Genomic DNA, 115,343 nt, shown 5'->3' on the forward strand with positions numbered 1-115,343 from the left:
GGGCCTTAGACAAGCCCGATCCTCCCAGCTCAAGGGCACTTTTCTTATGTGAACTATCAGGTCGGCTCAAATTCGCTGTGAAAGCCGCAGGCTAGGTAAGGAAAATGGATCCCCTGAATCTTGAGAATGCGGAGTGGCGCAAAGCCGCGGCAAGCGCCGACGTTGGACAGTGTTTGGAAGTGGCGACCAACCTTCCCGGTGTCGTCGCCGTACGCGACAGCAAGAACCCCCACGGCCCCGCGCTGATCTTCACGCCCGGCGAGTGGAAGGCGTTCGTCGGCGGCGTCCGGGACGGCGAGTTCGACCTGCCCTAACCGCCGCCGACTCCCGGCAGCTCGACCCAAGCCACATCACCGCACTACGCAGGCAGCCCACGGCCAGATGCCCGGCCGGGGCTGCCTCCGCGCGGCGTCACAGGCCGATGTTGGCCTTGTCGCCCATGTACGACCCTGCCCCCGGCCATCCCTCCCGGGCCAACTCCACGAACCGCGAGCCGAACCCCAGCCCCGGCAACTCGGCCAGCGGCACGAGATGCACGCCCCGGATCCGGTTGGTGTCGACGCCCTCGGTGACGACCCCCAGGGTGCCGCCCACGCGGGTGACCTCGAACGTCATGTGGATGACGTGGAGGCCGCCGCCCGGAAAGTTGTCGCACACGTACAGCAGCCGGCCGGCCTCCACGTCCAGCCCGGTCTCCTCGCGCATCTCCCGTACCAGCGCGTCGGCGAGCGGTTCGCCCGCCTCGACCCGCCCGCCGGGGAGTGTCCAGGAACGGGTGTCGGTGTCCTGATCCAGCAGGAGGATCCGGTCGTCCTCGATGAGGATGCCGGTGACCCGTACGATGATCATCCGAGCACCCTGGTCGACGCCCGCCTGCCGACCAGCAGCAGCAATCCGACGGCGGCCAGGATGCCGACGGCGATGGCCGGGACGAGCGCCCCGAAGCCCAGCCCGGCCGCCACCAGGCCGAACAGCGGCGGGCCGAGCAGTGATCCGAGGCTGCCCGCCTGGGCGACCACGCCGTTGCCGACGTCCGCGTGGTCGAGGCGCTCCAGCACCAGCGGCAGGGCGGCGAAGCCGAGGGCGCCCAGGAACCCGTTCTCGATGGAGACGATAGCCGCGCCCGCCAGCGCGGCTGCCGCCGAGCCGTGGTCGCCGAACAGGAGCCAGGCGGCCGGGAGGGTGAGCAACCCGGTCATGGCCAGGACGCCGACCGGGATGCCCCGGCGGAGCAGCACGCCCACGGCCAGCCCGCCGATCGCGCTGAGCACGGAGATCACCGAGGTCAGGGCGCCCGCGGCGGCGGCCGAGTAGCCCTGCTGCTCGATGAGGAGCGTGGGCAGGAGGACGATCACCGGGAGAGTCACCAGGATGGCCAGGCAGAAGGCCGTGGCGAGCACCAGCGGCCACCACAGCGCCCCGGCCCGGGGGCGCGGGCCGGCCGCCTGCCGTCCGGGACCCCGCGGCAGGCGCGCCCAGAGGACCAGCGCCATCGCCAGCGTCAGACCGGCGACCAGCGCGATCCAGCCGCGCCAGCCCAGAGCGGAAGCCAGCGCGCCACCCGCGAGCGTGCTCGCCCCGAGTCCCATCGGGACGAACGTGGCCCAGATCGACAGGGCCGTGCCCCGGTCGCGTCCGGTGGCCAGGCGGACGACCAGGGCAGGGCAGGTGATGATGATCAGGAGATAGCCGATGCCCTCGGCGACCCGGGCGGTCAGCAACCAGCCGAAATCGGGCGCGGCCACGCTCGCCACGCTCGCCGCCGCGGTCAGGGCGAGGCCCGCGACCAGTGACCGCTCCGCGCCGATGCGGCGTACGAGGTAGCCGGCGGGCAGACCGGCGGCGGCGCCGACGCCGACGACGGCCGAGATCACCCAGCCCAGCTGCGACAGTGACAGCCCGAGCTCGGCCGCCACCTCCGGCCCGACCGGGGAGAACTTGCCGAAGCTCATCGCCGCGACGACCCCGCCGAGGTAGATGACGGCGATCGTCAGCCACGGGGTGCGTCGTGCGGACTCCCCGGCCGGCTCGGACGTGTCCGGCATCGAGGGAGAGTCCATCGGGCTCCTTTTGCGTCGTCGCGGGCACGTCTCCAGGCTCGATCATGGCTCTGCCGGTTGCCCGGTTCAACCCGTTTGTTCCGTTCGGGCTCCGCTTGGATCTCCATCGCACGGAGGTGTGGGCGTCACCGGGTTTGTCCGTACGGTTTCGTCGCTTTTGCGGCAGGGCGCAGAGGCCCTTTCCATCGCCATTCTCCAGGGGCACGATGGAGGGCGTCTTGACCGTTGATCATCACGACGAAACGGAGGACCTGTGAAGATCGCGCGACGTCTCTTAACCGCCGTGTCCGCGCTCGCCCTCGTCATGACCTCGCCCGGCGTCGCGGGCCCCGCTCACGCCGAGCAGGCCGAGCCCGTCCAGGTCAAGCCCCTGTCCGTACGGAGCGTCGCGCCGATGGGCGCCGAGGCCGCGGCGCTGACGGCGAAGGCCCGCGGCGGCCAGGCCAGGTCGGCGCTCGCCGCCCGCCCGGACCGGCCCGCCAGGACGCAGGCCGCGCGGTCCTTCTACGAGCTCCAGCTCAACCTGTGCAACAGCGGCAAGGCCGGATGCTACGCCGGCGGCCAGTCGATCTACGAGGGCGGCGACCTGATCTACTACCTCGCCCCCGACCTGGTGACGCTGAACGAGATCTGCTCCGTCGACCTGCCCAACTACCTCCAGCCGTCGCTCGCCGAGGCCTGGCCGAACGACTGGACCTACTCCGTCTTCTACCCGGCGCTCGACAAGCCGACGGGCAACCCGATCACCTGCACGAACGGCGGCACCTACGGCAACGCCGTCCTCGGCCGGGTCCCCGCCGCCCTGTGGCAGGGGGCCAACGGCTGGGTCGGCGAGTACACGACCCAGGACAGCGGCAACGAGGTGCGCACCTTCGCCTGCGCCTACGCGGTGGGCGACCACCTGTCCTGCGCCACCCACCTGAGCGCCAACAGTGAGCCGATCGCGCTGACCCAGTGCAAGGCCCTGATGTTCGACGCCGTGCCCTACATCAGGTCGCAGGAGGGCATCTCCGGCAAGACGGTCGTCGGCGGTGACTTCAACCTGGAGTACGACACCTCCGACCCGGAGAACGCGCAGAACTGCGTACCCAGCGGCAACACCCGCAAGGGCGACGGGGACGTGCAGCACGTCATCTTCAGCAACGACTTCACCTTCGTCAGCCGGAGCCTGTACGGGCTGACCTACACCGACCACGACGGCATGCTGATCCGCCTGACCAAGCCGTGACTCCGTTCCGGGTCTGACGGCGAATCCCAGGTGTGTCCTCCGAATGCCCGGCTGCTGTCCTGTCTGTGATCGGAGCGAGAGCGTTATTTTTTTCGCGACGGCCGTTGCTCATCGCAGGAAAATTCAGCGCGAAATCGCAAGGCGGGAGAGGGAAGATGAGAAAAGCGATCTGGGCTGCCGCGATCGCCCTGACGGCCGGTCTTCTGGCTGGTGGGGCGCCCTCGGCGGCGACGGCGGCCTCGCCGACGGACAACGGGGTTCACAACACCAGCACGATCGCCGTCGGCGCCGTCCAGACCTGGATAACGAACGCCTGTGTTTATCGGCAGGGTTGTTACGACGCCCTGATTCCGGCCGGGCGGTATTCGGGCTGGCGGTACACGGCCGCCGTCTACTTCGGGGACAACTACTGCCTGAGAGTCCGCGCCTGGCAAGCGGGAGGTGGTCTGGGGCCCGTGACGATCACCGGCGAGGGGCCCGCGTACTTCGTGTTCAACAGCGTCCACCCCGGCTTCGACGTGCGGGCGGTGCCGATCAACCACGCCGACTGCCACAGCGCGGCGGCGACCTCCAGCGGCGACGCGGGAGAGGTCGTCCAGGCCGGGCAGTGACATAACCGGGTGCGGGACCAGACGTCCGCGTCTGCTGCGAGATCATCACCGGCCGTGGCCGGGTGGCGAGCATGGACCGCCGCCTGGCCATGTGCTGGTGATTCCGCGCGCCCACGTGGCCGGGACGCGTGCACTGCACGACGGTGGCCCCGCCGTGGCTCGAGTTCGTCTGGCAGTACCGCCCGGGAGTCCTCGACGGAGAGGGCCGCAGGCGTCGCCGAAACTTTCTGCCTCGTTCTTGACAATTTTCGGCGGGATATCCAGACTGATTGCCCCAAGTGATCTCTCCTATCGGCGCGGTCATCGCCGGTCTACGAGGAAGAGAAGATGCCTGACAGCGACAGAGGGACAGACCCGCCGGCCCCCGCAGACTCAGATGCTCCGATCTCGAGGATTAATCGCCATATTCCTCATCCGGCTCGGATCTATGACTACCTGCTCGGCGGCAAGGACAACTTCGACGCCGATCGCAAAGCCGCCGAGGCGCTCATTGAGTTGTCGCCGGGCACCCGCGAGGGCGTGCGCGCGCATCGTGCCTTCCTGGGCCGGGCGGTGCGGTATCTGGCGGACGAGGCCGGCATCACCCAGTTCCTGGACATCGGCACCGGGATCCCCACCCAGGACAACACCCACACGATCGCCCAGCGGGCCGTGCCCGAGGCCCGCGTGGCCTATGTGGATAATGACCCGATCGTTCTGGTGCACGGTCGGGCTCTGCTGACCGGTGACCCCGCGGGCATGACCGACATGATCGAGGCGGACCTGCGGCAGCCGGAGAAGATCTTGGACGATCCCACGGTCCGGCGCGTGATCGACTTCACCCGTCCCGTGGCCGTCATCCTGGCCGGGGTCATGCACTTCATCACCGACCAGGAAGATCCGTACGGGCTGGTCGAGCAGTTCAAGGCCGCAGTGCCCGGCGGCAGTCACCTGCTGCTGTCGCACATCACGCTCGACTTCGCCGACCAGGTGCGCCGCGACGACTTCACCAAACCCTACGACAACAGCTCCGCCCCCATGGTGCCGCGCAGCCACGACGAGACGCTGCGGTTCTTCGCGGGCTGGGACCTGGTGGATCCGGGCCTCGTCGAGGTGGTGACGTGGCGGCCGGATCCCGTCGACGACCGGGAACCGATTCCCGGCGGCCATGCCTGGGCCTACGGCGGTGTCGCGATCAAGCCTGTGATCAGCCTTGCGCACGCTGAAGCGCACGGGCCCTGACATCAACGGGTGTTTCGGCATGGACGCGTTCGTTGGCTGGATCGGCTCGGGCGGCCTGAGAAGCTGTGACCCATTTCGCTTCTGACGGCCGAGCCGCATCACCTCGTAAACGCCTCTCGACGTTGCCCCGATCCGGGCGTACCGTGAGGAAAATTCTCAATAGGAGGGGCCGTGGTATACGAATTCTCGCTTCCGCCGGAGAAATACGGATACGACGGGTATACGCGGGAGGCGTACCAGAAACGCACGGACGAAAAAATCGAGGCCCACTACAACATCGCCACGTTCTCTTTCGTGCCGAGGCCGGGAGTCACCCCGACCACCGCGGACCCCGGTCGCACGATCAGCAGCACGGGGATCGGCGTATACAGAACGGTGGGAACTTACGTTCAGCACGACGTCAGGGTCAACGAAAGCCACTCCGAATATCAGTTCATCAGACACAGCCTGCCGTCGGTCGACGACGGGGTGTTCCCCGCCCAGTGGGTCCTGTCCTGGGTCTACACCGAGCGTCCGGCCTGCCCGGACGCGTTCTGGGGGAACAGGTACGTGGCACCGGGATGCAAGACGATGATCCAGCAGATGGAGGATCTGCAGCGCCAGCGGAGATGGGACGGAGAGACCAAAGAAGGCTACGCGCTGCGCGATGACCTGCGGGTCGAGATATTCTCCACGTTCACCGAGGGCTTTTCCGAGATCAACAGGGCGGTGGCTTTCAACCCGATCTGGCAGGACGTCCGTGACGATCTGGCCGAGAGGCTCGAGAAGCTCTATGAGGCCGACTATGACGCCGCCCACGACACCGAGGAGTTCGACCAGGAGTGGTATGACGCCATTCCCCGGCTGGCCCGTGAGCACGCGGAGAGAAGCCTGCCGTTGTTGGGTGACTATTTCCTCACGAAGAAGGACGGTGCGACCTTCCGAAAGGCCCTGAACGAAGCGGCGGCCCGGATCGTGTCCGAGTTCCACGAGAGCGACTCCGACGACACGATGGAAACCTGACGTGCCGCGGCACCCGCGCATGCGGCGGGCGTGACCTCAGCATCGTCAGTCCATGACCGGTACACGGCGATGCGCCGGGTACGTGCGTGGCATGAAAGCCATCAACGTGTGTTTCGGCATAGACGTGGACGCGGTCGCCGGCTGGATCGGCTCGTACGGGGGGCAGGAGTCACCGAACGACATCCAGCGGGGTGTCTTCGCGGCCGAGGTGGGGACGCCGCGGCTGCTGCGGTTGTTCGCCCGGGAAGGCATCAGGACGAGCTGGTTCGTACCGGGGCATTCGGCGGAGTCGTTCCCGAGGCAGACGCACATGATCGTCGAAGCCGGGCATGACGTCGGCGCGCACGGCTACATGCACGAGAACCCGGTCGCGATGTCCGCCCAGCAGGAGGAGGACGTGCTGGCGCGCAGCGTCGAGCTGCTCGACAAGGAGTTCGGCGTCCGGCCGAGCGGGTACGTCGCGCCGTGGTGGGAGATGTCGGCGCGCACCATCGACCTGCTGCTCAAGTACGGGTTCAGCTACGACCATTCGCAGTCGTACCGGGACTTCCAGCCCTTCTACGCCCGCCGGGGCGAGGAGTGGACGCGGATCGACTACGACAAGGACGCCTCGACCTGGATGAAGCCGCTGGTCCACGGCGAGGAGGTGGATCTGGTCGAGTTCGCCGCGAACTGGTATCTGGACGACCTGCCGCCCATGATGTTCATCAAGAACTCGCCGAACAGCCACGGCTTCGTGAACCCGCGCGATCTCGAACGGCAGTGGCGCGACCAGTTCGACTGGGTCTACCGGGAGCTCGACTACGCGGTCTTCCCCATCACACTCCACCCGGACGTGAGCGGCCGGCCGCAGGTGCTGCTGATGCTGGAACGGCTGATCCACCACATGCGCGGTCACAAGGGCGTGAAGTTCATGTCGTTCGCCGAGGCGGAGAAGGACTTCCGGGCCCGCTACCCGTTCAAGGAGCGGGCGCGGCCGGCCGACGTCCACTGAGCCGGGGCCATACTGGCAGGCATGAGCTGGACCCCTGAGCCGCCGGTGAACGCCCTCCGCGACGGCATCACCCACGGCTGAGCCGGGATGAGCCCATCGCCCGCGCGTCTGCGCGCCCGCATCGACGACGCCCCGATGTCCCGATCGCAGTGGTCGGCGATCGCCGTGTGCGTCCTGCTGAACGTCGTCGACGGGTTCGACGTGCTCGTCATGTCGTTCACCGCCGCGGCCGTCTCCGCCGAGTGGCGGCTGTCGGGGACCGAGCTGGGCCTGCTGCTGAGCGCCGGGCTGGTCGGGATGGCGCTGGGATCGCTGTTCCTCGCGCCGGTCGCCGACCGGACGGGGCGGCGGCCGCTGATCCTCGCCTGCCTGGCGGTGTCGTCGTCCGGGATGCTGCTGTCGGCCCTGGCCGGGAGCGCCGTCCAGCTCGGGCTGCTGCGGCTGGTCACCGGGGTCGGCATCGGCGGCGTCATCGCCGGCAGCAACGTCATCGCCGCCGAGTACGCCAACCGGCGCTGGCGCGGCCTGGCCGTCAGCCTGAACACCGCCGGTTACGCCGTCGGCGGCACGGTGGGCGGCGTCATCGCCGTGGTCCTGCAGAACGCGTCGGGGTGGCGGTCGGTGTTCGCCTTCGGCGGGGTCGCCACCGCGCTGCTCGTCGCCGCCGTGGTCCGGAGGCTTCCCGAGTCGCTCGACTTCCTGCTCACGCGGCGCTCGCCCGGCGCCCTCGACAGGCTCAACGCGCTGCTGGCCGCGATGCGGCAGCCGCCGCTGCGGTCGATGCCCGAGCCGGACGCGCCCGCCGGGCGAGCGCCCGGGCTGCGGCAGCTCCTGTCGCCCGCGCGGCGTCGTAACACGCTGCTCACCTGGGCCGGCTTCTTCACGAGCATGTCCGGCTTCTACTTCGTGGCGAGCTGGACGCCCAAGCTGCTGGTGGAGGCAGGGATGTCGGCCACCGAGGGCATCACCGGCGGGTCGCTGCTCAACCTCGGCGGCATCTTCGGGACGACGCTGCTCGGCCTGCTCGCGGCCCGGTTCGCGCTCCGGCGCGTGCTGCTCGGCTACGTGCTGGCCTCGGTCGCGCTGCTGGCCCTGTTCGTGCCCGCCATGTCGGTGTACGGACCGGCGCTCGCGCTCGGCGCGCTCATCGGGCTGTTCGTCACCGGGGCGGTGGCGGGCCTGTACGCGCTCACGCCCTCGATCTACCCGCCGGAGATGCGGGCCACCGGCGTCGGCTGGGGCATCGGCGTCGGCCGCGTCGGCGCGATCCTGTCGCCTCTGGTCGCCGGTCGGCTGCTGGACGCCGGGTGGGGGCCGGGCGGGCTCTACCTGCTGGCCGCGGCGGTGCTCGCCGCCGGCGGGCTGGCCGTGGGCGCCTTCCGCCTGGACGCGGGCTCGCCCGTACCCGTGAAGACGGAGGCGTGACCGCGGGTCAGGGCAGGCGGTCGGTGCGGTGGGCGGAGAGGCGGGCGGGGTCGGGCCAGCGCACGCCGTGCGCCCAGCCCGCCCGCTCGAACCAGCGGATCAGCCGCGCGCTGGGGTCGAGCTGGCCTTTGAGCACGCCGTGGCGGGCGCAGGCGGGCTCCGCGTGGTGCCAGTTGTGCCAGCCTTCGCCGAACGTCAGCAGCGCCACCCACCACACGTTGGACGAGCGGTCGCGGGTGCGGAACGGCCGGTCGCCGAAGGTGTGGGCGACCGAGTTGACCGACCAGGTGACGTGGTGGACGACCGCGTAACGGACGAGCCCGCCCCAGAAGAAGGCGGTCCAGGCGCCCGCCCACGACATCGACCACAGCCCTCCGGCGGCGGCGGGCAGCGCGAACGAGAGGGCCACGACGGCCGGGTAGGCGGCGTCGAAGCGCCGCACGTCCGGGTCGGACAGCAGGTCGGGCACCCAGTGGCGGGTGCTGGAGCGGCGCCGGGCGGTGTAGAACCAGCCGACGTGCGCGTGCAGCATGCCGCGCAGCAGGCCCAGGCCGCTCTCGCCGTAGCGCCACGGGGAGTGCGGGTCGCCCTCGCGGTCGGCGTACTTGTGGTGCCTGCGGTGCTCGGCCGCCCACAGCGTGACCGGCCCTTCGACGGCCATGCCGCCCGCCAGCATGAGCGCGACCCTGAGCGCCCGGTTGCCGCGGAAGGCGCGGTGGGTGAACAGCCGGTGGTAGCCGACGGCGATGCCGAAGATGCTCACCGCGTACATCACGGCGGCGATGACCAGGTCGCGCGGGCCGATGCCCCAGCCCCAGGCGGCCGGCACCGCGAGCGCGAGGAGCAGCACGGGCAGCACGACCAGGACGACCAGATAGGCGGTGCGGCGGCCCGTGGTGACCGCCACCGTCTCCGCCGCGCTCCGGCGTGGAATGGCTGACGTCAAGCTTCCTCCCTGTGGTGACCCCGGCTCCCCATTCAACGGCGGGGGTCCTGGAGTGCGGCTATGACCTGACAGTGACGACTCGATTACTTTCAGGAGGCAGAACAATGCGCTCCGTAGCCATGAAGAAACGCAGAGGGTCTCCCTAGATTGTGGTTGCACAACGTGATCATTGATGATCGCTCCGGAACCATGCGGAAAGGTCCACGGAATGGGTGCTGTCGGCCAGACGACCACGGGCGGCTATCTGGAGAGGTACGACGAGGCGCTCGCCAGCGCTCCGATGTCCGCGTTCGGGCTGGTCAGAGAGTGGATCCGGAGCGACTGGCGCGGCCTGTTCGCCGAGCTGCGCGAGCGGCGTCCCATCCTCGTCACGCCCGCCTTCACGGTCGTGACCCGCCACGCCGACGTCACCGAGGTGCTCTCCCGTGAGGAGATCTTCTCGGTCCGGGCCTTCGGCCCGCGGCTCGACGCCGCCCTGGGCGGGCCGTTCATGCTCGGCAGGGACGCCACCGCGATGAACTGGCGCGAGAAGGGCCTGATGCAGGTCATGCTCGACCCCGGCGACGTGGCCGGGGTGCGCGAGCTCGCCGGGAACCTCGCCGACGAGCTGCTCGACGCCGCCTCGCCCGGCGGGCGCGTCGAGACGGTCGGCGGGCTGTTCAGGCCCGTCGCCCTGGGGGTGTGCGCCCACTACTTCGGCTTCCCCGGCCCCGACCCGCAGACCCTGTCGCGGTGGACGCGCGCCGTCGTCACCGACGGCTTCGCCAACTTCCACGGCGATCCGGAGATCCAGGCCGCGTCCGTACGAGCCGGTACGGAGATGATCGCCTACCTGCGCGAGCGGCTCGCCGAGTACCGGGCGGCGCCCGATCCGCCCGACGACGTCTTCGCCCGGCTCGTCCGCTCCTCGCACGTGCCCGACGACCGCATCCTGATCAACATGGCCGGGCTGCCGCTGGGCTTCGTGGAGAGCGCGCCAGGAGCCATGACGGAGGCGGTCGAGCAGCTGCTGATGCGTCCGGAGGTGCTGGCGGAGGCCGTCGAGGCGGCGGGGGACCCCGAGCGGTTCGACCGTTACGTCTGGGAGGCGCTGCGGTTCAACCCGTTCTTCAAGCTGCTGCCGAGGCTGTGCGAGCGCGATCATGTGCTGGCGGCGGGCACGCCGCGCGCCACGCCGATCCCGGCGGGCACGTTCGTGCTCGCGGCGCCCGCCTCGGCCATGTTCGACGCCGACGTGGTGCCGGAGCCGGGCGAGTTCCGCCTCGACCGCCCGGCGCACCACCACCTGTTCTTCGGCCACGGCCACCACGCCTGCCTGGGCGTCCATCCGGCCAGGGTCGTCGTGAGCGAGACCGTACGGCGTCTGCTGCTGCGTCCCGGCGTCCGCTTGCTGCCCCCGCCGGAAGGCGCTGTCGAGCGCGCCCTCGGCATCTTCCCCGACCGCTTCGTCGTCGGGCTCGGCACCGAGCGGCGGGAGGGCTGACGATGGCGGGCAGCACGACAGCGCGCGGCGTCGCCTCGGACGGGCTCGTCAACCGGCTCAGGTTCCTGGCCCTGACCAGCGGCCGGCCGTTCTGGGACCTTCTGCAGCGGGTCGATCCGGTGCGGCGCAGGGTCAACGCGACCCTGATCGACCAGGCGATCCGGGAGATGCCGCCGCGGCCGGAGCCGCTGAGCACCATGGCCGGCTACACCTCCTGGGCCTCGCTGACCGACCGCACCTACAGCGGGCGTCACCTGCCCCCGATCACCGTGGCCGACGACAGGCGGCCGACCCCCGAGCGGGCCGCCGAGCTGTTCACCCGCGGCGAGTCCGTGATCCACTGCCCGCGCTCCACGGTGCTGTTCGCGTACTTCGCCCAATGGTTCACCGACGGCTTCCTGCGCGGCGACGTGAACATCCCGCGCGACCCGCGCAAGAACAGCTCCAACCACCACATCGACCTCAACCAGGTCTACGGCCTCGACGAGCGGGCGACCGCCGCGCTGCGCACCTTCGACGGCGGGCTGCTGAAGAGCCAGCTGCTCGACGGCGGGGAGTTCCCGCCCTTCCTGTGCGAGAACGGCAAGATCAAGCCCGAGTTCGCCCCGCTGCGCGTCATCCGCTTCGACGAGCTCACCGACGAGCAGCGCGACAGGCTCTTCGCCACCGGCAGCGACCGGGGCAACATTCAGCTCGGCTTCACCATGCTCACGGTGCTGTTCCTGCGCGAGCACAACCGGGTGGCCCGGCTGCTCGCCAAGAACCATCCGCGCTGGGACGACGAGCGGTTGTTCCAGACGGCCCGCAACATCCTCATCGTGCTGCTGATCAAGCTCGTGGTCGAGGAGTACATCAACCACATCACCCCCTACCACTTCCGGTTCACCCTGGACCCGAAGCTGTCGGCGCTGCTGGCGCACGCCCCCTGGCACCGGGAGAACTGGGCCTCGGTGGAGTTCAACCTCGTCTACCGCTGGCACAGCCTCATCCCGTCCCACCTGTCCGTGGGCGGGCACGACCTGCCCCTGGCCGAAACCATGGTCGGCGGCGCGCTGATCCCCGGCCCCGGGCTCGGCCGGCTCTTCGAGGACGCCTCCCGCCAGCGGGCCGGCCGCATCGGGCTGTTCAACACCGACCCGCTGCTGCGCGAGGTCGACGCGGCGAGCATCGCCGACTCGCGCGTGCTCGGCCTGGCCTCGTACAACGACTACCGGCGACACTGCCGCTTCCCCCGGGTGCGCCGGTTCGAGCACGTCTCCGGCGACGCGCGGGTCTCCGGCGCGCTGCGCGACCTCTACCGCGGCGTCGACGACCTCGACCTGTACGTGGGGCTCTTCGCGGAGGAACCCGGGTCCCCGGACGCGATCCTGCCGCCGCTGCTCACCAAGATCATCGCCATCGACGCCTTCTCCCAGGCGCTCACCAACCCGCTGCTGGCGCCGCGCGTGTTCAACGCCGCCACCTTCTCCCCGACCGGCGTGCGGATCATCACGGCCACCCGCACCCTCGCCGACGTGGTACGCCGCAACACCCCCGAGGACCCGACCCCCCGCTTCGTCAGCATGACCCGGCAGGCCTTCACATGACCTGCCCTCCCGACCCGTCCCCGTCTGTCCCGTCCAGTCCCTCCGAGGAGTCCCCGGTCGGTTCGTCTGATTCGGCCGCCGCGTTGCTGCGTGCCGCTGCCCGGGAGGTGGTCGATGTCGCGGTCACTCTTCGGGAGGTGGCGGGTCACGCGACGGCCGCGCTTACCGACGGCGAGCTGCTGCGTGGCCTGCCGCGCGCTCCCGCCGAGGGCCGGTCCGCCTGCCGTGCGCTGCTGCGGGCCACCACCGGCCGCCGCGGTCTCGGGTACGCGCTCACCGGCGGTCCGCTGGTCACCCTGGCCGCCAAAGTGGGCGCCATGGCCGGGGCCGAGAACCTGGTCGTACGCGTGCTGGCCACGTCACTGCGTCTGCGCATCGCCGCCGTCGCGGTCGACCACCCCGAGCTGGTCGAAGACCCGATGATCGCCCGGCTCGTCGACGCGGCCGCGGCCGACCGCGACCTGGAAGCCGTCCGCGCCCTGCGCGCGCTGCTGAAGGACCGCGGCGCGGTGCGCGGGCTCAGCGGGCTCGCCCCCGTCTTCGGTGAGGTCCTCGCGCTGCGGGCGCTCCTGGACGAGAACCCGCTGAACGACGCCACCGCCTGGCTCATCGCGACCGGCCGGGGCCGCGCCACCGCCGACCCGATCACCGGCATCAGCAACCGGGCCATCGCCGTCCTCGACACCGGGGAGGGCGCCGCCCGCCGGACCGACCTGAGCGACGCCGAGTCCGCCCGGCTCGGCGACCGGGGATCGCTCCTCGGGTTCCTGGGCAACATCAGCGTCATCGGCCCCACCGGGCGGATCCTCGTCCAGAGCGTCCAGGGCCCTGACGGGGTGGTCCGGCACGTCGTCCAGGTGCCGGGCATGGCGGGGCTGCTCGACGGCGACTCGCCCCAGGACCTGCTCGGCGCGTTCAGCAGCGCCGTGCTCGACAGCAGCCCTTACAGCCGCGCGCTGGCCAGGGCCGTCGCCGACTACGGGCTGCCAGAGGGCGCCGAGGTGGCGCTCGTCGGGCACAGCGCCGGCGGTGCGGCGATCATGAACCTGGCGCAGGACTCCGGTTTCTGCGCCAGGTTCACCGTCACCCACGTCATCGCCGTCGGATCGCCCGTCGACTTCAAGCGGCCCGCCGACCCGCGCACCTGGGTGGCCAGCGTCACCAACCAGCACGACATCATCCCCACCCTCGACGGGCAGGGCGCGGGCAACTGCTTCGACCTGAACCCCGGCTGGTACGTGGTCGACTACTACGACTCCACCCACCTGTTCCCGCTCTGCCACCGGCTGGAGCACTACATCGACAACCTCGCCCGCGACCTGCCCGAGGCCCGCGACCACATCGACGACCGGCTCGCGCCCTACCGGGGGCGGGTCGTGCGGTCCCAGGCGTACCAGCTGTTCGACCGCGCGCCCGATCCGGCGGGGTTCCCGTTCCTGACCGTGCCGACCTACTCGCTGGACGGGTCGGTCGAGCTGCCGATCAGGTGCCGTCGCGGCAGCGCGCTCACCGCGCTGTTCGCCGCCGACCGGGAGGCGGTGGCCGGGGTGCTGGAGGGGACCGGGTTCGGGCCCCTGCTCGTCGCGGGCCGCGCCCTGGTCGCCGTGCACGCGGCCTGGAACCGGGACACCAGCTTCGGCGGCTACCGGGAGGCGCACCTCGGCGTCGTCGTGCCCGGCCCGTGGCGGTCGCCCTGGCTCTGGCCCGACCTGCTGCGGAGCGCGGGGCGGCGGCGTTCGGGCAGCCTGCTCGTCGGGTCGGCCGTCGACGCCGAGGCCGTCCGTGCCGTCGCGCCGCGGCTGTGGGGTGGTGAGACGCATCTGGAGCCCGTCGATGTGCGGCTCGCCGCGGGGCGGGCGCGGGTCACCGTCAGCGACGCTTTCACCCTCTCCGGGAGGCTCGGCCCCTTCCTGCCCGTCGGCGACCGCGACCTGGTCGGCTACACGGCCGGGACCGGTGTCGGCACGCTGCGCTCATGCGTACGGGTCCGCGGCCCTGGACGCCTCCACCCCCTGCCCTTGCTGCGGCTGACGGCCGAACCGGGCTCGGCGCATCCCCTGGCCGAGCGGGTGCGCGCCCTCGGGCTCGACGGCGCCAGCCCTCTGTTGTCCCTGTCCTCGCCCGCCCGCCAAACCCTCAGAGACGCCGCCGTCCCCCTGCACCCCCGTGACCGCCCGCCTGTCGCCGGAGAGGTGTCGCCGTCCTGCTGGTGATCCGCCGATGGAGGAGAAATGCCGGTCGAACACGCGGGGCTCGCCGCCCACGCCGAGGTGTTGCGCTCGGACGCCCGCGCGCTCGCCGCCTGCGCCGAGCGCCTGCGCGAGATCGGGGCGCGGCTGGAGGCCGCCGGCGTCGCGCCGCCGTGGCTGCGAGCCTCGGTGAACGCCCATGTCGCCGCCTGCGTCGAAGCCGTCACCGACCTCGACGAGGCCGCGACCCGCCTGCACCGCTACGCCGCCCGGTCCCGCCCTTGACGCGGCACGGCTGCCTCGTACGGGACGGACTCGCGCGGGGGGCGGGTCAGTTCGCTTCGTGGACGGCGCGGGCGGCGCTGAGTCCTGATTCGAGTGCGCCTTCGATCCAGGCGTGCCAGAGCGAGCAGTGTTCGCCGGCGAAGTGGACGCGGCCCTCGGGGGCGATGATCGCGTCGTGCAGGGCCGTCTGCTGGTGGGGCTCGAAGAGGGCGAACGCTCCGGCCGCGTACGGGTCGTTGTACCAGGCGTGGGAGACGCCGAACTCGAAGTGGTCGTAGATCTCCGGGTGGATCTTGGCGACGTCTTCGAGCGCCTGCTCGATGCGTTTCTGGGCGGGCATCGCGCCCCAGCGCAGCGCGTCCTGCCCCCAGGTGTAGGCCGCCAGCAGGACCGCCCGCTCGTCGCCGTCGGCGGGATGCGAGGGGTAGCAGATGCGCCGGATCGGCAGGTCGGTGACCGTGGTGCCGCCGACGATGCCGTCGGTCCGCTCCCAGAACGCCCGCCGCACCTGCAGCAGGATCTTGGTGGAGGCGTTGTAGTTGAGCTCGCGGATGGCGCGCTGCTTGCGGCGGGAGAAGGCGGGCCTGGTCTCGACGTCGCGCAGCACGGAGAACGGGATGGCGCAGATGGCGTGGTCGCCGGTGATCGACGTGCGGCCCGAGCCCGTACGGACGTGCAGGGTCACCGAGTGGTCGTCCTGCTCGATGGCCGTCACCTCGTGGCCGAACCGGATGTGGCGCCTCAGCTCGCGGTAGAACGCGACGGGCAGCCGGTCGGCGCCGCCCACGATCTCCTGCATGTCCTCGAACGCCCGCCCGACGATCTCGCGGAACTGCTCGATGACGGCCGCGTTGAGGTTGGACTCGCGGAAGCTCATCACGCCGTAGAGCTCGATCGCCCCCTCGGAGAACCCACGCTCGCGCAGGAAGCCGCGGATGGAGTAGCGGTCGTACTCGGCGCAGATGCGGTCGAGCGCCTTCTCGCCCTCCAGCGCGTAAAGGTCGTGGATCTCCTGGGTGGCGGTGCGCCACAGATCCTCGTAGGTGCGGCCGCGCTCGTGCTCGGCCAGGCCGAAGTCGACGAGCTGCGGGTTGCGCCCGAGCTCGCCGATGGTCGTCCGGACACCCTGGATGTACGCGAGCGTCCGGGGGTTGTTCATGACGAAGGGGCGCAGGGGCAGCCCGAACCGTTCGCAGTAGGCGAGGGTGAGATCGTGCACGCGGGGTATGCGCATCGCCCCCGCTTCCGCGTACAGACCGGGGGCGAAGTCGCGCAGGGTCAGCACCCGCCCGCCGACCCGCTGCTGGGCCTCCAGGACCACGGGCTCGTGGCCCTGGCGCATCAGCTCGTAGGCGGCGACCAGCCCGGCCATCCCGGCTCCGATGACCAGCACGCGCTTGCGCGGCCGGCCACCGGCGCCCAGCCCGCGCCCGGCCGTCGCGACCAGCTCGGCCGGGACGCGGAGATCGTGACGCGGGCGGGGCACGCCCGGCGGGTTCGCTTTCAGGGTGCCACGCCCTTCCCTGACGGCTACACAAGGTAAGGAAGTGACTACCCGAGGTCAATGCCTCTGTCAAGCCGGGCGCCCGGCTTGACAGTCGGCAGTGGTCAGGAAGACTCCGGCTTGCCGTGACGGTGCTCGTGCGGCCCGTCCATGTGGCGCCGGTCCTTCCCCTTCCCCTCGCCCTCGGACTTGGCGCGGATCGCGACGGCGGTGGCCGTCTCGCCGTCCACCTTCGCCAGGACGGAGACCTTCTGCCCGGTCTTCACCGTGTCGATGGTGGCGTCGCGGTTGATCCGGGTGTCGGCGCCGACCGCGTACTCCCTGGAGTAGCCGTCCTCGCTCTTGACGGTGAGCGAGTCCTGGTCGACGGCCGTGACCTCGCCGCGCTGGGTGGCGACGGTGACGTACTCGCCCTCGCCTTCCCGCACCACGAACTCGCCGTGAAGGTTGATCTTGGGGCCGTCCCAGTGCCGGCGGTCCTCCTTCTTGGAAGGCTTGTCGGACGGGCCGGTCGACGGGGACTCGGTGGCCGTGGGGGTGGGGGTGCCCGACGGGGGTGAGGCGGCCGCAGCGGTGGCGACGCCGGCGCCGGTGGCGACGACGAGCGCGGCGGTCGCGGTGAGGAGCAGAGTGCGAGGGAAGCGGCGCTTGGACGGCTCGTTCTCTGCGGTTTCCGGCTCAGTGGTCATGTGAGGTTTCCTCCCCGATGTGCATCTGTTACCCCAAGAGTGCATGCGGCTGCTTAAGGCTGAGTTAAGCGCCGTACCTGCCTTGACCTGCGCTTTAACCTCGGCGGGCATGGCGGAGGATGGCCGCCCCGGCGAAGTAGGTGACGAGGCCCGGGGTCGACAGGCCGGTGGGGCCGTGGTTGCCGGGGCCCGCCATCGCGGCGACGAGCAGACCGGCCAGCACACACGCCATCCCGGCGACGGCCGGCACGATCGGTGAGGCTTGCGGGTCGGGCCGTGGACCGGCGCGCCGCTCGATCGGCCCGAAAACCGCCACCAGGCCGGCCAGGATCAGGGCCAGCGCGAGGAGCCAGGGCACCCGCAGGACGAACCAGAACGAGGAGCCGGGCGGCAGGTCAGGCAGCACCTGCGTCAGATACAGCGCAGCCACGCCCAGCACGGCGGCCGTCATGTGCCACAGGAACACCGTCATGATCACGGAGTTGACCGCCACGACCGCCGTCCACGGGCGCGGGCGGCGCAGCCACCGGTTGACCGGATCACGCAGCCACAGGGCCAGGCCCGCCTGCGTGGCGGCCAGCGCCAGCAGCGCCAGGGTGGGCGGGGAGGTGTTCTGGATCTCCTCTCCCGGAATCCCCACCATGCTGATCGGATACGGCCCGGCCACCGTCATCACCACCAGGGCGGTGAACCCGGCCAGGGCGAGCGGCGGCCCAACGCGCCGCCCGGACGGCAGGCGCCCGTCCTGCCAGGAGAATCCGAGCTGGTAGACGGCCAGCCAGGCGAACAGGAAGCTGCCGTACGCCGCGAAGCCGAGGACCGAGGTCATCCGCGCCACGTCACCCACACCGACGAGCACGGTCAGCAGGATCGGCACGGCGAGCCCGTACCTGCGGTGCAGGGCGTGCATGAACGGGGTGAGGACCACCACGGCCAGGTAGGCCACGAGGAACCAGAGCGGGATCGCCGCCATCCACACCCCGGTGCCGACCAGCTCCGGATCGACCCCCAGCGCCCGTGCGGCCAGGGCGCAGACCGCTAGCACGCCGAGGAGCGCGGTGGTGGGCCGGACGAGCCGGTCCGTACGGCCCAGGATCCAGCTCACGGCGGTGCCGCCGCGCTTCCGGTGGGAGGTGAGAGAGGCCGCGCCGGCTACCCCGCCGACCAGGAAGAAGACCGGCATCACCTGGAACAGCCAGGTCAGCCGGCGCGTCCACGGAACGACGTCCAGCACGCTGCCGCCCCGCAGGCCGCCGTCGTACGTCACGTACACGGCCAGCCAGTGACCCGTCACCACGGCGATGATCGCGACGGCGCGCAGCAGGTCGACCACTCGATCCCGATGCGCCGGGGTGTTCCCGGCCAGCTGCCGCAGCCGTCCCATAGGCATCTGCTTACCCGGGCGGGCAGAGCCGTCACACCGGCGCCGGGTCTCAGGACTTGGGGCGGAATTCCTGCCGGAGCCGCCAGAATTTCTTGCCGGACGCGGTGGTGCAGGCGGTCGCCCCGGAGTAGCCGTACGTGGAGTCGAACCCCGACCGGTTCATCGTCGTGCCTGCCGCGGCCGTGTCGTAGACGCTGTCGACCATGACCTCGACCTGCTCGCCGAACAGCTGGACGACGTCGTCACAGAAGTACTCCAGGCGCTTCTTGCACGCGTCGCAGGGGCCGATGTTGCTCACCACGAGGACGTGGATGGTGCGGACATTCTGGAGTTGCGTGCCCTGTCCCTCGATCCAGTCGTAGGCGTCCTGCAGCGCGGCGACTTCGCTGTCACGGCTGGACAGGCGTGCCTCGTCCGCGCTGATCCCGGACGGCCGGGGGTGCGCGCCCTTGCTCGCGGAGGTCAGGGAGTAACGCTCCTCCCCTCCGGAGCCGGCCGCCTTGACCGCCGTCCGGTAGCTGTTCGCGTCGTCGAACGAGACGTCGCTGTCGACCATGACCAGGACCTGGGTGAACAGGCCCTGGTGCTGGGCGTGCACGTCCGTCAGCGCCTGGACGACGACCTGGTCGAGCGGGTCGTGCGAATGCGGGGTCGAGGTGGACATCAGGCCTCCTTGCCGATGCGAGAACCCCAATGTTTCACCGGAGGGAAGGAGGTCAACGCCGCGGTGCCGTCCAGGATTGACAGGCCACATCCGGCCGGCACGTGTATCACGGTGAGCCGACGGCCCGGCCAGGGCGGGTGAACGCCTGGGCCGGGCCGGTGGATGTCAGGAGGGCCTGTCGTCAGGTGGGGGTGCGAACTGGCCGAAACGGACGTCGCGGGTCCGGTCCTCGTAGGGCGGCTGGGGCCGGCCCTGCGGGGGCGCGGGCTGTCCGTACGGGCCGGCGCCGTGCGGGCCGCTGTGCTGACCGCCCGGCTGGTGGGCGCCGTAGGGACCGCCGCCGTACTGGCCGTACTGGCCGCCCTGGTGGCCGCCGTACTGGTCCGCGCCGTACGGGACGTTGTTGTGCTGCGGGCCTGAGCCGTACGGGCTCTGCGCCTGGTGATGCGGGGCGGCGGGGAGCTGCTGCATCGGGTACGGCGACGGCTGGGCGTAGCCGCCGCCCGGCGGGTGCGGGGGGAAGGACGGCGGGGGACGCCGGCGGCCGCGCAGGACCTTGACCAGGATCAGCGCGACCACCAGGGCGACCAGCACACCTGCACCGATCAGCACCCACATCAGCATCGGCCGGGGCGACTGGTCCTTGCCCGCGGAGATCGCCTGCTGGGTGTCGCTGATGTACTTGGCCACGTACGGGTGGTTCGGGAACAGCGCCTGGACCTCGCGGAACTTCGGCAGCGCGTCCTCGTAGTAGTGACGGAAGTAGTCGTTCAGCGCCTCGTTGTACCGGGTGGTCGTGGTGGCCTGGGCCGCCTTGATGTTCTTCTCGCCGAGCTTCTCCTTGACGATGCTCACCGGCAGCACGAAGCTCTCGCTCTCCGAGGCCTCGCCGCCCTCGCTCACGGTGCCGGCGATCAGCATGCCGATGACCTTGCCGTCCTTGCTGAAGACGGGGCCGCCGGAGTTGCCGTGGTAGGAGGGCGCCTGGGTCTGGATGTACGGCACGCCGGTCTGCGTGGCGCGCGTGGCGTTGTACGGGCCCTCGGTCAGCGCCGGCTCCAGCCTCGACTCCAGGCTGAAGAACGCCGTGTTGGTGACCAGGCCGGGGAAGCCGCTGATGTAGAGCGTGTCGCCGGTGCGCACGTCGCCGTCGTCGCCGAGCGGCACGGTCGGCATGTTCTGCTGGCCGTTGACCTTGAGCAGCGCGAAGTCCTTGCCGGGGTAGTTCTCGCCCACCGAGACCAGCTCGGCCGGTACGGCCTTGGCGGTCTTGTCCACGCCGCCGCCGGGCAGGCTCTGCAGAACCGTCAGGCTCTGCTGCAGGCCGCGGATCTTCATGTGGGTGCTGTTGAACGTGACGAAGATCTGCTGCGCGAGCTTGAGGATCTCCTCGTCCGTCTCGATGCCCTGCAGGCCGCTGACGATCCCCTGTGCGTCTTCCTTGTTGAACGTGGCCAGCGCCTGCTGCGCGAACATCTGCGCGAGCTCGGTGTCGCCGACCTGGACGCAGTGCGCGCCGGTGACCATGTAACCGTCGGGGGTCACCCACCAGCCGGTGCACAGGCCGCCGACCTCGGCTTCGACGGTGCGCTCCGGCGAGCTCACGGTGAGGTAGGCGTCCACGTTGCCGGCGATCCGCTGGAACATCCACTTGGCGATGCTGCGCTCGTCCGCGGAGATCTTGCCCGACGTCACGGCGTCGGTGGCCTGCACGGTGAGCTGGTTGAACGCGGCCTGGTTGAGCGCGCTCGACGGCACGGCGACCGTGCCGGTGTAGGTGAGGCTGATCAGCTGCACCGCCGGCTGGGTGCGGGCGGCCAGCCAGGTGCCGACGGGCACGTCGGGACGCTCGTCGGCGCCGTCGTCGGCGACCGCCGGTAGGGCGGGCAGCGCGACCGCCATCGCGACCACCGCGGCTGCGGCGATCTTTCGCAACTTACTGCTGTGATTTCCACGCACAACCGCACATGGTGACGAATCGATCTTGTGGATGACTTGTGGATGACTTGGCGACAGTGCCGCCGAGGGTCACGTGGTGACGGTCACGTCGCGCAGCAGGAGCCGGCTGGCCGCGTAGGCGTGCAGATAAAGGTGGAAATCCTCGGCCTTGGCCTTGGCCGACCTGTCGGCGGTGACGACCGTGGCGACCACGTAATTCTGCGACGGGTTCGTACGGATCATCCCGTAGGCGAAATCGGCATGCGTCATGTCCCTGCGGGTGTTCACCGAATTGCCCGCCTGTTTCTGCAGCTTCTTGGCCGTGGCCCTGGCGACGGAGGCCGTCGGGAACTCCATCATGACCTGCACCGCTTTCACATGTCCGCGGTAGGCCGTGTAGGCGATCTGAATGGCGCGCTGACACTTGTTCCCGGCCAGCACACCCCGGGCGTCCACCGGGTCGCACGTGTCGTACGTCCAGCCGCCGACTTTCTTGGCCGAGTAACGCACGCCCTGGAACTCGAACCGCCAGTCCTGGAACTCGGTGTGCGCGAATCGCGTCCCCGACTCGTCCGGCGCGGCTGTCGGTTCGGGCTCGGCGGTCGGCTCCTGCGAGGGCTCCTCGGACGGCTCGCCCGACTGCCAGGGCGCCGTCGTGGGGAACGAGGGCGCGGTGCTCGGCTGGGCGGCGGGCGCGGAGCCGGAGGCGTTGACGTAGTAGGCCACGCCCCCGCCCACCAGGACCACGGCCAGGCCGACGGAAAGCGCGACGATCAGGCCGGTGTTGCGCCTGGGCGGCGTGTCATACGGAGGCAGGTTCATGCCGAACCCGTCCTGCCAGGCCCGAGGGTCGAACTGGTCCTGCGGGCCGTGGTTCCGGTGGCCGGTTCCTCGGGTCTGACCGGTGTTGTCCCACTGTCCGAAGTCGGACCGGGGGAACGCGTGATCGGGGGACGGCTGCCGCCCGTGTCGCATCGGTGGCCGCTGTGGCCGGGAGGCCCAGGGGTCGTCCGGATGAGGCTGTCGAGGGTCGGTCATTGCCCCATTGTGAGATGACTTTTCGCAGTTAATCGGACTACGCCGGTTAATGGCATGGAAGTGAACCGGGCCGCCGCTTTCGTGCGTACTACCTCAATCGAGCCGTCTCGCGAACAACGGGATCCTCACTCACGGGGAAAGGCTGAAACCATTCTCCCTATGCGCCTTTCCCTCCGTCATCGGCAGCGCCGGCCATAAGGAGCAGGGCGGCATGTTCCGCCGGTACATCATCTGGCGGAGCAAGCATGCCGCCGACGAACGGCTCCGCGAGGTCGTGAACAGGGCGGAGGTTGCCGGACGCGGCACGACTAGCGCCAAGGATCGAGGGCGTGTTTGCCGCGGGTCCGGCCGGCTTCGAGTTCCCGCAGCACCGTCGCCCCCTCAGCCAGGGGGTGAACCTGGGGGGTGCCGGGCGTGTACACACCGTGGGCGATGAGAGCGTCGATCTCGACGAGCAACGACTGATAGATCGACGGGACCGCGGTCGCCAGCGCACCGATGTGCAGGCCCTTGACTTGAACCTGGTGGGTGAAGACCAGGTCGTGCGTGGTCAGGGTGGCGTCGCCGGAAGCGGCGCCGAACACGATGACGCGTCCGGTGAAGGGTTTGGTGACCGACAGGCTGGTTTTGAACGTGGCCTGTCCCACCGATTCCAGGACCAGGTCGACCCCGCCGGTCAGGCGGGTGATCGCCTCAGCCAGATCGGGACGCCGGCTGTCGAGGATCTCGTCGGCGCCGAGCGCTTCGACGGTGTTGTGCTTCGCTGGTGAGGCCGTGGCGATCACGCGTGCACCGTAGTGGCGGGCGAGACGAACGGCGGCCTGCCCCACGCCTCCGGCCGCGGCATGAACGAGCACCACCTCACCCGTCTTGATCTCGCCCAACGGCTTCAGTGCCGCCAAGGCGGTAGCCCAGTTCAGCACCAGGCCGAGGGCTTCGGCATCGCTCCAGCCGGAAGGCACGGGCAGCACACCCGCAGTCGGCATCGTCATGTACTGCGAGAATGCGCCGGGGCCGGCTCCGACGACGCGGGTGCCGAGCCGCAGTGGCCTCTCAACGTTCGGGCCAACACCCACGATCTCCCCGGCGGCCTCGAAACCCGCCACATAGGGCGCCTGCGGGCCTCCTCCGTAAGTTCCACGGGTCTGCATGACGTCAGCGAAGTTGACCCCGGCGGCGCCCACGCGGATCAGGTACTCGCCGGGCCCTGGGGTGGGGCGGCGATGATCGGCCGTGAGGGTCAGATCCTCCGGTCCCCGGTGCGACCGCTGGACCAGCGCTCGTACCCACTGCTCAGCGGTGTGCTGCTCGTTGATCTCCATGCGCCGAAGGTAGGAGCCTCACACTTACGTCAGGGTCAAGTAGCTGTCAGAGATCAGTGCGGCAGGCTTCTCGAAGGTAGGCGTCGAGTGCCGCCTGCTGATCGCTGAGAATCGCGATGCGCGCGGCGAGCCGATCGCGATAGCTCTGCACCTCGTGCAGGAACTCCGCGCACACCACGCCGGTGCCGGCATCGGGTCCGTCGGTGAGGCGGGGCAGGGCTTCCCTGATCAACCGTACGGGCAGCCCGGACTCCAGCAGCGAGCGGATGATGAGCACCCGGTCGATCGTGGACTGGCAGTAGTCGCGGAACCCATTGCTGAATCGGCCAGGGACGATCAAGCCCTCATCCTCGTAGTGCCGCAGCGATCTCACACTCACACCGCTGACCCTGGAGGCTTCGCTGATCTTCACACTCGGAGACAACACCCAGGAGCACCGCGGTCTTCCAGCGATCACCACGACGAAGTGCACCGCGCCGGGATCAGCGCACGTCACAACAGGGCGAACGTCGCCTGATGCGGCATTAGGGCTGTCGACGCGCGCGCAGGTGGTGACCGGACCGTCCACACCAAGACCGTCAACACCCCCTGGCAGCACGAGACCGCCTCCCGCACCCGCTCCTGGGGCACCTCCGCCGCGGTCCTGACCGGCGTCGCCACCACCCGCACCTGGACCGCCATGGACGGCGGCGGGCGGCGGCAGACCCGCACCGACACCGCCCACGACACCGTGACCGGCCTGCCGACCGAGGTCGACGACCAGGGCGACACCGCCCGCCAGGACGACGACCTGTGCACCACCACCACGTACGCCGTCAACGACGCCGCCTGGATCCGCGACCTGCCCGCCCGCGTCGAGACGGTCGCCGCCCGCTGCTCCGCCACCCAGGCCGGGCCGGACGGGATTGTCTCCGACGTCCGCACCTTCTACGACGGGGGCGCGTTCGGCGCTGCGCCGAGCAAGGGAGACCCAACCCGGGTGGAGAAGATCGCGGCGCACGACGGCACCGGGGCGACGTAACGTGCCCTCCGTCCGCACCGCGTACGACGCGTACGGCAGAGTTACGGCCGTCACGGACGCGGCCGGCCACACGACCACCTACACCGAGACGGCCGGACTGACCACCCGGACCGTCACCACCGGACCGCCCGTCACGCCTGGGGACCCGTCGAGCGCGCACGTCACGATCGAGACCCTCGATCCCGCCCACGGCCGGGCCACCGCACGGACCGACCCGGCCGGCCGCACCACCAACCTGACCCACGACGCGCTCGGCCGGCTCACCAAGGTCTGGCTGCCGGGCCGCGCCACCACCGACACCCCCGACATCGAGCACGCCTACCAGGTCGCCGAGGGGAAGATCGGCGCCGTCACCACCAGGACCCTGACTCCTCGCTCTTCGGCGTCGCGACGCCCGGTGACGTCGAGGCGCAGCTGACATTCGCCTACGACGGGCTGAACCGGGAGACCCTGCGCCGGTTCGTCGTCGGCGGCAACGACGTCCAGGAGAAGTGGCGCACGGTGACCACGTACGGCGGCGACTGGGTGGCCGTCGACCCGCCCGACGGCGCCACCCCCACCGTCACCGTCACCGACGCCCGGGGCCGCAGAACCGCTCTGCGCCAGTACGAGGGAGCGTCCCCGACCGGCCCCCACCAGACCACGACCTACACCTACACCCCGGCCGGCGAGCTCGCCACGATGCGCGACCACGCCGGCAACACCTGGTCAAACACCTACGACTTGCGCGGCCGTAGAACCAAGACGGTCGACCCCGACACCGGCACCACCACCAAGACCTACGACACCGTGCGGAAGGGCGACCTCGTCACGCAGACGCGCTACACGGACGGCCACCCCTACACCGAGCGGATCGACGCCTACGACCACCAGGGCCGTGCCGTCAGATACACCGTCGTCATCCCGGAGACGGAAGGAGCCCTGGCCGGAAGTTACACCTTCACCACCGCCTACAACCCGGACGGCACGGTCCGCACCCAAGGCTTCCCGGCGGCAGGCGGTCTGCCCGCCGAGAGCGTGACCACCACCTATGACGAGCTGGCCCGAGCCACCCGCCTCACCGGCAGTCTCGGCACCTATGTCGGTGCGACCGTGTACTCCGCGATCGGCGACCCTCTGCAGTACGAGCTGACCACCGGCGGCAAGAAGGTGTGGCAGACCTTCACCTACGAGTACGGTTCGGGCCGGCTGGCCACCGCCCGAGCCGAGCGCGAAGGCATGACCGGCGCGGACCGCAACGCTACCTACACCTACGACCAGGCCGGGTCTTTCACCTTGATCTCGGACGTGTCCCGGTCGGGCACTGATACGCAGTGTTTCGACTACGACCACCTCCAGCGCCTCATTCAGGCGTGGAGCCAGGCCACGCCCGGCTGCTCGGCGGTCCCGGCGGTCTCCGCCGTCGGCGGGCCGGCGCCCTACTGGCACAGCTACTCCTACGACGCGACCGGAACCCGCACCCGGGAAGTCCGGTCGGCATCGGCGGCGAGACCGACACCGTCAGGTCCTACGCCAACGCGCCCGCTGGGCAGGGGCACCAGCTCCGCTCGGTCTCCCAGACCGGTGGCGCGAGCCCCCGCACCGAGACATTCGACTACGACGCTGCCGGCGGCGTGACGCTGGGGGTGGACGGTCAGGTGGGGACCGCGATGCGCGGTGACGGCTCGACGGGCCATGCCGAGACGTCCGCATCGGTCGTCGACACCTCCAGGACGTACGCGGTGGGCGCCTGGGGCAGGCTCGCCCACACCGACGGCTTCGCCACCGTCGTCAACCAGGACGGCGACGTGGTCAGCGGCTTCTACCTGCAGTACGTCAAGGACGAGAACCGCTGGTCGTTCAGCCTGACCGACGCCGACGCCGTCCAGGGCCGTCACCTGGAACGCCACCGGCCCGATGGCCATCGGCCGCGCGAAGCACAACGGCGCCGCAGTGGACTTCTTCCCCGGGGAGATCGACGATGTACAGGTCTACGACCGCCTGGTCAGTGCGGAGGAGGCCGCAGACCTGTTCACCCGTCACCCCGTGCTCTCCGGCCGCTGGACGCTCAACACCGACGGGCAGGACGGCACCGGCCACGGCCGCCACCTCACCATGGGGGGCGACGCTCACGTGGATCAGGCGGCCGGCTGGCTGGGCTCCCCGATGGGCGCCCTGGTGCTGGTCGGCGCCGGCGACCACGCCGCCACGACCGGGCCAGTGGTGTCGACCAGCCGCAGCTTCGCCGTCGCCGGCTGGGTGACCGCCGCGGGCAGGCCCACCGCCCGATCGGCCGTCTTCTCTCAGGCCGGCAGCACCAACAGCGGCTTCACCGTGCGGTATGACCCTTCCGCCGCGGATGGCGCCGGCGGCTGGCAGGTCGAGATGCCGGGCTCCGACGCGTCAGGCGCGGTGGCTCAGCGGGCGGAGCACTCCGCCTATCAGAGCCAGCTCGACTGGGACCATGTGGCCATCGTGTACGACTCCTTCGCGGACGTCCTGCGGCTGTATGTCAACGGCTGGCTTGAGGAGACCGAGGAACGGGTTTCGGCTCGCTGGCACACGATCGGCTTCGACGCCACCGGCCCGCTCCAACTGGGCCGTACGAAGACCGCGGGTGCCTGGGGCGAGCACTGGTCCGGCGTGATCGACGACGTGTGGGCCTTCTCCGGGGTGCTCACCCAGGAGCAGATCCAGACGCTCGCGGGCTACACGGAACTCCCGTCGGACTCTCCTTTCTGACTTTGGGTGAGATGGCGAATCATCGGTAAACAGAATGGATCTGTAATCGGCGTAAGAATGAACCGGGCGTGCCTTTTGGCGCCGGTCCGGTCAAGCCGGGGCGTGCGGTGGTTCGCCGTCATTCGTGGCCGGAGCCGCCACCTTCTCCCGGAAAGCGCGCAGTGCCGCGGCGCCCACCGCCTTGTCCTGCTCGCCGTTGCCGCCGCTCACGCCCACGGCGCCGACCACCTGGCCCTCGTGCACGATGGGGAAGCCGCCGACGAAGACGGCGAACCTGCCGGGGTGCATGTGGCTGATGCCGAAGGCCTCGTTGCCGGGCAGGGCTGGGCCGTTCGGGGGTTCGTTGAAGAGGTGGGTGTCGCGCTGGTGGCCGGCCGCGGTGAAAGCCTTGGCGATCGCGATCTCCACTCCGGTGAGGCGGGCGCCGGTCATCCGGTGGAGGGCGATCGGATGGGCCCCGTCGTCGGCGACGCAGATGGTCTGTTTGACGCCGATGCGGCGGGCCTCCTGTTCGGCGGCCTCCAGCATGACGAGGGCGTCCTCAAGGGTGAGGCGGAAAACCGTGTGCATTGCCTTTTCAGCTCCTGCCCGCATGAATATTCCGGCCGTCTGACAAGAGAAAGCGGCGCGACGCCATTTACCGGCGACCCGCGGTCCCTGACATCGGGCTATTGCCTTCCGTTCCCCCGAAATGGAAAATGAGGGAAATCCGTCCTCCCTCCTCACCCGTGACTCGCGGCGACTCCGTTGACACCGTCAGTCTCCGAGGGCCGGTGGCCCACGGCTACGTACACACTGCCGAACCGGCGAGACAGGATTTGGGCACATGGCACAGACGTCCCCCAGCAGTGTCGACCTGATCGATGCCCAGGACCGTGACCCCAGTGGGCAGATCTCCTTGCGAGCGCTTCTGGCCGAACCTCTGCTGCGCGGCCGGGTCATCGCGGGCACGGCCGGGCTGAGCCGGAGCGCGTCCTGGTGCCTGCCGCTGTCCGAGTTGGGGGAGGCCGGGCCGGTGTCCTCGCCGGACCTCTCCGGCATGGTCGTCCACCTGCCCGCGGACGCGCTGGCCGAGCCGGACGAGGCGTGCGCGCTGGTCGCCGACCTCGCCCGCAGGGACGCCGTCGCGCTGCTGGTCTGGCCGTCCCCCGAGGGCCGCGTCCCTGACCTGACCAGGGCCGCGCGGGCGGCCGAGGAGGCCCGCATCCCGCTGCTCGTGCTGCCGGCGGAGGCCGACTACCGTGCGGTGAGCCGCCTGGTGGGGCAGAAGGCGCTGGCCCAGACCTCTCACGTGCTGGAGTACGGCTCGCGGGTGCACCGCACGCTGGCCGAGGTGCTGGCCAGGGGGTCGGGAATCCCGGCCATGGCGCGGGCGGTCGCCGGGCTCGCCCGCTGCCCGGTCCTGGTCATGGACGCCGACGGCGAGACCCTCGTCTGCGCGGGCTTCGAGCCGGGCGCCGCCGGTCTGGCCGCCGAACCGGCCAGGATCGCCGACCTCATCGCCGAACGCCTGCCCGACCTGCGGGAGAGCGACGACTGCGCCCGGACGCTGACGGAGCTCAACCTGCGCGAAGGCGAGCTGGACGACCCGGTCCGTGTCCTGATCGCGCCTATCGTGGTGGGCGGCGACCTGTACGGCAGGCTGGTGCTCGTGGAGAACGTCTGGCCGCCGGACGCCCACGACCTGGCCCAGCACCGGGTCATCGCCGAGCACGGGGCCACCCTGACCGGCTCGGAGATGTTACGCCAGCGTTCGGTGCGGGCCGCCGAGGAGCAGGCCAGGGGCGACTTCGTCGAGTCGCTCGTGCACGGCCGCTTCGCCGACCCGCACGAGCTGGAGGCCCGCGCCCGCCACCACGGCTTCGACCCGGAGGGCCGCTACGCGGTGCACGTGCTGACGGCGGGCGCCCTGCTGCCGGCCGGCCGGCGCGACCAGCGCCGGGCGGGGGCCGTGACCCGCATGGTCCAGGTGGTCGAGCCCTCCGACACCCAGCGGACGCTGGCCGCCGCGATCGGCCCCTTCATCGTGGTCATCCGGCAGGTCACCGGGGACGCGCTGGCCGGGCAGGCGTCCGTGGCGCAGTTCGCCGGGCAGCTGCACCGGGCTCTCCGCCCTCACCTGGGGGACGACCTGCGGCTCACCCACGGGCGCGCCGGCCGGGGCGCGGCGGGGGTGGCGGCCAGCTACTACGAGGCGCGGGTGGCGATGGGGCTGGCCCGGCACACCGGCGCCGCCCCCGTGTGCGGGTACGACGACCTGCGCGTCCACGCCGCGCTCAAGGACGTGGCGGCCAGCGTCGAGGGGCGGGCGTTCGCCAGGGAGATCCTGGACGCGCTGCGCCGCGTGCACAGCCAGACCGGCGACCTGGAGCAGGTGGTGCTCGCCTACATCAGGTCCGCGGGCAACCTGAACGCCGCCGCCCGGACGCTGAAGCTGCACCGCAACACCATGCTGTACAAGCTGGACCGGGCCTCCAGGGCGCTGCGGATGGACATCCGGTCGGCCGACGCCCAGTTCATGGTCTGGCTCGCGCACCACATCGACACTCTCGCGGCGGTCACCGGCGCGCTCTCCGACGAGTTGTCCCCGCCCGTCGACTCCGTCGAGGCCCCCTGACGGCTCAGCCCTGGGCGGCCTGCCGCCGGCGCCTGGGCCCGTCCTGCTCCTTGGCGTCGTCGGGAAGCAGGACGAAGATCTCGCCGTTCTCCTCGCGCACCGGATACACCCTGATGGGACGCGTCGCGGGCGGCAGGATCGGCTCGCCTGACTCGTAGTCGAAGACGCTGCCGTGGCAGGAGCAGAGCAGCCCTTCCTCGGTGGCCCGGCCGGAGGAGAGCAGGCAGTCCAGGTGGGTGCAGTAGTTGGACATGGCGTGGACCCGGCCGTCCCAGCGCGCCACCGCGACCTCCACCTCGTCCACGAAGAATCTGCGTACGAGCCCGTCGGGCACCTGCCCGGACCGTGCGACGCGCCGGTATTCCATGGTCTCTCCTCAGAGCAGGTCGATCAGGTCGGTGTCCTCGTCGCGGAGCGCGGCGGGGTCGGGTGCGGCCCCGGCCGCCATGAGCTGCCGGGCCGCGGACACCTCGGCGCCCCGGTCCATCCCGAAGGCGGCCTTGAGCACGCCCTTGCGCAGGTAGAAGGCGACGAAGTCGAACTCCTCGGCCGAGCCGCGCACGACCAGCTCGTCCCAGCCCTCGGCGTGTCCCGCGTACTGCAGGTCGCGGCCGAACTGCTCCGACCAGAACCAGTGGGGGGTCGTGTACGGGACGTCGCGGCCGAGGATGTTCCTGGCCGCCGCGGCGCCCTGGCCGCTGGCGTTGTCGAAGTGCTCCACCCGGACCGGCCTGCCGGCCAGGGGATGGAAGGCGCGGGCGACGTCACCGGCGGCGTAGACGCCCGGCACGTTCGTCCGGCAGTACTCGTCGGTCAGGACTCCGTCGTCCAGGTCGATGCCCGAGCCGGCGAGCGGTTCGACGTTGGGCACCATGCCGACGCCCACCACCACCACGTCGCCCTCGACGATCCGGCCGGCGCTGGTCCGCACGGCGGCGACGTCCGGCGTCTCGGCGTACTCCACGACGCTCTCCCCGGTGCGCAGCGTCACCCCGCCGGCGCGGAGCAGCGCGGCGCACACGTCGCCCATCTCCTCGCCGAGCACCTGCCCGAGCGGGTGGTCAAGGCGCTCGATCACGGTCACCGCCGCGCCCCTGGCCCGCGCCGTGGAGGCCACCTCGGAGCCGATGAACCCGGCTCCGACCACCACGACGCGGGCCCCGGGCCGCAGGTCGGCGCGGAGCCGGTCGGCGTCGGCCACGGTGCGCAGGTACCGTACCCGGTCGCCGGCCACCCCCGGCAGCGCGCGCGGCCGCCCCCCGGTGGCGATCAGCAGCGCGTCGGCCGCGGCCGTGGAGCCGTCGGCGAGCTCCACGGCGCGGTCCGCGCCGCGCACGGCGGTCACCGCGGTGCCCAGCAGCAGCTCCACCTCGTTGGCCGCGCACCATCGCGCGGTCAGCAGGTCCAGCCCCGCCCGGTCCTCCTCGCCCGCCAGGTACTCCTTCGACAGCGGCGGGCGCTGGTAGGGCGGTTCCGGCTCGGCGCCGACGAGCGTGACACGGCCATCGAAGCCCAGCCGCCGCAGCGTCCGGGCCGCCACGGCGGCCGTCTGCCCGGCCCCGGCCACCAGCACCGACCGGATCATCGGCTCTCCTCCGCCGTCAGCGCCCGCGGCCGCGGGTCCACGTAGACCACGCCGTCGTCCACCCGTACGGCGTGCACCGGCTGGCACCGGTCCTGCCCGTCGGCCTCACCGGTGCGCGGGTCGAACGACCACTGGTGACCCGGGCAGATCACCCTGCCGTGCAACAGCGTGCCCTTGCTGAGCGAACGCCGCTTGTGCACGCAGGTGTCGGCCAGCGCGTACACCTCGCCGTCCACCAGGAAGAGCGCGATCTGCTCGGCGCCCACCGTGACCAGCTTGCGGTTGCGCCGCTCCAGCTCGCGGAGCGAGGCGACCTCCACCCACTCGGCCGGCGTGCTCACTCCGCGGCCACGAGGTCCGGCCGGACGTAGTGGTCGTACAGGCCCTGCGTGTACGAGTAGCGCATCTCGGCGCCCCACCGGCACATCCGCAGGCACCGCTGCTGCAGCTCCGGCGTGTCGGCGTGGTCGAGCACGATCTGGTAGCCCCGCTCGCCGTGCACCTCGTCGGAGGTGATGTGCAGGTCGAAGAACTCGATCTCGTCCTCGCTGAAGCCGTAGACCTCGCGCAGGGGGACGATCTGCTTGCGGTAGATGTTCGGCACCTGCGACTCCAGGCCGACGACCAGCGCGGCGGTGGCCACCACGAAGTGCTCGCGCATGGCGACCGCGTAGCACCACGACTGAAGGCCGCGGGTGATCGGGTTCGCGTTGTCCGGGTCCTCCACCCGCTCCCGGGTGGTGCCGCACGCCTCCGCGAACTTGATGAGCAGATCGGTGTGCCGGATGTCCGCCAGCTCCTCCTCGTACATGTTCTGCAGGGTGAAGTCCTTGGCACCGGTGTACTGGTCGGGGGTGTTGGCGTAGACGTAGGCGAGGTAGTCGGCGAACGGGCCGACATAGTGGTAGTGGTTCTCGGCCCAGCGGGCGAAATGCTCCCGCTTGAGCTTGCCCTCCGCCCAGGCGACGCTGAAATTCGCTTTCGAGGCCTGCCGGCCCTTGATCGCGTTCTCCAGGGCCGAGCGGAAATCATCCCGCGACAGCAGTTCCGGCATTTCCGGTCTCCCTTTCCCCGAGACGGCTTTTCTCGTCTCACAGTAGGAATTCCGCGGTTCGTTTCGTACGGTCAACCGGCACAGGGAACCGCCGATTTCGTGTGCACGTTGCACGGCTCATTCGAGCGCGGACAGATAAACGCTTTTCTCCTGCGTGTAGAAGAGCATCATCGTGGGCCCGGCCTGCTCCTTGAAGGTCTGCGTCCCGGACTCCTTGAGCCCGCCGAAGGGCACGTTCATCGCCATGCCGGTGGTCGGCTGGTTGACCTTTACCAGCCCGGTACGGCTGCGCCGGGCGAAGTCCAGAGCCCGGCCGAGGTCCCGGGTGACGATGCCCGAGGCCAGGCCGTACTCGGTGGCGTCGGCCAGCGCGAGGGCCTCCTCGAAGTCGGCGGCCCGCTGGAACGCCAGGACCGGCCCGAAGATCTCCTCGCGGGCCAGCCGCATGTCCGGCCGCACGCCCGCGAACACCGCCGGGGACACGAAGAACCCGCGGTCCAGGCCGTCACCGGTGAGCCTGCGGCCCCCGGTGACGAGCTCCGCGCCCTCCTCCTGGCCAATGCGCACGTGGTCGAGCACCTTGGCGAGCTGGAAGTCCGCGGCGAGCGGGCCCATGTCCACGCCCGGCGCCCGGCCGTCGCCGACGGTGCGCTCCCCGGCCAGCTTCGCCACCCGCTCCAGCAGCGGCTCGTACACCTCGCCGAGCGCGATCACCCGGCTGGTGCCGGTGCACGCCTGGCCGCTGAGCCCGAACGCCCCGGTCGCGATGATCTGAGCGGCCCGGTCGAGATCCGCGTCGGGCAGCACGACCACCGGGTTCTTGCCGCCCATCTCCAGCTGGACCCGGCGGGACGGGCCGGCGGCGGCATGCACGGCGCGGCCGGTCGCGGTCGAGCCGGTGAACGTCACCGCTCCCACCCTGGGGTCGCCGGCCAGCGCCGCGCCCGGCTCGGGGCCGCCGTGCACCAGCGCCAGCGCGCGCGCCGGCAGCCCGGCCGCGAGCAGCGCCTCCACCAGCCGCTGCGCCGTCAGCGGGGTGAGCGGCGAGGGCTTGAACACCACGCCGTTCCCTGCGGCGAGCGCGGGACCGAGCTTCCTGGACGGGATGTTGAGCGGGAAGTTCCACGGCGTGATCGCGCCGACCACGCCGACCGGCTCCCGCCAGGTGTAGACGAGGGCGCTGCCGGGGGCGGCGTAGGTCTGACCGCTCATCCGCACCGCCTCGGCGGCGTGGAAGCGCAGGTTCATCGGCGTCCGGCGGGTCTCCACCGACGCCTCGGCCAGGGTCTTGCCTTCCTCCCGTACGATCTCCGCGGCCAGTTCGGCGGCCCGGGCCTCCAGCAGGTCGGCGGCCTTCTCCAGGACCCTCGCCCGGGTCTCGGCCGGCGTGGCGGCCCACTCCGCCGCGCCCCCGGCCACGGCCGCCACGGCGGCGTCCACATCGGCGGCGGAAGAGTCGGGGAACGCGCCCACCACGTCGTCGACGTCCGCCGGGTTGCGTCGGGTGAACGTCTCACCCGAGAGCGCGGGCACCCACCGGCCCCCGATCAGATTGCGACCCTCGTGCGCGCTCACCGGCACGCCTCCTCGGGCACACGCTGGGAGAGCGCGTCGGGTGTGGCGTTTTGTGGGATGAGGGCGGTGGGTGCGGTGTCTTGCGCGGTGGGGGTGTCGGGTGCGGCGTCTCGCGGGATCGGGGCGGCGGGCGCGGTGTCCTCCGTGATGGGGGTGTCGGGTGCGGCGTTCTGCGTGGTCGGGAGGTGTTGGGCTGCTGCGGTGAGTTCGATCTCCACGGGGGCGCCGCCTGGTAGGGCCCGTACGCCTACCGCTGTGCGGGCGGGGGTGCCGAGTGCCGGTGCCGTACGGGCCAGCGCGGCGGACGCGCCGTCCGCCACCGCGGACAGCTCCGTGAACCCGTCCACGCAGGCGATGAAGACGCTCAGCCGGAGCAGCCCGCGCAGCCGGTCGAGCCCGCCCGCCGCGTCCGCCACCGCGGCCAGGGCGTTGCGCGCGGCCAGCCCGGCAGCCTCGGCGGCCGCGGCCATATCGACCTCGCCGCCGACCAGGCCGGTCACGGTGAGCGTGCCGTCGCGCCTGGGCGTCATCCCGGCGCTCACCACCAGCGCCGAGCAGGGCACGTACCCGCGTCCCGGACACAGCGGGTGCGGCTGGCTCACGGCGGCCGCGTAGGCCCCGCGGGGGCACGGCACCTCGGGGAGCTCCTCCGGGATCGCTCCGTCCGTTCTCCTGTCGGTCTCAGACACCGAGAGCCACTCCGTCCTGTCGCGGATCCGCCGCGCCGAGCAGCGCGCCGGACTCCTCGTCGATCGAGATCACCAGGGCGCTGCCGCCCGCCCCCCACGCGCCCTGCGTCCGCACCTCGTGCCCCAGCCCGGCGAGCCGGGCCAGCGTCCGCCGCCCCAGCCGGGTCTCGCACCGCAGCTCGTACGGGCTGCCCCGGGTGTCGGCGTCGCTGCCGGGGTGCACGGTGAACCGGGGGGCGCCCACCGCCCGCGCGGGGTCCGCCCCGTGGTCGAGGAGGTGCGACAGCAGTTGCGTGTTCCACTGCACCTGGCCGTCGCCGCCGGGCGTGTTCCCCGCGTGCCGCAGCCGGCCCGCGTCGTCGGTGACCAGCCAGGCGTTCAGCGTGTGCAGCGGGCGGCGGCGGGGAGCCACCTCGTTGGGGTGCCCGTCCCGGAGGTACGCCCCCCGGCCCAGCCGGTTGTTCAGCACCACGCCGGTGCCGGGCACCGTGACCCGGGCGCCGAACGTGAAGGCGAGCGAGTGGATCAGGCTCACCGCGCGCCCGTCGCCGTCCACGGCCACCACCGAGGTGGTGTCGCCCGCCGCAGGCACCGCCGGGGCAACCGGGTGGGGCAGCCGCCCGGCGGCGAGCAGCGACCGGCGGGCGGCGATCTCCCCAGGTGTCAACAGCTCCCGCCATCCGTCGTCGCCGTCGCCGCAGCGGGCCAGCCGGTCGGCGAACGCGAACCGCGCCGCGCCCGCCGCCCAGTGCACCGCCTCGGCCGACAGCCAGGGCAGCTCCGCCAGCGTGCCGTCGCACATCCCCGCCTGCTGGAGCACCATCCACCCGGGGGAGGGCGGCGGGGTCTGGTGGACGTCCATGCCCCGGTAGCGCCCGGTCAGGGCCGGACCGGGCACGACCTTCCCCGTCTCGGCCCACTCCATCCCGGAGAACGGGGCGCCGGCGGCGGCCAGCGCGGACACGGCCCGCTCCGCCAGCTCTCCCGTGTAGAGGTCACCGGGGTCGCCGGCGAGGCGGCGCAGCGTGGCGGCCAGCTCCGCCTGGACGATCGGGGCGCCCACGGCCGGCACGGCGCCGCCGGGCAGGAACACCGCCGCGGTCCCGGGATCGGCGGCCAGGGCGTCACGGTGCTCCAGGATGTCGGCCCTGGTCTTGGCGGTGCAGCACAGCCCGCCCTGCGCGGCGTCGATCGCGGGGGCCCAGAGCTCGGCCAGGCTCCGGGTGGCGCCGGCGCCGTGCAGCGCGGCCAGCGCCGCCACCGCGCCGGGCGCGGCCACCGCCAGCGGCCCCTCCATCGGCACGGCGGTCAGCCCGCGCGCCCGGTAGAAGTCCGCGGCGCCCCCGTCGGGGCCGTATCCGCTGCCGGAGAAGGAGACCACCGCGCCGTCCGGGCGCCGCAGCAGGGCGAAGGCGTCCCCGCCCACGCCGCACTGGCCCGGCAGCGCCAGCCAGCTCATCGCGGCCATCGCGAGGGCCGCGTCCACGGCGTTGCCGCCGTCCTGGAGCACGCGCACCCCGCTGAGGCTGACGGCGGGATGGCTGGAGGCCACCATCCCTCCTGCCGACACCGCCGGTCCCCGTGGAGGGTCCTGCCAGTCCTGTCGTTCTGAACGCACGAACCACAGTGTCTGCCTGTCCACAATGTCCGGATATGGAGGAAGTGTTGGATTCGGCGTGCGGAACTTGGGCGTCCTGCACATCCGGGGGAGCGACCCCCGGCGCGGCGACGCGGGCGTGAGCCGGTTCCGGGCTGCCGTCGCATCGGCACGCTGCACAAACAGCCGGGCGCTTAATGTGCAGTTTCCTCATTGTTCGCCTCGGGCCGACCCAGGACATTCTGTGCAACAGTTCGCAGCTTTGGTACGCGATGCCGTACCGAAAGGGAGGTGCCATGGAACTGGGTGCCGCTCACTGGATTTACCTGGCGGGAATGGCAGTGATCATCGGCGTGATGGTCGCCCGCAAGAACATCGTCATCCCCGCCGTCGCCGCCACTTTCCTCACCGCCTGGGCATACACCGGAGACCTCGTCTCCGGGTTCCGGTCCGTCTTCGGCGCCAGCCTCACGGCCGCCGCCGAACTGTTCAACATCTTCCTCATCATCGCCCTGGTGACCGCGCTGCTCGGCGCGCTGAAGTCGCTGGGCGCCGACCGGCGCATGGTCGAGCCCTTCCGGGTGGTCATGCGCAACGGGCACACCGCCTTCTGGGTGATGGCGGCGGTGACCTACGTCATCAGCCTGTTCTTCTGGCCCACCCCCGCCGTGCCGCTCATCGGCGCGATCCTGCTGCCCGCGGCCATCAGGGCAGGGCTGCCGCCCCTGCAGTCCGCCCTGGCCATGGCCATCGCGGGACAGGGGATGGCGCTGTCGAGCGACTACGTCATGCAGGTCGCCCCCGGCCTGTCGGCCACCGCCGCCGGAGTGGAGGCGAGCGTGGTGGCCGACCGCGCCATGGTGCTGTCGCTCATCACCGGCGGCGTGGCGCTGGTCCTCGTCTACGTCATGAACCGTAAGCACATCCTGCGGCCGAGCATGACCCATTTACAGGCGTGGGAGGCGCTCTCCACGAGCGCCGCCGAGACCGTCCAGGAGACCGGCGCCCAGAACGGGGTTCCCCAGCCCGCCGGGAGCAGCGTGCCGGTGGCGCACACGGCCGCCGGGCCGGTGGAGATGACCGCCGCCGGCGCCACGGTGGCCGTCGCGCCCGCCCCCCAGGACGGCGGGCCGGGCCACGGCGGCCCTCCCGGGGAGGGCGCCGGGGCTGGGCGTTCCAGGGCCTTCGCCGTCATCGTGCCGCTCGTCCTGCTCGCCGTGGTCGGCTACATGCTGCTCGGCAAGTTCACCGGCCTCGTCCCCGAGACGGTGGGCTCGGACGCCGCCGCCCTCGTCGGGGGCGTGGTCGCGCTCCTGCTGCTGGCCGCCTCGATCACCAAGGACGCCCGGGGCAGCCTGGAGGCGTGCGCCGAGCACGTCGTGGACGGCCTGGTGTTCTCGATGAAGGCGATGGGCATCGTGCTGCCGATCGCCGGCTTCTTCTTCATCGGCAACGGCGACTTCGCCGGTCGGATCATGGGCCTGGAGGAGGGCGCCGAGGCGCCGAGCTTCCTGTTCGAACTGGTGAGCGCCGCGCAGGGCGCGATCCCGTCCAACGCCTTCTTCATGGCCTTCGCCCTGCTCGTCATCGGCATGATCACCGGTCTCGACGGTTCCGGGTTCTCCGGCCTGCCGCTGACCGGCTCGCTGTCGGGGGCGCTGGGCCCCGCCGCGGGCGTCGACCCGGCCACCCTGGCGGCCGTCGGTCAGATGGGCGCCATCTGGGCCGGCGGCGGCGTGCTCATCGCCTGGTCCTCGCTCATCGCGGTCGCGGGCTTCGCCCGCGTCTCGGTGCTGGACCTGGCCCGGAAGGCGTTCCTGCCGGTGATGCTGGGACTGCTGGCCTCCACGCTGGTGGCCGTGCTGATCTTCTGATGGCCGCCTCCCTCTCCGGTTCTTGCAAGGTTAGGCTAACCTTATCTAGCATGTCCGGCAGAGGGAGGCGATGCCTCGGTGGAGACACTGCTGAGCGGACCGGACGGCACCTACGACATCCTGGGAATCGGCTTCGGCCCATCCAACCTCGCGCTGGCGATCGCGCTGGCCGAGCACAACGCGCGGGTCCCGGAGAGCGAGCGGCTCCGCGTCGGATTCCTGGAGAAGCAGCACGACTTCGGCTGGCACAGGGGGATGCTCCTCGACGACGCGACCATGCAGGTGTCCTTCTTGAAAGACCTGGTCACCATGCGCGACCCGGCCAGCGACTTCAGCTTCCTCTGCTTCCTCAAGCAGAGCGGCAGGCTGGTGGACTTCCTCAACCACAAGACGCTCTTCCCGTTACGCATCGAGTTCCACGCCTACTTCGAGTGGGCCGCCGCGCGGATGCGCGACCTGGTCGAGTACTCGGCGGAGGTGGTGTCCGTCGAGCCGGTGACCGGGGAGGGCGGTGAGGTCCACGCGTTCGACGTGATCGTCCGCGATCCGGAGCGTCCGGAGCGCACCTTCATCCGCCGCGCGCGCAACCTCTGCGTCGCCACCGGCCTGGAGCCGCACCTGCCGCCGGGGACCGTCGTCTCCGACCGCGTGTGGCACAACAGCGAGCTGCTGCCCCGCGTGACCGCGCTCCAGGAAGCCGGGACCCGGGTGCGCAGGGCCCTGGTGCTCGGGGCGGGCCAGAGCGCCGCCGAGACGGCCGACTACCTGCACCGCACCTTCGACCAGGCGGAGATCTGCGCCGTCTTCGCCAAGTACGGCTACACCCCCGCCGACGACAGCCCCTTCGCCAACCAGATCTTCGACCCGGCCGCCGTCGACACCTACTTCGGCGCCCCGCCCCAGGTCAAGCAGTCCCTGCTCGACTACCACCGGAGCACGAACTACTCGGTGGTGGACATGGACCTCATCGAGTCCCTCTACCGGACCGTCTACCGGGAGAAGGTCCGGGGCAGCGAGCGGCTGCGCCTGCTGCGCGCCTCGCGCATCCGCGAGGTGCGCGCGCTGGACGACCGGCTCCGCGTCGAGGTGGAGTTCCTGCCCACCGGCGCCCGCGAGGTGATCGAGGCCGACCTGCTCGTCCACGCCACCGGCTACCGGCCCCAGGACATCGGCGCCGTGCTCGGCCGGGCCGCCAAGCTCTGCCTCCGCGACGAGGAGGACGAGGTCAGGATCGGCCGCGACTACCGCGTACTGACGCCCCCGAACGTGTCGGCCGGCATCTACCTCCAGGGGGCGGGCGAGCACACCCACGGCCTCACCTCGACGCTCCTGTCCACCACCGCGATCCGGGCCGGGGAGATCCGCGACTCGCTGCTCGCCCACCGCACGCCGCGGGCCAGGGCGGCGACCTAGTGGTCGTCGCCGAGGGCCGGCCGGGCGTCTCCGCGCAGCGGCCGGCCGGCCTCGCCGCGGGCGGCGCCGGCCGGAGCGGCGTCCTGCTCGTGCTCGTGGCGGCGCTGGCCGCCACGTGCGTCCTCAGCGTCGCCGCCGGCACCAGGACCATCGCCCTCGGCACGGTCTGGGACGCGTTCGCGCACTTCGCCGGCACGGAAGAACACGTGATCGTCCGCGAGCTGCGCGTGCCGAGGACGCTGCTCGGCCTGCTGGCGGGGGCCGCGCTCGGCGTCTCCGGGGCGGTGCTCCAGGCCGTGACCCGCAACCCGCTGGCCGACACGCAGATTCTCGGGATGAACGCCGGCGCGGCGCTCTTCGTGGTGTTCGCGATCGGCGTGCTGGGGCTCACCGGCATCTGGTCGTACGTGTGGTTCGCGTTCGCCGGGGTGGCGTTCGCCACGGTCCTCGTCTACGCGCTCGGCTCGATCGGGCGCGGCGGCGCGACGCCGCTCCGGCTGACGCTGGCGGGCGTCGCGCTCGGCGCGGTCATGTCGGGCGCCTCGGCCGGGATCCGGCTGGTCAAGCCGAGGGCCTTCGACTACCTGCGCTTCTGGGACGTCGGCACGCTCGCCGGACGGCCGGCGCAGATCGCCGTGGCCGTCGCCCCGTTCGTCGTGCTCGGCCTCGGCCTGGCGCTGGCCGCGGCCCGCTCGCTGAACGCCGTCGCGCTGGGCGACGACCTCGCCCGCACGCTCGGCGCAGGGGTCGTCAGGACGCGCGTGCTGTCGGTGCTCTCGGTGACGCTGCTGACCGGGGCGGCGACCGCGGCCGTCGGGCCGATCGGCTTCGTGGGCCTGATGGTGCCGCACGCCGTCCGCCGGATCGTCGGGCCCGACCAGCGCTGGATCCTCGCGTACACGGTGATCTGCGCGCCGATCCTGCTGCTCGGCGCCGACATCGCCGGGCGGATGCTGATCCGTCCGGCCGAGTTGCAGGCGGGCATCGTCACCGCGTTCCTGGGCGCGCCGGTCCTGATCTGGTTGATCAGGCGGAGAGCGGTGAGCGGCCTGTGAACGGGGTGGACTTCGGCCACCGGGTCGTCGTCGCGCGCGGACCCGGCCCGCTGTCGGTCCGGTTCGGCGCGCGTACCGCGCTCGTCTGCGCAGGGCTCGGCCTGGCCGCCCTGGCGGTCGCCGTGCTCGGGCTGGGCACCGGCGAGTTCGAGGTGCCGCCTGGCGAGGTGATCGGGGCGCTGGCCGGGCAGGGCTCCGGCGCGACGCGGCTGGTGGTCGTCGAGTGGCGGCTGCCGCGCGTGCTGCTGGCCCTGCTCGTCGGCGCGGCGCTCGGGCTGAGCGGCGCCGTCTTCCAGTCGCTGCTGCGCAACCCGCTCGGCAGCCCGGACGTGATCGGCTTCAACACCGGCGCCTACACCGGGGTGCTGGTCACGATGCTGCTGGTGGGCCGCGACTACCACCAGACCGCGGCCGGCGCGCTGGCCGGGGGGCTCCTGGCGGCCGCGGTGGTCTACCTGCTGGCGTACCGGCACGGCGTCCACGGGTTCCGGCTCATCGTCGTGGGCATCGCGATCAGCGCGATCCTCGCCTCGGTGAACCAGTGGTTCGTCATCAAGGTCCAGCTGCAGCTCGCCGTCGCCGCCGCCATCTGGGGGCAGGGCAGCCTCAACACGGTCACGTGGGAACAGGTCCCGCCCGTGGCCGTCGCGGTCGCGCTGCTCGCCGCGGGCCTGCTGGCTTTCGGGCCGCGCCTGTCGCTGCTGGCCATGGGCGAGGAGTCCGCCGCCGCGCTCGGCGTGCGCACCGAACGGACCCGGCTGCTCTACCTCGTCATCGGCGTCGCGCTGACCGCCGTGGCCACCGCCGCCGCCGGGCCGATCTCGTTCGTCGCGCTCGCCGCCCCGCAACTGGCCCGGCTGCTCACCCGTACGGCGGGCGTCGCCCTGGCGCCGTCGGCCGTGATGGGCGCGCTGCTGCTGACCACGAGCGACTGGCTCGGCCAGCGGCTGTTCGCGCCCACCCAGCTGCCCGTGGGCGTGGTGACGGTGTCGCTCGGCGGGCTCTACTTCGCCTGGCTCCTGGCCAGGCCGATGCGGAAGGCGGCACCGTGAGACTGAGCGCCAGGGACCTCACGCTCGGCTACGACCAGCGGCCGATCAGCGAGCACCTCGACCTGGAGATACCGGACGGCCGGCTCACCGTGATCGTCGGGCCGAACGCCTGCGGCAAGTCCACCCTGCTGCGGGCGCTGGCCCGGCTGCTCAGGCCGTCCGCCGGGCAGGTCGTGCTCGACGGCGAGGACATCCATTCCTACCCGGCCAAGGAGGTCGCCCGGCGGCTCGGCCTGCTGCCGCAGACGTCGATCGCCCCGGACGGCATCACCGTGGCCGACCTGGTGGCGCGCGGCCGCCACCCGCACCAGAGGCTGCTGCGGCAGTGGTCGGAGCGGGACGAGGCCGCCGTGGTGAACGCGATGGCGGCCACCGGCGTCACCGACCTGTCGGGACGGCTCGTCGACACGCTCTCCGGCGGCCAGCGTCAGCGGGTCTGGGTGGCGATGGTGCTCGCTCAGGAAACCCCCATCATGCTGCTGGACGAGCCGACCACCTTCCTTGACATCGCCCACCAGATCGAGCTGCTCGACCTCTGCCTCCGGCTGAACCGGGAGCAGCGCAACACCATGGTGGCCGTCCTGCACGACCTCAACCAGGCCTGCCGGTACGCCGACCACATCGTCGCGATGAAGGCGGGCGCAGTCGTGGCCCAGGGCGACCCCAAGGCGATCGTCACCGCCGAGCTGATCGAGGATGTGTTCGGGCTGCCCTGCCGGATCATCGACGACCCGGAGACCCACACCCCGCTCGTCATCCCCCGCTCCCACCACGCGAACAGGAGAAACGATGTCCGACAACCCCTTCGACGATGAGGACGGCACCTTCTACGTGCTGATCAACGACGAGGAGCAGCACTCCCTCTGGCCCACGTTCAAGGAGGTGCCACAGGGCTGGCGCGTCGTCTTCGGCGGGGAAGGCCGGAGCAGACGCCAGGAATGCGTCGACTACGTCGAGGAGCACTGGACGGACCTGCGGCCGAGGAGCCTGCGCGAGAGCATGGCCACCGAGCAGTGACCCGACCCATGACCCGCCCCATCACCGGGCGCCGCGTCCTCTGGCGCGCGGTGACCCGCAACCGGCGCCGGCTGGGCGCCGGCACCGGCCTGATCAGCCTGCACCAGGTGTGCGAGTCGCTGGTGCCGATCCTCATCGGGGTCATCGTCGACCAGGCCATCGGGCCGGGCGACGGCGGCGCGCTCCTGCTGTGGGTGGCGGCCATGGCCGCGCTGTTCACCGCGCTGACCATGTGCTACCGCTTCGGCGCCCGCCAGCTGATGATCGCCATCGCCGACGAGGCGCACACCCTGCGCGTCGAGGTCGCCTCGAAGATCCTGCACCCGCGCGGGATCAGGACAGACCGGCGGGCCGGCGACCTGCTCACCGTGGCCGTCAACGACACCGACAACACCTCCTACCTGCTCGACTACGTGCCGCGCGTCGCCGGAGCGGTGACCGCGACCGCGGTGAGCGCCGTCGCGCTGCTCGTGATCGACGTGCAGCTCGGGCTGGCCGTGCTGATCGGCACGCCCGTCGTGCTCGTCGCCCTCCAGGCCGCCACCCCGCTGATCACCAGGCGGGTGGCCGAGCAGCAGGAGCTCGCCGGCGAGGCCACGTCCCTGGCGGCCAACGTGGTCAGCGGGGTGCGCCCGCTGCGCGGCATCGGCGCCGAGGGCGCGGCGGCCCGCCGCTACGACGAGGTCAGCAGGCGCTCCCTGCGGGCGGCGCTGCGCGCGGCCCGCACCCAGGGCGGCTACCTGTCCGCCTCCATGTCCAGCGGCGCGCTGCTGGCGTGCGGCGTCGCGATCCTGGCCGGGTGGTTCGCGCTCAACGGGCGGATCACCGTCGGCGAGCTCATCACCGTCATCGGTCTCGCGCAGTTCCTGATGGAGCCCATCGGCCTGCTCGCGGTCGTCCCCGGCTGGGTGGCCGAGGCCAGGGCCTCCGCCGACCGCGTCGTCGGCGTCCTGGACGCCGAGCCGCTGCTCCCCGAGGGTACGGAGGAGGTCGCGGGCCCGTCCGGCCTGGAGCTGCGGACGCTCAGGTACGGCCCGCTGGACGGGGTCGACCTGCGGGTGCGGCCGGGCGAGTTCGTCGGCGTGGTGCCCCACCGAGCCGCCGACGGGGAGGCGCTCGTCAAGATCCTCTCCGGACAGGTGGCGCCGGAGGAGTACGAAGGCGGCGTGCTCGTCGGCGGCGCGCACCTGTCGCGGCTCGCGCCCGCTGACGCCCGCCGGGTGATGCTGGTGGAACCCCACCTCACCGACCTGTTCACCGGGACCGTCGAGGAGAACGTCACCGCGGGCGGGCCGCTGGACGAGGCCGCGCTGGAGGCCTCAGCGGCCGGCCAGGTCGTCTCCGCCCATCCCGACGGCCTCGCCCACCTGGTCGCCGAGCGCGGCGCCAGTCTCTCCGGCGGGCAGCGGCAGCGGCTCGCGCTCGCCCGCGCGCTGATGGCCCGCCCGCCGATCCTCGTGATGCACGACCCCACCACCGCCGTCGACGCGGTGACCGAGCACGAGATCGCCCGGGGCCTGCGCGCGCTGCGCGGCACCGGGGAGCTCACCACCGTGGTGGTGACGAGCAGTCCGGCGCTGCTCGCCATGACGGACCGGGTCGTGGTCCTCGACGGCGGCCGGGTCGCCGCCGAGGGAACCCACGCCGACCTGGCCGTGACGGACGACGACTACAACCGGGCGGTGCTGAGATGACGGCCTCCGACCAGGCGACGGGCCCCGAGCGGCTGCCCGTCGCGGACGCGCGCAGGACATGGGCGTGGCTGCGGGAGGAACTGCGCGGGCGGTGGCGGGCCGGGGCGCTCGCCGTGCTGGTGGGCGCCGTGGGCGCCGCCGCGTCGGTGGTGCCCGTGTACGCGCTGGGCAGGCTCGTCGACCTCGTCACGGAGCGGGCTCCCGGCTCGGCGATCGTCCCCGTCGCGGCGGTGATCCTCGTGGGGGCGCTCGTCGGCGGCCTCGCCGCCGGGCCCGGCACGTACCTGATCAGCCGATTGTGCGAGCAGATGCTCGCCGACCTGCGGGAAAGCACGGTGGCCCGCGCGCTCTCCCTGCCCGTCACCACCCTGGAACGGGTCGGCAAGGGCGACCTGCTGTCACGGGTCAGCACCGACACGGCCGCGATCGGCAAGGCCGCCTCCAACGTGATGCCCACGATGATCTCGGCGTTCCTGCTGGTCATGGTGAGCGTCGCCGCGATGGCCGGGCTCGACTGGCGGCTCGGGCTCGCGGGCGCGGTCGCGATCCCGCTGTACGTGATGGCGCTGCGCTGGTACCTGCCACGCGCCGCGCCGAAGTACGCCGAGGAGCGGCGCGCGGTGGCGGACAACTCGCAACTGCTGGTGGAGAGCATGCAGGGCGTCCGCACCGTGCACGCCTACCGGCTGGAGCAGCGGCGCCTGCACGGCATCGGGAACGCCTCGCACGAGGTGCGCGACATCTCGGTGTCCGTCTTCACGCTGTTCACCCGGTTCGTCGGACGCGTCAACCGCTCGGAGTTCTTCGGCCTGGCCGCGATCCTCGTCACCGGCTTCCTCCTCGTCCGCCAGGGGCACGTGACCGTCGGCGAGAGCGCGGCGGCGGCGGTCCTGTTCCACCGCCTGTTCAACCCCATCGGCATGCTGCTGTTCACCTTCGACGAGGTGCAGGCGGCGGCGGCGAGCCTGGCCAGGCTCGTCGGCGTCATCGACCTCGCCCCCGCGGAGGAGCCCCGCGACGGGACGGGCGAGCCGGTCGACGCGTCCCTTGAGCTGGCAGACGTGCACTTCCGTTACGACGGCGCCCCCGAGGTGCTGCACGGCGTCTCCATCAGCCTGCCGGCCGGCTCGCGGGTCGCGCTGGTCGGATCGACGGGCGCGGGCAAGTCCACCATTGCTGCGATCGCCGCGGGCATCCTCACGCCCGGCAGCGGCTCCGTACGCGTCGGAGGAGCGGCGCTCCCGCCCGGGAGCCTGCGCGAGCATGTCGCGATCATCACCCAGGAGGTGCATGTCTTCGCCGGCCCGCTCATCGAGGACCTGCGCCTGGCGCGGCCGGACGCCTCGCCGGAGGAGGCCGCCGCCGCGCTCGCCGCCGTCGGCGCCCTGGACTGGGCGACGGACCTGCCCGACGGCCTCGGCACGGTGGTCGGCGAGGGCGGGCACGAGCTCACCACCGCCCAGGTCCAGCAGCTCGCCCTCGCCCGCCTGATCCTCGCCGACCCCCCGATCGCCATCCTCGACGAGGCCACCGCCGAGGCCGGCAGCCTCGGCGCCCGCAAGCTGGAGGAGTCCGCCGCCGCGGCCACCCGCGGACGCACCACCCTGATCGTCGCCCACCGCCTGACCCAGGCCGCCTCCGCCGACCGGGTGGTCGTCCTGGAGCACGGCCGGATCGTCGAAGAGGGCGGGCACCGGGAGCTCGTCGCCGCAGGCGGCCGGTACGCGGAGCTCTGGCGTGCCTGGGAGGCGCGCACCCCCACGTCGTCATCACGTTAGGGCAGCCATGGAAGCGAACCGTCCCGCCAGGATCACCACCATCGCCGACCTTTTCATCGACCAGGTGCGCCGGACCCCCGGGGCGCCGGCCGTGGTCGCCCCCGACGTGCGGCTGACGTACGCGGAGCTGGGCACGTACGTCTTCCAGCTCGCGCGACACCTGCAAGCGCGCGGGTTACGGCCCGAGGACGTCGTCGCCGTCGCGACTCCGCGCTCCGCCGAGATGGTGGTCTGCGTGCTGGCCGTCATGGTCGCCGGCGGCGCGTTCGTGCCCGTCGACCCGTCCTGGCCGCAGGCGCGGCAGCGGCAGGTGCGCGCCGAGGCGGGGGCCGTCCACGTGCTGGACGCGCGCGAGGTCGATCTCTCCTCCTGGCGGTACGGCGACGAGCCCGCCGAGCCGCCGGCCGTGTCCATCCAGGGCGGCCGGCTCGCCTACGTGATGTTCACCTCCGGCTCCACCGGCACGCCCAAGGGCGCCATGATCCGCCACGAGGCGATCAGCCACCGCCTGCTCTGGCAGATGGAGGAGATCCTCGGGTTCGGGCCCGGCGACGCGTCGCTGTTCAAGGCGCCGCTGTCGTTCGACATCTCCGTCAACGAGATCCTGCTGCCGCTCGTCTCCGGCGGGTACGTGGTGGTCGCGGAACCCGGCGGCGAGCGCGACCCCCAGTACCTGCTGGACCTGATCGCCCGCGAGGGCGTCACGTTCGTCTACCTCGTGTCGTCGATGCTGGACGTGCTGCTGGAGATGGCGCGCGGCACCTCGCTGCTGTCCGGGCTGAAGCACGTCTGGTGCGGCGGCGAGGTGCTCACCCCGGAGCTGTTCGAGCGCTTCCGCAGCCAGCTCTCCACGACGCTCTACCACGGGTACGGGCCGGCCGAGGCGACCATCGGCGTCTCCCACGTCATCTACCGCGACACCGCCGAGCGCATCGCGACCTCGATCGGCCGTCCCAACCCGCACACCCGGCTGTACGTGCTCGACGAGCGTCTGGAGCGGGCACCCGAGGGGGCCGTCGGGGAGCTGTACGCCGCCGGGTTCCTGCTCGGCCGCGGCTACGTCAAGGCGCCGTCGCTGACGGGCTCCCGGTTCGTCGCCGACCCGTTCGCCGCCGACGGCTCCCGGATGTACCGGACCGGCGACCTGGCCAGATGGGCGCCCGACGGGTCGCTGGAGTTCGTCGGCCGCGCCGACCACCAGGTGAAGATCCGCGGCATGCGGCTGGAGCTGGAGGAGGTCGAGGCCGCCCTCGCCGCCCACCCCCAGGTGCGGCAGGCCGTGGTCGTCGTGGACGCCACCGGCCGGCGGCTCGTGGGGTACGTCCGGGCCGACGAGCCCGTCCCGGCCGCTGCGCTGCGCGACTGGTGCGCCGGCCGCCTGCCCGCGTACATGGTGCCGGAGTCGTACGTCGTCCTGGACCGCTTCCCCCTCACCGCCAACGGCAAGGTGGACCGGCAGGCGCTGCCGGAGCCCGCCGTGCGCGCCCGCACGCGCTCGCCACGCACCCCGCGCGAGCGCGCGCTCTGCGAGATCTTCGCGCGGGTGCTGGGCGTGGCCGAGGTGGGGGCGGACGACGACTTCTTCGCGCTGGGCGGTGACAGCATCGTCGCGATCGGCGTGGTCAGGCAGGCGCGGCGCGCGGGTCTTGAGGTGCGCGCCCGTAACCTGTTCGCCCATCCCACGCCCGCCGCGCTGGCGGCCGTGGTCACCTCTGTGGACGTCGTCGCGGTGCCTGGAGTGAACGGGGTCGGCGCGGTCCCCGCCACCCCGATCACGTCGTGGCTCCAGGACGTCGGCCCCTCGATGGACGGCTTCGTCCAGTCGATCACCGTCCGCACGCCCCCGGGGCTCACGGGCGGCCAGCTCGAAACCCTGGTCGACGCCCTGCTGGACACCCACGACATGCTTCGCGCCCGAACGGTCGCCGTCGGTGATCAGGTCGTGTCCGGGGGGTTGGGGGCGGTCGGTGGTGACGGTGGTCAGGGCGTGTCGGGGGGGTTGGGGTTGGGGGCGGTCACTGGTGATCAGGCCGGATCTGGGGGTGTGGGGGCGGTCGGTGGTGACGGTGGTCAGGGCGTCTCTGGGGGGTTGGGGGAGCGCGGGGGGCCGTCCGGTGGTGGTCGGGATGGTCGTGGTGAGGTGCGGTGGTCGCTGGTGGTGGGGGAGCCTGGGTGGCCGCGGGCCGCGGAGGTGATCACTCGGGTCGCGACGGAGGCGGAGCTGGAACGGCAGGCCGCCGTGGCGGCGGAACGGCTTGACCCGGGCCGTGGACGGATGATCGACCTGGTGTGGCTGGACGCCGGGGCGCACGCGCAGGGGCGGCTGACCATCGTGATCCATCACGTGGTCGTGGACGGCGTGTCGCTCCGCGTGCTCCTGGAGGACCTGAGCCAGGCGTGGGAGGCGGTGCGGGCGGGGCGTCCCGTCGAGCTGCCCCCGGTGCCCACGTCGTTCCGGCAGTGGGCGACGCTGCTCCGGGCCCGCGACTTCGCCGCCGAAGAGGACCACTGGCGGGGCGTCTGCTCGGCGCCCGACCCGCTGATCGGCGACCGGCCCCTGGACCCGCGCCGCGACGTGGTCGCCACGGAGGAGTCCCTCACGGTCGAGATCCCGGCCGAGATCGCCGGGCGGCTGCTCGGCGCGGTCCCCGCCGCGGTGCACGGCGGGGTCAACGACGTGCTGGTCACGGCGGCGGCGCTCGCGCTCGGCCGATGGCGTGGTGCCGGTCCGGCCGTGCTGCTGGAACTGGAAGGACATGGACGGGAGGAGGAGGCCGTCGGGGACGTGGACCTGTCCCGTACCTTCGGCTGGTTCACCACCCTGTTCCCCGCACTGATCGACCCCGGCTCCGGAACGCCGGGCGAGGCGGTGAAAGCGGTCAAGGAACAGCTCCGCCGCGTGCCGAACCGCGGGCTCGGCTACGGCGCGCTCCGATACCTGGGGGACCGGCCCCGCCCCGACCTGGCGGTCACCCCACAGGTGCTCGTCCACTACCTCGGCCGCTTCGACGCGACCCCCGACAGTGGCCCGGACGCGATCCCCGAGGGTGGCCTGGACACGACTTCCGGCGCTGGCTCGGATGCGATTACCGGCATCGACCTGAACGCGACCTCCGGCGTCGGCTCGGACGCGATCCTCGACGGCGGCTTGGACGAGACTCCCGACGCCGACCCGGACGCGACCCCCGACACCGACCCGGACGCCGGGCGGGTGGCCGGGGTGGTCGGTGACTGGGCGCCTGTGGGGGAGGGCGAGGTCGTGGGGGAGCGGCGCGATCCGCGGATGCCGCTGCCGCGGGTGCTGGAGATCAACTCCGTTGCCGTGGACGGGGCCGGTGGGCCGGTCCTGACGACCAGGTTCAGCTGGCCGGCGGGTGTGCTGGACGCCGGGCGCGTGCGGGAGCTGGCCGCGATGTGGACGCGGGCGCTCACCGCCATCGCCACCAGCGACACGGTCACCGGGCACACGCCGTCCGACTTCCCGCTCGTACCGCTGGACCAGGAGGACGTGGCCGCCATCGAGGCCGAGTCGCCGGACCTGGAGGACGTGCTTCCGCTGTCGCCGCTGCAGACCGGGCTCTACTTCCACGCCACCTTCGACCCGGGGCGCGACCCGTACGTCGTCCAGCAGATCATCGAACTCGACGGCCCGCTCGACGGCGAGCGCCTGCGCCTGGCAGCAGACCGGCTGATCGGACGGTACCCGAACCTGGGCGCGGCCTTCCGCACCACGGGTGACGGGCACGTCGTGGCCGTGATCGCGGGCCGTCAGACGGTGCCGTGGCGTACCGAGGACCTGAGCCACCTCGACCACCCGCGGCCCGCCGTCGAGGCGGCGGCCACGGCGGAGCGGTCGGCGCCGTTCGACCTCGCCCGGCCTCCCGCCATGCGTTTCGCGCTGCTCAAGCTCGGCCCTCGGCGGCACGCGCTCGTCCACACCGTGCACCACATCCTGGCCGACGGCTGGTCGGTGCCCCTGATCCTGCGCGACCTGCTCGCCCTGTACGAGGACAGGGACCTGCCCGGACCGCCGCCCTACCGCGAGTTCCTGAGGATGCTCGCGACGCGCGACCCCGGACCGGCGATCGAGGCGTGGACCGCCGCCCTGGCGGGAGTCCACGAGCCGACCCGGCTCGCCGAAGCCCTCACCAGCCCCGCCGACGGTCCAGCCGGTGGGTTCGGGCGTGTGGTGCGGGAGTCGCCGGATGAGGTGGGGGAGCGGCTGCGGGGGTGGGCGCGGGAGAACGGGCTCACGGTGGGGTCGGTGCTCGCCGCTACGTGGGGGGTCCTGCTCGGACGTCTGACCGGCCGGGACGATGTGACGTTCGGATCGACCGTTTCCGGACGGGCGTCCGGAGAGGTGCCGGGCATCGACGCGATGGCCGGGCTGCTGATCAACACGGTTCCGGCGAGGTTGCGGTGGCATCCGTCGGACACGCTGGGCGACGCGTTGAGCCGATTCGCCCGCGCTCAGCGGGAGGTGATGGAGCATGAGCACGTTCCGCTGGCGGCGCTGCACCGCAGGCTGGGCGTGACCGAGCTGTTCGACACCCTGGTGGTCGTCGAGAACTACCCGGAGTCCCCGGCCGGGGAGGGTGAGCTTCGGATCGCCGGGGTCGACACGATCGAGGCGCCCCACTATCCGGTGACGCTGCTGGCCAAGCCGGGGACCCGGATCGCGCTCACGCTGACCCACGACCGGCGGCTGGTCTCCGGCACAGCGGCTGCCCTGCTCATCGGTCAGTACGAGAAGCTGCTCGCCGCCGTCGCCGACGACGCCACCCGGACATGCGGCCATGTGGAGCTGGTCTCCGAGGAGCAGTACGCGCAACTGACGGCTTTCGGCACCGGAGCCCCGGCGGGTGGTGGCGCCGGCGTGAACGACGCGTTCTACCGCCAGGACGCGGGAACCCCGGCGGGTGGTGGCGCCGCTGTGAATGAAGTGTTCGATCGCCAGGTCGCGGGAGTTCGGGGGAGCGGTGATGGCACAGTGATCGGCCTGTTCGAGCGTCAGGCCGCTGAGCATCCCGCGCGCACCGCCGTCGTCTGTGCCGGTGACATGTTCACCTACGCCGAGCTGCGCGACCGTGCCGATCGGGTGTGCGGGACACTGGTTGCTGCCGGGGTACGGCGCGGTGACATCGTCGCGGTGGCCGCCAGCCGCTCGGCGGACATGGCGGTGGCCCTGCTCGCCGTGATGCGGGCCGGGGCCGCGTACCTGCCCGTCGACCCCGGGTACCCGGCCGCCCGGATCGAGTTCATGCTCGCCGACGCCCGCCCGGTCTGCGTCCTCACGGACGAGGTGAGCGCCAGGACCCTGCCCCCGCACGACCTGCCCTCCTTCACCATCCGAGCAGCAGCCGCCGGACCGCCCGCCGGACCGCTCGCTGGGTCAACCGTCGTCGGGCCGTTGGACGTGGTGTCCGTCGTCTATACCTCCGGCTCGACCGGGCGGCCCAAGGCGGTCGTGGGCACGCACGGCGCGCTCGCCAACCGGCTCGGGTGGGCGGCGGAGGCGTGGGACGCGCGGGTGCGTCTGGCGAAGAGCTCGCTGAGCTTCATCGACGGTACGACCGAGCTGCTCGGCGGCCTGGTCGCCGGCGCCACCACGGTCATCGCGGGCGACCGGGAGGCGACCGACGGGGCGGCGCTGGCCGGGCTCGTCGAACGGTCGGGGGCGACCCAGCTCCTCGCCGTGCCCAGCCTGGCGGCGGCGCTCGCCGACACCGCGCCCGAGCCGCTGGCCGCGCTCACCCGCTGGATCTGCAGCGGCGAGCCCCTCGACCGGGCCTGCGTGCGGTCGCTCAGGAAAGCCTCGCCGAACGCCCGGATCGTCAACTCCTACGGCTCCTCCGAGGTCGCGGGAGACGTGCTCCAGGGCGAGGTCGGCCCCGAGGCGCCGGTGACACTGGGCAGGCCGGTGCCGGGAACGCGTCTCTACCTGCTCGACTCCACCCTCCATCCGGTGCCGCCCGGCGTGCCCGGGGAGATCTACGTCGGCGGCGTCCAGCTCGCCCTCGGCTACCTGAACCGGGCCGGGGTGACGGCGGGCCGGTTCGTCGCCGACCCGTTCGGCAGCGGCGCCCGCCTCTACCGCACTGGTGACCTCGGCCGGTGGACGCCTGACGGGCAGGTCGAGTTCCTGGGCAGGGCCGACGACCAGGTGAAGATCAACGGCTACCGGGTCGAGCCGGGCGAGCTGGAGGCCGCGCTGATGCGCCGCGCGGGCGTGGCCGACGCGGCGGTGGCGGTGCGGGGACGGGCCCTGCACGCGTACGTGGTGGCCGCGCCGGGAGAGCGGCTCGACCCGCGGGCGCTCCGGGGCCTGCTGGGCGCGGAGCTGCCCGCCTACCTGCTCCCTGCGACGGTGACCGTACTGGACCGGCTCCCCACGCTGCCCAACGGCAAGCGGGACCGTCGGGCGCTGCCCGACCCCGAGGTCACCACCGGCGGCGGGAAGCCGCGGACGGCGGGGGAGGCGGCGGTCCTCGCCCGCGTCGCCGGCCTGCTGGGCATCGACGACCTCGGCGTCCACGACGACTTCTTCACCGCCGGCGGCGACAGCATCCTCGCCATCCGCCTCGTCAGCCTGCTCGCCGGGGACGGGATCGAGGTCACCACCGGTGACGTCTTCCGCCTGCGCACGCCCGCCGCCATCGCCGCCTCCGTGACGGGAACCGGACAGGATGCGGCGGAGACCCTTGAGGGCGAGGTCTGGCCGCTGTCCCCGCTCCAGCAGGGCGTCTACTACCAGGCGACGTTCGCCGACAGCGGCAGCACCTACATCGCCCAGAACGTCTTCGACCTCGACCGCCGCGTCGACGTACCGGCCATGACGGCGGCGTTCGCGGCCCTGCTCCGCCGCCACCCCACCTTGCGCGCCGCCTTCGCCGCCGACGGCGCGTCCCAGCGCATCGCCGCCACGGTGCCCGCCGAGGTGCGGGTGATCGATCTGACCGAAACCGCCGCGAGACCGGCTGAGGTCCGGGCGGCCGGTCCCGCTGGTACGGGCGCCGATCCGGCCGCCCATGCCGCCGTCCGCGACGAGGAACTCGCTGGGGTGAAGGCGGACGAGCTGGGTGCCGTGCGCGACGGGGCGAAGGCGGACGGGTTGGGTGCCGTGCGCGGCGAAGGGCTCGCTGGGGGGGAGGTGCCCGGGCTGGGTGCCGTGATCGAGGCGGTGACGCGGGCGGATCGGGAGGAGCCGTTCGATCTGGCGCGTCCGCCTCTGGTCAGGCTGACCGTGGTGCGGCTGCCGGGCGGGCGGGACCGGTTGCTGCTCACGTCCCACTTCCTGCTGTGGGACGGGTGGTCGCGGGAGCTGGTGCTGCGGGAGCTGTTCGCGCTGTACGACTCGCGTGGCGCACGCGGCGCGCTCCCGCCCGCGGAGAGCACGTTCGCCGACTACCTCGCCTGGGTCGGCGGCCGGGACCGTGACGCCGCCGCCGCGGCCTGGGGCGCGGCTCTCGCGGGCGTCCGGGAGCCGACCATCCTGGCGCCGGAGGCCATCGGCCGCGAGCCGGTGGTGTCGGAGCGGATCGTCGCCGCGCTGCCCGCCGAGGTCACCACCCGGCTCGGCGAGCAGGCCGGCCGCGGCGGCGTCACGCTCAACGCGCTCCTGACCGCCGCGCTCGGCATCCTGATCGGATACGAGGCCGGCCGCACCGACGTGGTGTTCGGCACGACCGTCGCCGGGAGGCCCACCGAGCTGCCCGGGATCGAGAACGTGGTCGGCCTGTTCCTCAACACGGTCCCGGCCAGGGTGTCGGCCACGCCGTCCGCCACCGTGATCGAGCTGGCCCGCCGGGCCCAGGACGACCGCGTCGAGCTGGCGCCGCACGAACACCTCGGGCTCGGCGACATCCATCGCGCCTGCGGCCAGGAGCAGCTGTTCGACACCCTGTACGTGCTGCAGAACTTCCTGAACGACAGCACGTTCACCGAGCTGGAGCGCGAGCACGGCATCGTCGGCGTGGAGTACACCGACACCACCCACTACCCGTTCACCTGGGTGCTCACCCCCGGCGCCAACCTGCGGATCAAGCTCGAATACCGGCCGGACGTGGTGCGCGAACGCGACGCCCGGCGGATGGTGCGCCGCTTCACCCGGCTGCTGGAGCACCTCGCGGGCGGCCTGTCGGCGCCGGTCGGCGCGCTCGACCTGATGCTGGACGAGGAGCGCGCCGAACTGGCCGGGCAGTGGGCGGCGGCCGAGCATCCGATCGGCACGGCGACGATCGCCGGACTGCTGGCCGAGCGGGCCCGCGCCTGCCCCGACCAGGTGGCGCTGGTCTTCGGCGCGCGCTCGCTGACGTACGCCGAGCTGGACGGCCGGATCAACCAGTGCGCCAGGCTGCTGCGGTCGCAGGGCGCGGGCCCCGGCGAGATCGTCGCGCTCGGCCTGCCGCGCGGCGTCGAGATGGTCGTCTCGCTCTTCGCCGTCCTGCGCACCGGCGCCGCCTACCTGCCGCTGGAGCTGGACCATCCCGTCGAACGGCTGGCCGTCATGCTCGACGACGCGCGTCCCGTCCTGCTGGTCTGCGCCGACCCCGATGGCGACCTGGCCGGGCACCAGCGGCGGCTGGGCGGGCGGTGCGTCGTCCCGGACCGGCTCGCCGAGTTCCCGGCGGAGCCGCTGGACGTGGAGGTGCCGGGTGACCTGCCCGCGTACGTCATCTACACCTCGGGGTCCACCGGGCGGCCCAAGGGCGTGGTCACCCCGTACCGGGGTCTGACCAACATGCAGCTCAACCACCGGGCCGAGATCTTCGGCCCGGCCGCGCGCCGGACCGGGCGGGACCGGCTGCGCATCGCGCACACCGTGTCGTTCTCGTTCGACATGTCGTGGGAAGAGCTGCTGTGGCTGGTCGAGGGCCACGAGGTCCACATCTGCGACGAGGAGCTGCGCAGGGACGCCACCGCGCTCGTCGCGTACTGCCGGGACCACCGGATCGACGTCGTCAACGTGACCCCGACCTACGCCCACCTGCTGTTCGAGGAGGGCCTGCTGGACGGCGGCCACGCGCCCTGCCTGGTGCTGCTCGGCGGCGAGGCCGTCGGCGACGCCGTCTGGGACCGGCTGAGGCGGCCGGGCGGGCCCGAGGGCTACAACCTGTACGGGCCGACCGAGTACACGATCAACACGCTCGGCGCGGGCACCAACGACAGCGCCACCCCGACCGTGGGCCGCCCCATCTGGAACACCCGCGCGTACGTGCTGGACCGGTGGCTCCGGCCGGTGCCCGCGGGCGTGGTCGGCGAGCTGTACGTCACGGGCGCCGGGCTCGCCCACGGCTACCTGCACGCGCCCGGTCTGACGGCCGGGCGCTTCGTGGCCGACCCCTTCCTGCCCGGCGGGCGCATGTACCGCACCGGAGACCTCGTCCGCCGGCGTGACGACGGCAACCTCGACTTCCTCGGCCGCGTCGACGACCAGGTGAAGATCCGCGGCTACCGGGTCGAGCTCGGCGAGGTCGAATCCGCCCTGTCGGCGCTCCCCCAGGTACGGCAGGCCGCCGTCGTGGCCCGCCCCGACCCCCGCGCGCCCGGCCTCAGGAAACTGGTCGCCTACGTGGTCCCGATCTCCACCGCCGCCACTGGGTCGGTTGGTTCGGCGGGTGATGAACCGGCCGCCGCCCGCTCGGGCGGGGCCGAGTTCGCGGCGCGGTTGCGGGCGGCGCTGGCTGAGCGGTTGCCCGGCTACATGGTCCCCGCGCTGTACGGGATCACGCCCGAGTTGCCGCTCACCGTGAACGGCAAGCTGGACGTCGCCGCGCTTCCCGAGCCCGTGGCGCCGGGAGGCGGGGCACGGCGGGAGCCGCGCGGCGCCGCGGAGCGGACGCTGTGCGGCGTGTACGCCGAGGTGCTCGGCCTGCCGGAGGTGGGGATCGACGACGACTTCTTCGCCGTCGGCGGTGACAGCATCTCCTCCATCGCGGTGGCCGGTCGCGCTCGCGCGGCCGGGCTGGACCTCACCCCGCGCGACATCTTCCGCCGCCGCACCGTGCGCGCGCTCGCCGCCGCCCTGCCGCAGGCGGCCCCCGAGGCCGCGCACGACCCCGGCGCCGGGACGATCCCGCTCACCCCGATGCTCGCCGAGACGATGCTCGCCCGCACCCCGCTGGAGCGCTTCTACCAGTCCATGGTGCTGCCCGCCCCGGCAGGGCTCGACCGGGAACAGGTGGAACGGGCGGTACGCGCCCTCTGCCTCCACCACGACCTGCTCCGGGCCAGGCTCGACCGCCACGACGACACATGGACGCTGTCGGTGCCCCCGCCCGCGGAGTTCGACGCCTCCACCCTCTGCATGAACGCGGACCCGCAGGCTGAAGAGGAGGCGGCCGGGCGGCTCGACCCGGAGCGCGGGATCATGGTGCAGGCGGTCTGGTTCGACGGCGGCCCGCGACCCGGACGGTTGCTGCTGGTCGTCCACCATCTGGTCGTCGACGGCGTCTCCTGGCGGGTGATCGCCGAGGACCTCGCGCGCGCCTGGACGGACGTGCGGGCGGGCCGCGAACCCGCCCTGGACCCCGTCCCCACCTCCTTCCGCGCCTGGGCGGAGAAGATCCAGGACACCCGGGCGAGCTTCCGCGACGAGGCAGGCCACTGGCGCGACGTCCTCGCCACCGACGACCCGCCGCTGGGCACCCGCCCGCTGGACCCCGCCGTCGACACGGCCGCCACCGTCAGGTCGCTGACGGTGGCGCTGCCCCCGGACACGAGCGCGGCCCTGCTGTCCGCCGTGCCCGCCGCGATGCACGGCGGCGTCAACGACGTGCTGCTGACCGGCTTCGCCGTGGCCCTCGCCCGGTGGCGGCGCACGCACGGGCGCGGCGGCGGCTCCGCCGTACTCCTCAGCCTCGAAGGCCACGGCCGCGACGGCGAGCTCGCCGGCGGCGCCGACCTGTCACGGACCGTGGGCTGGTTCACCGCCATCCACCCCGTGCGGCTGGATCCCGGGCCGCTGAGCTGGGACGAGGTCATGGCGGCCGGCCCCGGGCTGGCCGGCGCGGCCAAGGCGGTCAAGGAGCAGCTGCGCGCGGTGCCGCGCAACGGTCTCGGGCACGGGGTCCTGCGCCACCTCGACGGCCTGGACCTGCCGCGGCCGCCGCAGATCCTCTTCAACTACCTGGGCCGGTTCGCCGCCGGCGGGAGCACGCTGCGCGAGGGCGTGCACCCGGACAACCCCGCGATGGGGCTGGAGATCAACGCCCTGGCCCAGGACGGGCCGGACGGGACCACGTTCACGGCCACGCTCTCCTGGCCGACCGGCGTCATGCGCGCCGAGGACGTCGCCGAGCTGGCGGAGCTCTGGACGGCCGCGCTGACGGCGCTGACCCGCTGCGCCGAACTGGCCGGGCACACCCCGTCGGACTTCCCCCTGGTCAAGCTGACGCAGCGGGACGTGGACCGGTTCGCGGGCGCGCGTGACATCCTCCCGCTGCTGCCGCTCCAGCAGGGCATGTACTTCCACGCGTCGTTCGGCGCCGGCCACACGGACACGTACGTGGTGCAGCAGGTCGCCGAGCTATCCGGGCCCGTGGACCGGGCGGCGCTGCGCCGCGCGGTGACCGCGACCGTGCACCGCCACGACGCCCTGCGCGCGAGCTTCCGCGAACTGGCCGACGGGCGGGTGGTCCAGGTGATCGCCGAATCCGTCGACGTGCCGTGGCGCGAGGCCGACCTGAGCGGCCTGCCCGCCGAGGAGGCCCGCGCCCGGCTGGCCGAGCTGACCGCCGCCGAACTGGCCGAGCCGTTCGACCTGGCCACCGCGCCGCTGGTGCGCTACGCGCTGGTCTCGCTCGGCGACGCCGACCACCGGCTCGTGGAGACCATGCACCACATCGTCGCCGACGGCTGGTCGTACCCGCTGGTGTTCGGCGACATCGTCGAGTCGTACGAGCGCGGGCGCGCGCTGCCCGCGCCGGCGGTGACGTTCCGCGACCACGTGGAGGCGGTGGCCGGGCTCGACCGGGCTGCCGCCCGCGACGTGTGGGCCGCCGCGTTGGACGGCGTCTCACCGACCCGCCTGTACGACGGCGCGTACGCGGTGTCCAGGCACGACGGCGTGCACCGGGACCTGCCCGTCGGCGAGGTCCTCGCGGCGGCCCGCGAGCGGGGGGTGACGCTGAGCACGTTCGTGCACGCGGCGTGGGGGCTGGTGCTGGGCGGGCTGCTCGGGCGCGCGGACGTGGTCTTCGGCTCCACGGTGTCAGGGCGCGGCGGGAGCCTGCCCGGCGTCGAGACGATCGTCGGCCTGCTGATCAACACCATTCCCGTGCCGATGTCCTGGGACCCCGGCGCCACGCTGGGCGACGTCCTCGACCGGCTGCACGCGCGGCAGGGCGACCTGCTCGACGCGCAGCACGTCGGGCTCGCCGAGCTGGCCCGTCTCACCGGGGTCCGCGAGCTGTTCGACACCATGGTCGTGGTCGAGAACATCCCCGCCGTGCCCGCCGGCGAGCGCTCCGGGCTCACGTTCCGCGGCTTCACCGGCACCGACTCGCCGCACTACCCGGTCTCCCTGGTGGCCTTCCCCGGCGAGCGGCTCACCCTGGAGATCAAGTACGACGTCGCGCTGGTCGGCGAGGAGCGGGCCGGGCGGCTGCTCGACCTGGTCGTCCGGGTCCTCGGCCAACTGGTCCACGCCCCCGGCACGCCCGTCTCCCAGCTGGACCTGCCGCCGCTCGGCACGTCGCCGGGCCGAGCGGGTGCGGCGGCATCCCGTACGGCGTTCCTCGGGGCGGCGACGCTGGCGGACGCGTACGCCGCCGCTCGGCCGGAGGCCACCGCTACGGCCGTGACCTGGCGCGACACCTCGCTCACCCACGCCGAGCTGGACGAGGCCGCCACCAGGCTGGCCAGGACACTGGTCGCCAGGGGAGTGGGGCCCGAGTCGAGGGTGGCCGTGGCGCTGCCGCGCTCGGCCGATCTCGTCGTCGCGCTGCTCGCCGTCGTCAAGGCCCGCGGCTGTTACGTGCCGCTGGACATCGACGCCCCCGCCGCCCGGCTGAGGTTCATCCTGGACGACGCGGCCCCGGTGTGCCTGCTGACCGATCCCGCGACCCTGGCCCGCCTGCCCGACCCCGCCGTACCGGTCGTCCTGCTGAACGAGCCGCCCCAGGACGGCGATCAGTACGGTGCGGATCTGGACGGACCCGGTGCCGCGGACAGTGCGGCGTACATCATCTACACCTCCGGGTCGACGGGGCGGCCCAAGGGGGTGGCGGTGACGCATCGCAACGTGCTGTCGCTGTTCGGGGCGGCCGGTGAGCTCTTCGACTTCGACGCCTCGGACGTGTGGACGATGTTCCACTCGGTCGCGTTCGACTTCTCGGTGTGGGAGCTGTGGGGGGCGCTGCTGCACGGCGGGCGGCTGGTGGTCGTCGACCAGGAGGTGGCCCGCGACCCGCGGCGTTTCCTGGGCCTGCTGGAGCGCGAGCGGGTGACGGTGCTCAACCAGACCCCGTCCGCGTTCTACCCGCTGATCGAGGCGGCGCGGGGCGAGCTCGCGCTCCGGTACGTGATCTTCGGCGGCGAGGCGCTGGACCCGGGCCGCCTGGCCCCGTGGCGGCGGCGCCATCCCGCCACGGCCCTGGTCAACATGTACGGGATCACCGAGACGTGCGTGCACGTCACGTTCCACGCCCTGACGTCGGACGACACCGCGAGCGTCATCGGCGGGCCGCTGCCCGGCCTCCGCGTGCACGTGCTCGACCGCCACCTGCGGCCGGTCCCGCCGGGGGCCGTGGGCGAGGTGTACGTCGCGGGTGACCAGCTGGCCCGCGGGTACCTCGACCGCCCGGCGCTGACCGCCGCCCGCTTCGTCGCCGACCCGTTCACCCCGGGCGGGCGGCTGTACCGCAGCGGCGACCTCGCCCGCCGCACCCCCGGCGGGGACCTCGTCCATCTCGGCCGCGCCGACCGGCAGGTGAAGATCCGCGGCTACCGGATCGAGCTCGGCGAGGTCGAGTCCGCCCTGCTGACGCTCGACGGCATCGCCGACGCCGCCGCGGTCGTCCGAGAGGACCGGCCGGGCCGCCGGCGCCTGGTCGCGTACGTGGTCGCGCGTCAGGGAGCGCGGGTGGACCTGGCCAGGGAGCACCTGGCCAGGCTGCTGCCTTCCTACGCCGTCCCGGCCGCGTTCGTCCCCCTCGACGCGCTGCCGCTCACCGTCAACGGCAAGCTCGACCGCGACGCCCTGGCCGCCCTCCCCCTCACCGTTCCCGTTCCGGCCGGAGGTTCCGGTGACGCCGCGGTCGCGGCCGCGTCTGCCGAGGCTCTCGTGACAGCCTCCGAAGAGGGGCCGGTGGAGCTGCTGCGAGGGCTCTTCGCGGAGGTTCTCCAGCTCGCCTCGGCCGGGGGCGACGACGACTTCTTCCACCTCGGCGGCGACAGCATCATCGCCATCCAGCTCGTGAACCTCGCCAGGCGCCGAGGGCTGCGGCTGTCACCGCAGGACGTGTTCGTGCACAGGACCCCGGCGGCCCTCGCGGCGGCGGCGGCTCCGCGGCCGGTCGAGCCGGTGGCGGACGCCGCAGAGGGAGACGGCGTCGGCGAGATCATGCTGATGCCGATCGTGCACCGGCTGGCCGAGCTGGGCGGGAGGATCTCGCGGCTGAACCAGGCCGAGCTGCTCCGCACCCCGGCGGGGATGACCCGTGAGCAGGTCGCCGCGCTCGTCCGGGCGCTGGTCGACCGGCATGACGCGCTGCGGTCGCGGCTGAGCAGGCCGTCGCCGTTGCTGTGGTCGCTGGAGACTCGAGCGGCCGGTGACACCCCGGATCCCGGCGTGCTCGCGGTGGACGCGGCGGGGCTCGGCGACGACGGCCTGAGCGCCGTGATCGCGGCCGAGTCCGACGCCGCCGCCGACCGGCTCGACCCCGACGCCGGGCGGATGGTCGAGGCGGTGTGGTTCGACAGGGGGCCGGACCGGCAGGGCAGACTGCTGATCGTCGCCCACCATCTGGTGGTCGACGGGGTGTCCTGGCGGATCCTCGCCGAGGACCTGAGGCAGGCCTGGGAAGCCGTCTCGGCCGGGGAGCGGCCCGTGCTCGACCCGGTCGGCACCTCCCTGCGCGCCCACGCGCGCTCGCTGGCCGAGAACGCCGCCCAGGCCGCCAGGCTGGCCGAGTTCGAGCACTGGACGGCCACGCTGCGGCCGGGCGGCGAGCTCGACCCGTCGGCCACGACCGCCGGCCTGACGGTGGGCGCCACCCGGGACCACGTACTCCGCGTGCCCGGCGACGTGACCGGGCCGCTGCTCACCACCGTCCCGGGCAGGCTGGGCGTGGACGTCACCGAGGCGCTGGTCGCCGCGCTGCGCACGGGCGTCGCGCGCTGGCGGGCGGCGAGGGGCGGGGACGCCGGGGCGCCGCTGGTGATCGACCTGGAAAGGCACGGCCGCGAGGGCGACGCCGACCTCTCCCGTACGGTCGGCTGGTTCACCGCCATCGCGCCCGTACGGCTGCCGGGCGGCTCGGCCGGTCCCGCCGAGGTACGGCGAGCCGTGCGGGCGGCCCCGGACGGCGGGCTCGGGTTCGGGCTGCTGCGCTACTGCAACCCCCGGACCGCGGCCCCGCTCGCCCGGCTCGGCACGCCCCAGCTGCTCTTCAACTACCTCGGCAGGTTCCCCGTCGGAGGGGAGGGGGATTGGGACACGGCGCCGGAGACCGCCGCGCTGCGCGTGGCCCCCGACCCCGACCTGGGCACCCCGTACCTGCTGGAGATCAACGTCGCCTGCCACGACACGCCGGACGGGCCGGAGCTGCGCGCCGTCCTCACGTACGCGGAAGGAGGACTGGGCGCGGACGACGTGCGGGCGCTCGCCGACGACTGGGCCGCCGCGCTCCGCGACCTCATCCTGGAGAAGGCCGAGCCGCGAGCACTGACCGCGGCCACCCGGGAGCCTCGGACAGATGCCGGGACCGCGGTGGCGCCGGGGGACGGGCCGCGGACGTGGGCGCTGTCCCCGTTGCAGGAAGGGCTGTTCTTCCAGGCGCGTTACGCCGGGGACGCCGACGTGTACGTGGCGCAGAACGCGTTCGACTTCGCCGGGCGGCTCGACCTCGGGCGTCTGCGCCGGGCCTACGCGGCGCTCCTCGACCGGCACGCGACGCTGCGTCTCGGGTTCGTCGCGGACGGCGGGCACCGGCCGGTCGCCGTGGTCGGGACCGGGCTGGACGCCGCCGTCGGGGAGATCGACCTGTCGGCGGACGGTTCCCGGCTGCCGGAGGTGATGGAGGAGGACCGGCGGCGGCCCTTCGACCCGGCCGCGCCGCCGCTCTGCCGGTTGACCGTGGTCCACCTGCCCGGCCGTGACCGCCTGCTGCTCACGTACCACCTGCTCCTGTTCGACGGCTGGTCGCGGGAGCTGGTGCTGCGCGAGCTGTTCGCGCTGTACGAGTCCGGCGGCGAGCGCGGCGTCCTCCCCGAGGGCGGGGCGGTCTACACCGGCTACCTCGCCTGGCTGGCCCGCCAGGACGGCGACGCGGCGGCGCGGGCCTGGGCGGAGGCGCTCGCGGGCCTGGAGCCCACCATCCTGTTCCCCGCGGCGGCGGGGACCGCGCCGGTGCCCGCGACCAGCCTGGCGTTCCGGCTCACCGAGGAACAGACGCGGCGCGTCACCCGCCAGGCCCGCCGGTCAGGGGTGACGCTCAACGCGCTGCTCACCACCGCGCTCGGCCTGGTGCTGGCCCACGCGTCCGGCCGCCGCGACGCCATCTTCGGCACGACCGTCGCCGGGCGGCCGACCGAGCTGGAGGGCGTCGAGTCGGCGATCGGCGTGTTCCTCAACACGGTGCCCACGGCGGTCCGGCTCGCCCCGGACGAGAGCGTGCTGGACGTCATGCGGCGGGTCCAGGCCGACCGCGTCGCGCTGATGCCGCACGAGTATCTGGGGCTCGGCGACATCCAGCGCGCGGCGGGCCGCGACCAGCTGTTCGACAGCCTGTACGTGCTGCAGAACTTCCTCGGCGACGACACGTTCACCGATCTGGAGGAGGCGCACGGCATCGTCGGCGTGTCCAGCGTGGACGCCACGCACTTCCCGCTGACGTGGGTGGCCACCCCGGGCGCGCGGCTCTCCGTGCGGCTGGAGTACCGGGCCGACGTGGTGGCGCGGGAGCGGGCGGAGGCGCTGCTGGCCCGGCTGGAGCGGGTGCTGCTCCGCCTCGTGGACGACCCGGCGGCGACCGTGGCCGACGTGCCGCTGCTGCTGCCGGGGGAGAGCGCCGTGCCCGCCGGGGCCGTGCGGCCCATCGGCGAGGACACGATCGCGGACCTCCTGGCGGCCCAGGCGCGGCGCACCCCGGAGCGGGCCGCGCTCACCTCGGGCACGCGGACCCTCACCTACGCCGAGCTGGACGCCCGGGTGAACCAGATCGCGCGCTCGCTGCTGGCCGGGGGAGCGGGACCCGAGAAGATCATCGCGCTCGCCGTGCCCCGGTCGGCCGACATGGTCGCCGCGCTGTTCGCGGTGCTCCGCACCGGGGCGGCTTACCTCCCGCTCGAACTCGACAACCCCGGCGACCGGCTGCTGGCGATGCTGGCCGACGCCCGCCCGGTGCTGCTGGTGACCACGCGGGCGGTGGAGCCCAGGCTCTCCTCCCATCCGGTGGCGCGGCTGTGCCTGGAGGACGTGTCGGGACCCGCCGATCCGGTCACCGTCGCGCGCGGGCCGGGTCACCTGGACCATCCCGCGTACGTCATCTACACCTCCGGCTCCACCGGCCGTCCCAAAGGCGTGGTCACGCCGTACCGGGGGCTGACCAACATGCAGCTCAACCACCGGGAGGCGATCTTCACGCCGGCCGTCGCCGCGACCGGCGGGCGGATCCTCACCATCGCGCACACCGTCTCCTTCTCCTTCGACATGTCGTGGGAGGAACTGCTCTGGCTGGTCGAGGGCCACCACGTGCACATCTGCGACGAGGAGCTGCGCAGGGACGCCACCGCGCTCGTCGCCTACTGCCACCGCCACCGCGTCGACGTGGTGAACGTGACGCCCACCTACGCCCGGCACCTGCTCGACCAGGGCCTGCTCGACGGCCCGCACCGCCCGCCGCTGGTGCTGCTCGGCGGCGAGGCGGTGCCCCAGTCCCTGTGGTCGGAGCTGCGCGACGCCGAGGGCGTGAGCGGCTACAACCTCTACGGGCCGACCGAGTACACGATCAACACGCTCGGCGCGGGCACCGGCGAGAGCGCCACCACCACGGTCGGGCGGCCGATCTGGAACACCCGCTGTCACGTGCTGGACGCCTTCCTGCGCCCGGCCCCCGTCGGCGAGCTCTACATCGCGGGGGCGGGCCTGGCGCGCGGCTACCTCGGCCGCGCCGGGCTGACCGCCGGGCGGTTCGTCGCCGACCCGTCCGTCCCGGGCGGGCGCATGTACCGCACCGGCGACCTCGTCCGCGTCCGGGAGGACGGCAACCTCGACTTCCTCGGCCGCACCGACGACCAGGTGAAGATCCGCGGGTACCGGGTGGAGCCGGGCGAGGTCGAGGCCGCCGTCACCGCCCGGCCCGGGGTGCGCCGGAGCGCCGTCCTCGCCGTCCCCGACGGCTCCGGCGCCAGGCGCCTGGTGGCCTATCTCGTCCCCGACGGCCCCGCGGGCGCCGAGCTGGCCGCCGCCGTGCACGCCGGGCTCAAGGAGGTGCTGCCCGGCTACATGGTGCCGGCGGCGTACGCGGTGGTGGACGCGCTGCCGCTGACCGTGAACGGCAAGCTCGACACCGCCGCGCTGCCCCCGCCCAGCGCGCCGGCGTCGCGTTCGCGACCGCCCGCCGACGAGCGGGAGCGGCTGCTGTGCACGCTGTTCGGCCGGGCGCTCGACACCGGCGACGTCGGGGCCGACGACGACTTCTTCGACCTGGGCGGGCACTCCCTGCTGGCCATCCGGCTGCTCGGGCTCGTGCGCGCCGCCACGGACGCGGACCTCACGCTGCGCGACCTGTTCGACGCGCGCACCCCCGCCCGGCTCGCCGCCCGCCTCACGAGCGGCGCGGCCCCGTCACGGGTGAGGTCCGGGCGGCCCCCGCTCACCCGGCGGCCCCGCCCCGACCGGGTGCCGCTGTCGCCCGCGCAGGAGCGGCTCTGGCTGCTTCAGCAGCTCGACCCCGGCTCGACCGCCTACACCTACCCGCTGCTCGTCCGGCTGCGCGGCGCGGTGGACGCCGCCGCCCTGCGCGCCGCGCTCGGCGACGTGGCGGCCAGGCACGAGGTGCTGCGCACGGTCATCGACGCCGGGCCCGCGCAGCGGGTGCTCGCCGCACCCCGGATCGACCTGGACGTCGTACGATGCCCGGACGCGGGCCCGGTGCTGGCCGAGGCGCTCGCCCGTCCCTTCGATCTGGCCGCCGGGCCGCCGCTGCGGGCCACCCTCGTCGAGGAGCACGACACCGGCCACACCGTGCTGGCGCTGGTGCTGCACCACATCGCGATGGACGAGTGGTCCGACGGCCCGCTGCTGCGCGACCTCGGCGCCGCCTACGCCGCCCGGCTGGCGGGCCGGGCCCCCGACTGGGAGCCGCTGCCGGTGCAGTACGCCGACTACGCGCTCTGGCTGTCGCTCGACGACCGGCACGACGACGACCGCGCCTACTGGGAGCGGCGGCTGCGCGGCCTGCCCGCCGAGATCGCCCTGCCCGCCGAGCGTGCGCAACGGGTACGGACCGGGCGCCCGGCCGGGCAGGTGACCGCCACGATCCCGCCGGAGCTGGCCGCGTCGCTGCGGGACCTGGGGCACGCCGAGTCGGCGAGCATGTTCATGGTGCTCCACGCGGCGCTCGCCACCCTGCTCAGCCGTCTCGGCGCCGGTACGGACATCCCCATCGGCACCCCCGCCTCCGGCCGCGCCGATCCCGCCCTGCACGACCTCGTCGGGTTCTTCGTCAACACCGTCGTGCTCCGTACGGACCTGTCCGGCTCGCCTGCCTTCGCCGAGCTGCTGCGGCGGGTGCGCGAGACGGACCTGGCCGCGTTCGAGCACGCGAGCCTGCCCTTCCAGCAGGTGGTCGAGGCGGTCAACCCGGCGCGGGCGCAGGGCCGCAACCCGCTGTTCCAGGTGATGCTCGGCTACCTGCACCGCCCGGCCGGGCGTGACACCGTGCTCGGCCTGCCGGTGGGGGAGGCGCCCCTGGTCGCCGCCGACCCGAAGGTGGACCTGAACCTCACCTTCGTCGACGGCGAGCCGTTCGAGATGGTCCTGGAGTACGACGCGGACCGCTTCCACCCGGCGACCGCGCGCCGGCTGGCCGACCGCCTCCTGGTGCTGCTCGCCGAGGTCGCCGCACGCCCGGAGCAGCCGATCGAGACCCTGGACGTCCTGTCCGAGCGCGACCGGACCGACCTGGCCGACTGGCAGACCGGCGGCCCGGCCCCGATCGGCGGAGCGCCGTGGCACGCCCGGTTCTCGGCGCTGGCGAGGGCGACTCCGGAGGCGGACGCCTGCGTGTTCGAGGGCCGGACGATGAGTTACGCCGAGCTGGACGCCGCCTCCGACGCCTTCGCCGCCAGGCTCGCGGAGCTCGGGCCGGAGGACCTGGTCGGGATCGCCCTGCCGCGGTCGGCGGAGCTGCTGGTGGCCGTGCTCGGCGTGGCCAAGGCGGGCGCCGCCTACCTGCCGCTCGACCCCGCGTTCCCGGCCGAGCGGCTGCGCTTCATGGTCGAGGACGCGCGACCGGCCGCGATCGTCGTGGACGACCGCACCCGCGACCTCTTCCCCGGCGGCATCACGCTCGACGGCCCCCCGGCCCCCGCCCGGGAGAGCGCGCAGTGGGATCCGCGGACGGCGGCGTACGTCATCTACACCTCCGGTTCCACCGGGCGCCCCAAGGGCGTGGTGGTGACCCGGGGAGACCTGGAGTGCTTCCTCGGCGCGCTGCCCGTGACCGGGCCGGGCGACCGGCTGCTCGCCGTGACCACGCTCTCCTTCGACATCTCGGTCCTCGAACTGATGGGGCCGCTGCGTACCGGAGGCTGCGTGGTCATCGCCTCGGACGCGCAGGTGAGGGACCCGCGGCTGCTCGCGGGGCTGATGCGGGACGAGCGGGTCACGATCATGCAGGCCACCCCGTCGCTGTGGTCGGCGCTGCCCGCCGACGCCGAGCTCGGCGGGGTGCGCGTGCTGGCCGGCGGCGAGGCGCTGCCCCCCGCCCTGGCGGAGCACCTGAGCGAGCGGGCCGCGAGCGTGACCAACCTGTACGGCCCCACCGAGGTGACCGTCTGGGCCACCGCCGCGGCCGTCCGCCCGGGTGAACGTCCCGCGCTCGGCCGCCCGTTGCCCGGCACGGCCGCGTACGTGCTGGACGCGGCGCTGCGCCCGGTGGCTCCCGGCGTCGCGGGGGAGCTGTATCTCGGCGGCGCCCAGGTCACGCGCGGCTACCTGCGCCGCCCGGGGCTCACCGCGGCCAGGTTCGTCGCCGACCCCTTCACCGGCGGGCGCATGTACCGCACCGGTGACCTCGCCAGGTGGAGCGCCGACGGGGAGCTGGAGTTCCTGGGGCGCGCCGACCACCAGGTCAAGGTGCGGGGCTTCCGCGTCGAGCTCGGCGAGATCGAGGCGGTCGCCGCCACCTGCCCCGGCGTGGCGGCGGTCGCGGTCGCCGCCCGCCGGGACCGGATCGTCGCCTACGTCACCGCGCCGGCCCCCGGGCTCCGCGACCACCTCGCGGAGCGGCTGCCGTCCACCATGGTCCCCGCCGCCGTCGTCGTGCTCGACGAGCTGCCGCGCACCCCCAACGGCAAGGTGGACCGGGCCGCGCTGCCCGACGTGGACTTCGCGCCCACGGCCGCCGGCGTCGCGCCGCGCACCCGTGCCGAGGCGGCCGTCTGCGCCGTCATGGCCGAGGTGCTGGGGGTCGGACGGGTCGGCGTGGACGACGACTTCTTCGCCCTGGGCGGCCACTCGCTCCTGCTCGTCAGGCTGGCCGCGGCCCTGCGAGCGGAGCTGGGGGCCGAGATCCCGGTCGCGGACCTGTTCACCGCCCCCACCGCAGCCGCCCTGGCCCGGCGGATCGCCGGCGGCGCCCCCGCCGGCGACGCGATGGCCGAACTGCTCGTCCTGCGGCCGGGCGGATCGCGGCCGCCCCTGTTCTGCTTCCCGCCCGCGAGCGGGCTCGCCTGGCAGTTCGCCGCGCTCAAGCGCCACCTGCCGGAGGACGTCCCGCTGTACGGGCTGCAGTCGCCCCGCCTGAGCCGTGACACCGCCCTGCCCGAGACGATGGACGAGCTCGCCGCCGAGTACGCCGGCCTGATCGGACGCACCGCCCTGGAAGGCCCCGTCAGCCTGCTCGGCTGGTCGTTCGGCGGCGCGGTGGCCCACAAGGCCGCGGTGCTGCTGGCCGCGGAGGGTCGTGAGATCGGCCTGCTCGGCATGCTGGACACGCCGCTGGAGGTGCCCGGAGGGGCGGACGACGTCGCCGCGCTGCTGGCCGAGATGGGCTACCGGGTGCCGGACGGGCGCATGTCGGTCGCCGACGCCGTCACGTTCCTGCGCGGCCTCGGCGACGGCGTCGCGGTCCTGGCGGACGAGCAGATCGGGCGCGTCGTGGAGAGCTACCTGGACAGCGACCGCATGATGGCGCGGGCCCGGTACGACGTGTTCCCCGGCGACGTGCTCTTCGTCGACGCGACCGTGCCGGAGCCGGGCTTCACCGGGAGGGCCTCCGGCCGGTGGCGCCCCCACGTGGCGGGCGAGCTGCGCGCGGTCGCCGTGGAGTGCCGCCACTCCGAACTGCTGGACGCCCGCGCGCTGGAGATCGTCGGCCCGCTGCTGGCCCGCCTCATGTGATGGCGGACAGGTCCTTGACCGGGGTGGAGGGGTCCATGTCGGCGGCGTTCGCGAGCTGCGGCACGAGCACGTCGAGCGCGTACAGCAGCGCGTCCGGCCCGCTGTAGGAGAGCGCGCCGCCGAGCGGGGTGGAGAAGTCCGTGTAGATCGTGCGGTCGCTCTCGACGACCTTCAGCCGGGAGAAGACCGGCGAGGCCAGCATCTTCTCCTTCGTCGAGCCGTTGACGAACAGCACGTCGCGGTCGATCAGGTCCAGCCGCTCCTCGCTGATCTCGTTGGCCTCGCTCTGCGCGGCGAAGCCGAGCGCGTCGAACAGCGCGCGGCGCGGGTCGCGGGCCGGGATCAGCCAGTGCTGCCCGTTCTCCGGCCCGAAGTCGACCACCAGGACCTTGCCGGCGAACTCGGGGTGCGCCCGCTTCGCCTCAGTGATTCTCGCGTTGACCTTGTCGACGAGGGCCTGAGCCTCGGCGGCCTTGCCCAGCGCCTTGCCCGTGGTGATCGTCTGGACGTCCCAGGGGGTCTGCTCGTCGGCGTAGGCGTCCGACTGGATGACAGTGGGCGCGATCTGCGAGAGCTTCTCGTACGTCTCCTTGTTGATCGTCTCGTAGATCGCGATGATCACGTCGGGGCGCTGTTTGATGATCGCCTCGAAGTTGAGCTCCGCCGAGAACGTGGACAGCTCCTGGCCGCCCAGCGCCTTCTTGACCCACGGGAAGGTCGCGTACGCGTCGAACCACGCGCGGGTGCTGACCGGGACCACGCCCAGCGCGAGCGCGAAGTCCTGGTCGTTCCAGCCGACGGTGACGACCCGGGCGGGCCTGGTCTCGATCGTGGTGCTGCCGAACTTGTGCTCGATGGTGACCGGGAACGCGGTGTCCGCCGGCGCGGAGGCACTCGGGGCGGCGGGCTCCGGGGCCGCGCAGGAGACCAGCGAGGCCGCCAGGAAGAGGGATAAGAAGGCTCGCGGAACCGCACGGGAACTGATCATGGGGATTCCTTCTGGCCGGAGGGCTGCAATCAACTTAGGATAGCATTACCTAACTTTGATCATCGGAGGCTGGAGATGCAGCGCACCCTGCTCGGCGGGAAGATCCATCGGGCCACCGTGACCCAGGCCGACCTGCACTACGTCGGCTCCCTCACGATCGACAAGGTCCTCATGGACGCGGCCGGGCTCGTCGAGGGCGAGCAGGTGCACGTCGTCGACATCGACAACGGGGCACGGCTGGTCACCTACGCCATCGAGGGCGCCCCCGGCTCCGGCGTCATCGGCGTCAACGGGGCGGCCGCCCATCTGGTGTCGCCGGGCGACCTCGTCATCGTCATGTCCTACCGGCAGGTGACAGAAGAGGAGCTCGGCTCGTACGTCCCGTCCGTGGTGCACGTAGACGGGCGCAACCGGATCGTCGCGCTCGGCGCGGACCCGGCCGCCCCGGTGCCCGGAGCGGCCGGGCAGGTCACCGGCCGGTGAGGTAGCCGCCCATGGTGCGGAAGACCTCGGTGGCGGGCAGGTCCGCGCCCTCGTCGGTGCGGACCCGCTCGATCACCAGCCCCCGGCTGCGCCCCCGGCGGGCGTCGGCGCCGGCGACGATGACCACGCCGTCGCCCTCGCGGATGAAGACCCGCCCGGGAGTCCCGCCGTAGACGCCCTCCGACACCGACGCCTTCAGCACCCGTACGCGCTCGCCCCGGTAGAAGGTGAAGGCGTTCGGATACGGGTCCGACTGGGCGCGCACCAGCCGCTCGATGTCCTCGGCCGGCCAGGTCCAGTCGATGCGGCTGTCCTCCGGCGAGCGTTTGTGGAAGAAGCTCGCCCTGGACCGGTCCTGGGGGACCGGGACGGCCCGGCCGGTGTCGATCAGCGTGAGGGCGTCCCGCACGATCGGCTCGATCAGCGCGACGGTCCGGTGGAACAGGTCGGTGGCCGTGTCGGACGGTCCGACGCGGACCGCGCGCTGCAGGAGGATGTCGCCGGCGTCCAGCTCCTCGTCCATCAGGTGCGCGGTGACGCCCACCTCCTCCTCGCCGTTGATCAGGGCCCAGATGAGCGGGGAGAAGCCCGCGTAGGCGGGCAGCAGCGAGTCGTGCACGTTCAGCGTGCCGTGGCGGGGCAGCCGGAAGATCTCCGGCGGGATCCAGGTGCGCCAGTTGTTGGCGACGATGATGTCCGGCTCGGCCTCCTTGAGCGCGGTGACGAGCTCGTCGTCGGGCCGGGCGCGCAGCAGCACGGGCACGCCGTGCTCGGCGGCCAGGCCGGCGACGGAGTCGTCCCAGATCTTCTCGTAGGCGTGTTCGCTCTTGGGGTGGGTCACGACGAGCGCCACGTCGTGGCCGGATCCCAGCAGTGCCTGCAACGTGCGGTGTCCCCAGGTCTGGTAGCCGAACATCGCGACCCGCATCTGCGCCTCCTGGTGGGGAGAATCCATGATTAGGTGAGCCTAACCTAAATAAGGTCGCTCAAGGAGGGCAGTTTTCCGAGCCCTGCTCGGAGTTTCCGACGCGTTCCTGGTAGGAGGACTATGCGTTTGGGAGCGCTCCCAACCGTCGTCCTAACAGAAGCGCAGATGGCGGTGAAAAGGTTGACTCGCGTGCTGACGCGAGCCTAGCGTTCCGTTTGGGAGCGATCCCAACGATCTTGCGAGTGGGGCGCGTGGCTGCCCCTTGCTGAACCCCATCACCGGCGATGAGCGCCCGTTTCGTGGCGCACGGTTCCCTTGGTGACGGGTGTCGTTTCCGCGCTACGAGGAGAATGCGTCATGGCTGTGCTCGGCGTGCTCGAAAACGAGGTCATGCGGTTGTGGTCCGAGATCCTCGGGGTCGAGGTCGCGTCCGCGGACCAGGATTTCTTCGAACTGGGCGGCCAGTCGCTGGCGATGGTCCAGTTCCTGGCCATGGTGGAGAGTGAGTTCCGGATCGAGTTGCCGGTCGAGGTGCTCTTCGTCGACGGGTTGACGGTCGCCGAGGCGGCGCGGGCCATCGAGGAGGGGTCGCGGGCCCATGCCGCGGCCGGGGAGTCCCCTTGACCACCGTCATCATGGTCACCCACGGCACGCACGGCGACGTCCTGCCGTTCGTGGGTCTTGGACGGATCCTCCGGGAACGGGGGCACCGGGTGGAGATCCTCACGCACGCCCCCTTCGAGGCGGTGGCCCGGCGCGAGGGCCTGGAGTTCACGCCCATCGACACCGAGCGCGAGTACGAGCGATACCTCTCGGACACGCCGATGCTGCTCGGCGCCGGGATGGACCGGTGGCGGCGCTTCTACGACGCCATCGGGCTGTTCGACCAGATCCGGTTCGAGTGCGAGGTGCTCAAGGCCCGTCACGTGCCGGGGGAGACGGTGTTCGTGGGGCGCCACACCACGGCGATCTCGACGCTCTTCGCCGGCGAGGTGCTGGACGTGCCCACCGCGTGGGTGGCCGTGACGCCGGTGCAGTACATGTCAGAACGCCCCGCCGTGCACATGTACCGGGAGACCATGAGCGACCGGCTCGACGCGGTGCGGGCGACGCTCGGGCTGGCGCCTGTCGGCGACTGGACGTCCTGGTTCACCTCGGCCCGGCTCCACCTGGGGCTGTGGCCGGAGTGGTTCGACCGGGCGGGGGTCGCCGCGCCGTCGCGGGTCCGGCTGACGGGGGCGCCGTACGGCGACGACACCTTCACCGACCCGGTCCCGCCCGAGGCCGAGCGCCTGCTCGACCGCGGCGCGGTGATCGTGACGGGCGGCACCGGCCGCATGATCCACGAGCGGTTCTACGCCGCCGCCGTCGCGGCGTGCGCGGCCGCGGGCGTGCCCGCCCTGGTCGTGGCCAGGCATCGGGACCTGGTGCCCGCCGACCTGCCCCAGGACGTCTCCTGGTTCCCGCACCTGCCCTTCCACCAGGTCATGGGCCGTGCCAGGGCGGTGCTGCACCACGGCGGCATCGGCACCGTGGTCAGGGCGGTGGCCGCGGGGGTCCCGCAGGTCCTGCTGGCGCACGGTTTCGACCGTTCCGACAACGGCATGCGCCTGGCCAGGCTCGGGCTCGGGTCCTGGCTGCCCGAGCGGCGGTGGACGACGGAGGAGATCGTCCCCCTGCTGAACGAGGCGCTGGCCGCCGACGGTCACCGTGAGCGGGTGGCCCCGTACGCGGGGGCGGCGCGGCCGGGGCTGCGGGCGGCCGCCGAGGCCGTCGAAGAACTGCTGCACGTCTGATCCCACCGGAGCTGACCATGTCGAACCGGAGTTGACCATGCCAGTTTTGGGAGCGCTCCCAACCCTTGTCGAATCGTTCGGGCGCCAGGCGGCGAGCACCCCGGACAGGATCGCGCTCGTCGCCGGAGACGAGCGCCTCACCTACGCCGCGCTGGACGAGGCCGTGGACCGGCTGGCCGCCAGGCTCGCCGCCGCCGGAGCCCGCCCCGGCAAGCTCGTGGGGATCTGCGCGGCCAAGTCGGCGGCCTGCGTGACGGCGATGCTCGCCGTCCTGCGGACCGGCGCGGCCTACCTGCCGCTCGACCCCGCGCACCCGGCGGCCCGCGTCGAACTCGTCCTGGCGGACTCGCGCGCGGACCTGCTGCTGACCGAGGGCGAGCCGGTCACGACCGCGGTGCCGGTGCTCCGGCTGGACGGGGAGCACCCCCCGGCCGCGCCGGTCCCCGCCGCGCCCCCGAACCCCTCGTCCCCGGCGTACGTGATCTACACCTCGGGCTCGACCGGCACGCCCAAGGGGGTGGTGGTGCCGCACCGGGCGCTGGCCAACCTGCTCGCCGGCATGCGCGAACTGGTGGGCTCGACGGCCGACGACGTCTGGCTCTCGGCCGCCTCCCTCACCTTCGACATGTCCGTGCCCGAGCTCTACCTGCCGCTCGTCACCGGAGGACGGCTGGTCCTCGTCGACCCCAAGACCGCCCTCCTCGGCAAACGGCTCGCCGCGCTGATCGAGCGCGAGGGCGTGACCCACATGCAGGCCACCCCCTCGGGCTGGCGGGTCCTGCTCTACGCCGGGTTCCGCGGCCCCCGGCTGACCGCGCTCGTCGGCGGTGAGGCGCTGCCCGCGGCCCTGGCCGGCGACCTGCGTTCCCGGGTCGGACGGCTCGTCAACATGTACGGCCCGACCGAGGCCGCCGTCTGGGCCACCTCCTGGGAGGTGCCGATCGAGCCGGGGACGGTCTCGATCGGCGACCCGCTCCCCGGCGCCACCGTCCACCTCGTGGACGACGGGCTCGACGAGGTCGGCCAGGGCGAGCTGGCGATCGGCGGCGTCTGCGTGGCCGACGGCTATCTCGGCAGGCCGGCCCTGACCGCCGACCGATTCGTCCCCGACCCCTACGGCGAGCCGGGCAGCAGGCTGTACCTGACCGGCGACGTGGTGCGGCGCACCGGCGCGGGACTGGAGTACCTGCGCCGGGCCGACACCCAGGTGAAGGTACGCGGCTACCGGGTGGAGCTCGGCGAGGTGGAGGCCGCCATGGACGGCCTGCCCGGCGTGCGGCAGTCCGTGGCGGCCGTGTCCGGCGACGCCCTGGTGGCGTTCGTCGTCGGCGACTGCCCTGACCTGCGCCGCCGGCTGGCCGCGATCCTGCCCGCGTACATGGTGCCGACCAGGGTGATCCCCCTGGACTCCGTGCCGCTCACCCCCAACGGAAAGATCGATCGGCGCGCTCTTGAGGAGAAGATATGAGCGATGTTCTGGTGGTCGTCAACCACGAGGAGCAGTACTCCGTCTGGGCCGCAGGACGGGAGCTGCCTCCCGGCTGGCGGGCCACGGGCTTCGCCGGCACCCGTGAGGAATGCCTGGCGCACATCGAGACCGTGTGGACCGACATGCGTCCCCTCAGCGTGCGCGGCGGGGGGTGAGGCGGCATGGACTCCAACCCTGACGCCGTCATCGTCGGCGCGGGCCTGGCCGGACCCCTGCTGGCGAGCATGATCGCACGGCGCGGGTACCGGGTCGACCTGGTCGAAGGCCGCCCCGACCCGCGCTCGGCCCGCCACGACAGCGGCCGATCCATCAACCTGGGCATGTCGGCGCGGGCCATCGCGGCGCTGCGCGAGGTGGGCCTGTGGCAGGAGGCGCGGCGGCTGTCCGTGCCGATGCGCGGGCGCATGGTCCACACCGCCGGCGGACGGTCGTCCTTCTACCCGTACGGCAAGGACCCGTCGCAGATCCTGCACTCCATCAGGCGGGACGCGCTGGTCTGCCTGCTGGTCGAGCACGCGGAGAAGCAGCCCGGCGTGCGGCTACGCTTCGGCACCAGGTGCGTGGCCGTCGACCGGGACGCCGCCGCCGTCACCATGGAGGACGGTAGCAAGCTGACGGCCGGCTTCGTGGTCGGCGCCGACGGCGCCTCCTCGCTCGTCAGGACCGAGATGCAGCGCGGCCTGCCGGCCGGCTTCAGCCGCGAGTACCTCGAATGGGGCTACAAGGAGATCACGATCCGGGCCAGGCCCGACGGCACGCCCGCCGTACCGCTGGAGGCGCTGCACATCTGGCCGGGCGAGCGCGGTCTGGGGGTCGCCCACCCCAACGTCGACAACAGCCTGACCTGCACGCTCTTCCTGCCGCGCGACGAGCCGCCGGACCGGGCGTCCGACGCCTTCCCGCACCTGGCGGAGCTGGTGCCCGACCTCGACGAGCAGGCGTCCGCCGCGCCGATGGGGCACCTCACGACCGTACGCACCGCGCCCTGGCACCACCGGGACACGATGGTGCTCGTCGGCGACGCGGCGCACGCCGTCTACCCCTTCTACGGCCAGGGCATGAACGCCTCGTTCGAGGACTGCCTGGCGCTCGACCGGATGCTGGCCCGGCACCCGCGCGACCGGCAGTCCGCCTTCGCCGCCTACGAGCGGTCCCGCAAGCCGCACACCGACGTGCTGGCCGAGCTGTCCGCGCAGAACTTCCTGGAGCTCCGCGACGGCATGCGCTCCCCGCTGCGGCTGGCCAGGAAGCGCCTCGACCTGCTGCTGCACAAGGCGTTCCCCGGCACCTGGGTGCCGCTCTACACGCTCGTCTCGCACACCACCGTGCCCTACGGCGAGGCGCTGCGGCGCGCTCGCCGCCAGGACCGGGTGGCCGCCGCGCTGACCGTGACAGGGGCGGGCGCGGCCGTCGCAGGCCTGCTCGCCGTGCTCGCGCGCCGCCACGGGAGGACCTCTCGATGATCACACATCCGCACGACGCATCCCTCGTGCTGTTCGACCCGGCCGACGTGGAGGTGGACCCCGCCGCGCACCCCCTGATCGGCGAGTACCGGGCCGACCTGCGGGCCGTCGTCGAATGGGCGCGCGCCTACCTGTGCCGGCCGCACCCGGAGCTCGGCCGGCTCGGGCCGGTGTGCCCGTACGCGCAGGCGTCGCTGGACCGCGGCGCCTTCCGCCTGGCCGTCCAGCCGGGCGGCGGCCACACCGTCGAGTCGTTGAGCGCGCTGCTGGCGCCCTACCGCGACTGGTTCCTCGACCTCGCCCCCCGCAGGATGCCCGCCGCGCAGTCGACGACCATCCTCGTCCTGCTGCCCGGCATGCGTGACGCGCGGGAGGTGATCGACGCCGCGCAGTGCGCGCTCAAGGACGCCTACGTGGGGCACGGCCTGATGATCGGGGAGTTCCACGACGGGCCGCCGGACAAGGCGGGGCTGTGGAACCCCGGCTTCCGCCCGCTGCGCAGCCCGGTGCCGATGCTGGTGATCAGGCACATGGTGCCGACCGACCTGCCGTTCCTGATCTCCGAGGAGGCGCATCTGGCCGCCTACCGGGATCTGTTCGGCGAGCAGGTGCCCGGGCACCTGCGGGACCTGGTGGCCAAGTCATGACCGGCACGAGCTTCCCCCTGACGCCCGCCCAGGAACGGCTCTGGTTCCTGCACCAGGCCGGACACGACCCGTCCGGCTACCACGTCTGGGGCGGGCACCGGTTACGCGGGCCCCTGGACCTCGGCGGCCTGGGCCGGGCGCTGAACCGCCTGGCCGCCAGGCACGAGGCGCTGCGCACCGGGCTGGCCGACACCGGGGACGGGCGCCCTATCCAGATCGTGAGCGACGCGGCCGAGGTGGACCTGGAGGTCGTGGAGGTCCAGGACGAGGCCGCGGCGCACGCGGCGTGCGACACGTTCGTGGCCCGGCCGTTCGCGCTCGGCCGGGCGCCGCTCATGCGGGCGCTGCTCCTCCGGCTCGCGCCGGACGACCACGTGCTCGTCCTGTGCCTGCACCACACGATCTGCGACGGGCGCTCGCTGCAGGTCCTCTTCACCGAGCTGTACGGGATGCTGGCGGGGACCTTCGAGCCCGCCGAGCCCGCCGTCCCGTTCTCGGAGTACGTCGCCCGGCTCCGCGGGGGCAGCCGGGAGCGGGCCCAGGCGGCGCGCGACTACTGGCGTTCCCGGCTGGCCGGCGCGCCCTCCCTGCTGGGCCTGCCCACCGACCGGCCCCGTCCCGCCGTACCGAGCGGGCGCGGCGCGCAGCATCGCTGGACCCTGCCCGAGCACCTGCGCGCCGGCCTGGTGGACGGCGCGCGCAGGACCAGGACGACGGTGTTCGCCATGGTCCTGGCGGCCCTGGGGGTCACCCTCGGCCGGTGCGCCGACCAGGACGACATCGTGGTCGGCTGCCCGATGGACGGCCGTACCGGGCGGGACGGCGGGACGGTCGGCATGTTCGCCAACACCGTCGCGCTGCGGCTCGACCTCGGCGGCGACCCGGCCGTGACGGACCTGCTGCGGCAGTGCAGGCGGACCGTGGCCGAGGCGCTCGCCCACGGCGGCACGCCGTTCGACGAGGTGGTTGAACTCGCCGGAGGCCGCCGCGACCTCAGCCACAACCCGCTCTTCCAGGTCATGCTCGTCATGGACCACCTGGACGGCCGGCCCCGGACCGCGGGTGACCTCCTCGTCGAACACTGGGAGCTGCCCGCGCCCGAGGCCCGCTTCGACCTCACCCTGTTCGTCACCGTGGGCGACGACATCGAGCTGTACTTGGACTACGCGGCCGACCTCTTCGACGCCGACACGGCGGCGACCCTGGCGCACCACCTCACCACCGCCCTCGAAGCCCTCACCGGCGACCCTTCCCTCCCCCTGAGCCACATCCCCTTCACCACCACCCCAACCGGAACGACCGGGGCCGCCTCCGCCGCTCCGGTCCCGGGGCTGGTTTCCGGGGAGGACGGTCCGACCGGGGCCGCCCCGGTGCCGTCCGGGGTGCAGACCGTCATCCCGCGGCTGTCCCGGGCGGGGCACCCCGTTCTGGGGGGCGGGTCATCCGGGGTGGCGGGCGAAGGTTCCGAAGAGTCCGCGCACCCCGTTCCGGAGGGTGGGGCGTCTGCGGCCGGATCCCCCGTTCCGGCCGATGGGTTGTCTGTGGCGGGGGGTGCCGCATTCTCCGAGGTGCCGGCCGGGGGCTGGGCCGGGGTGGCGGAGCTGGTTGTGCGTCAGGCTGAGCGGGGTCCGGATCGGGTCGCGGTCATGGCCGCGGGGGAGCGGTTGACGTACGGCGGGCTGGTCGCGCGGGCGCGGGAGGTGGCGGCGCGGTTGGGGCCGCTCAGCGGAGACCCTGACGCGCGTCCGGTCGTCGGGGTGTCGCTCCCGGCGGGGCCGGACGGGATCGCCGCCGTCCTCGGTGTGCTGCTCGCCGGTGCCGCGTACCTGCCGCTCGACCCCGGCCACCCGCCCGCCCGTGTCACGCACCTGCTGCGGCGGGCACAGGCTGTCGCGGTGATCGCGCCGTCCGGCAGGCTCGCCGAGCTGAACGAATTCCCGGGAGCGAAACTGCCGGTCACCGACCAGACAGGACCGAGCGGCGAGTTCGTGACAGGCCGGACGCGTCGGGTCGGTCCGGGACGTCTTGAGGGGCGGATCACGGGCGAGGTACGTCCCGGCTCCGCAGACCCGGTGCGTGCTGCCGTGCGGCCGGGGGATCCGGCGTATGTGATCTTCACGTCCGGGTCGACGGGGGCGCCCAAGGGGGTGGTGGTGTCGCACGGCGCCGTCGCGGAGTTCACCCGCTCGTTCGCCGACGTGCACGGCTTCGGCCCTGAGCACCGGGTGCTGATGCTGCCGCCGCTCACCTTCGACGCCTCCGTGGGAGACCTGTTCCCGGTGCTCACCACCGGCGGCACCCTGGTCGTCCATCCGGAGCCCGCCCGGCTGGACGGCGCGGAGCTCGTACGGTTCTGCGCCGAGCACGGCGTGACCGCCGTCGACGCGCCCGTGGCATTGTGGCGGCGCTGGGTCACCGACCTGGCCGAATCGGGCGTACCCGAGAGCTGGCCGGTCGAGATCATGATGGTCGGCGGCGAGCAGGTGCCGGTCGAGGACGCGCGCACCTGGCAGCGGGTGACACGCGGCAGGTGCGCCCTGTTCAACCACTACGGCCCCACCGAGGCCACCGTCTGCGCCACCGTGCACCGGATCGGCGGCACGGACGAGCTCGGCGACCTGGGCCGGGTGCCGATCGGCGCGCCGCTGCCGCACGTGCGCGCCCGCGTCCTGGACCGGTCGGGGCGCGCGGTGCCGACCGGCGGGGTGGGCGAGCTGCACCTGGGCGGAGCCGGCCTGGCCGACGGGTACGCGGGCGAGCCGGCGCTGACCGCGGCGGCCTTCGTGCCCGACCCCGACGGCCCCGCCGGGGCGCGCCTGTACCGTACGGGCGACCTGGCGCGGGTACGGCCGGACGGCGCGCTCGAGTTCCTGGGCCGCCGCGACCGCCAGGTGAAGATCCGCGGCCACCGGATCGAACCGGCCGAGGTCGAGCACGCCATCATGGAACATCCGGACGTCACCGACAGCGCGGTCGTCGTCTCGGGGGACCGCCTCGTCGCCTACGCGGCGACCCGCACGCCGGACCTGACGCCGGGCGCGCTCCGCGAGTTCCTGCGCGAACGGCTGCCCGGATACCTGGTGCCCGGGGCCTTCGTGCCGGTCGCCGCCATCGCGCGCACCACGCACGGGAAGGTGGACCAGGCGGCCCTGCCGCCCCCGCCAGGACCGGCGGGCGAGGCGCCCGCGACCGCCACCGAGTCGGCGCTGGCCGCGGTGTGGCAGCGGGTCATCGGCGTGCCCGACGTGCGCAGGTCGGACAACTTCTTCGAGGTGGGCGGGCACTCGTTGCTCGCCGGCCGGGTGGTGGCCGAGATCAGGCGCGAGCTCGGCGCCGACGTGTCCCTGCGCGCGGTCCTGGAGACGGCCGACCTGGCCGAGCTCGCCGCCGCCGTGGAGCGCGGCGCCGACCGGGAGCATCTCGACCTCGAACCGCTCGCCGTCCTGCCGCCCGACCTCGCCGTGCGGCCCACGCTCCCGTCTCCGGTACGGCGCGGCTCGGCCATCCTGCTGACCGGCGCCACCGGGTTCCTCGGCGCCCATCTCATCGGCGAACTCCTGGCCCGCACCGATGCCGAGATCATCTGCCTGGTCAGGGCTGGCGACGAGCACCGGGCCGGGGAACGGGTGCTGGCCAACCTGCGGGCGTACGGGCTCGACGCCCCGCCCGGCAGGCTGCGCGGGCTGCCGGGCGATCTGGGCTCGTCCCGGTTCGGCCTGGACCGGGAGCGGTTCGGCGAGCTGGCCCGCGAGGTGGAGATGATCTGCCACAACGGCGGTCAGGTGAACTTCTACGAGAGCTTCCACCGCATGCTGCCGGTCAACGTCGGCGGCACGGTCGAGGCCCTGCGGCTGGCCGGGCTCGGCGGCGCCCGCCTGCACGTCGTCTCCACCCTCGGCGTCTTCCTGGGCCTGGCCCACCGGGGCCGGGTGGTGACCGAGGCGACCGCCCCCGACGACCCGGCCGGCCTGGAGACGGGCTACGACCAGAGCAAGTGGGTGGCCGACCGGCTGGCGCGAAGGGCCAGGGACGAAGGGCTGCCGGTCGTGGTGCACCGGCCGGCGCGGGTCAGCGGGCACAGCGCGACCGGCCTGGGCAACCCGGGCGACTACTTCAGCCGCCTGCTGGCCACGTGCGTCCGCCTGCGCATGGTGCCCGACCTGCCGATAGAGGAGGACCTGGCGCCTGTGGACCATGTCGCCGCGGGCATGGCCCGCCTGATCACCGACCCCGCGACGGCCGGCGACTTCCACTACTTCAACGGCGCGACGATCTCCTACCGGGAGATCGCCGAGGCGCTCGGCGCGGACTGCGTACCGTGGGACACCTGGCGGCGCGAAGCCGCCGGCCTGGGCGCGGACAGCCCGTTCGCGCCGTTCGCGCCGGTGCTGTCCGCGGCGGACCCGCAGTTCCGGCGGCCCGTCTTCGACTGCGGGCGCACCGAGCGGGCCCTGGCCCGCGCCGGGCTCGCGTGCCCGCCCGCCGACGGCGCGCTCATCAGGCGCTACGCCGGCCGCCTGGCCGAGGTGGTGCACGCATGAACATCGTCAGGTTCGCGCTCATCTGGACGGCGTCGCTGCTGTCGTCCGTCGGCTCCAGCCTCACCACCTTCGTCCTGGGCGTCTGGGTGTACCAGACCACCGGGTCGCCGACGGAGTTCGCGCTGGTCGTGCTCAGCGGCATGCTTCCGGGCATCCTCATCGGGCCGTTCGCCGGGCTGGTCGTCGACCGGTTCGACCGGCGCAAGGTGATGATCCTCACCGACTGCCTGGCGGCCGTGTCCACGGCCGCCGTCGGCTTCCTGATCTGGGCGGACGGGCTGGCCGTGTGGCACGTCGCCCTGGCCGGAGCCGTCAGCGGCGCGTGCGGCGTCTTCCACCTGACCGCCTACCAGGCCATGACGCCGCTGCTGATCCCCGAACGTCACCTGGGCCGCGCCAACGGGCTCATGCACCTGTCCAGCGGCATCCAGATCGCCGCGCCCGTCCTCGGGGCCACGCTCCTGGCCACCGTGGGCATGGCCGGGGTGGTGGCGATCGACCTGAGCACCTTCGGCGTGGCGATGCTGGCCCTGCTGCTGATCCGGCTGCCCGCCGCGGTGCTGCGGCCCAACGTGGCCGCCGAGCGACCCGCCGTGCTGGAGGACCTCGGGGCCGGGTGGCGCCACCTGCGGTCGAGGACGGGACTGACGGCGCTGGTGGCCGCGCTGACCGGCTTCAACTTCACCTTCGCCGTCGCGGGGGTGCTGGTGCAGCCGCTGATCCTGTCGTTCGCCGGGCCCGGGGTGCTGGGCGTGCTGATGTTCGCCGGAGGCGCGGGCATGCTCGCGGGCGGCCTCGTCATGGGAGCCTGGGGCGGGCCCCGCCGGAAGATCGGCGGGATGACGGCGTTCATGGCGCTCGGGGGCGTCTTCCTCGTGCTGCACACGGTGAGCCCGTCGCCGCTGCTGGTGGGGGCGGCCGCCGCCGGGTTCCTGTTCACGCTGCCCGTGGTGAACGGCTGCGCGCACGCCGTGCTGCAGAGCCGCGTCGATCCGGCCCTGCTGGGACGGGCCATGGGCACCGTGCACACCCTCGGCTCGGCCGCCGTCCCCGTCGGTTACCTGCTGGCCGCGCCCGTGGCCGAACACCTGCTGAACCCGGCGCTGCTGCCCGGCGGGGCCCTCGCCGGCAGCGCGGGTCTGATCGTCGGCGTCGGCGAGGGACGCGGGATCGCCCTCGTGTTGCTCCTCGACGGGCTGCTCCTGCTGACCCTGGCCGGCGTCCTGGCCGCGCTCCCCGCCCTGCGCCGCCTGGACCGCCGGCCCGTCCCGGTCCCCGTCGCCTGAGAAACCCCGGGAGCCGCCCGGACCCCGGGAGTCGCCGGTTTCCCGGGAGCCGCCCGGACCTGGGAGCCGCCGGTTCCCGAGAGCCACCGTTCCCGAGAGCCACCGTTCCCGGGAGCCGCCGAGAATCGCCTGAGAGGAATCGCATGCCGGTCGACCTGCCGCCCGACGAGGTGGACGCCTTCCGCAGGGGTGACGCCCCGGCGCCGATGCTGGACCTGATCGGCCTGATGGCCTGCCACGCCGTCGGGGCCGCGCGCTCGCTGGGCGTGTTCGACGCGCTCGCGGCCGGGCCGTCGACGACGGACGAGCTCGCGGCCGCCGTCGGCGCCGACCCGACAGGGCTCGACCAGTTGCTCGGCGTCCTCCGTACCACCGGATACGTGCGCCGCCACGAGGGCCGGCACGCCAACACGCCCGCCACCGCGGCGTGGCTCTGCTCCGGCTCGCCCACCGACTACGGGCGGATCCTCGGCCTGTGGCAGGCCATCGTCGAGGAGCGGTGGGCCGGGCTCGCCGGCGCGGTGCGCTCGGGGACCCCCGCGGGGGGCTTCTACGACTGGCTCGCAGGCCGCCCCGACCTGTCCGCCGCCTTCCACGACCTGCAACGCGGGCTCGCCGAGTGGCTGGCGGACGAGGTCGTCTCGCTGGTGCCGCTGCCGGAGGGCGCCAAGGGCCTGCTCGACCTGGGCGGCGGCCACGGGGCGTACGCCGCGGCGTTCTGCCGGGCCCACCCCGGGTTGTCGGGCACGATCGTCGACGGCGCCGTCACGGACGGCTCCGACGGGAGGTTGACCTGGCGGGCCGGCGACCTGCTCACCGCCGATCTGCCCGGTGAGCAGGACGTGACCGTGCTCTTCAACGTGCTGCACGGGTTCGCCGCGCGGGACGCCGCCGCGCTCGTCGCCAGGGCGGCGGGCACGCTGCGGGCGGGAGGGCTGCTGGTCGTCCTGGAGAGCATGCCCGAGCCCTCGGGCACCACCGCCGACCTGGCCTTCGCCGCCGGGTTCTCGCTCAACCTGTGGCACACGCAAGGCGGCGCCCTGCACCCGTTGGAGACGATCCGCGGGTGGCTGAAGGCGGCGGGATGCGCCCCCGGTCCGTGGACGGAGCTCACCCGCTCGCCGTCGCACGCCCTCGTGATCGCGACCACGTAAGCGCCCGGGGCTCGCCGTCACGTCGTCCTGGTCGCGGCGACAACCGGTCGACCGCGCCGACCAGCTCAGGGCTGAGATGGTCGGCGCGGTCGAGCGTGGTCGTCCACGGGCCGGGGCCGCGGCTTCTACCGGTAGGTGATGTCGGACGAGGAGTACAGGCAGTTGACGCCGTCGGCGCCTTCGCCGATCTTGGTGGGCTCGCTGCCCTTGGGCACGCCGCGGTACTTCTCGCAGATCGTGGCGCTGCCGTACACGGTGATCCGGCTGAACCTGGCCGTGTCGCCCCAGTTGGTGTTGATGCCGGCCAGCACCTTGGTGGAACGGGCGGTGATGCCGTCCATGACCACGTGCCGCTGGTAGGAGGTGGAGCAGTTGCCGCAGGCCCGGTAGAGCTTGCCGGCGCTGTGCACCTGGAAGTTGCGGATGGTCAGGGTGCCGGCGCCGTTGTGCTGGAAGACCTTGTCGGAGGCGGACTTGGCGCCGCCGCCGTCCACCAGGTAGGCAGCCGAGCTGCTGGAGCTGCGGAAGGTGGCGGCGTCCTCGCCGACGTCGTTCCACCACACGTTCCTGATCGTGCAGGAGCCTTCGCAGTGGATGCCGTCACCGGCCGGCGCGTCGATGATGACGTTCTGGATGGTGCCGCCGTTGGCCACCACGAACATGGGGTCCTGGCTCTCGCTCTGGCCGCCGTCGCCGATGCCGTAGTAGCGCTTCATGCCGCCGTCGAAGAACGTGCCGGCGTTGCGGGTCGTGGTCTGGTGCACGCTGCCGGTGTCGGACGGCCAGGCGCCGCTGCCGTCGCCGCCGCCGCTGGTGGGGGTGATGGTCGGCGTCGGGTCAGGGTCAGGGTTGCCGCCCCCGTTCGCGGGCCGCAGCGTCCACTGCTTGGTGGCGACCGAGTCGCAGCTGTTCTGCTGGAGCGCGGCGCCGGAGGAGGTGGAGTTGTCCTTGACGTTGAGGCACTTGGCGCTGTTGGCGTTGACGATCCGGTAGTTGCTGCCCGAGGTGGTGAACTGCCAGCTCTGGGAGGCGGCGGAGGTGCACGTCTCCTGCTGGACGGCCTTGCCCGCGCTGGTGGAGGCGTCCTTGACGCCGAGGCACCTGCCGCTGTGCGCCGCCTTGAGCTGGCCGCCGCTGAGGGTGAAGACCTGTCCGGCGGCGCCGGTGCAGGTGGCCTGGGTGAGCTGCACGCCGTCGCCGGTGCTCGCGCCCGGCACGGCGGCGCACAGCCCGCTGCCCGCGTTGACCAGCGTGTAGGAGCCGTTGGACGGGGCCGCCGAGGCGGCGCCCGCCATCACGGCCACCAGCCCGCTGCTCGTCACGAGAGCGGCGGCCAGCGATAGCGCCAATCTTCTTTTTTCGCGCACGGAGAACTCCAGTTCGGTAGGGGGAGCACGGCGAGCGGGGTGGTGGGTAAGCGCTTTCCCGTCAGTGCTTCGCAGTGAAGCACAGGCGGCCGAGGCCGGGAAGGCCCAGCCGGGCGAGCCGCCTGGTCCGCCTACCGTCTTGGCTGGTCAGCCGCCCTGGGGGAGGGCGGTGGCAAGCGTGCGGACGATGAAACTTTCATCGATGCTCGTGCAAGCGGTTGCTGCGAGAGCACTCGCCTTTATCCGCCACATTCCAGCTGTCTCTGCAACCGGTTGCCACGTGCCTCGATAATTTTCCGGACGCCTTGAAGGATATTTTCGGACGAGAATGATCCATGAAAATATTTTAAATAGAGAGTGGCGAGACTATGGACGCGCCCCTGACAGGGGATGACAATCCGATCGACACACGAGATCGGGGCTACGTCAGGTAATCGTTTACCGGGCGACAACTGCTGCTCACCGACGGGCGAGGAACCTATGCGTGCAGTGCATGGCCTGATCACGACGGCGTTGATCACCGCGATCCTGGTAGTCCCCCCGCCGGAAGATGCGGGGGCCGGCCGTGTACAGGCCGTCGACCGCGGGTCGGCGGTCGAGCCGGAGCCCGCCGCGCTGGCGCGCGCCCAGCGCACCGGGAAGCGGGTCGAGGTCGAGTCGCTGCGCAGCGAGACCGCCCAGGTCTTCGCCCAGCCCGGCGGGACCTTCCTCCTGGAGCAGCACGTCCGCCCGGTGCGCGTGCGCGAGGGGGACGGCTGGGTGCCCGTCGACACCACGCTCCGCACGCGCCCCGACGGGACGGTCGAACCGGTCGCCACGGCAGTCGACATGACGTTCTCCGGCGGCGGCACGGCCCCTCTCGCCCGCCTGGCCCGGGGCGGCAAGTCGATGGAGCTCGGCTGGCACGGCGCCCTGCCCAAGCCGGTGCTGAACGGCGACACCGCCACCTACTCCGAGGTCATGCCGGGCGTGGACCTCCAGGTCACCGCCGACGTGGACGGTTTCTCCCACATCCTGGTGGTCAAGTCGCGGGCCGCCGCGGCAGGCCTGACCGAGCTGGCCTACCCGTTGTCGGCCGAGAGCCTGTCGCTGAAGACGGACGAGGCCGGCAACCTGGAGGCCGTCGACCGCAACGGCGGCACGATCTTCATCGCACCCACCCCCAAGATGTGGGACTCGGAGGGCGTCACCAGCCCGCGGGCGCTCAGGGAGGGACGCTCCCCGGACGCTCGCGAGGCCACCATGGGCGTCGAGCTCGCCGGCGGGAAACTGCTCCTCAAGCCGGACAAGAAATTGCTGACCGGCCCCGAGACGACGTTCCCCGTCTACCTGGACCCCTACTTCTCGGCCGCGCGTGGCTCGTGGACGGCGGTCTGGAAGAACCATGCCGGCAGCAACTACCTCAACGCCAGCGACATCGCCCGGGTGGGGAAGATCAGCACTTCGCAGACCAACCGCTCGTTCTTCCAGTTCACCGTCGGCCCGACAGTCCACGGCAAGCAGATCATCAACGCGACCCTGCGCACGTACGAGACGTGGTCGTACTCCTGCCAGGCCCGCAAGGTCGAAGCCTGGGGGACCGGCGCGATCAGCAAGAGCACCACCTGGAGCAAACAGCCGTACTGGTCCACCAAGCTGGCCACGGTGAACGTGGCCAAGGGCTGGGGCACGGCCTGCAAGCCCGGCGGGGTCGAGTTCAACGCCACGCCGTGGGTCGTCCGGGCCGCGTCCGAAGGCTGGACCTACGCCACCATCGGCCTGCGGGCCACCAGCGAGTCCGACGTGTACGCCTGGAAGAAGTTCAGGAACAACCCGGTCCTGGTCATCGAGTACAACTCGCTGCCCGCCACGCCCGGGATCGTCGACGTGTGGTCGGACCCCGGCGGCGCCTGCGTCTCCGGTGACGGGCGGCCCGTCAGCAGCACCGCCACGCCGAGACTCTGGGCCAAGCTGAGGGACGCCGACAACTCCGTCCGGGGCCGGTTCGAGTGGTACGCGGCCGACGGGGTCACCAAACTGGGCGAGTACGTCACGCCCATGGGCTCGACGGGCAACGCGTTCTCCGCGCTCGTGCCGCAGGGCGCGTACGCCGACGGTTCGGTGGTCCGCTGGCGCGTGCTCGCGGAGGACGGCATCGTCGGCAGCGCGTGGAGCCCCTGGTGCGAGATCAGGGTGGATTCCTCGGCGCCGGCCAGGGAGCCCGTGGTGACCTCGGCCGAGTACGGGGAGAACGCCTGGAGCGACGGTGTCGGCCTGGCGGGCACGTTCACCTTCGCGCCCAACGGCGTCGCCGACGTCGCCGGCTACCTCTACGGGCTCGACACCACGCCCGGCGCGGAGGTCGCCGCCGGGCAGAACGGCACCGCCACGATCCGGCTCACCCCGCGCCACGACGGCCCCAACATCCTCTCGGTGCGCAGCAAGGACCACGCCGGCGGGCTCGGCCCGATCCGCGCCTACATCTTCAACGTCAACCCCGGCGCCGATCCGGCGGCCCACTGGAAACTGGACGAAGGCCAGGGCACCCTCGCCGCCGACGCCGCGGGCTCCCATCCCGTGACGCTGCACGGGGCCACATGGACCTCCGGCAGGAACGGCGCCGCCCTGCGCCTCGCGAGCTCGTACGCGCAGACCCAGGGCCCGGTCGTGGACACCAGCCGCAACTTCGCCGTCGCCGCCTGGGTCCGTCTGACCGGCACCGGCGCCACGGCCACCGCGCTCACCCAGGAAGGCACGGGCACGGGAGCGTTCGCCCTGCAGTACTCGAAGCCCGACGACCGCTGGGCGCTGGCCGTCGCCGGCTCGGACTCCGCCGGCGCCCCGGCCGTGCGCGCGCTCTCCGCGGCACCGCCGAGGCTCGGCGAGTGGACCCACCTGACCGGCGTGTACGACGCCGCGGCCGGGCGGGTCTCCCTCTACGTCAACGGCAGGCTGGAATCGACCGTCGCGGCGCGGTCGTGGGCCGCCACGGGCAGTCTCACCATCGGCCGCGGCCAGGCAGGCGGCGCCGCGGAGTTCTGGCCCGGCGACGTCGACGAGGTCCGTGTCTACGGCCGGGCCGTCTTCGCCGGAGAGGTCGCCGACCTGATCCACAGCGCCACCACGCTCGTCGGCCACTGGAAGCTGGACGAGACCACGGGCGTGTCCGCGGCCGATTCCTCAGGCCGGTCGACGCCTGCCACGCTGACTGGCGGCGCGTCGTGGACCGGCGGCTGGCTCGGCGGCGGGCTCGCCCTCGACGGAGTCACCGGCCACGCCCAGACGGCCGGCCCCGCCGTGAACACCAGGACGGGGTTCACCGTCGCCGGCTGGACGCAGCTGGACTACCTCCCCGCCGGGGACGCCGCGCTCGTCGCCCAGCCGGGCGACCGGGCCGCCGGTTTCCAGCTCGGCTACGACGGGGAGCGGGGCCGGTGGATGCTCGGCATGGCCGGCGCGGACACCGACACCGCCGCCCTCGTGCGCACCCGCTCCGACGCCGTGCCGGTGCCGATGGTGTGGACGCACGTCGCGGGTGTGTACGACCCGCTCGCCGGCCAGCTCCGCGTCTACGTCGACGGCCGCCTGTCGACCACTCACACCGACCATCTCAGCCAATGGAACGCCTCAAGGCCGCTGCAACTGGGCCGTACCAAGACCGCCGGAGCCTTCACCGGTTACTGGCCGGGGACGATCGACGACATCCGCCTCTACGACGGGGTGCTCAGCGTCGAGCAGATCGCCCAACTGGCCGCGCAGTAGGACACCATCCAGAACCCCCCACTGGAGAGACGCTCATGGATGTTCCAGGCGAGTTAGAGTTACCCGAATCCCGATGGAACGGCCTCCAGCAGGCCCCTCGGCAGCCCGACATCCCCGACAGCTCATGGAACCGCTTCGAGGGAGAGAACAAGCCCGAAGCCCGCTGGCCCCGCAAGCTGGCCCCCGCCCTCACGATCTTGCTCGTGGTGCAGCTGGTGCAGGCCACACCGGCCCAGGCGGCTCCCCGCCAGGACCCGGCCGTGCAGCGGGAAGCGCCGGTCAAGGGCACTGGCGTCCCTGTCAGACCGCCCATGGCCGACCCCGCCGCCGAGCGGGCGTGGCAGAAGCCCCCGGAGGTCCGCTGGCCCCGCACGCGCAGCGCCGTGCTGGGCGGTTCCGCCGCCGTCCAGGTGGAGGACTTCCCCGTCAGGCTGGCGCCCGGAACCGCGAAGACCGCCGCCGCCCAGGCGCCGGTGAGCGTCGAACTGCTGGACACCGACCTGCCCGGCCTGGCCCTGCGGCTCAAGCCCGGAGCGGGGGTCAAGACGGCGGCCACGACCCGCCTGGAGATCGACTACTCAGGCTTCCGGCACGCCTACGGCGGCGACTACGGCTCCCGCCTGCGCGTGGTGAAGCTGGAGGAGTGCGCGCTCGACGCCGCCGCCACCGGCTGCGCCCCGTCGCTGCCGGTGAAGAGCGAGAACGACGCGGCCAAGGGCACGGTCACCGCCGAGGTCGGGACCGACGGCCTGTACGCGCTCACAGCGGCCCCCTCCGGACCGTCCGGCGACCACGCCGCCACGTCCCTGTCACCCACGGCCACGTGGAGCGTGGGCGCCCAGTCCGGCGACTTCACCTGGGGGTACGAGCTGCGCACCCCGCCCGCCCTGGGCGGCGACGAGCCGGACCTGGCGCTGGCCTACTCCTCGCAGAGCGTGGACGGCCGCACCGCCTCCACCAACAACCAGGCGTCCTGGGCCGGTGAGGGTTTCGAGCTGAACCCGGGCGGCTACATCGAACGCCGCTACAAGGCCTGCATGCTCGACGGCAAGAAGACCGGCGACCTGTGCTGGGACCAGGACAACGCCACCATGTCCCTCGACGGCACGGCCATGGAACTCGTCAAGGACGCCGCCAGCGGGCGGTGGCGGCCCAAGCGCGACGACGGGACCAGGATCGAAGCGCTCGTCGGCGCCACGAACGGTGACGACAACGGCGAGTACTGGCGGATGACGAGCCCCGACGGCACCCAGTACACCTTCGGCATGAACCGCCTCCCCCGCTGGGCCGAGACCACCGGCAACCCCGAGACGAAGTCGGTGCAGACCGTGCCGGTGTTCGGCAACAACAGCGGTGAGCCGTGCCATTCGGGCACCCCGGCCAACGCCTGGTGCCACCAGGCCTACCGGTGGAACCTCGACTACGTGGCCGACACCCACGGCAACGCCACCACGTACTGGTACGAGCACGAGACGAACCACTACGGCCGCAGCATGAAGCCGGAGCTCGGCACCCGGTACGTGCGCGCCGCCCCGCTCGCCCGCATCGACTACGGATACCTGAAGGACGAGCTGTTCACCAGGGCTCCGGCCGCCCGCGTGCTGTTCGAGAGCGCCGAGCGCTGCATCCCCTCCGGCGCCGTCACCTGCGCCCCCGGCGAGCTGAAGAAGGACACCGCGAAACACTGGCCGGACGTGCCGTTCGACCAGATCTGCGACGCCGGCGTGAAGTGCACCGACCGGCTGGCGCCGACGTTCTTCTCCCGCAAGCGGCTGGCGAAGGTCACCACCCAGATCCGCAACGCCTCCGGCCAGTACCAGCCGGTGGACTCGTGGGAACTGACGCACTCCTTCCCCGCCTCCGGGGACGGCATGAGCCCCGCGCTGTGGCTGGCCTCGATCCAGCAGTCCGGTCACGTGGGCGGCCTGCTCACGCTGCCTCCGATCACGTTCGCGGGCAAGCAGCTGCCCAACCGGGTGGACGCGCTCGAAGGGCGCCCCCCGCTGATCAAGTGGCGGGTGCAGGCGATCGGCAACGAGTCCGGCGGCGAGCTGCGTATCAACTACTCGCCCGCCGACTGCGCCCCCGGTGACACGCCGGTCGCGGACCGGAACGCCAGACGCTGCTTCCCGCAGCGCTGGGCGCCCCCGGACGAGTCCGAGGTCACCGACTGGTTCCACAAGTACCTGGTCACCCAGACGGTCGAGGTCGACCGGGTCGCGGGCTCGCCCGACGTGGTCACCGGCTACGAGTACCTGGACGGCGCCGGCTGGCGCTACGCCGAGAACATCCTGGTCAAGCCCGCGCACCGGACGTGGTCCGACTGGCGGGGGTACGGCCGCGTACGCGTGAGGGAGGGCGACGGGCAGGACACGGAGCGGACGCTCAAGGAGTACCGGTACTTCCGCGGCCTGCACGGCGACAAGCGGTCGGACGGCTCCCGGCGCAGCGAGCAGGTCGAGGACTCCGAAGGCGGCAAGCTGGACGACCTGGACCAGCTGGCCGGCTTCGAGCGCGAGGAGATCCTCTTCGACGGCGACGGCGGCGCGATCCTGACCGCGACCCTGGAGGAGCCCTGGTCGGTCAAGACCGCGGAGTCCACCCATGACGGCGTCACCAAGGCCGCGCACGTGATCCAGCCCGCCTCCATGGTCACCCGCACCGCGCTCCAGGGTGGCCGGTGGCGGCGCACCGGCGAGGCTCGCTCGTACGACGAGACGGGCCTGCTCCTGCGGGTGCACGAGAAGGGCGACCTGGCCGCCGCCGACGACGACGAGTGCGTCCGGTACAGCTACGCCAGGAACGACACCTCCTGGATGCTCGACTACACGAGCCGGATCGAGACGGTCTCGGCCGGCTGCGACACTCCGGTCGCGACCCTGGCCGCCGGCGAGGTGCTCTCGGACGAGCGGATCCAGTACGACGGGAAGGCGAACGGCCAGCCGCCCACCAAGGGCGACGTGACCTCCGTCCAGGAGCTCGTCTCCGCCGACGGCCGGACGATCACCGGCAGCGCGCACACCTATGACGCCTACGGCCGGGAGACCAGCGAGACCGACCCGGTCGGCACCAGGTCCGTCACCGCCTACAGCCCCGCCTCGGGCGCCCCCGTGACGGAGACCACCGAGACCAACGCGCTCGGCCACACCGAGCGCACCCAGCTGGAACCGGCCTGGGGCGAGCCGGTCGCCGAGGTCGACGCCAACAACCGCCGCGTCGACCTGGAGTACGACCCGCTGGGCCGGCTGACCAAGGTGTGGCAGCCCGACCGCAGCAAGGCGGCGGGGCAGTCGCCGAGCACCGAGTACACCTACCTGACCCGCAAGGACGGCCCCAGCGTCGTGACCACCAAGACGCTGCGCGCCGACGGCGGCTACACCACCAGTCACGAGCTGTACGACGGCCTGCTGCGCGAGCGCCAGACCCAGGAGCCCGCGCCCCGCGACGACCAGGCGAGCGACCCCGCGCTGCGTCACGGCCGGACGATCACCGACACCCTCTACAACTCGCAGGGCGAGGAGCACAAGGCCAACACCGGCTACTTCGCCGTCGGCACGCCGTCCACGAGCCTGATCGCGGTGGCCGACGCCGACGTGCCCAACCAGGTCGTGTCACTCTACGACGGCGCAGGCGAGCTCGACACCCAGGTCCTCAAGGCGAAGGGCGTGGAGAAGTTCCGGGTGAGCGCCCAGGTGGAGGGCGACCGCGTCCACCTGACGCCGCCGCCGGGCGGCACCGCGACCACCCGGATCGGGGACGCCGAGGACCGGCTCATCGAGCTGCGCGAGTACAAGGGCGCGACCCCGACGGGCGCGTACGAGTCCACCAAGTACACCTACGACTCCGCCGGCCGGCTGTCCACGGTGACCGACGCGGCCGGCAACGTGTGGCGTCACCACTACGACCTGCGTGGCAGGGAGATCAGGACGGAGGACCCGGACAAGGGCGTCACGACCACCACGTACAACGACGCCGACGAGGTGGTGACCACCACCGATGCCCGCGGCAGGACCCTGTGGCACGGCTACGACGCGCTGGGCCGCAGGACGCAGCTGCGCGAGGGCTCGGCCACCGGCACGCTGCTGGCCGAGTGGAAGTACGACGCGCTGGCCAAGGGCGAGCTGAACGCCGCCATCCGCTACGTGGGCGGGCAGGCGTACAAGGCCGAGATCAACGCGATCGACGCGGACTACCGCACGTTACGCCAGACCGTCACCATCCCCGCGCGGGAGGGCAAGCTGGCCGGCTCGTACGTGCTCAACACCCGCTACACGCTCGACGACGAGGTCCAGTCCGTCAGCTTCCCCGCAGCCGGCGGGCTGGCGGACGAGTCGGTCGTCTACACCTACGACGAGCTCGCCCAGCCGACCCGGGTCGCCGGTCTGTCGCCGTACGTGAGCGCGGCCCGCTACTCGAAGATGGGCGAGACCCTGCAGTACGAGCTGGGCGAGGGGACCGGGAAGACCTGGCTGACCTACACCCACGACGAGGGCACCCGCAGGACGACCGGCATCCGGCTGGACCGGGCCGGCGCCCCCGCCACCGACCTCGACCTCCGCTACGGCTACGACCCGGCCGGCAACATCACCAAGATCGAGGACCGGGCCGGCGGGCAGGACACCCAGTGCTTCAGGCACGACCACCTGCGCCGCCTGACCTCGGCGTGGACGGCCACGGACGGCTGCGCCACCGCCGGCCCGCAGGCCGCCACGATCGGCGGCGTGGCCCCGTACGCGTTCAGCTACGCCTACGACGTCACCGGCAACCGGATCAAGGAGACCAGGCACGGCTGGGGCGGCGCGCCCGACACCGTGCTCACCTCCGCCTACCCGGCGGCGGGCAGCCCCCGGCCGCACGCGCTGCAGTCCGTCGGGCAGGACCTGTTCGCCTACGACGCGTCCGGCAACACCACCAGGCGCAAGGTCGGGAACTCCGACCAGACCCTGGTCTGGGACGCCGAGGGCAACCTGGAGTCGGTGACCGAGGCGGGCAAGGTCACCTCGTTCGTGTACGACGCGGACGGGGACCGCCTGCTGCGCAAGACCCCGACCGACGCCACCCTCTACATCGACGACATGGAGCTGCGTTTCGACTACGCGAAGGACGCCGTCGAGCAGACCCGCTACTACACCGTCGGCGGCCAGCCCATCGCGGTGCGCACGCCGGACAACCAGGTGTACTTCCTGGCCGGCGACCACCAGGGCACCGCCCAGGCGGCCGTGAAAGCGAGCACCGGCGAACTCGCGGTCAGGAGGATGACGCCGTTCGGCGAGGAGCGCGGCTCACCGCCCTCCTGGTGGCCGGGGCAGCGCGGCTTCGTTGGCGGTACCCGCGACGAGACCATCGGCCTCGTCCACCTCGGCGCGCGCGAGTACGACCCCAGGAACGGCCGCTTCCTCTCCGTGGACCCGATCATCGACCCGGAGGAACCGCAGCAGCTCAACGCCTACGCCTACGCCAACAACAGCCCGGTCACCATGAGCGACCCCGACGGCCAGCTGTTCTGGTTCGCGGCCGCGGCGGTGGCGATACGGATCGCGGCCATGCTCGCCGCCAGAAGGGCGGCCGCGGCGGCGGCCGCGCGGTACGCGGCCTGGCTGGCCAGGAAGCGCGCGCTCGCGGCAGCGGCCAAGAGGCGCGCGGCCGCCGAAGCGGCCAAGCGCAAGGCGGCACTGGCCAAGAAGAAGGCGGAGGCCGCGGCCAGAGCACGGAGAATGAAGGCCGAGGCCAGGAGAAGGGCCGCGCTGGCCAGGAAGAAAGCCGCCGACATGAGGAAGCGGGCGGCGGAGGCGGCGGCGAGGCGCAGGGCCGCGATGGCGAAACGCAGGCAGCAGATCGCGGCCAAGCGCAGGCAGATCGCGGCCAAGCAGCGGAGCAGGCGCGCGAGCAAGTCCCCGAGCAGGACCACCCGGCGGCAACGGCCCGCCAACCGTCCGACCAGCCATCGGGCGGCCCAGCGACAGTCGCCGTCGAAGGCGCAGCGCGCACCGGTGAGGCAACGGCAGTCGCCGCCCGCGACCCGGCCGCATAGACAGGGCTTCGTCCAGCGTGGCGCGATCCAGCACCCCCGGGTGAAATCTGGAGTGGCTACCGGGCTCAAGTATCAAGATTGGTACGCCGATTACCCGGGCAAGGGCGTCGGGTTCATTCCGAAGTACGGGGACATGCTCAACGAACCGGGACGGGCCGGGGCGTTCGTCATAGGTTTCATCAAGGGCTTCATCAAGGTGAAGGACTGAGCGAGGCGGCCCGGCCGGTCTGGCACCGGCCGGGCAGTCTCCGGAAGATCCGGGCGGCTATCGGGGGCTGACAGCCCGGTCTCCGGCGGCGGTGACGATGCTCCACGGCAGCTCGGGCAGCGGATGCCGGTCCGGCCCCGGGTCCAGGAGCAGGGAGCCCGCGGGTAACCGCGGCGAGTTGGTCACCACCACCCTGCCCTCGCCGTTCACCAGCGTGATCTGCGTGGGACTGGCCGTCAGCACGCCGAGCAGCAGCGCCTCGAACCTGGCCGCCCGTACGTCGGCGCCCACCACCCCGAGGAAGCGCCCGTCCACCTCGGCGGGCGTGGTGAAGGTCAGCATGTACGTGTCGGTGCCGCCGAAGTCGACGTACGGGCCCACGATGTGACGGCGGCGGGTGCGCTCGGGCACGGCGAACCACTCGGCGGCGGTGTAGTCGTAGAAGTCGAGGCTCTCCGGGTCGAGGTCCACGTCGAGGAAGATCGGATCCTGCTCGGGCGGCGCCTGCCACCACTCCAGCCAGCGGCGGCGGTCGGCCAGCACGCCCGGCGCGACGATGACGCCCGCCCCCGCCAGCACCTCCCGCCGCCCGCCCAGGCAGGCGAAGATCTCCGGCCGGACCGCGGCCAGGTCGGCGGAGGCGAACGAGCCGGAGGCGCGATAGCACGCCACGACGCCCGCCAGGATGCGATCCAGCGAGCGGAAGATGTCCGCGACGATGGTATGGACCCGGTCCGCCACCTGATCGACGTGCCGAACGCTCATCGTTGCCTCCTCACCCGGATGCGACGAGCCGCCAATGGAACTCCATCAGACGCTCTATCCCCTTGTCGATGTGTTCCTCGGTGATGGACCTGGCCCGGTCCGGATCGCGGGCCTCGATGGCGTCGATCACCTGCGTGTGGCTGCGCACCACGTCACGCGGGCCGACGGCCTCCCCGTACGGGAGCCAGAGCAGCTCGCCCACCTCGGCCTGGATGTCGATCTCGGCGCGCGTCAGCCGTACGGACTGGGCGGCGGCGGCGACCTCGATATGGAAGCGGCCGTCGGCGCGGCGGCGCTCGCCCACGGAGGCGGCGGCGTCAAGGCGGGCGAGCACCTGGCGCAGGCGTGTGACGTTGTCGGCGGAGGCGCGCAGGGCGGCCAGCCGGGCGGCGGTGCCGGCGATCGCGGAGCGGTAGTCGCCGATCTCGCGCAGCTCCGACGTGCTCAGCTCGCGCAGGCGGCGGCGGAGCCGGGCCGTGGAGGGGTCGGCGGGCGCGAGCACGAACGTGCCGCCGCCGCGCCCCCTGCGGGTCTCGACCAGGCCGCGCTCGCGCAGCGCGGCGAGGGCCGCGCGCAGGGTCACGGTGGAGACGTTGAGCGCGCCGGCCAGCTCCAGCTCGGCGGGGAGCTGGTCGCCGTCGGCGATCAGGCCGAGCGCGATCGCCTCGGCCAGCCGGCGCACCACGACCTCCACCCGGCCGGACCCGTCGTCGACCGGGGCGAACACCGCCGCCTTGGGGAGCTGGCTCACACGCTCCAGCATATTGCCTTTTGAAATATGAACTCATAGTTTTAAGCGCAACCCACCGAGGGAGGCCAGATGCCGGATCCCGAGAAGAGGTTCCCCGAGAAGAGGTTCGCAGAGGAGTGGCGCAACAGCGCTTACAACTGTTTCTCCTCAGGCCACAAGTTCTGCCGCGAGGTCTGCCCGGTCATGCAGGTCACGCGGAACGAGTCCTGGAGCCCCACCGCCTTCCACGCCAACGTCGTGGCGATGGAGAAAGGCGAGCTCGAGGTCGCGGACGTCGCGGCCGACTACGTCAACTGCACCGGATGCGGCGCGTGCGAGCTGCGCTGCCCCAACTCCCTGTTCACCGGCGACTTCTACCGTTTCCGCACCCGTACGGTCGACCTGGTCAAGGCCGTGCGCGGGCTGGCCGTCGAGCAGGGCGTGCACCAGCCGGGCTGGCAGCGCTGGAACCTGCTCACCGACGAGCGCCGGCACGAGCCGGTGCTCGACGGCACCCCCGTCGACCAGGAGCGGGTGCGCGACTGGGCCGAAGGGCTCGATCTCAGGATCGGCGGGGAGACCATCCTCTTCGTGGACTGCGAGGCGGCCTTCTACCGCACGTCGGTGCCGCGCTCGGTGGCCCGGATCCTGAATCTGGCCGGCTACGAGTTCGGGCTGATGAACGAGCAGTGGTGCTGCGGCGGCCCGGCCGCCGAGATGGGGTACGAGGAGCAGGCGCGCCGGTTCGCCCAGCACAACCTGGACGACTGGCGGGCGGCGGGGGTGCGCCGGGTGCTGGTGCTCGACCCGCACGACTACATCACGTTCACCGAGGACTATCCGAGATACTTCGGCGACGCGTACGACATCGAGATCGTGCTGGTCGTGGAGCTGCTGGCGGAGCTGATCAGGGAGGGCAGGCTGACGCCGCACGTCCCGGTCGAGCGCACGGTGACCTACCACGACCCGTGCCGGCTCAACAAGCGCAAGGGCGTCTGGCGGGAGCCGCGGGAGATCCTGCGGGCCATTCCCGGGCTCACGTTCGAGGACGTGGACCGGGTGACGCAGTGGTCGTACTGCTCGGGCGGGGGCGGCGGGCTGCCCGTGGAGAAGCCCGAGCTGACCGCGAAGATCAGCGAGCAGCGGGTCGGGAAGGCCGCCGAGCTGGGCGTGGACACGCTGGTCAGCGCCTGCCCGTGGTCGGAGCGGCCGCTGTCGGAGGCCGGCCGGGCGCGGTCGATCGACGTCGTGGACCTGCACGAGCTGCTGGCCGAGTCGCTGGGGGTGGCGCCATGAGCGGCGTGCTGCCCGGCGGTCCGGTGGCGGAGGTGGCGTCATGACGGTCCTGATCGGCGATCCCGTGCTGGACGAGCTCCGGCGGATCCTCGGCCCGGAGCACGTGCTGACCGGCAAGGCCGACCGGCTCAACCGGGCGCGGGTGCCTGCGCCGTTCCCGGTGCACCGGTGGGCGGAGCGGATGCCCGACCTGGTGGTGCTGCCGGGCTCCACCGAGGAGGTCGCGGAGGTGCTCAGGCTGGCGAACAGCCTGCGGATCCCGGTCGTGCCGCGCGACGGCGGCACCGGCCTGACCGACGGCGCGGTGCCGCTGCGCGGCGGCATCGTGGTGGACGTCAAGCGGATCAACCAGATCAAGGAGATCGACCTCGACAACCGCACCTGCACGGTCGGGACCGGCATCAACGCACTCAAGCTGAACGAGGTCCTCGCCCGGCACGGGCTGATCTATCCGGACGATCCGGCGTCCTACCCGTGCTCGCTCGTCGGCGGCCGGATCGGCACCAGCGGCTGGTCGCTGATCGGCTCCCGCTACGGCCACTCCCGCGACCTGGTGCTCAGCTTCGACCACGTGCTGCCGACCGGCAAGGTCATCCACGTCGGCGACGGCATCGGGCGGAAGATCACCAAGAGCTCCAGCGGCTACCAGCTCAAGCACCTGTTCATGGGTCACCAGGGCACGCTCGGCATCGCCACCGAGGCGACGCTGAAGCTGTTCCCGAAACCGGAGGCGGAGTTCTCGCCGTTCTGGGCGTTCGAGGACTACGACAGCGCCTACCGCGCGGTCGGCGCGCTGGCGCGGGCGGGCGTGGCCACGTTCGCCGGCGCGGTGCTGTTCGACGAGTGGAAGGTCGCCTACCTGCGGCGCGACGACGAGGCCTACATCCCGCAGCCGTCGTCGGTGCGGGCGCTGGTGTGCGCCGCGATGTACGGCTACGAGGACGAGGTCAGGGCCGGCGGCAGGAGGCTGCTGCGCATCGCCCGCGATCTCGGCGCCCGCTACCTCGGCGACGAGATCTCCGAGGGCGACTGGGCGGCCAGGCACGACAGGTACGCCACGCCGCTGCACGGCCGCACCCGCTCGGGCCAGGTCGTCCCGATGAGCTGGCACTGCGAGGACGCCTCGATCAACTACACGAACCTGCCCTCCGTCAGGCTGGCCTGGCACGAGATCGCCGACCGGCTCCGGCGGGAGAGCGACGTGTTCGACGACTGGGGCATGTTCGCCTACACCAACGGCTCGACCGGCGCCGACTACCTCACCGAGATCGACATCGGCATCTGGGAGCAGCGGCTCGACGACGCCGCCTGGGCCGCCTGGGTCCGGGCCAAGCGCGACCTCGCCGCGGTGGCGCTGGCGCACGGCGGCTCGATCAGCGCCTGCCACGGCTCCTGCCGCGAGGGCGAGGTGGACCTGGTGCCGGAGGAGCTCGGCGGCGGCTTCGACGTGATGCTCGACATCAAACGGGCCATCGACCCGAACAACATCATGAACCCCGGCAAGTACCTGCTCGACCAGGCGTACGCGGAGCAATCATGAAATATCGCCATCAGGAGGAGATGTCGCATCCGCCGGCCCAGCGGGTGACCGACGTCGCGATCACCCGGTTCGAGCACGTCTTCGAGGTCGAGCCCGGCCTCATGACCGACCACGTGACCCAGCAGACCTTCCCCAACTGGGACACGCTGCGCCTGGTCCGGTCCCGGGCCGACCACCTGGCCTGGATGCACCGGCACTTCGCGGACAAGGTGATCTCTGGCGAGGAGCTCCTCCATGACCTCGACGAATGACGCCCCGCGCGACGACGCCGAACTGGCCGGCCTCGGCTACACCTCCGAGTTCCGCAGGAACATGAGCCTGTGGGCCAACTTCTCCCTCGGCTTCACGTACCTGTCTCCCGTGGTCGGCATCTACACGCTGTTCGCCTCGTCGCTGGCCATCGGCGGCCCGCCGATGATCTGGAGCCTGGTCATCGTGGGCGCCGGGCAGTTCCTGGTGGCGCTCGTCTTCGGCGAGATCGTCTCGCAGTACCCGCTGACCGGCGGCATCTACCCCTGGGCCAGGCGGCTGTGGGGGCGGCGGTGGGCCTGGATGACGGGGTGGGTGTACCTGGTCGCGCTGCTGGTGACGATCGCGAGCGTGGCGTACGGGGCGGGGCCGTACCTGTCCGCCCTCCTGGGGATCGAGGTCAGCACCTGGAACACGATCCTCTGCGCGCTGGTCATCCTGGGCGTGGCGCTGGTCATCAACCTGGGAGGGACCAGGGCTCTGGCGATGGCGGCGATCATCGGGTTCGCCGCCGAGCTGATCGGGGCGCTGGCCGTGGGGCTGTGGCTGCTGCTGACCCAGCGGCACCACGGGCTGGGGGTGCTGTTCGACACCTTCGGCGCGGGTTCGGAGTCCGGATATTTCGTGGCGTTCCTGGCTGCCGGGCTTATCGGGATTTTTCAGTATTACGGGTTCGAGGCGTGCGGTGACGTGGCCGAGGAGGTGCCCGACCCGACCCGGCGCATCCCCAAGGCCATGCGCATGACCATCTACGTGGGCGGCGCCGCCGCGACGTTCGTGTGCCTGGCGCTGCTGCTCGCGGTGCCCGACTTCGCCGCCGTCATCTCCGGCGCCGACGCCGACCCGGTGACGAACGTGCTGACCGCCGCGTTCGGCCCCGTCGGCCTCAAGGTCGTGCTCGGCGTGGTGCTGCTGTCGTTCCTGTCGTGCGCGCTCAGCCTGCAGGCGGCCGCGAGCCGGCTGCTGTACTCCTACGCCAGGGACGACATGATCGCGTTCAGCCGCGTGTTCAGGAAGTTCTCCCCGGTCAGGCACATCCCGCCGAACGCCATGCTGGTCGCCGCCGCCGTGCCCGCGGTGATCGTGCTCGGCTCGATCGTGTCGGAGGACGCCCTCATCAAGATCATCTCGTTCGCGGTGCTCGGCATCTACCTGGGCTTCCAGATGGTGGTGCTGGCGGCGCTGCGGGCCAGGGTGCGCGGCTGGCGCCCGGCCGGCCCGTTCACGCTCGGCCGGGCGGGGCTCGCCGTCAACGTGGCCGCGCTGGTCTACGGGGTGCTCGCCATCCTCAACATGACCTGGCCGAGGACGCCCGACGCGCCCTGGTACGACAACTACCTGGTGGCCCTGTCCGGGCTGGTCGTGGTCGCCGCCGGGCTGGTCTACCTGCTGATCGCCAGACCGTACGACAAGGGCGACGCCCCTTCCGGCGACGCCATCCCCCAGGAGGTCCGACGATGAAGTTCAGTTACGTCATGCTGCCCGATTACCCGCTGCGCGACTCGCTGGCGTCCATCCGCCTGGCCGACGAGCTCGGCTTCCATGCCTGCTACGCGGCCGACGAGACCTGGCACAAGGATCTGTGGCTGCTGTTCGCCGCCGCCGCGCAGCAGACCTCCCGCATCCGGTTCGGGCCCAGCGTCTCCTCGGTGGTGCTGCGCGAGCCGTCCCTGATCGCGCAGGCGGCGGCCACGCTCGACGAGCTCAGCGACGGGCGCGCCGAGGTGGTGCTGTCCAGCGGCAACTTCGGGCTGCTCGCTCAGTACGGCATCGACTGGACGGTCACCAAGCCGCTGTCGCGCGTGAAGGAGGCGGCGCACGTGGTGCGCACGCTGCTGGACGACGGCGCGATCACCTACGACGGCGAGTTCTTCAAGTACGACGGCCTGTTCACCTTCGCCCGCCCGGTGCAGGAACGCGTGCCGGTCAAGCTCGGCGCGATGCGCGGGCCGCGCTCCTTCCGTGCGGCCGGCGAGCACTCCGACGGCGTGCACCACGCGCTCAGCTACACCCGTGAGGCCTACGACTACCTCGTGGAGCACTTCACGGCCGGGGCCGAGAAGGCGGGCAAGGACGCCGCCGCGATGGACATCGGCGCCTGGGTCGTCTTCGCCACCGGCCCGGACTCGGCCGTGGCGAAGGAGGCCGCCCGCAGCATGGTCGGCCTCTACGCCTCCTCCATGCCCGCCGAGCAGCTCGAACGCAACGGCGTCGAACCGGGCGCCATGAAGCCCATCGTCGACGCGCTCGGCGCCGGCGACCTGGCCAGGGCGATCGAGCTGACCACGCCCGAGGTGGGGGAGCGGCTGTCCATCGCCGGCACTCCGGAGGAGTGCGTGGCCAAGATCAAGCGCGAGATCGAGCCGGCCGGCGTCAACCACATGATCCTGGCCATCACCGACGCGACGCTGGTCAAGCAGTTCATGGGGCGGGAGCTGCCCGAGGTGGCGGACGTGGACACCCAGCTCAGGCTGATCCACGACCAGATCATGCCCGCGTTCGCCTGACCGGGGGAGGGGCGCGGCGGACCGCGCCGTGCCCCTCTCAGGCGCGCAGCATGGGCACCAGGAACTGCCGCGCGACGGCGGCCAGCTGCTCGTCGTCGTCGAGGTCGACGATGTGGCTCGGGGTCGACAGGAAGGAGGCGGAGACCCGGACCATGAGCTCGGCCACCAGGTCGGCGTCCAGGTCGTCCGGCACGTGGCCCGCGCGCTGCTCGCGGCGGAGCTGGCCCGCGACGAACTGCCGCACGGTGGCGAGGGTCCGGCCCCCGTCGCTGATCATGGACGGCACGAGCAGCTCAGGCTCGGCCTCGATCAGGCCGCCGATCAGCGGGTTGCCACGGATCGCGCGCATCGAGCTGACGAAGCCCAGGACGACCCGGTCGGCGGCGGTGCGTGCCTGCTCGATGTCGATCAGGAACTGGTCGAAGTAGCGCCGGAACTCCCGGCGCACGACATGCTCGACCAGCGTGTCCTTCGTGGTGAAGCGCCGGTAGACGGTGACGCGGGAGACCTTCGCCCGGCGGGCGACGTCCTCCATCGTGGAGCGCCGGATGCCTGTGCGGCAGAACTGCTCGTACGCCGCGTCGAGGATGCGCGCCCGGGTCGGGTCGGTGTCGTCCACCTGCTCCACCGCGTCGATGTAGGCACGTTCCAGCAACGACTCGGAGTCCGACGGCGGCATTAGCGCGGACAGGGCGGATTCCACGATCACCTCACGAACACGGTTCTGACTCGTTCCCCCACAACGGTGGCCGCGGTCTTGTGATGGGCATCACGTTGTGCTCTCATGATGATGATACACAGACGCGTTCTCTGTTTCATCGTATCAACGGGTGTCATCCCGCTCCCGGCGAGAAGAGGAGGAACGACGGCATGGACAAACCCAGCAGACGCAACGTGCTGAAGGCGGGCGGCGCGCTCGGCGCGCTCGGCGCGCTGAGCGTCACGACCCCGGCGTACGCGTGGACCTGGTCGCCCAAGGGCTCGGTGGCGGGCACGGGCGTCGGCGCCGACCCGCGATGGGTGTGGGACGCGGAAGCGGACCCACTCGTCGCCTCGCTGCTCGACCGGGGCGACGTGCCCCTGGTCAACCGGCTCTTACGCAACTGGACCAAGAACGGCCAGCCGCTGCCCGACGGGCTCCCGGCGGACCTGCGGGCGTTCATGGAGGACGCCCGGCGGCTTCCGGCCTGGACCGACCACGGCAAGCTCGCCACCTCGTTCAGGTTCACCGAGAAGCGGGGACTCTACCTCGGCGTCCTGTACGGCATGGCCAGCGGCATGATGAGCACGGTCATCCCCAGGGAGGCCCGCGCCGTCTACTACTCGCAGGGCGGCGCGGACATGAAGGACCGCATCACCAAGACCGCCAAGCTCGGTTACGACATCATGACGCGCAACGCCTTCGATCCCGACGGCGAGATGATCGTGACCTGCGTCAAGACCCGGCTGGTGCACGCCGCGGTGCGGCACCTGCTGCCGCAGTCCCCGTACTGGCCCCCGGTCGCCGACGAGGAGATCCCGATCAGCCAGGCGGACATGATGGTCACCTGGCACAGCCTGGGCACGACCGTCATGCAGAAGATGCTCGACTGGAGGGTGCCGATCCCCAGCTCCGAGTCCACGGCCTTCCTGCACTCGTGGCAGCTCACCGCGCACATGCTCGGCATCAGGGACGAGTACATCCCCGCGTCGTGGGCGCAGGCGAACTCCCAGGCGGAGCAGGTTCTGACCCCGATCCTGGCGCCGACCCCCGAGGGCATCAAGCTGGCCGACATCCTGCTCAACCTCGGCGCCGAGGTCGACGGCGCCATCCTGTCCAAGCCGATCCTCGGCGCGTTCACCCGCTACGTGCTCGGCGACCAGATAGCCGGCTGGCTGAAGATCCCGAGGGAACCCGTCTGGGACTCGCTGCTCCGGCTGTCCTGGCGGCCGTTCATCGCCATCCGCGAAGGTCTGCTCAATCTCCCGCTGGCGCCGGAGACGTACTGGCTCTTCGACGAGTTCCTGCGCAAGGCGACCCTGCTCTTCCTGTCCGAAGCGCAGCCGATCAGGATCGAGATCCCGGAAACCAACCGGCCGTCCTGATCGACCCCTTTGATTCGGCACACGGAGAGGAGTACGGGCAATGGCGGAGTTGAGCAGGCGCAAGATCCTGATCTCGGGCGGAACGCTGGGAGCGCTCGGCGCCCTGGGGCTCACTCCTCCGGCGGAGGCGAGCCAGACGCCCTGGACCTGGTCGGCGCGCGGCTCGGTCGCGGGCTCCGGCGCCGGCACGGACCCGCGATGGGTGTGGGACGAGGAGGCCGACGCGCTGGTCGCCTCGCTGATCGACCGGGGTGACGTGCCCGAGGTCAACCGCCTGCTGTGGGACTGGAACCGGAACGACCAGCCGTTGCCCGACGGCCTGCCGGCGGATCTGCGGGACTTCATGGAGCGGGCCCGCCGGCTGCCGTCGTGGGCGGACCGCGGCAAGCTGGAGACCGCGGCCGACTTCAACAAGTCCAGAGGGCTGTACCTCAACCTGCTCAACGGCGTGGGCGGCGGCATGCTGAGCACCGCCATCCCCAAGGAGGCCCGCGCGGTCTACTACTCCAAGGGCGGCGCGGACATGGAGGACCGCGTGGCCAAGACGAGCATCCTGGGGTTCGCCGTCGGGTCGCTGAACGCCTACCGGCCGGACGGCTCGTGCGTGGTCGAGGCGGTGAAGACCCGGCTGGTGCACGCCGCGGTGCGGCACCTGCTGCGGCAGGTGCCCCACTGGCCCTACGGCATCCCGATCAGCCAGGAGGACATGCTGGTCACCTGGCACACCCTGCCGACCTTCGCCATGCGCAAGATGCTCGAATGGAAGGTGCCGATCAGCTCCGCCGACTCCGCGGCGTACCTGCACGTGTGGCAGGTGACCGCGCACATGCTCGGCATCAAGGACGAGTACATCCCCTCCAACTGGGACGAGGCCTACGCGCAGTCGGACCAGGTCCTGCCCCGCAACATGGGGCCGACCCCCGAGGGCGTGGCGCTGACCGACATCCTGCTGGACCAGCTCGCCGAGCAGACCAGCCCCGGCAGCATCAGCCGGCCGCTCTGCAACGCGCTCGCCCGTTACCTGGTCGGCGACCAGGTGGCCGACTGGGACGGCATCGAGCGTGAGCCGGTGTGGGACCCGCTGATCAGCTCGGCCTGGCCGAAGCTGGTCAGGTTCCGTGAGGGGCTCATCCCGCTGCCGCTGGTGCCGCAGATCGCCTGGGTCATCGACGAGGCGGTCCGGCAGTACATCATGTTCTTCCTCACCAAGGGCAAGGAGACCAAGATCGAGATCCCCACGACCAACCGGCCCGGCACCTGATGACCGGACCGCAGGACGACGGGCCAGGCTCGGCCATCGGGCGGCGGCGCTTCCTCGGGTACGTGCTGGCGGCCCCGACCCTGGTGGCCGCCGCCGAGCTCGCCCCGGCACTGGCCGCGCCCGAACTGACCGAGCTGGTCGACCTCAACGACCTGATGACGGCGGCGGCGCTGCCCACCTCGAACCTGATCTCGGTCGAGGTGCGGCAGGACGGCACGGTGGCGTTCGCGCTGCCGCGGGCCGAGGTCGGCCAGGGCATCACCACCTCGACGGCCATGCTGATCGCCGAGGAGCTGTCCGTGCCGCTGGACCGGGTGCGCGTCACGCTGGCCGACGCCCGCCCCGAGCTGGTGTTCAACCAGCTCACCGGCGGCTCGAACACGACCATCGCCACCTACACCCCGATCCGGGTCGCCGCCGCCGTCGCCCGGCAACGCCTGCTGACCGCCGCGGCGGCCGAACTCGGCACGGACGTGGGTGGCCTGACGATCGAGGACGGGGTGGTCAAGGACCGCGCCGGCCGGAGCGTCGGCATCGGCGCGCTCGCCTCGAAGGCCGCGAGCGCGCGGACCGAGCGGGTGTCCGTGGAGCTCACGGCGCGGGAGAGCTTCACCGTCATCGGCAGGCCGCACAACCGGGTCGACGCCCTGGACGCGGTCACCGGGCGCAAGAAGTTCGCGATGGACCTCGACGTCCCGGACGCCAAGCCGGCGATGGTGTGCCGCCCGCCGACCATCAACGGCAAGGTCGGCTCGGTGGCGAACCTCGCGCAGGTCCGCGCCATGCCCGGCGTCACCGACGTCGTGACGATCTCCACCGGGGTCGCGGTCCGTGCCGAGACCTTCGGGCAGTGCGTCGACGCCGTACGCGCCCTGCAGGTCTCCTGGAGACCGGGCACCGCGGAGGGGAAGTCCGACGCCAGCGTGCTGCGGCAGCTCGAAGCGGCGGAGCTGCCGATGGGGCTCAGGCCGCCGACCCCCGTCGTCGAAGGCAAGTTCACCTTCTACTTCCGCAGCAACAGCGCGCTCGAACCCAACTGCGCGATCGCCGACGTGCGGGCCGGGCGGGCCGAGATCTGGTCGGCGCTGAAATCGCCGATCGTCGCCCAGCAGGCCATCGCCGCCAAGCTCGGGCTGCCTGCCGGCAAGGTCACCGTGCACGTCACCGAGGGCGGCGGCTCCTTCGGGCGCAAGCTGTTCTTCGACGCCGCGCTCGAAGCCGCCGAGATGTCACAGAAGATCGGCAAACCGGTCAAGCTCATGTGGCACCGCGCCGACGACTCCCGCCAGGGGCGCACCCACCCGATGGCCACCTCGCGGGTCCGCGTCGCCTACCTCGGCGACACCGTGCTCAGCTACAAGCAGCGGCACACCAGCGTCTCCACGGACCTCGGTCACGGGCTCGGTGAGATCATCACCGCCCTGGCCGCGAGGCTTCCGGTGGGCGACATCGGCTTCGCCCAGACGTTCTTCCATCTCAGCCAGGCGACGTCCTACCGGTTCGGGGCCGTCAGCCGGCTGCTCAGCGAGACGGACAAGGGCTTCAACACCGGCAGCATGCGCAACGTCTACTCGCCCGACGTCACCTGCGCCCGCGAGCTCATCGTCGACCAGCTCGCGGCGAGGATGGGCAAGGACCCCTACCGGTTCCGGCGCGACTTCCTCCAGGACGACCGGTCCAGGGCGGTGCTGGCGAAGGTGGCGGAGGCCGGGAACTGGGGCCGGTCCATGGCACCCGGCACCGCCCAGGGCATCGCGTTCCACGCCGAGTACAAGTCGGTCAGCGCCGCGCTGGTGGAGATCGACTGCCGGCCCGCGACGGTCGACCGGCCCATCCGCGACGGCGTGGCCGGGCCGCGCGTCACCAAGGTCGTCTTCGCCGTGGACGTCGGCCTGGCCGTCAACCCCCGCGGCCTGGAGGCCCAGATGATGGGCTGCGTCATGGACGGCATCGCGCTGGCCCTGACCTCCAGCCTCCACCTGCGCGACGGCCACTTCCTGGAGGCGAGCTGGGACAACTACTTCTACACCCGCCAGTGGAACACCCCGCCGGAACTCCAGGTCATCGTCATGCCCAGCACGTCCGACCAGCCCGGCGGCGCGGGGGAGCTGGGCGTCGCCGCGTCGATGGCCGCGGTCGCCTGCGCGTACGGCCGCGCCACCGGCACGATGCCCACCAGCTTCCCGATCAACCACGGGACGCTCTCCTTCACCCCCAAACCCACCGTCCCGCCGATCCCGCCGTCGCCGACCGACGGCCTGGACCACGCCCGCTGAACCAAGGAGATCTGAGTGCCCGAGCACACGTTCCGCGTCAACGGCGAGCAGGTCACCGTCGACGTCGCCGGCGACGTCCGCCTGCTGTGGGTCCTGCGCGACATCCTCGGCATCACCGGGCCGAAGTACGGCTGCGGGATCAACGTCTGCAAAGCCTGCACCAGCCACCTCAACGGCAAGGCCGTCAACCCCTGCGCGATCCCCGTCCAGGATCTCCAGCCGACCGACGAGGTCACGACCATCGAAGGGCTGGCGGCCACGGTCGGCCGGGACCTGCACCCCATGCAGCAGGCCTGGCTCGACCACGACGTCGCCCAGTGCGGCTACTGCCAGCCGGGCCAGATCATGGCCGCCGTGGCGCTGGTCCGCCGCGTCGCCGCCGAAGGCCGCTCGATCACGGACGCCGACCTCGACGGGCTGCGCAACATCTGCCGCTGCGGCACGTACCCCCGCATCCGCGAAGCCATCAGAGCCGGCGCCGAAGACATGTGAGGCCGTGCCCCGTCCGGGGCACGGCCTTTCGCGCGCGTAAATCCCCTAAAAGCTAGTAGGAAATATTGACTTCGCCGGGACCGCGGCCTAACGTCGTTCCCATGAGGCAGGGTCTCCTCCTTACTAGGCGCTCCCACGTGGATTTCTGCCACGTCGCCAGCGCGCAGTGTCGTTGATCACGCATCCGTAGCCGCCACCTCCGTGCTCCCGGCGCGGCCGAAGCCGCCCGCGCCCTCGTCGACGACTTCCCCTTCTCCGCGACCCCGGACCGTCACCGGGGCGCCGCGCGAGCATGCCTTTCTCCTGTGAGGAACTGCCGTGACCGTTTCATCCCTGACCGACGGCCACGCCGTCGAAGCCGCCCGGTTCAGGCGGGCGCTGGCCGTGCACGCCAGCGGCGTCGTGGTCATCACCGCCCAGAGCGACGGCGTCCCCGTCGGTCTCACCGCCACCTCCTTCTCCTCCGTCAGCCTCGAACCGCCCCTCGTCTCCTTCTACGTGGACCGCTCCTCCACCACCTGGCCCAGGCTCGGCGCCGCCGACCACTTCGCGGTCAACATCCTGGCCAGCGACCAGTCCGAGCTGGCGGCCCGGTTCGCCAGGAAGAGCGTCGACCGCTTCGCCGAGCCCACCCGCTGGCGGCCGGGACCGCTGGGCGCGCCGCTGCTGCAGGACGTCTCCGCGCACCTGATCTGCCTGCCCTACGAGACGGCGCAGGTCGGCGACCACGTGCTGGTGGTCGGCCTGGTCGCCGAGGCCGACGTCCACCGGCAGGGCCGCCCGCTCCTCTACCACCAGGGCCGCTTCGGCCGCTTCCTGGCCCACCCCGACTCCTGAACCCGGAGATCCCGTGTCCACACCCACCCGGACGGGCGCCTACGCGAGCCCCGTCGACCTCGTCGCGTACGGCCACTACGGGCCGGGCCGCCTGCACCTGTCGCCCGACTGGAACCGCCCCGTCTACCCGTTCCAGGGCCGGATCACCGCCGACGGCTCCAGCGGCCACCGCGCCGAGCCCGGCCGCTACCACCTCTACGTCTCCTGGGTCTGCCCGTACGCCCACCGCGCCGCGATCGTCCGCAAGCTCAAGGGCCTGGAGGAGGTGATCTCGCTGTCGTACGTGGACGACGAGCGCGACGGCCGCGGCTGGGCGTTCAGGGAGCGCCGCGGCGCCGACCCGGTCAACGGCTTCACCCTGCTGGAGGAGGCGTACGACGCCACCGAGAAGGGCTACGGCGGCCACGTCTCGGTCCCCGTGCTCTGGGACCGGCACACCGGCACGATCGTCAGCAACCACTTCCCCGACATCACGATCGACCTGGCCACCCAGTTCGAGCAGTGGGCCGGCACGCCGATCGACCTCTACCCGGACGCGCTCCGCCCGGAGATCAACAAGCTGAACGCCTGGATCTACCACGACGTCAACACCGGCGTCACCAGGGTGGCCCGCGCGGCCACCGAGGACGACCGCGAGCGGGAGCGGCGGGTGGTCGTCTCGGCGCTGGAGCGGCTGGACGAGCGCCTGGCCGGGCAGCGGTTCCTGGCCGGCGACACGATCACCGAGGCCGACGTGCGGCTCTGGGTGACGCTGGCCAGGTTCGACGCCGAGCACAACCCCGGCCACCTGATCAGCGAGCGGGGGCTGTCCGGCTTCGAGCATCTGTGGCCGTACGCCCGCGACCTCTACCGGCTGCCGGCCTTCCGCGAGACGACCGAGGGCCTGCCCCAGAGCTGGGACGCGCCGCACGGGCGGGACCGATGACCCGCAAGCGGGTGCACCTGGCGGCCCACTTCCCCGGCGTGAACAACACCACGGTCTGGACCGACCCCCGCTCCGGCAGCCAGATCGACTTCGCCTCGTTCGTCCACCTCGCCAGGACGGCCGAGCGCGGCAAGCTCGACTTCCTCTTCCTGGCCGAAGGGCTGCGGCTGCGCGAGCTCAAGGGCCGCGTGCACGACCTCGACGTGGTCGGCCGGCCGGAGTCGCTCACCGTGCTCAGCGCCCTGGCCGCGGTCACCGACCGGCTCGGCCTGGCCGGGACCGTCAACACCACCTTCAACGAGCCGTACGAGCTGGCCCGGCGTCTGTCCACGCTCGACCACCTGAGCGACGGCCGGGCCGCCTGGAACGTGGTGACCACCTCCGACGCGTTCACCGGCGAGAACTTCCGCCGCGGCGGCTACCTCGACCGGGCCGACCGGTACGAGCGGGCGGCGGAGTTCGTGCGGCTGTCACGGGAGCTGTGGGACTCCTGGCGGCCGGACGCGGTCGCCGCCGACCGGGAGACGGGCACGTTCGTCCGCCCGGGAGCCATCGGCGACGTCGGGCACCGGGGCGCGCACTTCTCCGTCGAGGGCCGGTTCACGCTGCCCCGCAGCCCGCAGGGACACCCCGTCGTCATCCAGGCGGGGGACTCGGACGAGGGACGCGAGTTCGCCGCCGCCCACGCCGACGTGATCTTCACCCCGCACGGCAGGCTGGAGGACGGCAGGCGCTTCTACGCCGACGTCAAGCGCCGCCTGGCCCGGTACGGCCGTGAGCCGCACCAGCTCAAGATCATGCCGGGCGTGACGTTCGCGCTCGGCGACACGGACGAGGAGGCCGCCGAGAACGCCGCCGCCATCCGCCGGCAGCAGGTCGGGCCGCGGACCGCGATCGCGTTCCTGGAGCAGGTGTGGGGCCGCGACATGTCGGCGTACGACCCCGAAGGCCCGCTGCCCGACATCGAGCCGGACCCGGCGGAAGGCGTCTCCCAGGGCCGGGTGCCGATCAAGGACCGCGCCGCCGTCGCCGCCAAGTGGCGGGCGCTGGCCGGGGAGAAGGGCCTGTCGATCCGGGAGCTGGTCATCGAGGTGACCGGGCGGCAGACGTTCGTCGGCACCCCCGGGAGCGTGGCCCGGCAGATCGACGAGCACGTGCAGGCCGACGCCGCCGACGGGTTCATCCTCGTCCCGCACCTGACACCCGGCGGCCTGGACGAGTTCGTCGACCGCGTGGTGCCGCTGCTGCGGGAGCGCGGCGTCTTCCGTACCGACTACACCGGGGCCACCCTCCGCGACCACCTGGAGCTGACATGACGCTGCACCTGGCCGTGGCGCTGGACGGCGCGGGCTGGCACCCCGCCGCCTGGCGCGAGACGTCCTCGGACGTCTTCTCCGCCCGCCACTGGGCGGCCCTCGTGACCGAGGCCGAGCGCGGGCTGCTCGACTTCGTCACCATCGAGGACGCCCTGGGCCCGCAGTCGACCCTGCCCGACGGCCCCGACGAACGCACCGACCAGGTCCGGGGGAGGTTCGACGCGGTGCTGCTCGCGGCCCGCCTCGCGCCGCTCACCAGCCGGATCGGGCTGGTGCCGACGGCCACCACCACGCACACCGAACCGTTCCACGTGGCCGTCGGCATCGCCACGCTCGACCACGTCAGCGGCGGGCGGGCCGGCTGGCGCGCGCAGATCTCCGCGCGCGCCTCGGAGGCGCGGCACTTCGGCCGCAGGCGGTTCCCGCCGCTCGACCCGGGGGCCCGCGACCTCGCCGCCGACCCGCACGTGCGCGACCTGTTCGCCGAGGCCGCCGACGCCGTCGAGGTCGCGCGGCGGCTCTGGGACAGCTGGGAGGACGACGCCGAGATCCGCGACGTGGCCACAGGCAGGTTCATCGACCGGGACAAGCTGCACTACGCGGACTTCGCCGGGCGGTTCTTCTCGGTCAAGGGGCCGTCGATCACGCCCCGGCCGCCGCAGGGGCAGCCGGTGGTGACCGCGCTCGCCCACTCGCGGCTGCCGTACGAGTTCGCGGCCGGCAGCGCCGACGTCGTGTACGTCACCCCGCACTCCGACGAGCAGGCCCGCGCCGTCGTCGAGGAGGTCCGGGCGCTGTCGGGCGAAATCAAGATCTTCGCCGACCTGGTCGTCTTCCTCGGCGAGGACGCGGCGCGGCGCAAGGCGCGGCTCGACGAGCTGGACGGGGCCGAGCTCGCCTCCGACGCCGCGATCTTCACCGGGACCGTGCGCGAGCTGGCCGACGTGCTGCTGGAGTGGCGGCGGGCCGGGATCCAGGGGTTCCGGCTGCGGCCCGGCGTGGTGCCGTACGACCTGGAGCGGATCACCCGCGGGCTGACGGCCGAACTGCGCGGGCACGGGGTGTTCCGCCGCGCCTACGAGGCCACCACGCTGCGCGGGCTGCTCGGCCTGCCGCGTCCGGCCAGCCGCTATGCGGAGGTGTCATGAAATTTCTGGCTATCACGTTGATCGTCCATAACGATGACCGATCGCCCACCGAGCGCTTCCGCGAGGTCGTCGAGAACGCGGTGCTGGCCGAGGAGCTCGGCTTCGACGGCTTCGGCGTGGGGGAGCGGCACGAGCGCCCCTTCATCTCCTCCTCGCCGCCGGTGGTGCTCGGCCACATCGCCGCCAGGACGTCCAGGATCCGGCTGTTCAACGCCGTCACCACGCTGAGCCTGCTGGACCCGGTCCGCGCGTACGAGGACTACGCGACGCTCGACCACCTGTCGGAGGGCAGGCTGGAGCTGATCATCGGCAAGGGCAACGGCGCGGCGCAGGCCGAGCTGTTCCACGTCACGGCCGAGGACCAGTGGGAACGCAACCGGGAGTCGTACGAGCTCTTCCGCCGCCTCTGGCGGGAGGACAAGGTCACCTGGGAAGGCCGGTTCCGGCCGCCGCTGACCGAGGCGGAGACCTGGCCGCGGCCGCTGCAGCGGCCGATCCGCGTCTGGCACGGCAGCGCCACCAGCCAGGAGTCGGTGGATCTGGCCGCCCGCCACGGCGACCCGCTGTTCTCCGCCAACGTCACCCACCCCATCGGCCCCTACGCCGAGCTGATCGACCACTACCGGGAACGCTGGGAGCACTACGGGCACGACCCGGCCGGCGCGCTGGTCGGCGCGGGGACGGCGGGCTACTACGCGGCCCGGTCCTCGCAGGAGGCCGTCTCCGCCTACCGGCCCGTCTACGACGCCCGGGTGGCGTTCCAGCGGAAGCTCGGCCTGCCGGTGGTCTTCCCGACCCTGGAGGACGCCATCGAGCGCGGCTCGATCCTGGTCGGCAGCCCGCAGCAGATCGTCGACAAGGTGCTGCGCTACCACAAGCGGTTCGGCCACGAGGTCATGCACCTGCACGCCGACGCCGACGGGCTCACGCCCGGTCAGCACCGGGACGCGCTGGAGCTGTTCCAGGCCGAGATCGCGCCCGTGCTGCGGGCGGAGATCCCCAGCAGGCCGTTCCCCGGAGGTGCCACGTGACGCTGTCCATCCTCGACCTCGCCCCGATCGTGTCGGGTGGCACGGCGGGCGACGCCCTGCGCAACACCCTCGACCTCGCCCGCCGGGCCGAGGAGTACGGCTACCGCCGCTACTGGCTGGCCGAGCACCACTTCGCGCCCGGCGTCGCCAGTTCGGCGCCGGCCGTGCTGATCGCGCTCGTGGCCGCGGCCACCTCCACGATCCGGGTCGGATCGGGCGCCGTGCAGCTCGGTCACCAGACGCCGCTGTCGGTGGTCGAGCAGTTCGGGATCGTCGACGCGCTCCACCCGGGCCGGATCGACCTGGGGATCGGGCGCTCCGGGCAGCGCCGCGCCGAACTCGCCACGGACCCGGTCGCCGAGAAGAAGGCGGCCCGGGTGGTGGACGGGCTGCTGATCCCGCCGCCCTTCGACTGGTCGGCGCTCGCCAGGCAGCCCAGGCTCGCCCGCCAGATCGCCGCCCTCCAGCAGCCGGGCGCGCGGACGCCCGACTTCGCCGACCAGATCGACGACGTGCTCGCCCTGCTCGACGGCACGCACGAGGCCCGCGCCGTGCCCGGCGAGGGCGCGGACCTGCGGGTGTGGATCCTCGGCAGCAGCGGCGGGCAGAGCGCCCAGGTCGCCGGGGAACGCGGGCTGCCCTTCGCGGCGAACTACCACGTCAGCCCGTCCAGCGTGCTGGAGGCCGTCGAGGCCTACCGGGAGGCGTTCAAGCCGTCGGAGGCGCTGGGCGAGCCGTACGTGATCGTCTCGGCGGACGCGGTCGTCGCGGAGAGCCGGGCGCGGGCCCGCGAGCTGGCCAAGGGGTACGACCTGTGGGTCCGCAGCATCCGGACGGGCGACGGCGCGATCCCGTACCCCACGGCGGCGGAGGCCGACGCGCACGTCTGGACCGACGCCGACCGCGACCTCGTCAAGGACCGCCTCGACACCCGGTTCGTCGGCCCGCCCGCCGAGGTGGCCGAAGGGCTGCGCGTGCTCCGGCGGGTGACCGGGGCCGACGAACTGCTCATCACGACCATCACCCACGACCACGAAGACCGCGCGCGCTCGTACGAGCTGCTCGCCGAAGCCTGGAACCGCCCGTGAAGCGCATCCTCCCCGCCCTGCTGCTGACCCTCGCCGCGTGCGGCGCGCAACCCGTCCAGACCGCGCGGACCACCTCGCTGACCTGGGCCGTCGAGACGCAGCCGATCACCCTGAACCCGCAGCTGTGGGCCCAGAACAAGGCCAGGCTGCTGGTGTTCAACCAGTTCGACGCGCTGCTGTCGAAAGCCGCTGACGGCTCCTTCGGGCCCTGGCTCGCCACGGCGTGGACGGTGTCGGACGACGGGCTGACCTACACCCTCGACCTGCGCGACGACGTCACCTTCCACGACGGCACGGCGTTCGACGCCGCCGCCGTCAAGGCCAACCTCGACCAGTTCCTCGTGCCCGGCTACAACCCGTCGGTGGCCGCGATCCAGCTCAGGTCCTTCGACGAGGCCGAGGTCGTGTCGCCGCACCGGCTCAGGATCACCCTCAAGGAGCCGGACGCGCTCTTCCTCGACTTCCTCGCCTCGCCCCTGGCCGGGCAGGTCTCGCCGAAGTCGCTGAAGGGCGCCGAGGACCTCAAGTTCGGCGGGCCGGACCTGGTCGGCACCGGGCCGTTCATCCTCGAACGG

The 115,343-nt window shown here is 72.4% G+C and carries 79 protein-coding genes and 1 pseudogene (1 of these 80 running past the window's edge); 54 read left to right on the top strand and 26 right to left on the bottom strand.

Annotated features, from left to right (window positions below; genetic code table 11):
* Nucleotides 1–104 precede the first annotated feature (104 nt).
* Nucleotides 105–314, top strand: a complete 210-nt coding sequence (locus ACZ6YG_RS29180; protein WP_466019740.1) for a DUF397 domain-containing protein — start codon at nucleotides 105–107, stop codon at nucleotides 312–314.
* A 97-nt stretch (nucleotides 315–411) separates the two neighbouring features.
* Here ACZ6YG_RS29180 and ACZ6YG_RS29185 read toward each other — a convergent pair whose 3' ends face one another.
* Together ACZ6YG_RS29185 and ACZ6YG_RS29190 are read right to left on the bottom strand one after the other, a co-directional pair.
* Nucleotides 412–849, bottom strand: a complete 438-nt coding sequence (locus ACZ6YG_RS29185) for an NUDIX domain-containing protein (protein WP_466019741.1) — start codon at nucleotides 847–849, stop codon at nucleotides 412–414.
* The gene (locus ACZ6YG_RS29190) at nucleotides 846–2,060 is read right to left on the bottom strand and encodes an MFS transporter (protein ID WP_466019742.1); all 1,215 of its coding nucleotides are present in this window, start codon (nucleotides 2,058–2,060) and stop codon (nucleotides 846–848) included. The genes ACZ6YG_RS29185 and ACZ6YG_RS29190 overlap by 4 nt, the downstream gene beginning before the upstream one ends.
* Before the next feature lie 253 nt (nucleotides 2,061–2,313).
* Here ACZ6YG_RS29190 and ACZ6YG_RS29195 point away from each other — a divergent pair, with 253 nt between their 5' ends.
* The 6 genes from ACZ6YG_RS29195 to ACZ6YG_RS29220 all read left to right on the top strand — a co-directional run bounded on the left by ACZ6YG_RS29195 (nucleotide 2,314) and on the right by ACZ6YG_RS29220 (nucleotide 8,541).
* The gene (locus ACZ6YG_RS29195; RefSeq protein WP_466019743.1) at nucleotides 2,314–3,288 is read left to right on the top strand and encodes an endonuclease/exonuclease/phosphatase family protein; all 975 of its coding nucleotides are present in this window, start codon (nucleotides 2,314–2,316) and stop codon (nucleotides 3,286–3,288) included.
* 155 nt (nucleotides 3,289–3,443) lie between these two features.
* Nucleotides 3,444–3,899 (top strand): hypothetical protein, encoded by a 456-nt coding sequence (locus ACZ6YG_RS29200; protein ID WP_148033168.1) that lies wholly within the window; start codon nucleotides 3,444–3,446, stop codon nucleotides 3,897–3,899.
* Nucleotides 3,900–4,226: 327 nt separating this feature from the next.
* Nucleotides 4,227–5,120: an SAM-dependent methyltransferase gene (locus ACZ6YG_RS29205; RefSeq protein ID WP_466019744.1), complete on the top strand. Its 894-nt coding sequence runs from the start codon at nucleotides 4,227–4,229 to the stop codon at nucleotides 5,118–5,120.
* Nucleotides 5,121–5,291: 171 nt separating this feature from the next.
* A complete protein-coding gene (locus ACZ6YG_RS29210; RefSeq protein ID WP_148033166.1) occupies nucleotides 5,292–6,122 on the top strand; it encodes a hypothetical protein in 831 nt (276 codons plus the stop codon).
* Nucleotides 6,123–6,213: 91 nt separating this feature from the next.
* On the top strand, nucleotides 6,214–7,116 hold the full coding sequence (locus tag ACZ6YG_RS29215; protein WP_466019745.1) for a polysaccharide deacetylase family protein: 903 nt from the start codon (nucleotides 6,214–6,216) through the stop codon (nucleotides 7,114–7,116).
* An 87-nt stretch (nucleotides 7,117–7,203) separates the two neighbouring features.
* Nucleotides 7,204–8,541, top strand: coding sequence for an MFS transporter (locus ACZ6YG_RS29220; RefSeq protein ID WP_148033164.1), 1,338 nt, complete (start codon nucleotides 7,204–7,206; stop codon nucleotides 8,539–8,541).
* Nucleotides 8,542–8,548: 7 nt separating this feature from the next.
* On the opposite strand, the gene ACZ6YG_RS29225 is transcribed toward ACZ6YG_RS29220, so the two are convergent.
* Nucleotides 8,549–9,487: an acyl-CoA desaturase gene (locus ACZ6YG_RS29225; protein ID WP_148033163.1), complete on the bottom strand. Its 939-nt coding sequence runs from the start codon at nucleotides 9,485–9,487 to the stop codon at nucleotides 8,549–8,551.
* Nucleotides 9,488–9,695: 208 nt separating this feature from the next.
* Between ACZ6YG_RS29225 and ACZ6YG_RS29230 the strand changes: the two genes are divergently transcribed.
* From ACZ6YG_RS29230 to ACZ6YG_RS29245, 4 genes are all read left to right on the top strand, one after another.
* Nucleotides 9,696–10,970, top strand: coding sequence for a cytochrome P450 (locus tag ACZ6YG_RS29230; protein ID WP_148033162.1), 1,275 nt, complete (start codon nucleotides 9,696–9,698; stop codon nucleotides 10,968–10,970).
* Between the two features lie 2 nt (nucleotides 10,971–10,972).
* A complete protein-coding gene (locus tag ACZ6YG_RS29235) occupies nucleotides 10,973–12,556 on the top strand; it encodes a peroxidase family protein (RefSeq protein WP_466019746.1) in 1,584 nt (527 codons plus the stop codon).
* A gap of 137 nt (nucleotides 12,557–12,693) precedes the next feature.
* Nucleotides 12,694–14,769 (top strand): lipase family protein, encoded by a 2,076-nt coding sequence (locus ACZ6YG_RS29240; protein WP_466019747.1) that lies wholly within the window; start codon nucleotides 12,694–12,696, stop codon nucleotides 14,767–14,769.
* 18 nt (nucleotides 14,770–14,787) lie between these two features.
* Nucleotides 14,788–15,030 (top strand): hypothetical protein, encoded by a 243-nt coding sequence (locus tag ACZ6YG_RS29245; protein ID WP_148033160.1) that lies wholly within the window; start codon nucleotides 14,788–14,790, stop codon nucleotides 15,028–15,030.
* A 46-nt stretch (nucleotides 15,031–15,076) separates the two neighbouring features.
* Here ACZ6YG_RS29245 and ACZ6YG_RS29250 read toward each other — a convergent pair whose 3' ends face one another.
* The 8 genes from ACZ6YG_RS29250 to ACZ6YG_RS29285 form a co-directional block, all read right to left on the bottom strand.
* Nucleotides 15,077–16,516, bottom strand: a complete 1,440-nt coding sequence (locus ACZ6YG_RS29250; protein WP_466019748.1) for a flavin monoamine oxidase family protein — start codon at nucleotides 16,514–16,516, stop codon at nucleotides 15,077–15,079.
* A gap of 122 nt (nucleotides 16,517–16,638) precedes the next feature.
* The gene (locus tag ACZ6YG_RS29255; protein ID WP_466019749.1) at nucleotides 16,639–17,223 is read right to left on the bottom strand and encodes a hypothetical protein; all 585 of its coding nucleotides are present in this window, start codon (nucleotides 17,221–17,223) and stop codon (nucleotides 16,639–16,641) included.
* A gap of 94 nt (nucleotides 17,224–17,317) precedes the next feature.
* The gene (locus ACZ6YG_RS29260) at nucleotides 17,318–18,607 is read right to left on the bottom strand and encodes an acyltransferase family protein (RefSeq protein ID WP_466019750.1); all 1,290 of its coding nucleotides are present in this window, start codon (nucleotides 18,605–18,607) and stop codon (nucleotides 17,318–17,320) included.
* Nucleotides 18,608–18,656: 49 nt separating this feature from the next.
* Complete coding sequence (locus ACZ6YG_RS29265; RefSeq protein WP_466019751.1) at nucleotides 18,657–19,271, bottom strand: hypothetical protein; 615 nt, start codon at nucleotides 19,269–19,271, stop codon at nucleotides 18,657–18,659.
* Nucleotides 19,272–19,436: 165 nt separating this feature from the next.
* Nucleotides 19,437–21,206: a S1 family peptidase gene (locus tag ACZ6YG_RS29270; RefSeq protein WP_466019752.1), complete on the bottom strand. Its 1,770-nt coding sequence runs from the start codon at nucleotides 21,204–21,206 to the stop codon at nucleotides 19,437–19,439.
* 93 nt (nucleotides 21,207–21,299) lie between these two features.
* Nucleotides 21,300–22,247 carry a hypothetical protein gene (locus ACZ6YG_RS29275; RefSeq protein ID WP_466019753.1) on the bottom strand — a complete coding sequence of 316 codons (948 nt, stop codon included), beginning with the start codon at nucleotides 22,245–22,247 and terminating at the stop codon, nucleotides 21,300–21,302.
* A gap of 308 nt (nucleotides 22,248–22,555) precedes the next feature.
* Nucleotides 22,556–23,569, bottom strand: a complete 1,014-nt coding sequence (locus ACZ6YG_RS29280) for an NADPH:quinone oxidoreductase family protein (RefSeq protein WP_466019754.1) — start codon at nucleotides 23,567–23,569, stop codon at nucleotides 22,556–22,558.
* Between the two features lie 46 nt (nucleotides 23,570–23,615).
* The gene (locus ACZ6YG_RS29285) at nucleotides 23,616–24,041 is read right to left on the bottom strand and encodes a MerR family transcriptional regulator (protein ID WP_345482782.1); all 426 of its coding nucleotides are present in this window, start codon (nucleotides 24,039–24,041) and stop codon (nucleotides 23,616–23,618) included.
* 207 nt (nucleotides 24,042–24,248) lie between these two features.
* On the opposite strand from ACZ6YG_RS29285, the gene ACZ6YG_RS29290 reads away from it, so the two are divergent.
* From ACZ6YG_RS29290 to ACZ6YG_RS29300, 3 genes are all read left to right on the top strand, one after another.
* Nucleotides 24,249–24,590: a hypothetical protein gene (locus tag ACZ6YG_RS29290; protein ID WP_466019755.1), complete on the top strand. Its 342-nt coding sequence runs from the start codon at nucleotides 24,249–24,251 to the stop codon at nucleotides 24,588–24,590.
* A gap of 1 nt (nucleotide 24,591) precedes the next feature.
* Nucleotides 24,592–25,008, top strand: coding sequence for a hypothetical protein (locus ACZ6YG_RS29295; protein ID WP_466019756.1), 417 nt, complete (start codon nucleotides 24,592–24,594; stop codon nucleotides 25,006–25,008).
* An 83-nt stretch (nucleotides 25,009–25,091) separates the two neighbouring features.
* Nucleotides 25,092–26,207, top strand: a complete 1,116-nt coding sequence (locus ACZ6YG_RS29300) for a hypothetical protein (RefSeq protein ID WP_466019757.1) — start codon at nucleotides 25,092–25,094, stop codon at nucleotides 26,205–26,207.
* Nucleotides 26,208–26,223: 16 nt separating this feature from the next.
* Here ACZ6YG_RS29300 and ACZ6YG_RS29305 read toward each other — a convergent pair whose 3' ends face one another.
* Nucleotides 26,224–26,355, bottom strand: a complete 132-nt coding sequence (locus ACZ6YG_RS29305; protein ID WP_466019758.1) for a hypothetical protein — start codon at nucleotides 26,353–26,355, stop codon at nucleotides 26,224–26,226.
* Nucleotides 26,356–26,468: 113 nt separating this feature from the next.
* Here ACZ6YG_RS29305 and ACZ6YG_RS29310 point away from each other — a divergent pair.
* Both ACZ6YG_RS29310 and ACZ6YG_RS29315 read left to right on the top strand, forming a co-directional pair.
* A pseudogene (locus ACZ6YG_RS29310) lies at nucleotides 26,469–26,579 on the top strand (hypothetical protein); the annotation flags it as partial.
* A 105-nt stretch (nucleotides 26,580–26,684) separates the two neighbouring features.
* Nucleotides 26,685–27,311 carry a LamG domain-containing protein gene (locus ACZ6YG_RS29315; RefSeq protein ID WP_466019911.1) on the top strand — a complete coding sequence of 209 codons (627 nt, stop codon included), beginning with the start codon at nucleotides 26,685–26,687 and terminating at the stop codon, nucleotides 27,309–27,311.
* Between the two features lie 90 nt (nucleotides 27,312–27,401).
* On the opposite strand, the gene ACZ6YG_RS29320 is transcribed toward ACZ6YG_RS29315, so the two are convergent.
* Complete coding sequence (locus tag ACZ6YG_RS29320) at nucleotides 27,402–27,881, bottom strand: GlcG/HbpS family heme-binding protein (protein WP_466019759.1); 480 nt, start codon at nucleotides 27,879–27,881, stop codon at nucleotides 27,402–27,404.
* 256 nt (nucleotides 27,882–28,137) lie between these two features.
* On the opposite strand from ACZ6YG_RS29320, the gene ACZ6YG_RS29325 reads away from it, so the two are divergent.
* Entirely contained in the window at nucleotides 28,138–29,928 is a 1,791-nt protein-coding gene (locus ACZ6YG_RS29325; protein ID WP_466019760.1) for a helix-turn-helix domain-containing protein, read from the top strand.
* Nucleotides 29,929–29,932: 4 nt separating this feature from the next.
* Here the strand turns inward: ACZ6YG_RS29325 and ACZ6YG_RS29330 are convergent, their stop codons facing one another.
* The 7 genes from ACZ6YG_RS29330 to ACZ6YG_RS29360 all read right to left on the bottom strand — a co-directional run bounded on the left by ACZ6YG_RS29330 (nucleotide 29,933) and on the right by ACZ6YG_RS29360 (nucleotide 36,401).
* Nucleotides 29,933–30,295: a Rieske (2Fe-2S) protein gene (locus tag ACZ6YG_RS29330; RefSeq protein ID WP_219545305.1), complete on the bottom strand. Its 363-nt coding sequence runs from the start codon at nucleotides 30,293–30,295 to the stop codon at nucleotides 29,933–29,935.
* A gap of 9 nt (nucleotides 30,296–30,304) precedes the next feature.
* On the bottom strand, nucleotides 30,305–31,513 hold the full coding sequence (locus tag ACZ6YG_RS29335) for an NAD(P)/FAD-dependent oxidoreductase (RefSeq protein ID WP_466019761.1): 1,209 nt from the start codon (nucleotides 31,511–31,513) through the stop codon (nucleotides 30,305–30,307).
* The gene (locus tag ACZ6YG_RS29340) at nucleotides 31,510–31,854 is read right to left on the bottom strand and encodes a Rieske (2Fe-2S) protein (RefSeq protein WP_148033149.1); all 345 of its coding nucleotides are present in this window, start codon (nucleotides 31,852–31,854) and stop codon (nucleotides 31,510–31,512) included. Before ACZ6YG_RS29340 ends, ACZ6YG_RS29335 begins: the two co-directional genes overlap by 4 nt.
* Nucleotides 31,851–32,567 carry a TenA family transcriptional regulator gene (locus tag ACZ6YG_RS29345; protein WP_148033148.1) on the bottom strand — a complete coding sequence of 239 codons (717 nt, stop codon included), beginning with the start codon at nucleotides 32,565–32,567 and terminating at the stop codon, nucleotides 31,851–31,853. Before ACZ6YG_RS29345 ends, ACZ6YG_RS29340 begins: the two co-directional genes overlap by 4 nt.
* A gap of 117 nt (nucleotides 32,568–32,684) precedes the next feature.
* Entirely contained in the window at nucleotides 32,685–34,142 is a 1,458-nt protein-coding gene (locus tag ACZ6YG_RS29350) for an aldehyde dehydrogenase family protein (RefSeq protein ID WP_466019762.1), read from the bottom strand.
* Nucleotides 34,139–34,831, bottom strand: a complete 693-nt coding sequence (locus ACZ6YG_RS29355; RefSeq protein ID WP_466019763.1) for a RidA family protein — start codon at nucleotides 34,829–34,831, stop codon at nucleotides 34,139–34,141. Before ACZ6YG_RS29355 ends, ACZ6YG_RS29350 begins: the two co-directional genes overlap by 4 nt.
* Nucleotides 34,824–36,401, bottom strand: coding sequence for a gamma-glutamyltransferase (locus tag ACZ6YG_RS29360; protein WP_466019764.1), 1,578 nt, complete (start codon nucleotides 36,399–36,401; stop codon nucleotides 34,824–34,826). Before ACZ6YG_RS29360 ends, ACZ6YG_RS29355 begins: the two co-directional genes overlap by 8 nt.
* A gap of 362 nt (nucleotides 36,402–36,763) precedes the next feature.
* Here ACZ6YG_RS29360 and ACZ6YG_RS29365 point away from each other — a divergent pair, with 362 nt between their 5' ends.
* From ACZ6YG_RS29365 to ACZ6YG_RS29405, 9 genes are all read left to right on the top strand, one after another.
* Complete coding sequence (locus tag ACZ6YG_RS29365) at nucleotides 36,764–38,302, top strand: hypothetical protein (RefSeq protein ID WP_466019765.1); 1,539 nt, start codon at nucleotides 36,764–36,766, stop codon at nucleotides 38,300–38,302.
* Between the two features lie 78 nt (nucleotides 38,303–38,380).
* The gene (locus ACZ6YG_RS29370; RefSeq protein ID WP_148033145.1) at nucleotides 38,381–39,715 is read left to right on the top strand and encodes a lysine N(6)-hydroxylase/L-ornithine N(5)-oxygenase family protein; all 1,335 of its coding nucleotides are present in this window, start codon (nucleotides 38,381–38,383) and stop codon (nucleotides 39,713–39,715) included.
* Nucleotides 39,715–40,770 (top strand): FecCD family ABC transporter permease, encoded by a 1,056-nt coding sequence (locus ACZ6YG_RS29375; protein ID WP_466019766.1) that lies wholly within the window; start codon nucleotides 39,715–39,717, stop codon nucleotides 40,768–40,770. The genes ACZ6YG_RS29370 and ACZ6YG_RS29375 overlap by 1 nt, the downstream gene beginning before the upstream one ends.
* On the top strand, nucleotides 40,767–41,822 hold the full coding sequence (locus ACZ6YG_RS29380; RefSeq protein WP_466019767.1) for a FecCD family ABC transporter permease: 1,056 nt from the start codon (nucleotides 40,767–40,769) through the stop codon (nucleotides 41,820–41,822). The genes ACZ6YG_RS29375 and ACZ6YG_RS29380 overlap by 4 nt, the downstream gene beginning before the upstream one ends.
* Nucleotides 41,819–42,637, top strand: coding sequence for an ABC transporter ATP-binding protein (locus tag ACZ6YG_RS29385; RefSeq protein WP_148033142.1), 819 nt, complete (start codon nucleotides 41,819–41,821; stop codon nucleotides 42,635–42,637). Before ACZ6YG_RS29380 ends, ACZ6YG_RS29385 begins: the two co-directional genes overlap by 4 nt.
* Nucleotides 42,612–42,839, top strand: coding sequence for an MbtH family protein (locus ACZ6YG_RS29390; RefSeq protein WP_466019768.1), 228 nt, complete (start codon nucleotides 42,612–42,614; stop codon nucleotides 42,837–42,839). Before ACZ6YG_RS29385 ends, ACZ6YG_RS29390 begins: the two co-directional genes overlap by 26 nt.
* A gap of 8 nt (nucleotides 42,840–42,847) precedes the next feature.
* Nucleotides 42,848–44,533, top strand: coding sequence for an ABC transporter ATP-binding protein (locus tag ACZ6YG_RS29395; RefSeq protein WP_466019769.1), 1,686 nt, complete (start codon nucleotides 42,848–42,850; stop codon nucleotides 44,531–44,533).
* Nucleotides 44,530–46,311, top strand: coding sequence for an ABC transporter ATP-binding protein (locus tag ACZ6YG_RS29400; RefSeq protein WP_466019770.1), 1,782 nt, complete (start codon nucleotides 44,530–44,532; stop codon nucleotides 46,309–46,311). Before ACZ6YG_RS29395 ends, ACZ6YG_RS29400 begins: the two co-directional genes overlap by 4 nt.
* Nucleotides 46,312–46,318: 7 nt before the next feature.
* Nucleotides 46,319–69,100, top strand: coding sequence for an amino acid adenylation domain-containing protein (locus ACZ6YG_RS29405; protein WP_466019771.1), 22,782 nt, complete (start codon nucleotides 46,319–46,321; stop codon nucleotides 69,098–69,100).
* Here the strand turns inward: ACZ6YG_RS29405 and ACZ6YG_RS29410 are convergent.
* Nucleotides 69,093–70,088: an ABC transporter substrate-binding protein gene (locus tag ACZ6YG_RS29410; protein ID WP_397197919.1), complete on the bottom strand. Its 996-nt coding sequence runs from the start codon at nucleotides 70,086–70,088 to the stop codon at nucleotides 69,093–69,095. The two genes, ACZ6YG_RS29405 and ACZ6YG_RS29410, sit on opposite strands and share 8 nt — an antisense overlap.
* A 75-nt stretch (nucleotides 70,089–70,163) precedes the next feature.
* Here ACZ6YG_RS29410 and panD point away from each other — a divergent pair, with 75 nt between their 5' ends.
* Nucleotides 70,164–70,571, top strand: coding sequence for an aspartate 1-decarboxylase (gene panD, locus ACZ6YG_RS29415; protein ID WP_271279399.1), 408 nt, complete (start codon nucleotides 70,164–70,166; stop codon nucleotides 70,569–70,571).
* On the opposite strand, the gene ACZ6YG_RS29420 is transcribed toward panD, so the two are convergent.
* The gene (locus ACZ6YG_RS29420; protein ID WP_466019772.1) at nucleotides 70,558–71,526 is read right to left on the bottom strand and encodes a methionyl-tRNA formyltransferase; all 969 of its coding nucleotides are present in this window, start codon (nucleotides 71,524–71,526) and stop codon (nucleotides 70,558–70,560) included. The two genes, panD and ACZ6YG_RS29420, sit on opposite strands and share 14 nt — an antisense overlap.
* A gap of 330 nt (nucleotides 71,527–71,856) precedes the next feature.
* Here ACZ6YG_RS29420 and ACZ6YG_RS29425 point away from each other — a divergent pair, with 330 nt between their 5' ends.
* The 9 genes from ACZ6YG_RS29425 (at nucleotide 71,857) to ACZ6YG_RS29465 (ending at nucleotide 83,875) form a co-directional block, all read left to right on the top strand.
* Entirely contained in the window at nucleotides 71,857–72,123 is a 267-nt protein-coding gene (locus tag ACZ6YG_RS29425; RefSeq protein ID WP_466019773.1) for a phosphopantetheine-binding protein, read from the top strand.
* Nucleotides 72,120–73,295, top strand: coding sequence for a glycosyltransferase (locus ACZ6YG_RS29430; RefSeq protein ID WP_466019774.1), 1,176 nt, complete (start codon nucleotides 72,120–72,122; stop codon nucleotides 73,293–73,295). The genes ACZ6YG_RS29425 and ACZ6YG_RS29430 overlap by 4 nt, the downstream gene beginning before the upstream one ends.
* 37 nt (nucleotides 73,296–73,332) lie before the next feature.
* Nucleotides 73,333–74,763, top strand: a complete 1,431-nt coding sequence (locus ACZ6YG_RS29435) for an amino acid adenylation domain-containing protein (protein WP_466019775.1) — start codon at nucleotides 73,333–73,335, stop codon at nucleotides 74,761–74,763.
* Entirely contained in the window at nucleotides 74,760–74,939 is a 180-nt protein-coding gene (locus ACZ6YG_RS29440) for an MbtH family protein (RefSeq protein ID WP_148033132.1), read from the top strand. Before ACZ6YG_RS29435 ends, ACZ6YG_RS29440 begins: the two co-directional genes overlap by 4 nt.
* 6 nt (nucleotides 74,940–74,945) lie before the next feature.
* On the top strand, nucleotides 74,946–76,247 hold the full coding sequence (locus ACZ6YG_RS29445; protein ID WP_466019776.1) for an FAD-dependent oxidoreductase: 1,302 nt from the start codon (nucleotides 74,946–74,948) through the stop codon (nucleotides 76,245–76,247).
* A complete protein-coding gene (locus tag ACZ6YG_RS29450) occupies nucleotides 76,244–76,894 on the top strand; it encodes a DUF6875 domain-containing protein (RefSeq protein ID WP_466019777.1) in 651 nt (216 codons plus the stop codon). The genes ACZ6YG_RS29445 and ACZ6YG_RS29450 overlap by 4 nt, the downstream gene beginning before the upstream one ends.
* On the top strand, nucleotides 76,891–81,435 hold the full coding sequence (locus ACZ6YG_RS29455) for a non-ribosomal peptide synthetase (RefSeq protein WP_466019778.1): 4,545 nt from the start codon (nucleotides 76,891–76,893) through the stop codon (nucleotides 81,433–81,435). The genes ACZ6YG_RS29450 and ACZ6YG_RS29455 overlap by 4 nt, the downstream gene beginning before the upstream one ends.
* Entirely contained in the window at nucleotides 81,432–82,721 is a 1,290-nt protein-coding gene (locus ACZ6YG_RS29460; protein WP_148033128.1) for an MFS transporter, read from the top strand. Before ACZ6YG_RS29455 ends, ACZ6YG_RS29460 begins: the two co-directional genes overlap by 4 nt.
* 143 nt (nucleotides 82,722–82,864) lie before the next feature.
* Nucleotides 82,865–83,875 (top strand): methyltransferase, encoded by a 1,011-nt coding sequence (locus tag ACZ6YG_RS29465; RefSeq protein ID WP_466019779.1) that lies wholly within the window; start codon nucleotides 82,865–82,867, stop codon nucleotides 83,873–83,875.
* Between the two features lie 125 nt (nucleotides 83,876–84,000).
* Here the strand turns inward: ACZ6YG_RS29465 and ACZ6YG_RS29470 are convergent, their stop codons facing one another.
* The gene (locus ACZ6YG_RS29470) at nucleotides 84,001–85,242 is read right to left on the bottom strand and encodes a pectate lyase (RefSeq protein ID WP_261808723.1); all 1,242 of its coding nucleotides are present in this window, start codon (nucleotides 85,240–85,242) and stop codon (nucleotides 84,001–84,003) included.
* Nucleotides 85,243–85,722: 480 nt separating this feature from the next.
* Between ACZ6YG_RS29470 and ACZ6YG_RS29475 the strand changes: the two genes are divergently transcribed.
* Both ACZ6YG_RS29475 and ACZ6YG_RS29480 read left to right on the top strand, forming a co-directional pair.
* Nucleotides 85,723–88,983 carry a LamG-like jellyroll fold domain-containing protein gene (locus tag ACZ6YG_RS29475; protein WP_466019780.1) on the top strand — a complete coding sequence of 1,087 codons (3,261 nt, stop codon included), beginning with the start codon at nucleotides 85,723–85,725 and terminating at the stop codon, nucleotides 88,981–88,983.
* A gap of 35 nt (nucleotides 88,984–89,018) precedes the next feature.
* A complete protein-coding gene (locus ACZ6YG_RS29480; RefSeq protein ID WP_466019781.1) occupies nucleotides 89,019–95,222 on the top strand; it encodes an RHS repeat domain-containing protein in 6,204 nt (2,067 codons plus the stop codon).
* 57 nt (nucleotides 95,223–95,279) lie between these two features.
* On the opposite strand, the gene ACZ6YG_RS29485 is transcribed toward ACZ6YG_RS29480, so the two are convergent.
* Together ACZ6YG_RS29485 and ACZ6YG_RS29490 are read right to left on the bottom strand one after the other, a co-directional pair.
* Nucleotides 95,280–95,987, bottom strand: coding sequence for a PDC sensor domain-containing protein (locus ACZ6YG_RS29485; protein ID WP_466019782.1), 708 nt, complete (start codon nucleotides 95,985–95,987; stop codon nucleotides 95,280–95,282).
* Nucleotides 95,988–95,997: 10 nt separating this feature from the next.
* Nucleotides 95,998–96,738: a FadR/GntR family transcriptional regulator gene (locus tag ACZ6YG_RS29490; protein ID WP_261808722.1), complete on the bottom strand. Its 741-nt coding sequence runs from the start codon at nucleotides 96,736–96,738 to the stop codon at nucleotides 95,998–96,000.
* Between the two features lie 69 nt (nucleotides 96,739–96,807).
* On the opposite strand from ACZ6YG_RS29490, the gene ACZ6YG_RS29495 reads away from it, so the two are divergent.
* From ACZ6YG_RS29495 to ACZ6YG_RS29515, 5 genes are read left to right on the top strand one after another with little or no spacing between them, the layout of a single operon-like run.
* A complete protein-coding gene (locus ACZ6YG_RS29495) occupies nucleotides 96,808–98,013 on the top strand; it encodes a (Fe-S)-binding protein (protein WP_397197908.1) in 1,206 nt (401 codons plus the stop codon).
* Between the two features lie 40 nt (nucleotides 98,014–98,053).
* Nucleotides 98,054–99,553, top strand: coding sequence for an FAD-binding oxidoreductase (locus ACZ6YG_RS29500; RefSeq protein WP_148033123.1), 1,500 nt, complete (start codon nucleotides 98,054–98,056; stop codon nucleotides 99,551–99,553).
* Complete coding sequence (locus ACZ6YG_RS29505) at nucleotides 99,550–99,804, top strand: hypothetical protein (protein ID WP_148033122.1); 255 nt, start codon at nucleotides 99,550–99,552, stop codon at nucleotides 99,802–99,804. Before ACZ6YG_RS29500 ends, ACZ6YG_RS29505 begins: the two co-directional genes overlap by 4 nt.
* The gene (locus ACZ6YG_RS29510; RefSeq protein WP_466019783.1) at nucleotides 99,788–101,263 is read left to right on the top strand and encodes an APC family permease; all 1,476 of its coding nucleotides are present in this window, start codon (nucleotides 99,788–99,790) and stop codon (nucleotides 101,261–101,263) included. Before ACZ6YG_RS29505 ends, ACZ6YG_RS29510 begins: the two co-directional genes overlap by 17 nt.
* Nucleotides 101,260–102,309, top strand: coding sequence for an LLM class flavin-dependent oxidoreductase (locus ACZ6YG_RS29515; protein WP_148033120.1), 1,050 nt, complete (start codon nucleotides 101,260–101,262; stop codon nucleotides 102,307–102,309). The genes ACZ6YG_RS29510 and ACZ6YG_RS29515 overlap by 4 nt, the downstream gene beginning before the upstream one ends.
* A gap of 37 nt (nucleotides 102,310–102,346) precedes the next feature.
* Here the strand turns inward: ACZ6YG_RS29515 and ACZ6YG_RS29520 are convergent, their stop codons facing one another.
* Complete coding sequence (locus ACZ6YG_RS29520) at nucleotides 102,347–102,988, bottom strand: TetR/AcrR family transcriptional regulator (RefSeq protein ID WP_466019912.1); 642 nt, start codon at nucleotides 102,986–102,988, stop codon at nucleotides 102,347–102,349.
* A 191-nt stretch (nucleotides 102,989–103,179) separates the two neighbouring features.
* On the opposite strand from ACZ6YG_RS29520, the gene ACZ6YG_RS29525 reads away from it, so the two are divergent.
* From ACZ6YG_RS29525 to ACZ6YG_RS29575, 11 genes are all read left to right on the top strand, one after another.
* Entirely contained in the window at nucleotides 103,180–104,394 is a 1,215-nt protein-coding gene (locus ACZ6YG_RS29525) for an oxygenase MpaB family protein (protein ID WP_148033119.1), read from the top strand.
* A gap of 40 nt (nucleotides 104,395–104,434) precedes the next feature.
* On the top strand, nucleotides 104,435–105,655 hold the full coding sequence (locus tag ACZ6YG_RS29530; protein WP_148033118.1) for an oxygenase MpaB family protein: 1,221 nt from the start codon (nucleotides 104,435–104,437) through the stop codon (nucleotides 105,653–105,655).
* Nucleotides 105,655–107,931 (top strand): molybdopterin cofactor-binding domain-containing protein, encoded by a 2,277-nt coding sequence (locus ACZ6YG_RS29535; protein ID WP_466019784.1) that lies wholly within the window; start codon nucleotides 105,655–105,657, stop codon nucleotides 107,929–107,931. The genes ACZ6YG_RS29530 and ACZ6YG_RS29535 overlap by 1 nt, the downstream gene beginning before the upstream one ends.
* Nucleotides 107,932–107,946: 15 nt before the next feature.
* A complete protein-coding gene (locus tag ACZ6YG_RS29540) occupies nucleotides 107,947–108,423 on the top strand; it encodes a (2Fe-2S)-binding protein (RefSeq protein WP_148033116.1) in 477 nt (158 codons plus the stop codon).
* A 318-nt stretch (nucleotides 108,424–108,741) separates the two neighbouring features.
* Nucleotides 108,742–109,260, top strand: coding sequence for a flavin reductase family protein (locus ACZ6YG_RS29545; RefSeq protein ID WP_261808721.1), 519 nt, complete (start codon nucleotides 108,742–108,744; stop codon nucleotides 109,258–109,260).
* Between the two features lie 13 nt (nucleotides 109,261–109,273).
* On the top strand, nucleotides 109,274–110,185 hold the full coding sequence (locus ACZ6YG_RS29550; RefSeq protein ID WP_219546285.1) for a glutathione S-transferase C-terminal domain-containing protein: 912 nt from the start codon (nucleotides 109,274–109,276) through the stop codon (nucleotides 110,183–110,185).
* Complete coding sequence (locus tag ACZ6YG_RS29555; protein ID WP_271276403.1) at nucleotides 110,182–111,501, top strand: NtaA/DmoA family FMN-dependent monooxygenase; 1,320 nt, start codon at nucleotides 110,182–110,184, stop codon at nucleotides 111,499–111,501. The genes ACZ6YG_RS29550 and ACZ6YG_RS29555 overlap by 4 nt, the downstream gene beginning before the upstream one ends.
* Nucleotides 111,498–112,649 carry an LLM class flavin-dependent oxidoreductase gene (locus ACZ6YG_RS29560; protein WP_466019785.1) on the top strand — a complete coding sequence of 384 codons (1,152 nt, stop codon included), beginning with the start codon at nucleotides 111,498–111,500 and terminating at the stop codon, nucleotides 112,647–112,649. The genes ACZ6YG_RS29555 and ACZ6YG_RS29560 overlap by 4 nt, the downstream gene beginning before the upstream one ends.
* Nucleotides 112,646–113,680 (top strand): LLM class flavin-dependent oxidoreductase, encoded by a 1,035-nt coding sequence (locus ACZ6YG_RS29565; RefSeq protein ID WP_466019786.1) that lies wholly within the window; start codon nucleotides 112,646–112,648, stop codon nucleotides 113,678–113,680. Before ACZ6YG_RS29560 ends, ACZ6YG_RS29565 begins: the two co-directional genes overlap by 4 nt.
* Nucleotides 113,677–114,768 carry an LLM class flavin-dependent oxidoreductase gene (locus ACZ6YG_RS29570; protein ID WP_466019787.1) on the top strand — a complete coding sequence of 364 codons (1,092 nt, stop codon included), beginning with the start codon at nucleotides 113,677–113,679 and terminating at the stop codon, nucleotides 114,766–114,768. Before ACZ6YG_RS29565 ends, ACZ6YG_RS29570 begins: the two co-directional genes overlap by 4 nt.
* Nucleotides 114,765–115,343: the 5' end (the start) of an ABC transporter substrate-binding protein gene (locus ACZ6YG_RS29575; protein WP_466019788.1), read on the top strand. Its footprint extends 1,017 nt past the window's final position; only the first 579 of its 1,596 coding nucleotides appear in the window; the start codon lies at nucleotides 114,765–114,767; the stop codon falls past the right edge of the window. The genes ACZ6YG_RS29570 and ACZ6YG_RS29575 overlap by 4 nt, the downstream gene beginning before the upstream one ends.

Source organism: Nonomuraea sp. NPDC054003 (assembly GCF_055585125.1).

Excerpts from the sequence above, each read along its gene's own strand:
- ACZ6YG_RS29180 (WP_466019740.1), top strand. The coding sequence starts at position 105 with ATGGATCCCCTGAATCTTGAGAATGCGGAGTGGCGCAAAGCCGCGGCA.
- ACZ6YG_RS29185 (WP_466019741.1), bottom strand. The coding sequence starts at position 849 with ATGATCATCGTACGGGTCACCGGCATCCTCATCGAGGACGACCGGATC.
- ACZ6YG_RS29190 (WP_466019742.1), bottom strand. The coding sequence starts at position 2,060 with ATGGACTCTCCCTCGATGCCGGACACGTCCGAGCCGGCCGGGGAGTCC.
- ACZ6YG_RS29200 (WP_148033168.1), top strand. The coding sequence starts at position 3,444 with ATGAGAAAAGCGATCTGGGCTGCCGCGATCGCCCTGACGGCCGGTCTT.
- ACZ6YG_RS29205 (WP_466019744.1), top strand. The coding sequence starts at position 4,227 with ATGCCTGACAGCGACAGAGGGACAGACCCGCCGGCCCCCGCAGACTCA.
- ACZ6YG_RS29215 (WP_466019745.1), top strand. The coding sequence starts at position 6,214 with ATGAAAGCCATCAACGTGTGTTTCGGCATAGACGTGGACGCGGTCGCC.
- ACZ6YG_RS29220 (WP_148033164.1), top strand. The coding sequence starts at position 7,204 with ATGAGCCCATCGCCCGCGCGTCTGCGCGCCCGCATCGACGACGCCCCG.
- ACZ6YG_RS29230 (WP_148033162.1), top strand. The coding sequence starts at position 9,696 with ATGGGTGCTGTCGGCCAGACGACCACGGGCGGCTATCTGGAGAGGTAC.
- ACZ6YG_RS29235 (WP_466019746.1), top strand. The coding sequence starts at position 10,973 with ATGGCGGGCAGCACGACAGCGCGCGGCGTCGCCTCGGACGGGCTCGTC.
- ACZ6YG_RS29245 (WP_148033160.1), top strand. The coding sequence starts at position 14,788 with ATGCCGGTCGAACACGCGGGGCTCGCCGCCCACGCCGAGGTGTTGCGC.
- ACZ6YG_RS29255 (WP_466019749.1), bottom strand. The coding sequence starts at position 17,223 with ATGACCACTGAGCCGGAAACCGCAGAGAACGAGCCGTCCAAGCGCCGC.
- ACZ6YG_RS29260 (WP_466019750.1), bottom strand. The coding sequence starts at position 18,607 with ATGGGACGGCTGCGGCAGCTGGCCGGGAACACCCCGGCGCATCGGGAT.
- ACZ6YG_RS29265 (WP_466019751.1), bottom strand. The coding sequence starts at position 19,271 with ATGTCCACCTCGACCCCGCATTCGCACGACCCGCTCGACCAGGTCGTC.
- ACZ6YG_RS29275 (WP_466019753.1), bottom strand. The coding sequence starts at position 22,247 with ATGACCGACCCTCGACAGCCTCATCCGGACGACCCCTGGGCCTCCCGG.
- ACZ6YG_RS29280 (WP_466019754.1), bottom strand. The coding sequence starts at position 23,569 with ATGGAGATCAACGAGCAGCACACCGCTGAGCAGTGGGTACGAGCGCTG.
- ACZ6YG_RS29290 (WP_466019755.1), top strand. The coding sequence starts at position 24,249 with ATGGACGGCGGCGGGCGGCGGCAGACCCGCACCGACACCGCCCACGAC.
- ACZ6YG_RS29315 (WP_466019911.1), top strand. The coding sequence starts at position 26,685 with ATGGGGGGCGACGCTCACGTGGATCAGGCGGCCGGCTGGCTGGGCTCC.
- ACZ6YG_RS29320 (WP_466019759.1), bottom strand. The coding sequence starts at position 27,881 with ATGCACACGGTTTTCCGCCTCACCCTTGAGGACGCCCTCGTCATGCTG.
- ACZ6YG_RS29325 (WP_466019760.1), top strand. The coding sequence starts at position 28,138 with ATGGCACAGACGTCCCCCAGCAGTGTCGACCTGATCGATGCCCAGGAC.
- ACZ6YG_RS29330 (WP_219545305.1), bottom strand. The coding sequence starts at position 30,295 with ATGGAATACCGGCGCGTCGCACGGTCCGGGCAGGTGCCCGACGGGCTC.
- ACZ6YG_RS29335 (WP_466019761.1), bottom strand. The coding sequence starts at position 31,513 with ATGATCCGGTCGGTGCTGGTGGCCGGGGCCGGGCAGACGGCCGCCGTG.
- ACZ6YG_RS29345 (WP_148033148.1), bottom strand. The coding sequence starts at position 32,567 with ATGCCGGAACTGCTGTCGCGGGATGATTTCCGCTCGGCCCTGGAGAAC.
- ACZ6YG_RS29365 (WP_466019765.1), top strand. The coding sequence starts at position 36,764 with ATGGCAGTGATCATCGGCGTGATGGTCGCCCGCAAGAACATCGTCATC.
- ACZ6YG_RS29390 (WP_466019768.1), top strand. The coding sequence starts at position 42,612 with ATGTCCGACAACCCCTTCGACGATGAGGACGGCACCTTCTACGTGCTG.
- ACZ6YG_RS29395 (WP_466019769.1), top strand. The coding sequence starts at position 42,848 with ATGACCCGCCCCATCACCGGGCGCCGCGTCCTCTGGCGCGCGGTGACC.
- ACZ6YG_RS29400 (WP_466019770.1), top strand. The coding sequence starts at position 44,530 with ATGACGGCCTCCGACCAGGCGACGGGCCCCGAGCGGCTGCCCGTCGCG.
- ACZ6YG_RS29405 (WP_466019771.1), top strand. The coding sequence starts at position 46,319 with ATGGAAGCGAACCGTCCCGCCAGGATCACCACCATCGCCGACCTTTTC.
- ACZ6YG_RS29410 (WP_397197919.1), bottom strand. The coding sequence starts at position 70,088 with ATGATCAGTTCCCGTGCGGTTCCGCGAGCCTTCTTATCCCTCTTCCTG.
- panD (WP_271279399.1), top strand. The coding sequence starts at position 70,164 with ATGCAGCGCACCCTGCTCGGCGGGAAGATCCATCGGGCCACCGTGACC.
- ACZ6YG_RS29420 (WP_466019772.1), bottom strand. The coding sequence starts at position 71,526 with ATGGATTCTCCCCACCAGGAGGCGCAGATGCGGGTCGCGATGTTCGGC.
- ACZ6YG_RS29425 (WP_466019773.1), top strand. The coding sequence starts at position 71,857 with ATGGCTGTGCTCGGCGTGCTCGAAAACGAGGTCATGCGGTTGTGGTCC.
- ACZ6YG_RS29435 (WP_466019775.1), top strand. The coding sequence starts at position 73,333 with ATGCCAGTTTTGGGAGCGCTCCCAACCCTTGTCGAATCGTTCGGGCGC.
- ACZ6YG_RS29440 (WP_148033132.1), top strand. The coding sequence starts at position 74,760 with ATGAGCGATGTTCTGGTGGTCGTCAACCACGAGGAGCAGTACTCCGTC.
- ACZ6YG_RS29445 (WP_466019776.1), top strand. The coding sequence starts at position 74,946 with ATGGACTCCAACCCTGACGCCGTCATCGTCGGCGCGGGCCTGGCCGGA.
- ACZ6YG_RS29450 (WP_466019777.1), top strand. The coding sequence starts at position 76,244 with ATGATCACACATCCGCACGACGCATCCCTCGTGCTGTTCGACCCGGCC.
- ACZ6YG_RS29455 (WP_466019778.1), top strand. The coding sequence starts at position 76,891 with ATGACCGGCACGAGCTTCCCCCTGACGCCCGCCCAGGAACGGCTCTGG.
- ACZ6YG_RS29460 (WP_148033128.1), top strand. The coding sequence starts at position 81,432 with ATGAACATCGTCAGGTTCGCGCTCATCTGGACGGCGTCGCTGCTGTCG.
- ACZ6YG_RS29465 (WP_466019779.1), top strand. The coding sequence starts at position 82,865 with ATGCCGGTCGACCTGCCGCCCGACGAGGTGGACGCCTTCCGCAGGGGT.
- ACZ6YG_RS29475 (WP_466019780.1), top strand. The coding sequence starts at position 85,723 with ATGCGTGCAGTGCATGGCCTGATCACGACGGCGTTGATCACCGCGATC.
- ACZ6YG_RS29480 (WP_466019781.1), top strand. The coding sequence starts at position 89,019 with ATGGATGTTCCAGGCGAGTTAGAGTTACCCGAATCCCGATGGAACGGC.
- ACZ6YG_RS29485 (WP_466019782.1), bottom strand. The coding sequence starts at position 95,987 with ATGAGCGTTCGGCACGTCGATCAGGTGGCGGACCGGGTCCATACCATC.
- ACZ6YG_RS29495 (WP_397197908.1), top strand. The coding sequence starts at position 96,808 with ATGCCGGATCCCGAGAAGAGGTTCCCCGAGAAGAGGTTCGCAGAGGAG.
- ACZ6YG_RS29500 (WP_148033123.1), top strand. The coding sequence starts at position 98,054 with ATGACGGTCCTGATCGGCGATCCCGTGCTGGACGAGCTCCGGCGGATC.
- ACZ6YG_RS29505 (WP_148033122.1), top strand. The coding sequence starts at position 99,550 with ATGAAATATCGCCATCAGGAGGAGATGTCGCATCCGCCGGCCCAGCGG.
- ACZ6YG_RS29510 (WP_466019783.1), top strand. The coding sequence starts at position 99,788 with ATGACCTCGACGAATGACGCCCCGCGCGACGACGCCGAACTGGCCGGC.
- ACZ6YG_RS29515 (WP_148033120.1), top strand. The coding sequence starts at position 101,260 with ATGAAGTTCAGTTACGTCATGCTGCCCGATTACCCGCTGCGCGACTCG.
- ACZ6YG_RS29520 (WP_466019912.1), bottom strand. The coding sequence starts at position 102,988 with ATGCCGCCGTCGGACTCCGAGTCGTTGCTGGAACGTGCCTACATCGAC.
- ACZ6YG_RS29525 (WP_148033119.1), top strand. The coding sequence starts at position 103,180 with ATGGACAAACCCAGCAGACGCAACGTGCTGAAGGCGGGCGGCGCGCTC.
- ACZ6YG_RS29530 (WP_148033118.1), top strand. The coding sequence starts at position 104,435 with ATGGCGGAGTTGAGCAGGCGCAAGATCCTGATCTCGGGCGGAACGCTG.
- ACZ6YG_RS29535 (WP_466019784.1), top strand. The coding sequence starts at position 105,655 with ATGACCGGACCGCAGGACGACGGGCCAGGCTCGGCCATCGGGCGGCGG.
- ACZ6YG_RS29555 (WP_271276403.1), top strand. The coding sequence starts at position 110,182 with ATGACCCGCAAGCGGGTGCACCTGGCGGCCCACTTCCCCGGCGTGAAC.
- ACZ6YG_RS29560 (WP_466019785.1), top strand. The coding sequence starts at position 111,498 with ATGACGCTGCACCTGGCCGTGGCGCTGGACGGCGCGGGCTGGCACCCC.
- ACZ6YG_RS29565 (WP_466019786.1), top strand. The coding sequence starts at position 112,646 with ATGAAATTTCTGGCTATCACGTTGATCGTCCATAACGATGACCGATCG.